At 58.6% G+C, this 115343-nt stretch carries 104 protein-coding genes and 4 tRNA genes; 71 read left to right on the top strand and 37 right to left on the bottom strand.

The window, feature by feature from the left end; translation table 11 throughout:
- Nucleotides 1-294: 294 nt before the first annotated feature.
- Entirely contained in the window at nucleotides 295-756 is a 462-nt protein-coding gene (locus OKC31_RS15825) for a DUF6314 family protein (protein WP_247823693.1), read from the bottom strand.
- A 39-nt stretch (nucleotides 757-795) separates the two neighbouring features.
- Between OKC31_RS15825 and OKC31_RS15820 the strand changes: the two genes are divergently transcribed.
- The gene (locus tag OKC31_RS15820; protein WP_247823694.1) at nucleotides 796-1650 is read left to right on the top strand and encodes a carboxylate/amino acid/amine transporter; all 855 of its coding nucleotides are present in this window, start codon (nucleotides 796-798) and stop codon (nucleotides 1648-1650) included.
- A 6-nt stretch (nucleotides 1651-1656) separates the two neighbouring features.
- Here the strand turns inward: OKC31_RS15820 and OKC31_RS15815 are convergent, their stop codons facing one another.
- Both OKC31_RS15815 and OKC31_RS15810 read right to left on the bottom strand, forming a co-directional pair.
- Nucleotides 1657-2520, bottom strand: coding sequence for a GGDEF domain-containing protein (locus OKC31_RS15815; protein ID WP_247823695.1), 864 nt, complete (start codon nucleotides 2518-2520; stop codon nucleotides 1657-1659).
- Between the two features lie 70 nt (nucleotides 2521-2590).
- The gene (locus tag OKC31_RS15810) at nucleotides 2591-3304 is read right to left on the bottom strand and encodes a 3-deoxy-D-manno-octulosonic acid kinase (RefSeq protein WP_005339249.1); all 714 of its coding nucleotides are present in this window, start codon (nucleotides 3302-3304) and stop codon (nucleotides 2591-2593) included.
- A 222-nt stretch (nucleotides 3305-3526) separates the two neighbouring features.
- On the opposite strand from OKC31_RS15810, the gene OKC31_RS15805 reads away from it, so the two are divergent.
- The 8 genes from OKC31_RS15805 (at nucleotide 3527) to OKC31_RS15770 (ending at nucleotide 11496) form a co-directional block, all read left to right on the top strand.
- Nucleotides 3527-4582 carry a glycosyltransferase family 9 protein gene (locus tag OKC31_RS15805; protein ID WP_247823696.1) on the top strand — a complete coding sequence of 352 codons (1056 nt, stop codon included), beginning with the start codon at nucleotides 3527-3529 and terminating at the stop codon, nucleotides 4580-4582.
- 300 nt (nucleotides 4583-4882) lie between these two features.
- A complete protein-coding gene (gmk, locus tag OKC31_RS15800; protein ID WP_005339253.1) occupies nucleotides 4883-5509 on the top strand; it encodes a guanylate kinase in 627 nt (208 codons plus the stop codon).
- Nucleotides 5510-5588: 79 nt separating this feature from the next.
- Nucleotides 5589-5864, top strand: coding sequence for a DNA-directed RNA polymerase subunit omega (rpoZ, locus tag OKC31_RS15795; protein ID WP_005307060.1), 276 nt, complete (start codon nucleotides 5589-5591; stop codon nucleotides 5862-5864).
- Nucleotides 5865-5995: 131 nt separating this feature from the next.
- Nucleotides 5996-8113, top strand: a complete 2118-nt coding sequence (gene spoT / locus OKC31_RS15790) for a bifunctional GTP diphosphokinase/guanosine-3',5'-bis pyrophosphate 3'-pyrophosphohydrolase (RefSeq protein ID WP_042063569.1) — start codon at nucleotides 5996-5998, stop codon at nucleotides 8111-8113.
- Between the two features lie 44 nt (nucleotides 8114-8157).
- The gene (gene trmH, locus OKC31_RS15785) at nucleotides 8158-8889 is read left to right on the top strand and encodes a tRNA (guanosine(18)-2'-O)-methyltransferase TrmH (RefSeq protein ID WP_197928241.1); all 732 of its coding nucleotides are present in this window, start codon (nucleotides 8158-8160) and stop codon (nucleotides 8887-8889) included.
- Nucleotides 8889-9551 (top strand): CatB-related O-acetyltransferase, encoded by a 663-nt coding sequence (locus OKC31_RS15780; protein WP_247823697.1) that lies wholly within the window; start codon nucleotides 8889-8891, stop codon nucleotides 9549-9551. The genes trmH and OKC31_RS15780 overlap by 1 nt, the downstream gene beginning before the upstream one ends.
- Entirely contained in the window at nucleotides 9551-10591 is a 1041-nt protein-coding gene (locus tag OKC31_RS15775) for an alpha/beta fold hydrolase (protein ID WP_247823698.1), read from the top strand. Before OKC31_RS15780 ends, OKC31_RS15775 begins: the two co-directional genes overlap by 1 nt.
- A gap of 89 nt (nucleotides 10592-10680) precedes the next feature.
- A complete protein-coding gene (locus OKC31_RS15770; protein WP_247824157.1) occupies nucleotides 10681-11496 on the top strand; it encodes a Cof-type HAD-IIB family hydrolase in 816 nt (271 codons plus the stop codon).
- Nucleotides 11497-11530: 34 nt separating this feature from the next.
- On the opposite strand, the gene OKC31_RS15765 is transcribed toward OKC31_RS15770, so the two are convergent.
- The 5 genes from OKC31_RS15765 to OKC31_RS15745 form a co-directional block, all read right to left on the bottom strand.
- A complete protein-coding gene (locus OKC31_RS15765) occupies nucleotides 11531-12046 on the bottom strand; it encodes a ricin-type beta-trefoil lectin domain protein (protein WP_005339265.1) in 516 nt (171 codons plus the stop codon).
- Between the two features lie 179 nt (nucleotides 12047-12225).
- Nucleotides 12226-12302, bottom strand: a tRNA-Pro gene (locus OKC31_RS15760).
- Between the two features lie 76 nt (nucleotides 12303-12378).
- Nucleotides 12379-12464, bottom strand: a tRNA-Leu gene (locus OKC31_RS15755).
- A gap of 20 nt (nucleotides 12465-12484) precedes the next feature.
- A tRNA-His gene (locus tag OKC31_RS15750) sits at nucleotides 12485-12560 on the bottom strand.
- A gap of 51 nt (nucleotides 12561-12611) precedes the next feature.
- Nucleotides 12612-12688, bottom strand: a tRNA-Arg gene (locus OKC31_RS15745).
- Nucleotides 12689-12920: 232 nt separating this feature from the next.
- On the opposite strand from OKC31_RS15745, the gene OKC31_RS15740 reads away from it, so the two are divergent.
- The 10 genes from OKC31_RS15740 (at nucleotide 12921) to OKC31_RS15695 (ending at nucleotide 29480) form a co-directional block, all read left to right on the top strand.
- A complete protein-coding gene (locus tag OKC31_RS15740) occupies nucleotides 12921-13517 on the top strand; it encodes a TetR/AcrR family transcriptional regulator (RefSeq protein ID WP_005339267.1) in 597 nt (198 codons plus the stop codon).
- A complete protein-coding gene (locus tag OKC31_RS15735; protein WP_005355753.1) occupies nucleotides 13514-14647 on the top strand; it encodes an efflux RND transporter periplasmic adaptor subunit in 1134 nt (377 codons plus the stop codon). The genes OKC31_RS15740 and OKC31_RS15735 overlap by 4 nt, the downstream gene beginning before the upstream one ends.
- A gap of 15 nt (nucleotides 14648-14662) precedes the next feature.
- Nucleotides 14663-17743: a multidrug efflux RND transporter permease subunit gene (locus OKC31_RS15730; protein WP_005355755.1), complete on the top strand. Its 3081-nt coding sequence runs from the start codon at nucleotides 14663-14665 to the stop codon at nucleotides 17741-17743.
- Nucleotides 17744-17861: 118 nt separating this feature from the next.
- Nucleotides 17862-19829 carry an ATP-binding protein gene (locus OKC31_RS15725; protein ID WP_247823699.1) on the top strand — a complete coding sequence of 656 codons (1968 nt, stop codon included), beginning with the start codon at nucleotides 17862-17864 and terminating at the stop codon, nucleotides 19827-19829.
- A gap of 76 nt (nucleotides 19830-19905) precedes the next feature.
- Nucleotides 19906-21255, top strand: coding sequence for a glutathione-disulfide reductase (gene gorA, locus OKC31_RS15720; RefSeq protein ID WP_100652171.1), 1350 nt, complete (start codon nucleotides 19906-19908; stop codon nucleotides 21253-21255).
- Nucleotides 21256-21613: 358 nt separating this feature from the next.
- Nucleotides 21614-23308 carry a potassium-transporting ATPase subunit KdpA gene (kdpA, locus tag OKC31_RS15715; protein ID WP_247823700.1) on the top strand — a complete coding sequence of 565 codons (1695 nt, stop codon included), beginning with the start codon at nucleotides 21614-21616 and terminating at the stop codon, nucleotides 23306-23308.
- 67 nt (nucleotides 23309-23375) lie between these two features.
- The gene (gene kdpB / locus OKC31_RS15710) at nucleotides 23376-25433 is read left to right on the top strand and encodes a potassium-transporting ATPase subunit KdpB (RefSeq protein ID WP_005355771.1); all 2058 of its coding nucleotides are present in this window, start codon (nucleotides 23376-23378) and stop codon (nucleotides 25431-25433) included.
- 62 nt (nucleotides 25434-25495) lie between these two features.
- Nucleotides 25496-26023, top strand: coding sequence for a potassium-transporting ATPase subunit C (locus OKC31_RS15705; protein WP_247823701.1), 528 nt, complete (start codon nucleotides 25496-25498; stop codon nucleotides 26021-26023).
- Nucleotides 26024-26149: 126 nt separating this feature from the next.
- Entirely contained in the window at nucleotides 26150-28738 is a 2589-nt protein-coding gene (locus OKC31_RS15700; protein ID WP_005355773.1) for a sensor histidine kinase, read from the top strand.
- Nucleotides 28739-28796: 58 nt separating this feature from the next.
- A complete protein-coding gene (locus OKC31_RS15695; RefSeq protein WP_270657154.1) occupies nucleotides 28797-29480 on the top strand; it encodes a response regulator in 684 nt (227 codons plus the stop codon).
- A gap of 4 nt (nucleotides 29481-29484) precedes the next feature.
- Here OKC31_RS15695 and OKC31_RS15690 read toward each other — a convergent pair whose 3' ends face one another.
- A complete protein-coding gene (locus OKC31_RS15690; protein WP_247823702.1) occupies nucleotides 29485-30612 on the bottom strand; it encodes a multidrug effflux MFS transporter in 1128 nt (375 codons plus the stop codon).
- Nucleotides 30613-30704: 92 nt separating this feature from the next.
- Between OKC31_RS15690 and OKC31_RS15685 the strand changes: the two genes are divergently transcribed.
- A complete protein-coding gene (locus OKC31_RS15685; RefSeq protein ID WP_123174070.1) occupies nucleotides 30705-31529 on the top strand; it encodes an AraC family transcriptional regulator in 825 nt (274 codons plus the stop codon).
- Here OKC31_RS15685 and OKC31_RS15680 read toward each other — a convergent pair.
- Complete coding sequence (locus OKC31_RS15680) at nucleotides 31459-31692, bottom strand: hypothetical protein (protein ID WP_123174071.1); 234 nt, start codon at nucleotides 31690-31692, stop codon at nucleotides 31459-31461. The two genes, OKC31_RS15685 and OKC31_RS15680, sit on opposite strands and share 71 nt — an antisense overlap.
- A 293-nt stretch (nucleotides 31693-31985) precedes the next feature.
- Here OKC31_RS15680 and OKC31_RS15675 point away from each other — a divergent pair, with 293 nt between their 5' ends.
- Nucleotides 31986-33236, top strand: a complete 1251-nt coding sequence (locus OKC31_RS15675; protein WP_123174072.1) for a valine--pyruvate transaminase — start codon at nucleotides 31986-31988, stop codon at nucleotides 33234-33236.
- A gap of 72 nt (nucleotides 33237-33308) precedes the next feature.
- On the opposite strand, the gene OKC31_RS15670 is transcribed toward OKC31_RS15675, so the two are convergent.
- A complete protein-coding gene (locus tag OKC31_RS15670; protein ID WP_123174073.1) occupies nucleotides 33309-33749 on the bottom strand; it encodes an Hsp20 family protein in 441 nt (146 codons plus the stop codon).
- Between the two features lie 92 nt (nucleotides 33750-33841).
- Complete coding sequence (locus OKC31_RS15665; protein ID WP_005339298.1) at nucleotides 33842-34255, bottom strand: Hsp20 family protein; 414 nt, start codon at nucleotides 34253-34255, stop codon at nucleotides 33842-33844.
- A gap of 280 nt (nucleotides 34256-34535) precedes the next feature.
- On the opposite strand from OKC31_RS15665, the gene OKC31_RS15660 reads away from it, so the two are divergent.
- Together OKC31_RS15660 and OKC31_RS15655 are read left to right on the top strand one after the other, a co-directional pair.
- Entirely contained in the window at nucleotides 34536-35306 is a 771-nt protein-coding gene (locus OKC31_RS15660; protein ID WP_247823703.1) for an MBL fold metallo-hydrolase, read from the top strand.
- Nucleotides 35307-35397: 91 nt separating this feature from the next.
- A complete protein-coding gene (locus tag OKC31_RS15655; RefSeq protein WP_247823704.1) occupies nucleotides 35398-36348 on the top strand; it encodes a helix-turn-helix domain-containing protein in 951 nt (316 codons plus the stop codon).
- A 113-nt stretch (nucleotides 36349-36461) separates the two neighbouring features.
- Here the strand turns inward: OKC31_RS15655 and gyrB are convergent, their stop codons facing one another.
- The 4 genes from gyrB to dnaA all read right to left on the bottom strand — a co-directional run bounded on the left by gyrB (nucleotide 36462) and on the right by dnaA (nucleotide 42539).
- A complete protein-coding gene (gene gyrB, locus OKC31_RS15650; RefSeq protein ID WP_247823705.1) occupies nucleotides 36462-38873 on the bottom strand; it encodes a DNA topoisomerase (ATP-hydrolyzing) subunit B in 2412 nt (803 codons plus the stop codon).
- Nucleotides 38870-39973, bottom strand: a complete 1104-nt coding sequence (gene recF / locus OKC31_RS15645; RefSeq protein WP_005339305.1) for a DNA replication/repair protein RecF — start codon at nucleotides 39971-39973, stop codon at nucleotides 38870-38872. Before recF ends, gyrB begins: the two co-directional genes overlap by 4 nt.
- A gap of 2 nt (nucleotides 39974-39975) precedes the next feature.
- Nucleotides 39976-41079 (bottom strand): DNA polymerase III subunit beta, encoded by a 1104-nt coding sequence (gene dnaN, locus OKC31_RS15640; RefSeq protein WP_005339306.1) that lies wholly within the window; start codon nucleotides 41077-41079, stop codon nucleotides 39976-39978.
- Nucleotides 41080-41162: 83 nt separating this feature from the next.
- Nucleotides 41163-42539, bottom strand: coding sequence for a chromosomal replication initiator protein DnaA (gene dnaA / locus OKC31_RS15635; RefSeq protein ID WP_216960135.1), 1377 nt, complete (start codon nucleotides 42537-42539; stop codon nucleotides 41163-41165).
- A 311-nt stretch (nucleotides 42540-42850) separates the two neighbouring features.
- Between dnaA and OKC31_RS15630 the strand changes: the two genes are divergently transcribed.
- The 9 genes from OKC31_RS15630 (at nucleotide 42851) to OKC31_RS15590 (ending at nucleotide 50418) form a co-directional block, all read left to right on the top strand.
- Nucleotides 42851-43609: an amino acid ABC transporter substrate-binding protein gene (locus OKC31_RS15630; RefSeq protein WP_005339308.1), complete on the top strand. Its 759-nt coding sequence runs from the start codon at nucleotides 42851-42853 to the stop codon at nucleotides 43607-43609.
- The gene (locus OKC31_RS15625) at nucleotides 43610-44278 is read left to right on the top strand and encodes an amino acid ABC transporter permease (RefSeq protein WP_013724235.1); all 669 of its coding nucleotides are present in this window, start codon (nucleotides 43610-43612) and stop codon (nucleotides 44276-44278) included.
- A 12-nt stretch (nucleotides 44279-44290) separates the two neighbouring features.
- The gene (locus OKC31_RS15620) at nucleotides 44291-45025 is read left to right on the top strand and encodes an amino acid ABC transporter ATP-binding protein (protein WP_005339311.1); all 735 of its coding nucleotides are present in this window, start codon (nucleotides 44291-44293) and stop codon (nucleotides 45023-45025) included.
- A 270-nt stretch (nucleotides 45026-45295) separates the two neighbouring features.
- The gene (gene rpmH / locus OKC31_RS15615; protein ID WP_005307156.1) at nucleotides 45296-45430 is read left to right on the top strand and encodes a 50S ribosomal protein L34; all 135 of its coding nucleotides are present in this window, start codon (nucleotides 45296-45298) and stop codon (nucleotides 45428-45430) included.
- On the top strand, nucleotides 45430-45789 hold the full coding sequence (gene rnpA, locus OKC31_RS15610) for a ribonuclease P protein component (protein ID WP_005342318.1): 360 nt from the start codon (nucleotides 45430-45432) through the stop codon (nucleotides 45787-45789). Before rpmH ends, rnpA begins: the two co-directional genes overlap by 1 nt.
- The gene (gene yidD / locus OKC31_RS15605; RefSeq protein WP_075116235.1) at nucleotides 45756-46004 is read left to right on the top strand and encodes a membrane protein insertion efficiency factor YidD; all 249 of its coding nucleotides are present in this window, start codon (nucleotides 45756-45758) and stop codon (nucleotides 46002-46004) included. The genes rnpA and yidD overlap by 34 nt, the downstream gene beginning before the upstream one ends.
- Before the next feature lie 5 nt (nucleotides 46005-46009).
- Entirely contained in the window at nucleotides 46010-47656 is a 1647-nt protein-coding gene (yidC, locus tag OKC31_RS15600; RefSeq protein ID WP_270657153.1) for a membrane protein insertase YidC, read from the top strand.
- A 98-nt stretch (nucleotides 47657-47754) separates the two neighbouring features.
- Nucleotides 47755-49116 carry a tRNA uridine-5-carboxymethylaminomethyl(34) synthesis GTPase MnmE gene (gene mnmE, locus OKC31_RS15595; RefSeq protein ID WP_106844446.1) on the top strand — a complete coding sequence of 454 codons (1362 nt, stop codon included), beginning with the start codon at nucleotides 47755-47757 and terminating at the stop codon, nucleotides 49114-49116.
- Nucleotides 49117-49278: 162 nt separating this feature from the next.
- Nucleotides 49279-50418 (top strand): site-specific integrase, encoded by a 1140-nt coding sequence (locus tag OKC31_RS15590; RefSeq protein WP_270657152.1) that lies wholly within the window; start codon nucleotides 49279-49281, stop codon nucleotides 50416-50418.
- Nucleotides 50419-50619: 201 nt separating this feature from the next.
- On the opposite strand, the gene repC is transcribed toward OKC31_RS15590, so the two are convergent.
- From repC to hsdR, 9 genes are all read right to left on the bottom strand, one after another.
- Nucleotides 50620-51420, bottom strand: a complete 801-nt coding sequence (gene repC, locus OKC31_RS15585) for a replication protein C, IncQ-type (protein ID WP_261990727.1) — start codon at nucleotides 51418-51420, stop codon at nucleotides 50620-50622.
- 25 nt (nucleotides 51421-51445) lie between these two features.
- On the bottom strand, nucleotides 51446-52297 hold the full coding sequence (locus OKC31_RS15580) for a helicase RepA family protein (protein ID WP_187269114.1): 852 nt from the start codon (nucleotides 52295-52297) through the stop codon (nucleotides 51446-51448).
- A gap of 7 nt (nucleotides 52298-52304) precedes the next feature.
- The gene (locus OKC31_RS15575; RefSeq protein ID WP_159142775.1) at nucleotides 52305-52640 is read right to left on the bottom strand and encodes a helix-turn-helix domain-containing protein; all 336 of its coding nucleotides are present in this window, start codon (nucleotides 52638-52640) and stop codon (nucleotides 52305-52307) included.
- Between the two features lie 195 nt (nucleotides 52641-52835).
- Entirely contained in the window at nucleotides 52836-53438 is a 603-nt protein-coding gene (locus OKC31_RS15570) for a hypothetical protein (protein WP_047439890.1), read from the bottom strand.
- Between the two features lie 20 nt (nucleotides 53439-53458).
- Nucleotides 53459-54241, bottom strand: coding sequence for a hypothetical protein (locus OKC31_RS15565; protein ID WP_270657151.1), 783 nt, complete (start codon nucleotides 54239-54241; stop codon nucleotides 53459-53461).
- Nucleotides 54242-54445: 204 nt separating this feature from the next.
- Nucleotides 54446-55414, bottom strand: a complete 969-nt coding sequence (locus tag OKC31_RS15560; protein ID WP_270657149.1) for an Abi family protein — start codon at nucleotides 55412-55414, stop codon at nucleotides 54446-54448.
- Nucleotides 55414-57204, bottom strand: coding sequence for a restriction endonuclease subunit S (locus OKC31_RS15555; RefSeq protein WP_270657147.1), 1791 nt, complete (start codon nucleotides 57202-57204; stop codon nucleotides 55414-55416). Before OKC31_RS15555 ends, OKC31_RS15560 begins: the two co-directional genes overlap by 1 nt.
- Nucleotides 57204-58691, bottom strand: a complete 1488-nt coding sequence (locus OKC31_RS15550; protein WP_270657145.1) for an N-6 DNA methylase — start codon at nucleotides 58689-58691, stop codon at nucleotides 57204-57206. Before OKC31_RS15550 ends, OKC31_RS15555 begins: the two co-directional genes overlap by 1 nt.
- Nucleotides 58692-58811: 120 nt before the next feature.
- Nucleotides 58812-61277: an EcoAI/FtnUII family type I restriction enzme subunit R gene (gene hsdR / locus OKC31_RS15545; RefSeq protein WP_270657144.1), complete on the bottom strand. Its 2466-nt coding sequence runs from the start codon at nucleotides 61275-61277 to the stop codon at nucleotides 58812-58814.
- A 738-nt stretch (nucleotides 61278-62015) separates the two neighbouring features.
- Here hsdR and OKC31_RS15540 point away from each other — a divergent pair.
- Entirely contained in the window at nucleotides 62016-62339 is a 324-nt protein-coding gene (locus OKC31_RS15540) for a hypothetical protein (RefSeq protein WP_021231525.1), read from the top strand.
- On the opposite strand, the gene OKC31_RS15535 is transcribed toward OKC31_RS15540, so the two are convergent.
- Entirely contained in the window at nucleotides 62336-62953 is a 618-nt protein-coding gene (locus OKC31_RS15535; protein ID WP_107683433.1) for a recombinase family protein, read from the bottom strand. The two genes, OKC31_RS15540 and OKC31_RS15535, sit on opposite strands and share 4 nt — an antisense overlap.
- A gap of 445 nt (nucleotides 62954-63398) precedes the next feature.
- Between OKC31_RS15535 and mntA the strand changes: the two genes are divergently transcribed.
- The 4 genes from mntA (at nucleotide 63399) to OKC31_RS15515 (ending at nucleotide 66012) form a co-directional block, all read left to right on the top strand.
- Nucleotides 63399-63848: a type VII toxin-antitoxin system MntA family adenylyltransferase antitoxin gene (gene mntA, locus OKC31_RS15530; RefSeq protein WP_160836704.1), complete on the top strand. Its 450-nt coding sequence runs from the start codon at nucleotides 63399-63401 to the stop codon at nucleotides 63846-63848.
- Complete coding sequence (gene hepT, locus OKC31_RS15525) at nucleotides 63841-64269, top strand: type VII toxin-antitoxin system HepT family RNase toxin (RefSeq protein WP_042013332.1); 429 nt, start codon at nucleotides 63841-63843, stop codon at nucleotides 64267-64269. Before mntA ends, hepT begins: the two co-directional genes overlap by 8 nt.
- A gap of 169 nt (nucleotides 64270-64438) precedes the next feature.
- Nucleotides 64439-64693, top strand: coding sequence for a helix-turn-helix domain-containing protein (locus OKC31_RS15520; protein WP_042047685.1), 255 nt, complete (start codon nucleotides 64439-64441; stop codon nucleotides 64691-64693).
- Nucleotides 64693-66012: a type II toxin-antitoxin system HipA family toxin gene (locus tag OKC31_RS15515; protein ID WP_247823714.1), complete on the top strand. Its 1320-nt coding sequence runs from the start codon at nucleotides 64693-64695 to the stop codon at nucleotides 66010-66012. Before OKC31_RS15520 ends, OKC31_RS15515 begins: the two co-directional genes overlap by 1 nt.
- 421 nt (nucleotides 66013-66433) lie before the next feature.
- Here OKC31_RS15515 and fhuB read toward each other — a convergent pair whose 3' ends face one another.
- The 5 genes from fhuB to OKC31_RS15490 all read right to left on the bottom strand — a co-directional run bounded on the left by fhuB (nucleotide 66434) and on the right by OKC31_RS15490 (nucleotide 73968).
- On the bottom strand, nucleotides 66434-68416 hold the full coding sequence (fhuB, locus tag OKC31_RS15510) for a Fe(3+)-hydroxamate ABC transporter permease FhuB (RefSeq protein ID WP_270657142.1): 1983 nt from the start codon (nucleotides 68414-68416) through the stop codon (nucleotides 66434-66436).
- The gene (locus OKC31_RS15505) at nucleotides 68413-69300 is read right to left on the bottom strand and encodes an ABC transporter substrate-binding protein (RefSeq protein WP_270657159.1); all 888 of its coding nucleotides are present in this window, start codon (nucleotides 69298-69300) and stop codon (nucleotides 68413-68415) included. Before OKC31_RS15505 ends, fhuB begins: the two co-directional genes overlap by 4 nt.
- 34 nt (nucleotides 69301-69334) lie before the next feature.
- Complete coding sequence (locus tag OKC31_RS15500; RefSeq protein WP_270657141.1) at nucleotides 69335-70099, bottom strand: ATP-binding cassette domain-containing protein; 765 nt, start codon at nucleotides 70097-70099, stop codon at nucleotides 69335-69337.
- Nucleotides 70100-70145: 46 nt separating this feature from the next.
- Nucleotides 70146-71792, bottom strand: a complete 1647-nt coding sequence (locus OKC31_RS15495) for a multidrug ABC transporter permease/ATP-binding protein (protein WP_270657139.1) — start codon at nucleotides 71790-71792, stop codon at nucleotides 70146-70148.
- A gap of 79 nt (nucleotides 71793-71871) precedes the next feature.
- Complete coding sequence (locus tag OKC31_RS15490; RefSeq protein ID WP_270657137.1) at nucleotides 71872-73968, bottom strand: TonB-dependent siderophore receptor; 2097 nt, start codon at nucleotides 73966-73968, stop codon at nucleotides 71872-71874.
- Nucleotides 73969-74364: 396 nt separating this feature from the next.
- Between OKC31_RS15490 and mioC the strand changes: the two genes are divergently transcribed.
- The 26 genes from mioC (at nucleotide 74365) to OKC31_RS15360 (ending at nucleotide 100384) form a co-directional block, all read left to right on the top strand.
- Nucleotides 74365-74814 carry an FMN-binding protein MioC gene (mioC, locus tag OKC31_RS15485; protein WP_033138545.1) on the top strand — a complete coding sequence of 150 codons (450 nt, stop codon included), beginning with the start codon at nucleotides 74365-74367 and terminating at the stop codon, nucleotides 74812-74814.
- A 508-nt stretch (nucleotides 74815-75322) separates the two neighbouring features.
- The gene (mnmG, locus tag OKC31_RS15480) at nucleotides 75323-77212 is read left to right on the top strand and encodes a tRNA uridine-5-carboxymethylaminomethyl(34) synthesis enzyme MnmG (RefSeq protein ID WP_075116263.1); all 1890 of its coding nucleotides are present in this window, start codon (nucleotides 75323-75325) and stop codon (nucleotides 77210-77212) included.
- Between the two features lie 8 nt (nucleotides 77213-77220).
- Nucleotides 77221-77847, top strand: a complete 627-nt coding sequence (gene rsmG / locus OKC31_RS15475; RefSeq protein WP_041202839.1) for a 16S rRNA (guanine(527)-N(7))-methyltransferase RsmG — start codon at nucleotides 77221-77223, stop codon at nucleotides 77845-77847.
- 26 nt (nucleotides 77848-77873) lie between these two features.
- On the top strand, nucleotides 77874-78677 hold the full coding sequence (locus tag OKC31_RS15470) for a ParA family protein (protein ID WP_005342341.1): 804 nt from the start codon (nucleotides 77874-77876) through the stop codon (nucleotides 78675-78677).
- Complete coding sequence (locus tag OKC31_RS15465; protein WP_005342343.1) at nucleotides 78674-79582, top strand: ParB/RepB/Spo0J family partition protein; 909 nt, start codon at nucleotides 78674-78676, stop codon at nucleotides 79580-79582. The genes OKC31_RS15470 and OKC31_RS15465 overlap by 4 nt, the downstream gene beginning before the upstream one ends.
- A gap of 190 nt (nucleotides 79583-79772) precedes the next feature.
- Nucleotides 79773-80183, top strand: a complete 411-nt coding sequence (locus OKC31_RS15460) for an ATP synthase subunit I (protein ID WP_019445506.1) — start codon at nucleotides 79773-79775, stop codon at nucleotides 80181-80183.
- A gap of 8 nt (nucleotides 80184-80191) precedes the next feature.
- A complete protein-coding gene (atpB, locus tag OKC31_RS15455) occupies nucleotides 80192-80974 on the top strand; it encodes a F0F1 ATP synthase subunit A (protein WP_005339335.1) in 783 nt (260 codons plus the stop codon).
- Between the two features lie 58 nt (nucleotides 80975-81032).
- Nucleotides 81033-81275, top strand: a complete 243-nt coding sequence (gene atpE / locus OKC31_RS15450; RefSeq protein ID WP_005307205.1) for a F0F1 ATP synthase subunit C — start codon at nucleotides 81033-81035, stop codon at nucleotides 81273-81275.
- Nucleotides 81276-81329: 54 nt separating this feature from the next.
- Nucleotides 81330-81800 carry a F0F1 ATP synthase subunit B gene (gene atpF, locus OKC31_RS15445; protein WP_005339336.1) on the top strand — a complete coding sequence of 157 codons (471 nt, stop codon included), beginning with the start codon at nucleotides 81330-81332 and terminating at the stop codon, nucleotides 81798-81800.
- Between the two features lie 13 nt (nucleotides 81801-81813).
- Nucleotides 81814-82347, top strand: coding sequence for a F0F1 ATP synthase subunit delta (gene atpH, locus OKC31_RS15440; protein WP_270657136.1), 534 nt, complete (start codon nucleotides 81814-81816; stop codon nucleotides 82345-82347).
- Between the two features lie 15 nt (nucleotides 82348-82362).
- The gene (gene atpA / locus OKC31_RS15435; RefSeq protein ID WP_005339342.1) at nucleotides 82363-83904 is read left to right on the top strand and encodes a F0F1 ATP synthase subunit alpha; all 1542 of its coding nucleotides are present in this window, start codon (nucleotides 82363-82365) and stop codon (nucleotides 83902-83904) included.
- 43 nt (nucleotides 83905-83947) lie between these two features.
- Complete coding sequence (gene atpG / locus OKC31_RS15430; RefSeq protein WP_005339343.1) at nucleotides 83948-84814, top strand: F0F1 ATP synthase subunit gamma; 867 nt, start codon at nucleotides 83948-83950, stop codon at nucleotides 84812-84814.
- A gap of 33 nt (nucleotides 84815-84847) precedes the next feature.
- Nucleotides 84848-86236, top strand: a complete 1389-nt coding sequence (gene atpD / locus OKC31_RS15425) for a F0F1 ATP synthase subunit beta (protein WP_005339344.1) — start codon at nucleotides 84848-84850, stop codon at nucleotides 86234-86236.
- An 18-nt stretch (nucleotides 86237-86254) separates the two neighbouring features.
- Entirely contained in the window at nucleotides 86255-86683 is a 429-nt protein-coding gene (locus OKC31_RS15420; RefSeq protein WP_005339345.1) for a F0F1 ATP synthase subunit epsilon, read from the top strand.
- Nucleotides 86684-86777: 94 nt separating this feature from the next.
- Nucleotides 86778-88145 (top strand): bifunctional UDP-N-acetylglucosamine diphosphorylase/glucosamine-1-phosphate N-acetyltransferase GlmU, encoded by a 1368-nt coding sequence (glmU, locus tag OKC31_RS15415; RefSeq protein WP_270657135.1) that lies wholly within the window; start codon nucleotides 86778-86780, stop codon nucleotides 88143-88145.
- Between the two features lie 20 nt (nucleotides 88146-88165).
- The gene (locus OKC31_RS15410) at nucleotides 88166-89569 is read left to right on the top strand and encodes an undecaprenyl-phosphate glucose phosphotransferase (protein ID WP_270657133.1); all 1404 of its coding nucleotides are present in this window, start codon (nucleotides 88166-88168) and stop codon (nucleotides 89567-89569) included.
- A complete protein-coding gene (locus tag OKC31_RS15405) occupies nucleotides 89553-90872 on the top strand; it encodes an outer membrane beta-barrel protein (RefSeq protein ID WP_270657132.1) in 1320 nt (439 codons plus the stop codon). Before OKC31_RS15410 ends, OKC31_RS15405 begins: the two co-directional genes overlap by 17 nt.
- A 1-nt stretch (nucleotide 90873) precedes the next feature.
- Complete coding sequence (locus OKC31_RS15400; RefSeq protein ID WP_201990985.1) at nucleotides 90874-91413, top strand: polysaccharide biosynthesis/export family protein; 540 nt, start codon at nucleotides 90874-90876, stop codon at nucleotides 91411-91413.
- A gap of 15 nt (nucleotides 91414-91428) precedes the next feature.
- On the top strand, nucleotides 91429-93570 hold the full coding sequence (locus OKC31_RS15395) for a GumC family protein (protein WP_270657130.1): 2142 nt from the start codon (nucleotides 91429-91431) through the stop codon (nucleotides 93568-93570).
- The gene (locus OKC31_RS15390; RefSeq protein ID WP_270657129.1) at nucleotides 93567-94781 is read left to right on the top strand and encodes a lipopolysaccharide biosynthesis protein; all 1215 of its coding nucleotides are present in this window, start codon (nucleotides 93567-93569) and stop codon (nucleotides 94779-94781) included. Before OKC31_RS15395 ends, OKC31_RS15390 begins: the two co-directional genes overlap by 4 nt.
- Entirely contained in the window at nucleotides 94778-96157 is a 1380-nt protein-coding gene (locus OKC31_RS15385; RefSeq protein WP_270657128.1) for a capsular biosynthesis protein, read from the top strand. The genes OKC31_RS15390 and OKC31_RS15385 overlap by 4 nt, the downstream gene beginning before the upstream one ends.
- Nucleotides 96154-97164, top strand: a complete 1011-nt coding sequence (locus OKC31_RS15380; protein ID WP_263085060.1) for a glycosyltransferase family 2 protein — start codon at nucleotides 96154-96156, stop codon at nucleotides 97162-97164. Before OKC31_RS15385 ends, OKC31_RS15380 begins: the two co-directional genes overlap by 4 nt.
- Nucleotides 97161-98378 (top strand): glycosyltransferase family 4 protein, encoded by a 1218-nt coding sequence (locus OKC31_RS15375; RefSeq protein WP_263085059.1) that lies wholly within the window; start codon nucleotides 97161-97163, stop codon nucleotides 98376-98378. The genes OKC31_RS15380 and OKC31_RS15375 overlap by 4 nt, the downstream gene beginning before the upstream one ends.
- On the top strand, nucleotides 98375-98866 hold the full coding sequence (locus OKC31_RS15370) for a serine acetyltransferase (RefSeq protein WP_270657127.1): 492 nt from the start codon (nucleotides 98375-98377) through the stop codon (nucleotides 98864-98866). The genes OKC31_RS15375 and OKC31_RS15370 overlap by 4 nt, the downstream gene beginning before the upstream one ends.
- Complete coding sequence (locus tag OKC31_RS15365) at nucleotides 98853-99980, top strand: glycosyltransferase family 4 protein (RefSeq protein WP_270657126.1); 1128 nt, start codon at nucleotides 98853-98855, stop codon at nucleotides 99978-99980. Before OKC31_RS15370 ends, OKC31_RS15365 begins: the two co-directional genes overlap by 14 nt.
- On the top strand, nucleotides 99977-100384 hold the full coding sequence (locus OKC31_RS15360; RefSeq protein WP_033115229.1) for a hypothetical protein: 408 nt from the start codon (nucleotides 99977-99979) through the stop codon (nucleotides 100382-100384). Before OKC31_RS15365 ends, OKC31_RS15360 begins: the two co-directional genes overlap by 4 nt.
- Before the next feature lie 32 nt (nucleotides 100385-100416).
- Here the strand turns inward: OKC31_RS15360 and OKC31_RS15355 are convergent, their stop codons facing one another.
- From OKC31_RS15355 to blrA, 5 genes are all read right to left on the bottom strand, one after another.
- Nucleotides 100417-101814: a DUF4832 domain-containing protein gene (locus tag OKC31_RS15355; RefSeq protein WP_270657125.1), complete on the bottom strand. Its 1398-nt coding sequence runs from the start codon at nucleotides 101812-101814 to the stop codon at nucleotides 100417-100419.
- 134 nt (nucleotides 101815-101948) lie between these two features.
- Nucleotides 101949-103304: a cell envelope integrity protein CreD gene (gene creD, locus OKC31_RS15350; protein WP_270657124.1), complete on the bottom strand. Its 1356-nt coding sequence runs from the start codon at nucleotides 103302-103304 to the stop codon at nucleotides 101949-101951.
- Nucleotides 103305-103424: 120 nt separating this feature from the next.
- Nucleotides 103425-104219: an OXA-12 family class D beta-lactamase gene (gene blaOXA, locus OKC31_RS15345; protein ID WP_219594924.1), complete on the bottom strand. Its 795-nt coding sequence runs from the start codon at nucleotides 104217-104219 to the stop codon at nucleotides 103425-103427.
- Between the two features lie 80 nt (nucleotides 104220-104299).
- Nucleotides 104300-105721 carry a beta-lactam sensor histidine kinase BlrB gene (gene blrB, locus OKC31_RS15340; RefSeq protein WP_270657123.1) on the bottom strand — a complete coding sequence of 474 codons (1422 nt, stop codon included), beginning with the start codon at nucleotides 105719-105721 and terminating at the stop codon, nucleotides 104300-104302.
- Nucleotides 105718-106392 (bottom strand): beta-lactam response regulator transcription factor BlrA, encoded by a 675-nt coding sequence (blrA, locus tag OKC31_RS15335; RefSeq protein WP_013724228.1) that lies wholly within the window; start codon nucleotides 106390-106392, stop codon nucleotides 105718-105720. The genes blrB and blrA overlap by 4 nt, the downstream gene beginning before the upstream one ends.
- A gap of 122 nt (nucleotides 106393-106514) precedes the next feature.
- Between blrA and OKC31_RS15330 the strand changes: the two genes are divergently transcribed.
- Together OKC31_RS15330 and glmS are read left to right on the top strand one after the other, a co-directional pair.
- Nucleotides 106515-107288 (top strand): DeoR/GlpR family DNA-binding transcription regulator, encoded by a 774-nt coding sequence (locus OKC31_RS15330; RefSeq protein ID WP_005339356.1) that lies wholly within the window; start codon nucleotides 106515-106517, stop codon nucleotides 107286-107288.
- 56 nt (nucleotides 107289-107344) lie between these two features.
- On the top strand, nucleotides 107345-109177 hold the full coding sequence (gene glmS / locus OKC31_RS15325; RefSeq protein ID WP_005355853.1) for a glutamine--fructose-6-phosphate transaminase (isomerizing): 1833 nt from the start codon (nucleotides 107345-107347) through the stop codon (nucleotides 109175-109177).
- 58 nt (nucleotides 109178-109235) lie between these two features.
- Here glmS and OKC31_RS15320 read toward each other — a convergent pair whose 3' ends face one another.
- Nucleotides 109236-110012: a helix-turn-helix transcriptional regulator gene (locus OKC31_RS15320; RefSeq protein WP_005339360.1), complete on the bottom strand. Its 777-nt coding sequence runs from the start codon at nucleotides 110010-110012 to the stop codon at nucleotides 109236-109238.
- Between the two features lie 210 nt (nucleotides 110013-110222).
- Here OKC31_RS15320 and OKC31_RS15315 point away from each other — a divergent pair, with 210 nt between their 5' ends.
- The 6 genes from OKC31_RS15315 to OKC31_RS15290 are packed head-to-tail and all read left to right on the top strand — an operon-like array spanning nucleotide 110223 to nucleotide 115050.
- A complete protein-coding gene (locus OKC31_RS15315) occupies nucleotides 110223-110984 on the top strand; it encodes a DUF3450 domain-containing protein (protein ID WP_005339362.1) in 762 nt (253 codons plus the stop codon).
- On the top strand, nucleotides 110981-112285 hold the full coding sequence (locus OKC31_RS15310) for a MotA/TolQ/ExbB proton channel family protein (RefSeq protein WP_247823724.1): 1305 nt from the start codon (nucleotides 110981-110983) through the stop codon (nucleotides 112283-112285). Before OKC31_RS15315 ends, OKC31_RS15310 begins: the two co-directional genes overlap by 4 nt.
- Nucleotides 112282-112812, top strand: coding sequence for a MotA/TolQ/ExbB proton channel family protein (locus tag OKC31_RS15305; RefSeq protein ID WP_216949881.1), 531 nt, complete (start codon nucleotides 112282-112284; stop codon nucleotides 112810-112812). The genes OKC31_RS15310 and OKC31_RS15305 overlap by 4 nt, the downstream gene beginning before the upstream one ends.
- The gene (locus tag OKC31_RS15300; protein WP_005339369.1) at nucleotides 112809-113210 is read left to right on the top strand and encodes an ExbD/TolR family protein; all 402 of its coding nucleotides are present in this window, start codon (nucleotides 112809-112811) and stop codon (nucleotides 113208-113210) included. The genes OKC31_RS15305 and OKC31_RS15300 overlap by 4 nt, the downstream gene beginning before the upstream one ends.
- The gene (locus OKC31_RS15295) at nucleotides 113207-113869 is read left to right on the top strand and encodes an energy transducer TonB (protein WP_247823725.1); all 663 of its coding nucleotides are present in this window, start codon (nucleotides 113207-113209) and stop codon (nucleotides 113867-113869) included. Before OKC31_RS15300 ends, OKC31_RS15295 begins: the two co-directional genes overlap by 4 nt.
- A gap of 2 nt (nucleotides 113870-113871) precedes the next feature.
- Nucleotides 113872-115050 (top strand): hypothetical protein, encoded by a 1179-nt coding sequence (locus OKC31_RS15290; RefSeq protein WP_247823726.1) that lies wholly within the window; start codon nucleotides 113872-113874, stop codon nucleotides 115048-115050.
- Nucleotides 115051-115343: the final 293 nt, after the last annotated feature.

Genomic DNA, 115343 nt, shown 5'->3' with positions numbered 1-115343 from the left:
TATCAGTAATGCAACCGACTCATTAAGGTGATTCACATGCGCAATGCTCTTGTCCTAGCCCATACCCTTCATACATTGGTGACCAATAGCCCGTTAGAAAACCTGTGCGTTGCCATAGCAGCGTTTGCCCTGATAAGACTGATAAACGCTTTTGCAGAGCTACTGACAACATAGAGTGTGAGCAACACCTTCACGGGAAACTTAGACGAGCTAGCCAGACTGATACACATTCCAACAGTCAGCCTGATATATCAGACTGACTGGCCAAAAAAGCCAACGACAACCATCTGAAATTCAAACCGAATAGCGATAGCTGAGTCGCTCGTTCTTGCGCGGCCCGGAGATCTGCCAGCTCAGCAGAAAACCGCCGTCGATCTCGGTCAACTCGGCACTATAGTGATCCGCCCCGCACAGATGGGGCTCGGCGGTCAGCCAGCGGCCATCTCCTTGCGGCAGCAGCTCGAACAGCTCGACCGGCGCCTCATAACGCAGATGGGAGAGACGGATCCCCCGTTCGCTGCGCTGCCACCAGAAGCGGTTGTGCATGGCGAGTTCCCTTCCATGAGGCGTTATGTAACGGCCCTGCTCGTTAAATAGCCAGCTCCCCTGATGATCGGTCACCTGCACACGCCCCTCGCCCCGACCATTCCAGTCGGTCGCCGACCCCTCGCTATTGCTGGCGGTAAAGGAAAATGCTCCGACCTGTGGCAATCGCGCCCATAAACGCTGGATTGCCGCTTCCATCTCGGCCATCATAGCCCCCTTAAAATTGACAACTGACGATAAATCAAACACATGAACTACTTGATAGGGGTCACCCTGCTCTGGTCATTCTCCTTCAGCCTGATCGGGGTCTACCTCGCTGGTCAGGTCGATGCCTACTTCTCGGTGCTGACCCGCATCGCCCTCGCCAGTCTGGTGTTTCTCCCCTTCCTGCGCCGCCGCTGGCTGCGCCCCGCTCTGGTAGGCAAACTGATGGCTCTCGGTGCCATCCAGCTCGGCATCATGTATCTCTTCTACTACCACTCCTTTCTGGTGCTGACGGTGCCGGAAGTGCTGGTCTTTACCATCTTCACCCCCATCTACGTCACCCTGCTCCACGACCTGCTGGAAGGGCGCTTCAAGCCCACCTATCTGTGGGGCGCCCTGCTGGCGGTGCTCGGGGCTGCCGTCATCCGCTTCGACGGCCTGACCGAAAGTTATGTGCTGGGATTTCTGGTGGTGCAGGGGGCCAACCTCTGTTTCGCGCTCGGTCAGGTGGGCTACAAGGTACTGCTGGCACGGGAGGCGGAGCAACCGCCGCAACTGGCGGTGTTCGGCTGCTTCTATCTGGGAGCGCTGGTGATCGCACTGCCCGCCTGGTGGCTGCTGGGCAAACCGCAATATCCGACGTCAGGGTTGCAGTGGGGCATTCTGCTCTGGCTGGGGGTGGGTGCCTCCGGCCTTGGCTACTTCCTCTGGAACAAGGGGGCGACGCTGGTCACCAGCGGGGTGCTGGCCATCATGAACAATGCGCTCATTCCGGCCGGCTTGCTGGTCAATCTGCTGCTCTGGGGCAAGGATACCGACCTGACCCGACTGACCATCGGCGGCCTGCTGATGCTGGCCTCGCTCTGGGTCTGCCAGCGTGACAAGCGCGGCCAACCCTGACCACACTCAGCCGACGACGGTGTTGTGCTCCCGTCTGGCCTGACTGTGACAGCTGGCCAGCCGGGCCAGCAGATGATCGAGCTGCTCGCCAGCCTGACTCTGCACCAGCCCGATGCTGACGGTGACCGGCCGCTGTGACAGCAGGCTGGCATCGGCAATCTCGAGGCGCAGCCGCTCGGCGATCTCCAGCGCACTCATCCGCTCGGTCTGGGAGAGCATCAGGATAAAACCGTCCTCATCCCAGCGGGCAAAGGGATCTTCCCGCCGCAGTTCGTGGCGTACGATACGCGCCAGCTTGGCCAGCATGGCGTCGCAAGCCGCTTCACCAAACAATTGCTGGATTTTGGCCATGTGATCGACCGAGAACTGCAGCAGACTGAAAGTGCCACTCTCGGTCGCCAGCCGCTCCTCCAGCAGTTGCTCGAAGCGGCCACGGCTCTCCAGTCCGGTCAGCGGATCGGTGCCATGTCGCTCCTCCACCAGCACGGCAGCGGGATCGAGGTGACGGACGACCCCCAGCAGATAACCCCGCTCATCGCGACGCATCCGCTCTTCCAGCCGGATGTAGTGACCGTGATGATGCAGAATGCGGTATTCGAGGCGCAGACCGCTGCTGCGGCCGCTCTGGCAGGCGAGCAGGGCATCTTCCAGCCGGGCAACATCGTCGGGATGCACCCGATCCAGCCAGCCAAGATCATCCGGCCAGCACTCTCCCAATCCCAACAGGCGCAGGCAGGAGGGATCACGCTGCAGTCCGTGTTGGGCTGACCAGCTCCAGATTCCCGCCTCCAGCAGCACCATGGCATCAGACAGCAGACCCGGATCAAGCCGGGCAGTCACATCGACCAAAGGTGTCTTGAGCATTTCCATGGGGCGCCTCGAAACAGGATCTGAATACCTGCTCAATAAGTAACATTGGCGTTCACGCCGAGCAACAGGGTCAGAGCGCTTTTCCCTGATACCCGTTCATCAAGGTCTGCCAGTTCTCCGGTACGAAGTGGAAACTGGTATGCAGTTGAGACTCTTTATTGAATGAACGGAGCAAGCGTTCCAGATTGGCCTTCTGCCATTCGCCGGGGGAGCGGATCGCACCCTTGTCAAAATCGATCACCCACACCTTGCCCTCTTTATCGAGCAGCAGGTTGTGGCTGTTGAGATCGGCGTGATAGACCCCGGCATCGTGCAGCTGACGCACCGTCTGACCTATCTTGTGCCACACCTCGGTCGCCACCGGCCCCTGCTTGAGCAGCGCCACCATATCCTTGGCACCGCGAATTCGCTCGATCAGGATATCAGCGCGATAGAAGGGGCCCTGTTTGACCATGCGGGCACCAAACGGACGTGGCACCGGTAGCCCCAACTCGCACAACTTGGCCAGCAGGGTGTATTCGGCCATGGCTCGGCTCGACTCGACCCCTTCGAACCAGAAGCGATCCCGCACCACCTTGCCCACCATGCCGCCGCGATAGTAGTGACGCAGCACCAGATGGCGGGACTCATCCTTGACGAACCAAGTCACCCCCCGCCCGATGGAGGTTCCCACCACCTGACGGTTGTTCTGCCACCAGGCAGGATCGAATAACTGGGGAGAAGGGTCGCGAAAGGCCCCTTCGGCATACCAGCAGATCTGGTTGTGTTCGGTCTGTACTCGCATCGTGGAGATCCCGCTCGGTGGGTCATGGATCGCAATTTTTCAATTGGCGATGAGGCTGCCGCTCTGGCATGCCCGCAATAGTGGCCTTTAATCAACGACGTGCAGAAACAGGTCATGGCGCAGGGCCCGGCCTATCCCGGCTGACGATTGTGCGCAATTTTACAATCCAGAGGGGAGTTTGCATAATGCCATCCACCCTTTTTGCCAGCCGTGCGCCACAACATGCCGCTATTTCAAACGCCCCCCTCCTCCATCTGCATCCTGCGGCTCTCCGCCATCGGGGATTGCTGCCACGCACTGGCGCTGGTGCGCGTCATCCAGCGGGAGTGGCCACAGACCCGTATCACCTGGATCACCGGCAAAATCGAGGCAACCCTGTTTGCCGATCTGCCCGGGGTCGAGGTGATCCCCTTCGACAAGAGCAAGGGGTGGCGCGGCTATCGCGATCTCTGGCATACCCTCAAGGGGCGCAAATTCGATGCCCTGCTCCACCTGCAGGCGGCGATGCGGGCCAGCATCGCAACCCTCGGCATCAAGGCCAAGGTCAAACTCGGGTTTGATCGGGAGCGGGCCAACGACGGCCAGTGGCTGTTCACCAACCACAAGGTGCCATCCCCTGCCTCTCCCCACGTGCTGGACGGTTTCCTCGCCTTTGCCAAAGAGCTCGGCATCAAGGATCTGACCCCGGACTGGCAACTGCCCATCAGCGCCGAACATCAGGCGTGGGCAAGGGAGAAAACTGGCGGCAAACCGACCCTGCTGATCTGCGCCGCCGCCAGCAAGGCGTTCAAAAACTGGACGGCTGCGGGTTATGCCGCACTGGCGGATCACGCTGCCAGCAAGGGTTTTCAGGTCTATCTCTGTGGCGGGCCGGCCAAACTGGAGCGGGATCTGGCTGCCGAGATCCGGCAACTCAGCCAGAGCAAGCCGGTCGATCTGGTGGGGCAGACCAACCTCAGGCAGCTGCTGGCGCTGATTAGCGAGGCGAGTCTGGTACTGGCCCCCGATACCGGCCCCACCCATATGGCCACCATAGTGGGCACGCCGGTGATCGGCCTCTATGCCCACCATAATCCGGCCCGCACCGGCCCATATCTCTGCCGCGACTACGTGGTCAGCGTCTATCAGGAGCTGGTCGAGCAGGAGACCGGCAAGCCGCTGGCCGAATTGAGCTGGCGCACCCGCCTCAAGGACCCGGAGGCCATGGCCAAGATCACCCATGAGCAGGTGATCGCCGCCTTCGAACGTCTCTGCGCAGATCGTCAGCTGCCGAACTGACAGGGTAACTCGGGAATTCCGAGCCATCAGGCAGGGATAACCCGATAGCCTCAGCCCCCAGCCAAAGGCACAATGCAGGCTGATGTGGGTTACGCTCCCGCAGCAAGCTACGAATACTTTGATCGGCTGGAATATGATTCCGGCCGTTTTTTTATTCGCCGCATTCTGGTAAAATTCGCCGCCTTTACATCCTCCTGACTCAAGAATTTTCCGCGTTTTGCGTTTGGCTGTCTCCCTTTCGGGCACAAGACGGCGGTCTCTGCTACAACCAAAACAGCGGTTTCGATTAAAGGTAATAATATGGCGCAACAAGGCACTCTCTATATCATCTCTTCTCCGAGCGGCGCGGGTAAATCCAGTCTGCTCAATGCCTTGCTGACCAACCACAATCAAGCTGGCAAGATGCAGCTATCGGTTTCCCACACCACTCGCGCCACCCGCCCGGGCGAAGAGCACGGCGTCCACTACCACTTCGTTCAGGTGGAAGAGTTCAAGGCGCTGATCGAGCGTGGTGATTTTCTGGAATGGGCCGAAGTGTTCGGCAACTACTACGGCACCTCACGCGCCGCCATTGAAGCCTGTCTGGCCAAGGGGATCGACGTATTCCTCGACATCGACTGGCAAGGTGCCCGCCAGATCCGCGAGCAGATGCCGACCAAATCCATTTTCATCCTGCCCCCCAGCCGCGAAGAGCTGGAACGCCGCCTGATTGGACGCGGTCAGGACAGCGCCGAAGTGATTGCCGGCCGGATGGCGAAAGCCATTGCCGAAATGGTGCACTACGACGAGTATGACTATGTCATTATCAATGAAGACTTCGAGCAGGCGCTGTTCCAGCTCAGGTCCATTATTGAGTGCCAACGGCTGGAGATGCGTCACCAGCAACAGGCTCAAAAAAACTTGCTGCAACAGCTACTGGCAGAGTAAGCCAAAAACAAGTAAACTTTTGCGTCATTTTTAAACACTGCTTTTCTTAATACAGAAAGCCCAAACACTGGAGTCCTGCATGGCACGCGTTACTGTAGAAGATGCTGTAAAACAGGTAGGTAACCGTTTTGACCTGGTGCTGGTCGCCGCGCGCCGCGCTCGTCAAATCGCGGTACAAGGCAAAGATCCCCTGGTCGACGAAGAGAACGACAAGCCGACTGTGATCGCCCTGCGTGAGATCGAGCTGGGTCTGGTGAACAATCAAGTGATGGACACCCAGGACCGCTACGAACAGCAAGAGCAGGAAGCCGCCGAGCTGGCTGCCGTTGCTGCCATCGCCGAAGGCCGCGGTTAAGTTATTCCTCCGGTTGGCACCCGCCCGGGTGCCGACTGTTCATCCCCATTTACAACCGCTCGAAAACCTCGCAAACTCAGGGCTATACCCTCAATTCCACGAATTGCCGTTTCACCGCTGCGGGGACTGTCTTGTATTTATTTGAAAACCTTAAAGAAATAGCCAGTTCCTACCTGCCGCCAGAGCAGGTTGAGAAGCTCAAGCAAGCCTATGTGGTGGCCCGCGATGCCCACCAGGGTCAGATGCGTTCCAGTGGCGAACCCTATATCACCCACCCCGTTGCCGTTGCCCGGATCCTGGGTGACATGCGCCTCGATCATGAAACCCTGATGGCCGCCGTGCTGCACGACGTCATCGAAGACACCTCTGTCACCAAGGCCGATCTGGCCGAACAATTCGGCAATGCGGTTGCAGAACTGGTGGCCGGGGTCTCCAAGCTCGACAAGCTGAAATTTCGCGATCGCAAAGAGGCGCAGGCCGAGAACTTCCGCAAGATGGTGATGGCAATGACCCAGGATATCCGGGTCATTCTGATCAAGCTGGCCGACCGCACCCACAATATGCGCACCCTGGGCTCCCTGCGCCCGGACAAGCGCCGCCGCATCGCCCGGGAAACCCTCGAAATCTTCGCCCCCATCGCCAACCGCCTCGGTATTCATACCATGAAGAACGAGCTGGAAGAGCTGGGCTTCGAGGCGCTCTATCCGATGCGATCCCGTGTGCTGCGCGAATCGGTGCGCCGCGCCCGTGGCAATCGCCGCGAGATCATCGACTCCATCCAGAGCGAAATCAGCGGTCGCCTGAAAGAGGCTGGCATAGAGCATCAGGTCAGTGGCCGCGAGAAGAATCTGTTCTCCATCTACAACAAGATGGAGAAAAAAGAGCTGCAATTTCATGAGGTAATGGATATCTACGCCTTTCGGGTCAAGGTGAAGGACATAGATACCTGTTACCGGGTGCTGGGGCAGATGCACAGCCTCTACAAGCCGCGCCCCGGCCGCTTCAAGGATTACATCGCCATCCCCAAGACCAACGGTTACCAGTCGCTGCACACCTCGCTGGTGGGGCCGCACGGGGTGCCGGTGGAGGTGCAGATCCGCACCGAATTCATGGATCAGATGGCCGATAAAGGGGTTGCCGCCCACTGGGCCTACAAGCAGGATGGCGACAGCTCGGGCACCACGGCTCAGATCCGCGCCCAGCGCTGGATGCAGAGCCTGCTGGAATTGCAGCAGAGCGCCGGCAGCTCGTTTGAATTTATCGAAGGGGTCAAGACCGACCTGTTCCCCGACGAGATCTACGTCTTTACCCCCGAAGGGCGCATCATGGAGCTGCCCGCTGGCGCCACGCCGGTGGACTTCGCCTACACGGTGCACACCGACATCGGCCACGCCTGTGTCGGTTCGCGGGTCGACCGCCACCCCTACCCGCTCAGCAGCCCGCTGCATTCGGGTCAGACGGTGGAGATCATCACGGCGCCGGGCGCCCGCCCCAACGCGGCCTGGCTCAACTTTGTGGTGACCACCAAGGCACGCTCCAAGATCCGCCAGTTCCTCAAGAACCTGCGCACCGAAGAGTCGGTGGTGCTGGGTCGCCGCCTGCTCAACCATGCGCTGGGCGCCAAGAATATCGAAGACATCCCCGAACCGCGCATCAAGCAGGTGCTGGCCGATACCAAGCACGAGAACCTGCAGGGGCTGCTGGCCGATGTGGGCCTCGGCAACGCCATGAGCGTCATGGTGGCGCGCCGCATGCTGGGGGATGAACTGCCGCCGGAAGAGCAACCCAAGTCCAGCAGCAAAAAGATGCCGATCAAGGGTGCCGACGGCATGCTGGTCACCTTCGCCAACTGCTGCCGCCCGATCCCGGGGGATGCCATCATCGCCCACATCAGCCCGGGCAAGGGGCTGGTGATCCACCAGGAAACCTGTCGCAACATCAAGGGCTACAGCAAAGAGCCGGACAAGTACCTGCCAGTGCAGTGGGAAGTGGACAAGGAGCAGGAACAGGAGTTCCGCACCGGCATCAGCATCGAGATCATCAATCATCAGGGTGCGCTGGCCGAGCTGGCCAACGTGATTGCCGCCACCGGCGCCAATATTCACGCCATCAGCACTGAAGAGAAGGATGGCCGGGTCTATCAGGTCAGCCTGCTCATCACCACCAAGAGCCGCATCCACCTGGCCAACATCATGCGCAAGATCCGCGTGATGCCCAACGTGCTCAAGGTGAGCCGACAGAAGAACTGAATACAGGCGGCGCAAGCCGCCTGCTGCTTTTATAGAGACAAGCCATGACCCCCGAACGCTTCAAGCGCATCACCGACATGCTGGCCCAGCGTCAGCTCGATTTGACCGTCTGTATGGAAGAGGTCCATAAACCTCACAATCTGGCCGCCATCGTGCGTACCGCCGATGCCATCGGCATCCACCGGGTACACGCCGTCTGGCCCAAAACCTGGATCCACAAACGCAAGGGCACCGCCCGCGGCAGCCAGAACTGGGTGGATGTAAAATTGCACCCGGATATCGGCAGCGCCGTGGCCGAGCTGAAAGCCTCCGGCATGCAGATCCTGGCGACCCATCTCTCCGACAGCTCGGTCGATTTTCGCGCCATCGACTACACCAAACCGACCGCCATCCTGGTGGGTCAGGAGAAGCACGGCATCGGTGACGAGGCGCTGGCACTGGCCGATCACCATATCGTCATCCCCATGGTCGGCATGGTGCAGTCCCTCAACGTCTCGGTGGCGGCTGCCGCCATCCTCTACGAAGCGCAGCGCCAGCGCGAGCTGGCCGGTTGCTATCAGCGCGGCTGCCCGCTCACGCTGGAGGAGCAGAACAGTATCCTGTTCGAGGGGGGTTACCCCATCTATGCCCAGCTCTGCAAAGAGAAAGAGATGCCCTATCCCCAGCTCGGCCCGGCCGGTGAAATTCTGGCGGACGAAGAGTGGTGGCAGCGGATGCAGCTGACCCGCAAAGGCTGGGCGCAACAGAGCGAGCAGGACGATCCGCAGGAGGAGTGATGGAGAACCCTTTTGGCAGCTGGCTGGAATCGCAAATCATCCGGGATCACCTGACCAACCCGAACATAGAGGCCGGCGACTACAGCTACTACTCCGGCTACTACCACGGCAAGCCGTTCGAGGATCACTGCGTCCGCTACCTGCTCGGCGATGGCTCGACCCGTGCCAGCTGGGACAGCGGCCAGTGGGGCACGGAAGTAGACCGCCTGATCATCGGCAAGTTCTGCTCCATCGCCTCGGGTGCCACCTTCATGCTGGCGGGCAATCAGGGCCACCGGCTGGACTGGGTCTCCACCTTCCCGTTCAATCCCGACACCTTTGGCGAAGGGGCCTGCAGCGGCTTTCTGCGCAAGGGGGACACCCGGATTGGCAACGATGTCTGGATCGGCTCGGAAGCGATGATCATGCCCGGCATCACCATAGGTGATGGCGCCGTCATCGCCACCCGCGCCGTGGTGACCAAAGATGTGGCCCCTTACACCATAGTCGGCGGCAACCCGGCCAAAACGATCCGCCGTCGCTTCAGTGATGAGCAGATCCTCATGCTGCAAGAGATGCAGTGGTGGGACTGGCCCCTGCCCCGCTTGCAAGCCAGCATGGCGCTGCTCTGCTCGGGGGATATCGCCGCCCTTTATCACCATTGGCAACAGGAGTGTGCCTGATGAAACCCCTCTCTCTTTCCCTGTTGGCCCTGACCCTGTTTTCTGCCGGAGCCCTTGCCGTGACCAATACCTATCAGCTCACCAGCGAAGCCGATGTACCCAGCCTCTACCAGCAAACCCTGCCCGACTTCTGGCGCCAACATGCGGTTGAAGGGGAGTTCAAGGGCAAGGACGGGGTGACCATCCGCTATGCTGCGCTACGGCAAGCCAAGGTTGATCGCGCCATCCTCATCGTCAATGGCCGGGTCGAGAGCTACCTCAAGTATCAGGAGCTGGCGTGGGATCTCTGGCGTCAGGGCTACAGCCTCTATCTCATCGACCATCGCGGTCAGGGGATGTCCGGCCGGATGCTGGATGATCCACAGAAGGGATATGTCGACCAGTTCGACGATTATGTGCTCGATCTCAAGCAGTTTCACGACCAGATAATCATGGCGGACCAACCTGCCAAGCTGTTCCTGCTGGCCCACTCCATGGGCGGGGCCATCTCAGCCCGCTATCTGGAGCGCTGGCCCGATGATATCAAGGCGGCCGTTCTCTCCTCCCCCATGCTGGGCATCAATCTCGGCGGTCTGCCCAAGTGGCTGGCCAAGGGATTGGCTAGCACCATAGGCACGGTCGGCGGTTGGTTTGGCGAACCACCCTATGGGCCGGGTCAGAGCGCCTATCAGGATCACGGCTTTGCCGATAACGAACTGACTCACAGCCAGCCCCGCTATCAGGCCTTCCGCCAAATCTACGAGCAGCACCCGCAGATCAAGCTGGGTGGCGCCACCGCCCACTGGATTTATCAGGGGATCACAGGTGCCGATGCCGCCATTGCCGATGCGGGCGCCATCAAAACCCCGCTGCTGGTGCTGCAAGCTGGCAACGACAGCGTGGTGGACAATGCCGCGCAGGATCGCTTCTGCACCATTGCCAAGTGTGAAGGGGGCAAACCGCTGCGCATCGAGGGAGCCTGGCACGAACTGTTTATCGAATCCGATGACAAACGCCAGCCCGCCCTGACCGCGATGGTCGACTTTTTCGCCCGCTTCTGAGCTGGCTATTTTTTGTAACCCTAAATAAATGGGGTGACAGTGCGGGCTAAGGTAAACTGCCCCTGTTTTTAATCGATGCCGAGGTAATGATGTTCAAGGTAGTTGTATCCGATCTCGATGGCACTCTGCTCAACAAGCAGCACCAGATCTCTCCCCGTACCCGGGATACCCTGCACCGCCTGGTAGAACAAGGTGTGAAATTCGTGGTCGCCACCGGCCGTCATCACGTTGACGTACGCAGCTTCCGCGATGCGCTGGGGATGGACATCTACCTCATTACCTCCAATGGCGCCGTAGTCCATGACAAACAGGATCAGCTGATTTTCAACCAGCCGCTGCCGACCGAGATCGCCGCCGAACTGGTTGCGCTCGAACGCGACCCCTCTATCCACCTCAATGTCTATCAGGGTGATGACTGGGTGGTGGAAGAGGAGCTGCCCTGGTTGCTGCAGTTCCACGACGAGTCAGGGTTCACCTACCGTCTGGTCGATGACCTGAAACAGGAACCGAAAGAGCAGATCAACAAGGTGTTCTACATCGGTGACCACGAGAAGCTGCTGAAGATCGAGGCGCACCTCAACCAGCGCTATGGCGATCAGCTCAATGTCACCTTCTCCCTGCCGGACTGTCTCGAAGTGATGCACGCCGGGGTGCATAAGGGCAATGCGGTGCGTGCCGTGCTGGAGCAGAACGGGTTCGATATGTCCGAGGCGATCGCCTTCGGGGATGGCATGAACGACTTCGAGATGTTGACCATGGTGGGACGCGGCATCGTGATGGGCAACGCCCATGACCGCCTGAAAATGGCGCTGCCGGAGTATGAGCAGACCCTCACCTCCGACGAAGATGGCGTCGCTGTCTATCTGGAGAAGCTGTTCGAACTGGAGAGCGTCAGCGCCGCCTGATCCTATTCATCCCGACATCCGATTCAGCAAAGCCTCACCATGTGAGGCTTTGTTTTTTCAGGGTTTCCAGCCAGGGATTGGGCCGCTGCCAGCTGAAGCTCTGGTTCGCTCCGCCGTAGCATTCAGCCAGTCGCAGCGGCGTGCCGGGGGTATGGCGTCGCCCGGCCACATCGAGGCAGCGGGAAACCTTGCTGTTGAACAGCCTGTCTTTCTGCCACTCCCACTGCGCCTGACCGTCACAGGGTGCCAGCATCACTTCGCTGTCGTTTTTGGCTTGCAGGCAGAGATCCTGCAGGCGCAACTCACCCAGATCCCACTCGAACAGTTGATCGTCTTTTCCGCTGCAAGGTTGTGCCAACACCTTCTGTTGGGACACCGCAACGCAAAAATCACCGCTGGTCAGCAAGGGGGAGAGAGAGCGCTCCTCCTGCGGTTGTGATGCAATGGAGCCCATCATCACATCGGTGGATGGCGGCTTGATGGTACAGCCACCCAGCAGCAAGGCAGCCAGCAGGGCGGGAGAGCAAGCAAAGGAAATTTTGTTATTCATGGAAAAATGCCTGAAATGGGCCGATGACATCCGGTTGTCAGTGACTCGAGGCTGAAGCATAACCGAAAGGCGGGGCGCGCTGCCCAAATAGAGTGTAAACAGACGTAACAGGGAGAGAGTACTGGCACGGCGGAGGCCGGAAAGCAAAAAACCCCGCCTAAGCGAGGTTTTTCTAAATGTGGTCGGTGATAAAGGATTCGAACCTTTGACCCTCTGGTCCCAAACCAGATGCGCTACCGGACTGCGCTAATCACCGAGGCTATTTCTTTCAAAATAGTTTACTTCAAAAAAACAAAGACGACCTGATAGTCATCCTCGTCATACAGCAAGTATGGTGCGAAGAGAGGGACTCGAACCCTCACACCCGGGGGGCACTAACACCTGAAGCTAGCGCGTCTACCAATTCCGCCACCTTCGCGTACCTGACAAGCTGTAAAATGGGGTGGCTGATGGGGCTCGAACCCACGACAACCGGAATCACAATCCGGGACTCTACCAACTGAGCTACAGCCACCACAGCTGTTTTCGTTCCACAACAACGCCCGTTTAACCGACGCACTTTTGATGGTGCGCCCGACAGGATTCGAACCTGTGACCTCTGCCTCCGGAGGGCAGCGCTCTATCCAGCTGAGCTACGGGCGCTACGCTGTCGAACGGGGCGCATTATTAATGATGGTTGCTGGTTTGTCTACACTTTTCTGTCACCGAAACACTGTTCGTTGTTTTTTCAAGCACATTGCGCACTTTTCTTCCACTATTCCCCTGCTGGCAGCCGAAAAGGGGCAGATCGCAGTCGCAAATCGCCTTGCTGCCTTGACTTGATTTGATGCCCATCTAGAATGAATGAACGTTCATTCAATCGAAAGTCACACTGATGATTCTGGATAAAAAAGAGAGCATCTTCAACGCGGCCCATGAGGTGCTGGGTGAACGGGGTTTTCATGGTCTGTCGATTGCTGAAGTCGCCAAGAAAGCCAATGTTGCCACCGGCACCATCTATCGCTACTTCGGCGACAAGGATGATCTGATCCGGCAACTGCACCAGCACACTATCTTGCAGTGTGTGCCCATGGTCATGGCCGATGTAGCAATCGATAAAGTTTCATTTCAACAATTTCGCCAATTATGGCTCAATATTCATGCCATTTTTGTTAACGAACCCAACGCTATCCGGTGCAAATTGCAGTACGAGAGCTCTCCGCTAGGGGCAGAATTGGAGACCAATCCTGTCATTCTGGCCGCCTGGGAACCTCTGGACCGATTTTTTGAACAGGGCGTTGAACAAGGATTGTTTATTGATTTACCGATACGGGCACTCCAGGTGTTGAGTCTGGACAGTGTCATGCATCTGGCCCTGCAGTGCAGGGTGCACAACATCACGCTGACCGAATCGCAGTTGGAAACCGCGATCCGGGCCAGCTGGAATGCCATTTTATCCCCCAATCTTTCCACCTCAGGAGCCTGTTCATGAAAAAGTGGATGGCCATTATGTTGCTGATAGCGATCGCCTTGTTTGGCAGCGTCATCGGCTTCAATTTGTTCAAACAGAAGATGATTGCCCAATACATGGCCAACCGGCCGGAACCCGAGTTCCCCGTCACCGCCATGGTGACCAAGGCGCAGGATTGGGTACCGACCATCGAAGCGATTGGCTTCATCGAGCCGAATCAGGGGGTGACCCTCTCCACCGAACTGGCCGGTACCATTGACGCCATCACCTTCGAGTCAGGCAAACCGGTCAAGGCAGACCAGTTGCTGCTGAGCCTGGACTCCACCGTGGAGCGGGCCAATCTGCGCGCCTCCCAGGCCAAGCTGCCGGCGGCAAAAGCCAAGTTCGATCGTTTCCAGAACCTCTACAAGACCAGCTCCATCTCCAAAGAGCAGCTGGATGAGGCGGAAGCGGCCTATCGCTCACTGGAAGCAGATATCGAGAGTCTGAAGGCGACCATTGCCCGTCGTGAAGTCCGTGCGCCCTTTAGCGGCGTGGTCGGCCTGCGCAATGTGTTCCTCGGTCAGTATCTGCAGCCGGGCACAGATATCGTGCGCCTGGAGGATACCAGCGTGATGCGCCTGCGCTTCACCGTGCCCCAGACCGATATCTCCAAAATCAAGCTGGGCCAGACCATCAAGATCAATGTGGATGCTTATCCACAAACCCAGTTTGACGGCCATATCACCGCCATCGAACCTGCGGTCAACTTCCAGAGCGGCCTGATCCAGGTACAGGCAGACATTCCGAACAACGACGGTCAGCTGCGTTCCGGTATGTTCGCCCGCGCCAGCATCATTCTGCCGACGGTGAAAGATCAGATCGTGATCCCGCAAACCGCTATCTCCTTCACCCTTTACGGTCAGAACGTCTACGTGCTCAAAGAGGGCGAAGAGACCGACAAAGAGGGTAACAAGGTGAAAGTGCTGCGAGCCAAGCAGGTTGTGGTCAAGGCCGGTGAGCGCCGTGGCAACGATGTGCATGTGCTCTCCGGCATCCAGGCCGGTGACCAGATCGTACTGTCGGGTCAGGTTCGCCTGAGCAACGACACCAAGGTGCATGTGGTCGAGAACGATGCCCTGGCCGTTCCGGCACAAACCCCGATGCTGTAAGCGCGGAGATCTGCGATGCGATTTACTGACATATTTATAAAACGGCCTGTGCTGGCGATCTCGCTCAGCTTCCTGATCGCCTTGCTGGGTTTTCAGGCCATCTTCAAGATGCAGGTACGGGAATACCCCGAGGTGACCAACACGGTGATCACCGTCAGCACTGGCTACTATGGCGCCAGTTCTGATCTGATCCAGGGGTTCATCACCCAGCCGCTGGAACAGGCGGTCGCGCAAGCCGACAACATCGACTTCATGACCTCCTCCAGCCAGCTGGGCAGCTCCACCATCACTGCGTACATGAAGCTCAACACCGACCCCAACGCCGCGCTGTCCGACATCCTGGCGAAGGTGAACTCGGTGCGCTCCCAGTTACCGAAAGAGGCGGAAGACCCGTCGGTCACCTCCTCCACCGGTTCAACCACGGCGGTGCTCTACCTCGGTTTTACCAGCCCGGAGCTCAACTCCAGCCAGATCACCGACTATCTGGAGCGGGTTATCAAGCCGCAGCTCTTTACCGTGGGCGGGGTCTCCAAGGTTGACCTCTACGGCGGTGTCGAGTTTGCCCTGCGGGTATGGCTGGATCCGGCCAAGATGGCGGCCTTCAACCTGACGGCCAGTGACGTGATGACGGTGCTCAACAGCAACAACTACCAGTCCGCGACAGGTCAGGCGACCGGTTACTTCACCCTGTTCAACGGCAACGCCGAGACCCAGGTCAAGGATGTCGACGAGCTGAAGCGTCTGGTTGTTGCTACCCGTGACGGCAAGGTGATCCGCCTTTCCGACATTGCCAAGGTGACCCTCGAGAAGAGCCACGACATCTATCGCGCCAGCGCCAATGGCCGCGAAGCAGTGGTCATGGCGGTCAACGCCGCGCCGACAGCCAACCCCATCAACATCGCCCACGATGTGCTGGCGTTGCTGCCGAGCCTTGAGCGCAATATGCCAAGCACCATGCGTCTCAACGTGATGTATGACTCCACCGTGGCGATCAACGAGTCCATCCACGAGGTTATCAAGACCATCCTGGAGGCAGCCGCCATCGTTCTGGTGGTCATTACCCTGTTCCTCGGTTCGTTCCGCGCTGTCATCATCCCGATCATCACCATTCCGCTCAGTCTTATCGGCGTAGTGATGATGATGGATATGTTCGGCTTCTCGATAAACCTGATGACCCTGCTGGCGATGGTGCTGGCGATCGGTCTGGTGGTGGATGACGCCATCGTGGTGCTGGAGAACGTCGACCGCCATATCAAGGAGGGGGAAGAACCGTTCCGGGCCGCCATTATCGGTACCCGCGAGATCGCGGTACCGGTTATCGCCATGACGGTTACTCTGGCGGCGGTATACGCGCCTATCGCCCTGATGGGGGGCATCACAGGCTCCCTGTTCAAGGAGTTTGCCCTGACGCTAGCCGGTGCCGTGTTCGTCTCGGGCATCATCGCCCTGACTCTGTCCCCGATGATGTGTTCCAAGATGCTCAAGGCCAACGAGCAGCCAGGCAAGTTCGAGAGCACAGTCCATCACCTGCTGGAGCGGATGACCGATCGCTACGACAGCATGCTGCACGCCGTGATGAAAAAGCGCCCCGTCATCGTGGTGTTCGCCGTCATCGTCTTCGCCAGCCTGCCGCTGCTGTTCAAGTTCATCCCGAGCGAACTGGCACCGTCAGAGGACAAGGGGGTAATGGCCGTGCTGGGTACCGCACCGTCCAACGCCAACCTGGACTACATCGAAAACACCATGGCGGATGTGAACAAGATCCTGGACGACCAGCCCGAGATCGCCTTCTCCCAGGTCTTCTCCGGGGTGTTCAATGCCAACCAGGCGTTCGGTATCGCCTCCATGGTACCCTGGAGCCAGCGTGAAGCGAGCCAGAAAGAGGTGCTGGATCGGGTCGCCAATCTGGTGAAAGACATCCCGGGTATGGCCATCACCACCTTCCAGTTCCCGGAACTGCCGGGTGCATCGAGTGGTCTGCCGATCCAGTTCGTCATCACCACCCCGAACAGCTTCGAAAGCCTGTTCCTGGTAGCCGGTGAAATTCTGGCAGCGGCGCAGAGTAACGGTCAGTTCGTCTATTCGGATCTCGATCTGAACTACGACTCCGCCACCATGAAGATCCGCATCGACAAGGACAAGGCGGGTGCCTACGGCATCACCATGCAGGATATCGGAATCACCATGGGCACCATGATGGCGGACGGTTACGTCAACCGTATCGACCTGGATGGCCGCTCCTACGAGGTGATCCCGCAGGTCGAGCGCAAGTACCGTCTCAATCCGGAGTCCATCAAGGGCTATTACGTGCGGGCCGCCGACGGCAAGTCGATCCCGCTCGGCAGCCTGATCAGCATTGAAGTGGTTGGCGAGCCCCGCGCCCTGCCCCACTTCAACCAGCTGAACTCCGCCACCATCGGCGCCGTTCCGGCTCCGGGCGTGGCCATGGGTGATGCGATCAACTGGTTCCAGACCACCGCCGACGAGAAGCTGCCGCAAGGCTACCGTTACGACTTCATGGGTGAAGCCCGTCAGTTCGTCACCGAAGGCAATGCGCTCTATGCCACCTTCGCGCTGGCACTGGCCATCATCTTCCTGGTGCTGGCAATCCAGTTCGAGTCGGTGCGTGACCCGCTGGTCATCATGGTCTCTGTACCGCTCGCCATTAGCGGGGCCTTGATTGCCCTTGCATGGGGTATGGCGACCATGAACATCTACTCCCAGGTGGGCCTCATCACCCTGGTGGGTCTGATTACCAAGCACGGTATCCTGATCTGTGAAGTAGCAAAGGAAGAGCAGCTGCTGCGCGGCATGAACCGGATGGAAGCCGTGATGCAAGCCGCCAAGGTGCGTCTGCGCCCGATCCTGATGACCACTGCCGCCATGATTGCCGGTCTGATCCCGCTGCTCTACGCCGCTGGTGCCGGTGCAGCACAGCGTTTCAGCATTGGTATCGTCATCGTGGCAGGTCTTGCCATCGGTACCCTGTTCACCCTGTTCGTGCTGCCGGTGATCTACACCTATCTGGCTTCCGAGCACAAACCCTTGCCGGTATTCGATGAAACCATTCCGCCCAAAGCAAACGGCGGACATTAATCATCAATGACATGCAAAGGCCCCGTATCGGGGCCTTTTTTATGCTTCGCAGGAAAGACGACATAAGTGCATGAAGCAGTTAAACTAAAAAACACCACATCCAGACCGCAAGGACGCCATGTCAGGACTCTTCTCCAAGACCGCCAGGGCCGTAGGCCGCAACGGACTCTCATATCGCCTGCTCTCCTACATTCTGGTCTGCAGTACCGTATTGGCGATGATCATTACGGCGCTGCAACTCGCCTGGGATTACCGCAAGGATGTCGCCGTCATCGAAGACAGCATCGGCCAGATCGAGGCTTCGTTCCTGCAACCCATCGCCGCCAGCTTGTGGAACCTAGATGAAGAGCAGGTCAAAGTGCAAATTGAAGGGATCATGAACCTGCCCAATATGCAGTTCGTGATGGTCAAGGAGATGCTCGGCAACTCCGAAGTCCCGCTGCTGACCCAGGGGGTCGAGCGGGAAAGCTATGATATCTCCCGAGAATTCAACCTCACCTATCAGGGGGAGATTGTCGGCAAGCTGTTCGTTGCCGCCTCTCTCGAGCAGATCTACCAGCGCCTCATCGAAAAATCGGTGCTGATCATGGTCAGCCAGACCATTAAGACCCTGGTGGTCTCATTTTGCATCCTGATCATCATTTACTATCTGGTGGTCAGGCACATCAACCGCATCGCCAACTACGCCCAGAAGTTCAACCTCGATCGGCTCGACATGGCGCTGGAGCTGGAAGGCCGCCCGCAGCCACGCAAGAAACCCGATGAGCTGGATACCCTGGTCTCCACCCTCAACCAGATGCGTACCCGACTGCGTGACGAGCTGGTTGCCCGCCATCAGGCGGTGGAACAGCTGCAAAAGGAGCGGGACTTCTCCGCCACCCTGATCAACTCCGCCAACATGGTCATCTGCTGCATGGAACCGGATTTGACCATCGCCAGCATCAACCCGGCAGCCATACTGCTGACTGGCTACCACCAGCAGGAGCTGTTGCAGCACAACTGGCTGGATCTCTTTGTCAGCCCGGCGCAACGGGAAGAGCTGAACGATATTCTGGCAGCGGAAGGTTCACTATCAGACAAAGAGGTCATCATGCATGACCAGCAGGCCCATGAGCTGGTACTGCAATGGACCTTCGTCCCCTTCTACGATGGCCCCAACCTCAAGTACCAGATCGGCTTCGGCTACGACATCACCCAGCTGAAAAAGGTAGAGCGGGAGATAATCCAGCTCAACGAACAGCTGGAAGGCAAGGTGGTAGAGCGCACCCGCAGCCTGAGCGAAGCCAACAACCAGCTCGGCAAGGCGTACGACGACCTGAAACAGGCCCAGCAAACCCTGGTGGAGTCGGAGAAGATGGCCTCCCTCGGCTCGCTGGTGGCCGGGGTGGCACACGAGATCAACACTCCGATCGGCATCAGCGTGACCGCCTCCTCCTACCTGCAGGAGCGGGTCGCCGACTTCAAGTCCCATATCGACTCCAAGCAGCTGTCGCGCTCCTATCTCAACGAGTTCACCGTCAACCTCGACGAATCGATGCAACTGCTGCAGAGCAACCTGCGGCGCGCCTCCGAGCTGATTGCCAGCTTCAAGCAGGTGGCTGTCGATCAGTCATCGGAAGCGCGCTACAACTTCAGTCTCGCCGACAACCTCCATCAGGTGGTGGTCTCGCTTGGCCACAAACTGAAGAAGAGCCAGTGCGAAGTGGATATCCAGTGCGATCCCAAGCTGTCGATCTTCTCCTTCCCGGGCAGTTTTACCCAGATCTACTCGAACCTGATCCTCAACTCCATCAACCACGGGTTCGACAGCTGGGACAAACCGAAGAAGATCACCATCAAGGTGGAACAGCAGGGAGAAGAGCTGTTGATCGACTACTCGGACAACGGCCGCGGCATCCCGCCCGAAATCTTGCCGCGCATCTTCGATCCCTTCGTCACCTCCAAGCGGGGTCAGGGCGGCAGCGGTCTGGGCACCCACATCATCTACAACCTGGTGGTGCAACTGCTGAAAGGCCGTATCAGCTGTGCCAGCGAACCGGGCCAGGGCGCCCAGTTCCATATTCGCCTGCCGATCCAACATAACTGAGCGCTGGCTCTTGTGAGCCAGCCGCTTTATCCCCATCATGCTGTGATTGCATTCTTAATGAGCGGAGAACCTCGCAATGGCACAGCATTTTGACTATATCGCCATCGGCGGCGGCAGCGGCGGTATTGCTTCTGCCAACCGGGCTGCCATGTACGGTAAGAAAGTTGCCCTGATTGAAGCCAAAGAGTTGGGTGGAACCTGCGTCAACGTAGGCTGCGTACCGAAGAAGGCCATGTGGTATGCCGGCCAGATCGCCGATGCCCTGAAATATGGCGCCGACTACGGCTTTGACACCACCCTCAATCACTTCAACTGGGCCAAGCTGGTCGAGTCCCGCCAGGCCTACATAGGCCGCATTCACCAGTCCTATCAGAACGTGCTGGGCAAGAACCAGATCACCGTCATCAAGGGCTTCGCCCGCTTCGTCAGCAGCAACACCATCGAGGTTAATGGCGAGCACTACACGGCCGATCATATCCTGATCGCTACCGGTGGCCGCCCGGAAATTCCGGCGATCCCGGGTGCCGAGCTGGGTATCGACTCCGACGGTTTCTTCGATCTGCAAAGCCAACCCAAGCGGGTTGCCGTGGTTGGAGCTGGCTACATCGCAGTCGAGATCGCCGGGGTGATGCAGGCGCTCGGCTCAGAGACCCATCTGGTGGTGCGCAAGCACGCGCCGCTGCGCAACTTCGACCCCATGATCCACGAGACACTGGTCGAAATCATGGCGCAGGAAGGGCCCAAGCTGCACACCCACGCCATTCCCAAAGCCGTGCTCAAGAACGCTGACAACAGCCTGACCCTGCAACTGGAAGATGGCCGCCATCTCACCGTCGACTGCCTGATCTGGGCCATCGGCCGGGTACCGGCTACCGACAACCTCAATCTGGCTGCCGCTGGCATCACGCTGGACGAGAAGGGCTTTATCCCGACCGACAAGTTCCAGAACACCGCCGTCGCCAACATCTATGCAGTGGGTGACAACACGGGTCGCATCCAGCTCACGCCGGTAGCCGTCGCGGCGGGCCGTCGCCTCTCCGAACGGCTGTTCAACAACAAGCCGAACGAGCACCTCAACTACGATCTGGTACCGACCGTGGTGTTCAGCCACCCGCCCATCGGCACCATAGGCATGACCGAACCGGAAGCCATCGCCGAATACGGCGAGGACCAGGTGAAGGTCTACCGCAGCCAGTTCACCGCCATGTACTCGGCACTGACCCAGCATCGCCAGCCCACTCGGATGAAGCTGGTCTGTGTCGGCCCGGAAGAGAAGGTGGTCGGTCTGCACGGTATCGGCTTTGCGATGGACGAGATCCTGCAAGGCTTCGGCGTCGCCATGAAGATGGGTGCCACCAAGGCGGACTTCGACAACTGCGTGGCTATCCATCCGACCAGCGCTGAAGAGTTCGTGACAATGCGATAGGTACGTTTGAAGTTGGCCTGTCACGAGCAGCCTGCTTCTACAGCCATGTAACCCCTTCCCCCAAACCCGGCTCAGGCCGGGTTTTTTGATCCCTCCTCGCTATTTCTCTCGCAAATCCGTCGTTCTTTACGCCGATTTTACGCCTGCCACATGGCGCTTTATGGCGCCTTTACGCCTGTTTTACATACCCTTTCCAGCGTCAATGACACCAACAGAGTCGATATGGTCTTACATCGGCTCTCGCAGCTAATTATCTCAATGGAGTCGATATGAATTGGCTATATCTGCTGCTCGTCCTCGCCTTGATGGCCTATCTGATGCGCGCACTCACGCGCAGTCACGAGTGAGGAACTAGAACATGTGGCAAGAAATAATCTATCCGGTGGCCTTCGTGCTGCTGGTTCTGCTGCCGGCACCGCTGCTGGGCAACTACATCTACCGGGTATTTGAAGGCAAAATCCGCTGGTTGGCACCGGTCGAGCGCGCCACACTGGCTTGCTGTGGCACCGATGGGCGGGAGCAGGACTGGAAGTCCTACGCCCTCAGCCTGCTGGCCTTCAACGGCGCCGGTTTCGGTCTGCTGTTCCTGATCCTGATGGCGCAGGGGTTGCTGCCCCTCAACCCGCAACAACTGCCGGGTCTGAGCTGGCAACTCGCCTTCAACACCGCAGTCAGCTTTATGACCAACACCAACTGGCAAGCCTATTCCGGTGAGGCCAGCCTCTCCTACTTCAGCCAGATGGTGGGCCTGACCACCCAGAACTTCGTCTCCGCAGGGACGGGCGCCGCCGTCGCCATTGCCCTGTTCCGCGGTATCGCCCGTCAGCAGACCATCAACCTTGGCAACTTCTGGCAGGATCTGGTTCGTTTCTGCCTCTATGTGCTGCTACCCATCGCGCTGATCATGGCGCTGGTGCTGGTATGGCAAGGTGTTCCGCAAAGCCTCTCCGCCTATCTGCCGTTCCACGGTGTGGAGGGTCAGGAGCAACTGCTGCCCCTCGGCCCGGCAGCCTCGCAGATCGCCATCAAGCAGCTTGGCTCCAACGGCGGCGGCTTCTTCGGCATCAACTCGGCACATCCGTTCGAGAATCCGACCGCCCTCTCCAACTGGCTGGAGATGGTCGCCCTGCTCACCATCGCCGCCGCCATGGTCTTTACTTTGGGCCGCTATGTTAAAGACATGGCCCACAGCCGCGCCATTCTCGGCGCCATGACCCTCATGCTGGTGCTGGGGCTCTTCGTCTCCCTCTCCCAGGAGCTGAAACCGGATCCCGCCCTCGCCCAGCTCACCACTGACGCCAGCAACATGGCTGGCAACTGGGAAGGCAAGGAGAGCCGCTTCGGCCCTGTGCTCTCCAGCATCTGGGAAGTGGCGACCACCGCCGCCTCCAACGGTGCCGTCAACGCTATGCACGACAGCTTTACTCCGCTCGGCGGCATGGTGGGCATGATCAACATGCTGCTGGGTGAGGTCATCTTCGGCGGGGTCGGCTCCGGTATCTACGGCATGATGCTGTTCGTACTGCTGACCGTGTTCCTGTGCGGCCTGATGGTGGGACGCACCCCGACCTATCTGGGCAAACGCCTCGGCATCACCGAAATGAAGTGGGTCGTCGCCAGCATGCTGGTCATGCCGGTGGGGGTTTTGGTGATCGGTGGTGTCACCCTGCTGATGCCGGATGCGAGCACCATCATCGGCCATGATGGCCCGCACGGTCTGTCACGCCTTATCTATGCCTACGCCTCGGCTGCCGGCAACAACGGCTCCGCCTTCGCCGGTTTTGCCGCCGGTGACAACTGGCAGTGCATCGCCATCGGTCTGGCCATGCTGCTCGGTCGCTTCGGCTACATCATTCCGGTACTGGCCATCGCCGGTCAGCTGGCCCGCGCGCCCCGTCAGGAGACGAGCGAAGGGGACTTCCCCATCAGCGGCCCGCTGTTCGTTACCCTGCTGATCATCACCGTCCTGCTGATAGGTGGCCTCTCCTTCCTGCCGGTGCTGGCACTGGGCCCGGTGGCCGAACATCTGAGCCTGATCGGAGGGGCACTCTGATGAACCTGACCCTGTCGATCACCATCCAGATGCCAATGGCCAACAATCTGATGCTGGGAGCTTTCCAATGAGCAAGTCCACTGCAATGAGCACCGACACCATGTTGGTGAAGGGCAAAAAACAGAAATCACAGATCATCCAGGCAATGGTTGAGGCCCTTTATCGCTTCAATCCCAAGGCGCTGTTTGGCAGTCCCATCCTGTTCACCCTCTGGCTGGCCGCAGTCATGGCGACCGTGGAGTCCCTGCTGGGGCAGCCTTTCTCCGGCGTCGCCCCCTCGCTTGCCTGGCAGCTGACCGCCTGGCTCTGGCTGACCCTCTGGTTTGCCAACTTCGCGGAAACCCTGGCCGAGGGGCGCGGCAAGGCCCGCGCCGATAGCCTGAAAGCGGGCATGAGCCAGCTCAAGGCCCGCCGGGTGGCTAATGCCAAAGATGGTCAGGGCGAATGGGTCCCCGCCACCAGCCTGATGAAGGGGGATCTGGTGCTGGTACGCAGCGGTGAGATGATCCCGGCCGACGGCGAAGTGATCGCCGGTATCGCCTCGGTCAACGAGGCCGCCATCACCGGCGAATCCGCCCCCGTCATCCGCGAGTCGGGCACCGACCGCAGCGGCGTGACCGGCAATACGACGGTCGTCTCCGACGAGATCTGGGTGCGCGTCAGCAACAATCCGGGCGAGAGCACGCTGGATCGAATGATTGCACTGGTGGAAGGGGCCAAGCGCCAGAAGACTCCCAACGAGATGGCGCTCGACGCCCTGCTGGTCGGGCTGACCCTCATCTTCCTGTTGGTGGTCGCGACCCTGCCCTGGTTCCTCGACTACAACGGCACCCAGGTACCGCGCCTCTACCTGATCGCCCTCTTCATCACCCTGATCCCGACCACCATCGGCGGCCTGCTCTCCGCCATCGGCATTGCCGGCATGGATCGACTGGTGAAGCTGAACGTCATCGCCAAGTCTGGCCGTGCCGTGGAAGCGGCCGGTGACGTGCGCACCTTGCTGTTGGACAAGACCGGCACCATCACCTTCGGCAACCGGATGGCCGACGAGTTGATCCCGGCACCGGGTGTCGACCCCGCCCTGCTGGCACAAGCCGCCATGCTGGCCTCGCTGGGTGACAATACCCCGGAGGGTAAATCCATCCTGACTCTGGCCAGCAAGAGCATGGCCAAGCCGAGCCAGCTGGAGAGCGACAAGGTGATCCCCTTCAGCGCCGAGACCCGGCTGAGCGGGCTGGATCGCAACGGTCATCAATATCGCAAGGGTGCGGTGGATGCCGTGTTGAACTACCTCAGCCTCGACCGCAAGGCGGTGCCTGAGCTGGTGCTCAAGTCAGTCGACAGCATCGCCCGTCAGGGTGGGACTCCGCTGCTGGTCTGCACTCAGGAGAAACTGTTGGGGGTGGTCTACCTCAAGGACATCATCAAGCCCGGTATCAAGGCTCGCTTCCAGATCCTGCGCCACATGGGGATCCGCACCGTGATGATCACCGGTGACAACCCGAAAACAGCCGCCGCCATCGCCGCCGAAGCCGGGGTGGATGACTTCATCGCCGAAGCGACGCCGGAGAAGAAGCTCGCCTATATCCGGCAGGAGCAGGCCGATGGCCGTCTGGTCGCCATGTGCGGTGATGGCGCCAACGATGCGCCCGCACTGGCGCAGGCTGACGTGGGGCTGGCCATGAACGAGGGTACCCAGGCCGCCAAGGAGGCGGGCAATCTGGTGGATCTCGACTCCAACCCCACCAAGCTGCTGGATGTGGTGCTGGTCGGCAAACAGCTGCTGGTGACCCGTGGCGCCCTGACCACCTTCTCCATCGCCAACGACGTGGCCAAGTACTTTGCCATCCTGCCAGCCCTGTTCATCGCTGCCTACCCGCAACTGGGGGCACTGAACCTGATGCAGCTGGGCAGCCCGCAGAGCGCCATCCTGTCGGCCATCATCTTCAACGCCCTGATCATTGTGGCGCTGGTGCCACTGGCTCTGCGCGGTGTCGACCTGAAAGGCTCGGCCGCCAGCCTGCTGCGCCGCAACCTGCTGATCTACGGTGTCGGCGGCCTGCTGGTGCCGTTTATCGGCATCAAGCTGATTGACCTGGTCATTACCGGCCTGGGTCTGGTGTAACGACGTAACCGGGATGCGGGTCAGACCCGCATCCCCAGCCATCCTTTTGGAGCAAGCGAATCATGATAGCAATCAGAACCCTGTTGACCCTCACCCTGCTGCTGGGAGTGGGTTATCCGCTGGCGGTCACCGGGCTGGCCCAACTGCTGTTCCCCTGGCAGGCCAACGGCAGCCAGCTGACCGACAGCAAGCAGCAACTGATCGGTAGCGCCCTGCTGGGGCAGAAATTCGAGCGGGCTGACTACTTCCATCCCCGCCCCTCCGCCAGCGACTTCAACACCATTGGCGGCAGCGCCAGCAATCTGGGGATGAGTTCACCACTGCGGGCAGAGTTTGCCGAACAGGCAGCCAAGGCACAGCCTGAAACCAGCTCCCCCGCCATGCTGACCCGCTCCGCCTCCGGCCTCGATCCCCACTTGCCGCTGGATGCGGTGCTGGCTCAGGTCGACCGCGTCGCCAAAGAACGTGGACTGGATCCCGCCCAACTGACGGAGCAGGTCAAGTCGGCCACACAAGCTGGTATCCTTGGCCCGCAGGTGGTCAACATTCTCCAGCTGAATCTGCAACTGGATCATCAAAAGGGCGCCTGATGGCGCCCATTCCGGTTTGGTGATGACCTCGATTTTCGATACGGGCGGTTGGCTCGATAGGGATAACAATGGCTGATGTAGCAAGCGCTGACGCCCTGCTGGCGAGTCTGATGCAGGAGCATGGGGATGCGTGATGAGGTAAGGGCCGACGCCCTGCTGGCGAGCCTGGAACAGGAGCACAAGGGCAAGCTGAAGGTGTTTCTCGGCGCCGCTCCCGGCGTCGGCAAGACCTACGCCATGCTGCAGGCGGTGCGGGAGCAGGCCAAAGAGGGGGTCGACATCCTGATCGGCGTGGTGGAGACCCACGGCCGGCAGGAGACCCTGGCTCTGCTCGACAAGCTCGCCATCATGCCGCGCAAGATCCACATGCACCGCCAGCAGCGACTGGAGGAGATGGATCTCGACGGCCTGCTCGCCCGCAAACCGGCCATCGCCGTGGTGGACGAGCTGGCACACAGCAACGCCCCCGGCAGCCGCCACGAGAAGCGCTGGCAGGATGTGGAGGAGCTGCTCAACGCCGGGATCGACGTCTACACCACCCTCAACGTGCAGCATCTGGAGAGCCTCAACGATCTGGTGTGGCAGCTGACCGGGGTCAGGGTGAAAGAGACTCTGCCCGATCAGGTGCTGCTGGAAGCCGACAGTCTGGTGCTGATCGACCTGCCCCCCAAGGAGCTGCTTGGCCGACTCAAGGAGGGCAAGGTCTATGTGCCCCATCAGGCCAAGGCGGCGCTGCAATCCTTCTTCTCCCTCAACAACCTCACCGCATTGCGGGAGCTGGCGATGCAGACCGCCGCCAGCCATGTGGAGGGCGATCTGCAACTGCAGTGGCAGGCAGCAGGCAAGAGCACCTTGCCGCTGCGGGGCAAGCTGATGGTTTGCCTCGGTGACCTGCACGGCTCGGCGCTGGTGCGCTACGGCCACCGCTTTGCCCAGCGCCGTCAGCTCCCGTGGCTGGTGGTGCATGTCGACAGCAATGGCCGCCGCTCGGCCGATGTGGAGCAGGCGCTGGCGCTCGCCTCCCACCTCGGTGCCAAGGTGCTGACGCTATCCAGCCCGGCGGTCGCCAACACCCTGCTGGAGACCGCCGAACAGCAGCAGGTCTCCCAGCTGCTGCTCGGCAAACCCCACAAGGCGCCGTGGCGTCGCTCGCTGGTGCAACACCTGCTCAAGCAGGCTCAGGGGCTCGAAATCACGCTGGTCGATACCGAGAAGCAGAAGCCCGAAGTGGGGATGCGCGTCCCGACCCCGAAGGATATTCACCACAGCCTGCTGGCGGTGACCATCATGGGGATCACCTCGGCCGCCGCCTGGGGGCTCTCCTACTGGCTGCCGCCCGCGGCGTTGCCGCTCATCTTTGTACTGGGGGTGCTGGCGACTGCCCTCACCACCAGTCTGGTACCCGCCACGCTGGCGGCGGTACTGGGCTTTATCGCCCACAATCTGCTGTTCACCGCCCCCTACTTCTCCCTGAGCGTCGCCAACCACAGCGATCTGCTCACCCTGTTTGTGCTGCTTATCGTCGGCATGACCGCGGGGCGGCTCGCCTCCCGCCAGCGGCAACAGCTGATCGGTCTGCGCGAGACCCAGCAGTTGGGCAATGCTCTGCTCTCCCTCAGTCAGGGGCTGGCCACCGCCAGCAGCCCGGAGGAGGTTTTGAGACAAGGAGCCCAGGCCATTTCACTGGCGCTAGGCCAGCCAACCGTGGTGATCGACAAGGAGTTCAACGACAGGCTCGGCAACGAGAAGCACAGGCCCGGGCAGACCGACAAGGCGGCCATCGACTGGTGTCTGGCCCAGAAGCAGAGCGCCGGAGCCCACACCGCCACCCTCAATGCTGCCGAGGCCCAGTATCACCATCTCAGCGACGATCTGGTGATCGGCATAACGCTGGCCAATCCGCTCTCCTCCTCTGCCGAACATCAGCTGCAGGCGCTGCTCACCGACATTCGCGCCGCACTGGCGCGGATCGACCTCAACGAGCGGCTGGCCGACAGCCAGTTGCAGGCGGAGACCGACCGGATGCGCGCGGCCCTGCTCTCCTCGGTCTCCCACGATTTGAAAACGCCGCTGGCGACCATCATGGGCGCCGGCAGCACCCTGCTGGAATATGGTGACCGGATCCCCGCCGAAGACCGCGACGAACTGCTCCACTCGGTGCAGGAGGAGGCTCGCCGCCTGCACAGCTATGTACAGAATCTGCTGGATATGACCCGCATCGGCTCCCCCGACTTCCAGCTGAAACGGGACTGGGTCGATCTGGCTGATCTGGTGGAGAGCGCCCGCAAGCGGCTCGACTCCTCCTGGCGCCAGCACAAGCTGCTGGTCCATTTCGATCAGCATGTGCCCCAACTCTATGTCCATGGCGCCCTGATCGAGCAGGTGCTGGTCAATATCCTCGACAACGCCTCCCGCTACTCACCAGCTGGCACCCCTATCGAGTTCAAGGTGATGGTGGCCGAACCCGACCTCATCATCGACATCATCGATATCGGGGTCGGTATCGCCGAGTCGGATCGGGAGAAGATCTTCAACCTCTTCTACACCCAGCCGGTTGGCGATTGCGGTAGCCGTGGCACCGGGCTTGGCCTCGCCATTTCCCGCGCTATGATAGAGGCCCACGGCGGCAAGATTTGGGCCTTCTCCGGCCCCAATGGCAACGGCACCTGCATGCGCATCTCCCTGCCGCTCGCACTCAATTCACCGGAGGTCTGATGGTTGACCGCCAGATCGGGTCACTCAGCCCCTCCCACCATTCGCCTCTGGAGGTTCGATGGCGCACATTCTGGTCATAGATGATGAAGCGGCGATCCGTCGCTTTCTGCGGATCAGCCTGATTGCCGAGGGCCATCAGGTGAGTGAGGCGGTGGGGGTCAATGAAGGGCTGGAGCAATACCGCCACCTCAACCCCGATCTGGTGATCCTCGATCTCGGCCTGCCTGACGGCGATGGCATTCAGGTGTTGCAGGCCATTCGCGAACACCACCCCAATCCTGTGCTGGTGCTGTCGGCCCGTGATTCGGAGCAAGAGAAGGTGCGGCTGCTGGATACCGGGGCCAACGACTACATGAGCAAGCCGTTCGGCATTGGCGAGATGATGGCTCGCATTCGCGTGCTGTTGCGCCAACGGGCGGGCGTCAGCAGCGGCGAGCGGCGCCACTTCCCCCAATGCGGCCTGACGCTTGATGTCAGCAGCCACAAGGTGACCATGAAAGACGAGGAGATCCCCCTCTCCCGCAAGGAGTTTGCCCTGCTGCAGGCGCTGGTGTGCCACCCCGGCAAGCTGGTGATGCAGACCCAGCTGCTCAACGACATCTGGGGGCCGAGCCACAAGGAGGACACCCACTACCTGCGCATCGTCATCGCCAGTCTGCGCAAAAAGCTGGGGGATAACCCCCAGCAACCGACGCTTATCGAGACCGAATCCGGTATCGGCTACCGCTTTATCGGCAACTGACGTTTCACGTGGAACGACGCCCACTGCAAATCAGCGCCAGCAGACCGCAGCCACTCAGCAACAGGCCGAGATCCTGCAATCCGGCCGCCACCGCCAACCCCAGACTGAGCAGCAGGTAGTAGCCAAGCCCGAACAGGGCGCCAGCGCTGCCCGCTACTTCGCGATAGGCCAGCAGCGCCTGACTCAGCACATTGGGGATAGCCAGCCCGAAGGCCACCACCACACCCATCATGAGCAACAGGAACCAGAGGCTGGACTGACTCGCCCAGACCAGCAGCCCGGCGACCAGCGCCAGAGCGCAAGCCAGTCTGACCAGAGAGGACGGCAGCCACCCCCTCCCCAGCAGATGCTTGTTGAGCAGGCTGCCGAGCAGAGTCGCCAGCGCCAGCAAGATCCCCGAATAGCCAAACTCGCCGGTGCTCAATCCCAATCCGGCAAACAGGAATGGGGCCAGACTGTAGTAGCCAAACAGCATGGTGTTGAACAGGGCGACCAGCATGGCACTGCGCCAGAGCCCGCCATCCTTCATCATCCGGCACGCCAGCGGCCAGAGTGCGACTTTCCGGGTGGTGGCCGGGCGGGTTTCCGGCAGCTGCCAGCAGGCAACCAGCAGCAAGCCTACCGCCAGGACCAGCAGACCGCTGAACACCCCGAGATAGCCGAACCAGCTCGCCAGCTGGCCGCCACTGAGCAACCCCAGCACCGGACTGAGTGAGAGCGCAATGCCCATCACCGAGAAGACCCGCGCCAGATCGCTGCCCTGATAGCTATCGCGCAGCATGGTCTGGGTCACCACGGATCCCACCGCGGCGCCAAAGGCCGAGATGACCCGGGCCAGCAGCAGGGTTTCAAACTGGTTGGCCAACAGCGCCAGCAAGGTGCCGACGCCATAGGTGAGCAGACCCGCCAGCATGGCGGGGCGCCGCCCGATCAGATCACAGAGCCGTCCCCAGCAGACCACGCCCACCGCAAACGCCAGAAAATAGACCGACAGGGTTTGGGATGCCTGCCCCTCGCTCACCTGAAACTGGGTGGCGATGTGGGTCAGCACCGGGCTGTAGATGGTCTCCACGATCTGGGGAAACATCATCAATCCCACCACCAGCCAGAGCGGTGGCAACTTGTTGTTCATGACAAACCTCCTTCATAAGAGGTCGCCATTCTAGAGAGATACCGATTGTCCGATTACAATAAGCAGGACTATAAACATCAAAAATCGGACATATGGCCTTTATTCTTCCCGATCACCCTTTTGACCCCGACCAGCTGACGGGCAGCGTGATCGGCATTGCTTCCGCCCTCGGCTGGCACGACTCGGGTCTGCATCAGCATCAGCGCCATCAGCTGCTGTTCGCCCAATCCGGCTGCATGACCATGGAGCTGGAAGGCCGAGTCTGCCTGCTGCCGCCCACCCGCGCCGCCTGGCTGCCAGCGGGCACCGCCCATCGGGTACTGATGCGCGGTGTCGTCGCCTACCGATCCCTCTACTTCCAGCCGCACCCCGAGTTGCCCAGCACGGTGGAGGTGCTGGCGGTCAATCCGCTGCTGCACGAACTGATCGAGCGGATGGCGCTCTGGCCATGGGATAAACCGCAAGAGCAGCAGCAACGGACGGTAGCACTGTTTATGGAGGAGTTGGGGCTGGCACCGCGGGAGTCGTGGCAGTTGCCGCTGCCGACCGATCCCAGACTGGGCGGCTGGCTACAGCAGTTAAAACGGGGAGATGCCCTGCCCGATCGGCTCAACCGGCTGGCCGAACGGGTAGGTGCCAGTGACAAGACCATTGGCCGCATCTTTATGCGGGAGACCGGCATGAGCTACCAGGCGTGGCGTCAGCAGTGGCGGCTGTTGCGCGCCATGGAGCTGCTGGCAGAAAGCGAGCCCATCAGCCGGATTGCCGCTGCGCTGGAGTTCTCCAGCGACAGCGCCTTTATCAGCTTCTTCAAACAACATACGGGGCAGACTCCCCTGCGCTATCTCAGCTCTCGGGGTGAGTCGCCACTGCCTGACTCGCCTCCACCACCAGGGTATCCAGCGCCAGCGGCTTGAGGTTGTGGAGCGCATCCTGCACCACGGCATGGGATGCCTGCTGCAACTCGCTCTGCACATCCCGCTCCAGCTGAGCACTCTCCAGCTCGGGCCGCGGGTTCTCGTTGGCCATCACGTTCAAGCTCATGGCACTCACAATCAGGGTGGCGATCAGGCTTTTCATCTGGTTTGCTCCGGTATGGTTGAGATGACCAGATAGCTATTCCAATTGTTGTGCCAATCCTCACACAATACATAACATGATGATTTTGTTTAAATTCACCCTCTTGCAATACCAAATTGAGTCGCAAAATGCATTCCGCTCGGTCATTTTTAAACCAACAGTTGGTGCTTTTAACCACGCTTGATTTTTGCACCATGTTCCACGTGGAACGTCCCATCTTTTTGATCGACACCCACTTTTAAACTGAGCTATGGTGCTACATCCCCGTAACTCAAATCTGGATCTGTCACTGAATGGAATTTTCCTTGTTCGGCGAGAAGTTCACTCGCCACGCCGGCATTACCCAACTCATGGATGACCTCAATCAGGGGCTGACCAATCCGGACGCCATCATGCTGGGTGGCGGCAATCCGGCCCCCATCCCCGCCATGCTGGAACGCTTTCAGGCCGAGGCCAAGAGCCTGCTCGACAACGGCGAGCTGGTCAAAGCGATGGCCAACTACGATGGCCCCCAGGGCAAAGACAGGTTCACCAAGGCGCTGGCCGCCCTGCTCAGCAAGGAGCTGGGATGGGATATCTCGGCTCGCAATATCGCCCTGACCAACGGCAGCCAGAATGCCTTCTTCTACCTGTTTAACCTGCTGGCCGGTGAATTTGCCGATGGCCGCAAGAAGAAGGTGCTGTTCCCGCTCGCCCCCGAATACATCGGCTATGCCGACTCGGCGCTGGCCGACGACTACTTCGTGGCCTACAAGCCCACCATCGAGAAGCTGCCCGATGGCCAGTTCAAATACCACGTGGATTTCGAGAGCCTGCAGGTGGGCGACGATATCGGGGTGATCTGCGTCTCCCGCCCGACCAATCCCACCGGCAACGTGCTGACCGACGAAGAGATCGAACATCTCGATCAGATCGCCCACGACAAGGGAATCCCATTGCTGATCGACAACGCCTACGGAGTTCCCTTCCCGGGCATCATCTTCAGCGAAGCCAAGCCGTTCTGGAACGCCAACACCATCCTCTGCATGAGCCTCTCCAAGCTGGGTTTGCCGGGCACCCGTTGCGGCATCGTCATTGCCGACGAGAAGATCATCCAGGCCATCACCAACCTCAGCGGCATCATCAATCTGGCACCGGGCAGTCTGGGGCCTGCCATCACCATCCCGATGATCGAGAGCGGCGATATCATTGCCCTCAGCGAACAGGTGGTGAAGCCCTTCTATCAGCAGAAGGCGGAGCTGGCGGTGCAGCTGCTGCGCGAAGCGATCCCCGACCCGCGCTTCCATATCCACAAGCCGGAAGGCGCCCTCTTCCTATGGCTCTGGTTTGAAGGCTTGCCGCTCCACTGTCAGGAGCTCTATGAGCGACTGAAGGCGAAAAACCTGCTGATCGTACCGGGTCACTACTTCTTCCCCGGTATCGATGACCCCGAGTGGCGCCACAGCCAGGAGTGCATCCGCCTCAACTACTCCCAGAGCGAGGAGCAGGTGCGTCGCGGCATCGCCATTCTGGCCGATGAAATCAACGCCCTCTACGCTGGTTAATCCAATCCAGCGATACAAAAACAGAAAGGCCTGCAGATGCAGGCCTTTGTTGTTTATCGCGATCCGGTTTGCTTAGCCGGGCAGCGCCAGCTGCTCGGGTTTGCCGATCCGGATGGCGCGGGGCTTGAGCGCCTCCGGCAGTTCGCGTGCCAGATCGATGGTCAGCAGACCATGCTCCAGCTTGGCGCCCTGCACTTCCACGTGCTGGCTCAGCTTGAAGGCGAGCTCGAAGTCACGCTCGGCAATCCCCTGATGGAGGAACTGACGCTCACCGGCCGCAGCCCCTTTGCGCCCCTTCACCTTGAGGGTGCCGTTTTCGGTCTCCAGCTCCAGCTCTTCGCGCTCGAAGCCAGCCACGGCGACCGTGATGCGATAGCCATCCTGATCGCGCTTCTCAATGTTGTACGGGGGGTAAGCGGCGGTCTTCTGCTCAAACAGACCTTCCAGCTCACGGGCCATCCGCTCGAAGCCGACGGCGTTGGAATAGAGATGAGAAAAATCGAGGTTACGCATAATCCTATCCTTCTAATAAGCAACAGGTTCAACTCTCCACAGGCCCGTCATCGGCACCCGGGAAATTTTAAAATTTCAGTGAATTCAGGCTATCAGCCGTTGATCTCGATCTTGCGCGGCTTCATCGCCTCAGGCACTTCACGTACCAGCTCGATGTGCAGCAAGCCGTTTTTCAGGTCGGCCCCTTTCACCCGCACATAGTCGGCCAGCTGGAAGCGGCGCTCGAAACCACGTTCGGCAATCCCCTGATAGAGATAGTTGCGCCCGGTGTCGGCCTGCTTGTTGCCCTTCACCGTCAGCAGATTTTCCTGGAAGCTCAGCTCCAGCTCTTCCTGGGTAAAGCCCGCCACCGCCATGCTGATGCGGTAGTCGTTGTCACCCAACTGCTCGATGTTGTAGGGGGGATAACCGGCATTGCCATTGCTGGCCGCAGATTCGATGAGATTGGCCAGACGATCGAAACCGATGGCAGAACGATAGAGCGGAGAAAAGTCGATAGAACGCATAGTATTACCCTCTTGTGAGCGATAACGGATTTTTTGCCCTCCTTATGGACGGGCGCCTGGTCGAAACCTCTGTCGAGCGTTCCGGCCTTGTTACCTATATAGGGGCTCACTTTTTCCTTTCAAGGGGATTTTTTCAAATTTTTTAAATGGCCGCACCGACCTGTAGAACATCAACCTGTTGGCCCGATAGTGATGATAATCGACCCGTGGGCCACTGATGGCAATGCGCTCCGTCTCCCATAATTGGTTGCATATCCACCAGCCAACATGGAGCCATCTCATGAAGATTACCCAGGTTCGTAACGCCACCTTGCTGCTCGACTATGCCGGCACCCGCTTTCTGATCGACCCCATGCTCTCGGCCAAGGGAGCCTTCCCCGGCTTTGAGGGCACCGCCAACAGCCAGCTGCGCAATCCGCTGGTCGAGCTGCCGCTACCGATCGATGAGCTGGTCGATGTGGACGCCGTGATCGTCACTCACGATCACCCTGACCACTGGGATGACGCCGCCAGAGCCCTGATCCCCAAACATCTGCCGCTCTTGGTACAACATAAAAAAGATGCCGATGCCATTCGTGCCAGTGGCTTTGAGGATGTGCGGCTGCTGAGCGACCAGCCCGAGTTTGCCGGCATTCGCCTGCAGCAGACCGGTGGCCAGCACGGCAGCGACCCGTTGATGGCGGTACTGGGCGAGCGCATGGGAGAGGTATGCGGCGTGGTTTTCTCCCACCCCGATGAACAGTGCCTCTATCTGGCCGGTGACACCATCTGGCATCCCCGGGTCGAGCAAGCCCTGCAACAGCATCAACCCGAGGTCATCATCCTCAACTGTGGCGATGCACAGGTGCCCGGGCTCGGTTCCATCATCATGGGCAAGGAGGATGTCGCCGCCGTTTATCAGGCCGCACCGCAAGCCACGCTGATCGCCAGCCATATGGAGGCGGTCAACCACGCCGTGCTGTCACGCCTAGAGCTGCGCGACTATCTGGCGGTACGGGGCATGATGGATCGGGTACGGGTGCCAGAAGATGGCGAGGCGATATCGCTGTGACCCGCAGGAGGGCCATGCCAGACATGGCCCTTCGGCTTTCACTACCGAACGCTTATGATGAGTGGTCTGAGCGCAGAGAGGAGCCTACACCATGACCACCCCGATCGTTGCCGTGGTGACCTTCGATCACTTCAGCCCTTTTCACTGCGCCGTCCCCTGCCTCATCTTCGGCGACATCCTGCCGGGCCAGCCGCTGTTCGAGCTCAAGATCTGCTGCGGCGATGGCAACCCTCATTCACACTCGGCGCAAGGCTTCACCATTCAGGCTCCCCATGGGCTGGAGGTGCTGGCCGAGGCGGAGATCATCGTCATCCCCTTCTGGCACGACCCGGCAGCACGGCCACCTGCAGCGCTGCTCGATGCCCTGATTGCCGCCAAAGCCAGAGGTGCCCGACTGGTCGGGCTCTGTCTCGGCACCTATGTGCTCGCCTACGCCGGGCTGCTCAATGGTCGCAAGGCATCGACCCACTGGGAGTACGAGCAGGATTTTTGCCGCCGCTTTCCCTGCGTGCAGCTCGATACCAACGCCCTCTATGTGGATGACGATGGGCTGGTCACCTCGGCAGGCACTGCCGCCGGGCTGGACTGCAGCCTCTATCTGGTGCGCCAGTACCACGGCTCAGCCATCGCCAACAAGGTGGCGCGGCGGCTGGTGATCCCGCCCCACCGGGAAGGGGGTCAGGCCCAGTTTATCGAGCAGCCGGTGCCCGCCTCCACCCGCGATGTCAGGATGAACCAGTTGCTCGATCACCTGCGTGCCCATCTGGCCGAACCCCACACCCTGAATTCTCTGGCGGCCCACACCCTGATGAGCCGCCGCACCTTTACCCGCCGTTTTCATCAGGCTACCGGCCTCTCGGTGGGTGAATGGCTGCTGGCGGAGCGGCTCAGGCGCAGTCAGGAGCTGCTGGAGGTAAGCGGCCATTCCATCGATCGCATTGCCGAGCTGGTTGGCTTCAAGAGTGCCACCTCCCTGCGCAATCACTTTCGAGCCCGCTTTGCCATCTCCCCCAGCGAGTGGCGACGATCTTTTCGTGGCTAAAACCTCTGATACCAAAGCACGATGTTTCACGTGGAACGTGCCACCTACTCCGCCCAAAAACAAAAAGCCGCTCACAGGGAGCGGCTATTTTTATATCGAGCTGACAGTGTCGATTAAACGTCGAGGTTGGCCACGCGCAGAGCGTTGGTCTCGATAAAATCACGACGGGGCTCAACGGCATCACCCATCAAGGTGGAGAAGAGCTGGTCAGCGCCGACGGCGTCGTCGATGGTGACGCGCAGCATGCGGCGGGCTTCCGGATCCATGGTGGTTTCCCACAGCTGGTCCGGGTTCATCTCACCCAGCCCTTTATAGCGCTGGATGTAGATGCCGCGCTTGCCTTCGCCCATCAGCCACTCGACGGCTTCCACGAAGTTGGCAACCGGTTTGACCTTCTCGCCACGCTTGATGAAACCACCTTCCTCGATCAGGTTGGCGATCTCCTTGCCCAGCGAAACCAACTGACGGTACTCACCGGACTGCAGGAAGTCGTAGCTGAGCGGATATTCGCGATCGACACCGTGCTGACGTACCACGGCGTGCGGCACGTACAGGCTGCGCTCTTCGTCACGACGAACCTGGATCTGGTACTGGATACCGTGGTTGCTCTCGTTGAGCACGGCTTCCATCCCCTGACACCAGGCCAGCAGATCGCTCTCGCTGTTCAGCAGCGCTTCGTTCAACTCCGGCTGATAGATCAGCTGGGTCAGCACGGCTTCCGGCGCACGACGAGACATGCGGGTGATCAGGTGAGTCACCGAGCGGTGCTGATTGACCAGACGCTCCAATGCCTCGCCACCGATGGCCGGGGCAGACTCGTTGACGTGCAGGGTCGCTCCGTCCAGCGCCATGGCGGTCTGGTACTGCAGCAGCGCGTCTTCGTCTTTCAGGTACTGCTCCTGCTTGCCCTTTTTCACTTTGTAGAGCGGCGGCTGGGCGATGTAGACGTAGCCACGTTCGATGATTTCCGGCATCTGACGATAGAAGAAGGTCAGCAGCAGGGTTCGGATGTGCGCACCATCGACGTCCGCATCGGTCATGATGATGATGTTGTGATAACGCAGCTTGTCCGGGTTGTACTCGTCGCGACCGATACCGCAACCCAGTGCGGTGATCAGGGTGCCCACCTCTTGCGAGGAGATCATCTTGTCGAAACGGGCCTTCTCCACGTTCAGGATTTTACCCTTGAGCGGCAGGATGGCCTGGTTCTTACGGTTGCGACCCTGCTTGGCGGAACCGCCAGCAGAGTCCCCTTCCACTATGTAGAGTTCGGAGAGAGCCGGGTCTTTTTCCTGACAGTCAGCCAGCTTGCCGGGCAGACCGGCGATATCCAGCGCACCTTTGCGGCGGGTCAGTTCGCGGGCTTTGCGGGCCGCTTCACGGGCACGGGCCGCATCGATGATCTTGTTGACCACGATCTTGGCATCGCCCGGGTTTTCCAGCAGGAAGTCCGCCAACTTCTCACCCATCGCCTGCTCAACTGCGGTCTTCACTTCGGAAGAGACCAGCTTGTCTTTGGTCTGGGAGGAGAACTTGGGATCCGGCACCTTGACGGAGATAACGGCAATCAAACCTTCACGCACGTCGTCGCCACTGGCGGCAGACTTGGCCTTCTTGCTGTAGTCCTCTTTGTCCATATAGGAGTTCAGAGTACGGGTCAGCGCGGTACGGAAGCCAACGAGGTGAGTACCACCATCCCGCTGCGGGATGTTGTTGGTGAAGCAGTAGACCCCTTCCTGATAGGCGTCGTTCCACTGCATCGCCACTTCAACGCCAATACCATCCTGCTCGGTGGTGAAATGGAACACCTTCGGGTGGATCGGGGTCTTGTTCTGGTTCAGGTACTCAACGAATGCCTTGATGCCACCCTCGTAGCAGAAATGCGCCTCGCGGCCATCACGCTCGTCTTGCAGACGGATGGAGACACCGGAGTTGAGGAAGGAGAGCTCGCGCAGGCGCTTGGCCAGGATCTCGTAGTGGAACAGGGTATCGCTGAAAATGGCCGGGCTCGGCCAGAAGCGAACTTCGGTACCGGTACCGGTGCTGTCGCCAATCTGCTTGAGCGGCGCCTGTGGCTCACCCAGATGATAGGTCTGTTCGTAGACGTGGCCGTTACGACGAATAGTCAGCAACAGCTTGTCAGAGAGGGCGTTAACGACGGAGACACCCACGCCATGCAGGCCGCCGGATACCTTGTAGGAGTTGTCATCGAACTTACCGCCAGCGTGCAGCACGGTCATGATGACCTCTGCGGCGGAGCGGCCCTCTTCCGGGTGAATATCGACCGGAATACCACGGCCGTTATCGCGCACGGAGACGGAGCCATCGGAATGGATCTTGACCTGAATATCGGAGCAGTAGCCAGCGAGCGCCTCGTCAATGGAGTTATCGACGACCTCGAACACCATGTGGTGCAGACCCGAGCCATCATCCGTATCGCCGATATACATCCCCGGGCGCTTGCGGACCGCATCCAGGCCCTTCAGCACCTTGATATTCGAGGAGTCGTAAGTATTTTCACTCATAGCTTACTCTCTGCCTTCTCTAACGTTTCGGAGATTTTACCCTGTTCCACGTGGAACAACTTGCAGTCATTCGCATCCATCATGTCTGCGAGCTGACCGGTGTCGATGGCGGTGATAAACACCTGGGACGCACACTGCTTCAGTCTTGCGGCCAGCAAGCGGCGCTTGTCGACATCCAGTTCAGAGGCAAAATCGTCAATTAAAAAAATACAGCCACGGCTGCTATGTTGATTCAAATAGAGCCCTTGGGCCAGTCGCATGGCGCAGACCAGCAACTTCAGCTGACCCCGGGACAAAATATCCTGAGCGGGTACCCCGTTCGCCTTGAGGCGCACATCGGCTTTCTGTGGACCGACACCGGTATAGCCCAGCGCCCGATCCCGCTCAAACCCCGCCTCCAGCAGATCGCCGAGGGGAGTATCTTTCTCCCAGCCCCGGTAAAAGCCGAGACTGATATCGAATTCCGGCAGAAAATCCGCCGTCATCTCCTTGATCAGGGGCGTAATGGCCTGACAATAACTGGCGCGAAACTCGGCCAGCTCACCACCCAGCCGCACCAATTCCTGATCCCAGAACGCCAGCTGGCGGTACTGGGTGCTCTGGCGCAACAGCGCATTGCGCTGTTTCAGCAGCCGCCGCACTCGTCCCCAGAGGGCAAAGAAGGTCGGCTCCTGATGGAAAACACCCCAATCGAGCCAGGCACGGCGAGCCTGAGGCCCGCCCGTCAGCAAGTTGAAACCATCGGGATGGATCAACTGCACCGGCAACAGCTCCGCCAAATCGGCCAGCCGCTGGGCCTGCGCCCCGGCAATCTTGAGCTGGGTCTCGCCACTCTTGTCTTTGGCAAGACCGATCGGTACCTGACGTCCCTCCAGCTCGCACTGGGCAAACAGGGTAAATGCCCTCTCCCCCTGGCGGATGACCCGCCCGGTCAAATGAGTGCGAAAGGAGCGCCCCAGACCAAGGTAGTGAATGGCTTCCAGCACGCTGGTCTTGCCGCTGCCATTGCACCCGACCAGAATGTTGAGGCCGGGCGACAGCTTGAGACTGGCTTGCTGGATATTGCGAAAGTCGCTGAGCTGGAGTTTGACCAGGGACACGACTAGATCCGCATCGGCATCACCACGTACTGAGCATCCTGATGTTCAAAATCCTCAATAATGGCACTGCTGATGGAATCGCTCAGGCTAATCCGAATTTGGTCACATTTTAACGTATTCAGCACGTCGAGCACATAAGAGACGTTAAAGCCGATCTCCATCTCGCCAGCGGCATATTGTACGTCAAGCAGCTCTTCGGCTTCTTCCTGTTCCGGGTTGTTGGCGGTGATGCGCAGCAGGTTTTCCTGCAGATTGAGACGCACCCCACGGAATTTCTCGTTGGAGAGGATGGCGGCGCGGGCAAACGCCTGACGCAGATCCTCACGGCCGGCGATCAGGGCCTTGTCGCTGTTGCGCGGAATGACGCGGCGCCAGTCCGGGAAGCGGCCATCAACCAGCTTGGAGGTGAAGATGAAGCCGTCGAGGGCTGCACGCAGATTGCTGCGACCGATCTGCAGCCGCACCGGCTTGTCTTCCGCCTCCAGCAGACGCACCAGCTCCAGTACCCCTTTGCGCGGTAGGATAACCTGATGATCGGGCAGCGATTCCCCAACTACCTCGCGGCGGCAGGTAGCCAGACGGTGGCCGTCGGTCGCCACGGTGCGCAGACCGTGACCTTCGCTCTCGAACAGCATGCCGTTCAGGTAGTAACGCACGTCCTGGCTGGCCATGGAGAACTGGGTCGCATCGATCAGCTTCTTCAGCTCCAGCTGGCTGATATCGAACTCGAGCACGGATTCCCAATCCTCGATGTTCGGATACTCGGTCGCCGGCAGGGTCGAGAGGTTGAAGCGGGAGCGACCGGAGCGGATGATCAGGCGCTCGCCTTCGGTATTGAGACGGATCTCGGCGCCTTCCGGCAGACCACGGCAGATATCCAGCAGCTTGCGCGCCGGTACTGTGGTGCGGCCATCTTCGCTGGCCCCGTTCAGATAGACCTGACCGATCATCTCTACTTCGAGATCGGTACCGGTCAGTGACAGCAGACCGTTGCTGACATCAAGCAGCACGTTGCCGAGGATCGGCAGGGTCGGTCGGCCGCCGAGGGCGCCGGACACCAGTTGCAGAGGACGTAACAGGGCCTCACGGCTAATTTCGAGCTGCATCTGTGCTCTCCGTTGTGATTAGGAGGAAAAGATTCGGATCAGGTTGGAATATTCGCGCTGCATCTGTCCACTCGATTCCGTTATCAGGAAGAAAGGGTACGGATCAGGTTGGAATAGTCCTCCTTGATGTCGTGACTCTCCTCCTTCAGCTGCTCGATCTTGCGGCAGGCATGAAGAACGGTAGTGTGGTCACGGCCACCAAAGGCATCACCTATCTCCGGCAAACTGTGGTTGGTCAGCTCCTTGGCCAGTGCCATCGCCAGCTGGCGCGGACGGGCAACGGAGCGGGAACGACGCTTGGAGAGCAGATCCGCCAGCTTGATCTTGTAGTACTCCGCCACCGTCTTCTGGATATTGTCGATGGTGACCAGCTTCTCCTGCAGTGCCAACAGGTCGCGCAGCGCTTCGCGCACGAAATCGATGTTGATGGCACGGCCGGTGAAGTTGGCGTTGGCGATCACCCGGTTGAGGGCGCCTTCCAGTTCACGGACGTTGGATCGCAGACGTTTGGCAATGAAGAAGGCCACTTCGTCCGGCAGATGGATCTGGTTCTCGTCTGCCTTGCGCATCAGGATCGCGACGCGGGTCTCCAGCTCCGGCGGTTCGATCGCCACGGTCAGGCCCCAGCCGAAGCGGGACTTGAGGCGATCCTCGACACCGTTGATCTCCTTCGGATAGCGATCCGAGGTCAGGATGATCTGCTGGTTACCTTCCAGCAAGGCATTGAAGGTATGGAAGAACTCCTCCTGGGAGCGCTCCTTGTTGGCGAAAAACTGGATGTCATCGATGAGCAGGGCATCGACACTGCGGTAGTAACGCTTGAACTCTTCAATGGCGTTATTTTGCAGCGCTTTCACCATGTCCTGAACAAACCGCTCGGAGTGCATATAGATGACTTTGGCATCTTTTTTACTCTCCTTGATGGCATTGCCAACGGCGTGCAACAGGTGGGTTTTACCAAGGCCAGTGCCGCCATAGAGGAACAGCGGGTTGTAAGCACCACCCGGATTGTCCGCTACCTGACGGGCAGCAGCACGCGCCAACTGGTTGGACTTACCCTCGACGAAATTCTCGAAGGTATAGTTCACGTTGGTGTTGCTCTTGTGGTTCGGCTCGGGCTTGGCTTCAGCCTTGCTTTCCCAGCTCTTCTGCAAGTTATTCACAGGCGCGGCACCCTGTACCGGCGCTCTGCTTGCAGCGACGGTGACGGGGTGGGGACGATTGCCAATATCAAAACGCAGGGCGGGGCCATCGACCCCGCAAAGTTCGTTAATGATGCCGTTCACCCGGATGAGGTACTTGTCTCGTACCCAGTCCAGAACGAAGCGATTCGGTGCATACAGGGTCAGAGTATTGTCACTCAACTCCGCTTGAAGCGGCCGGATCCACATGCTGAATTCTGCCGAGGGCAACTCATCTTGCAGCCGGTTAAGGCACTGCTGCCATAGCGAAGCAGTCACTCTAAACTCCTGTCGATTGATTAACTAAAGACCGGCTATTCTACGTTTTTAGCCGCCGGATCTCCAGCCGTGACCCCGCGGATCCAGCAAATAAGATCCTTGACTTTCAAGGATCCAGCGCCTCCGGATCATCTTTCATCCCCAAAGTTACCCACAGCTTGATCCACTGCTGCAACTGGCGGATCTCGTGCTGCACTCCTGTTATTTCATATAACCAAATGTCATTTATTTTTTAAATTTTATTCCAATAACATCAGCGCCAAAGCAGTTATTACAACTACAAATACAAGACATTGAGAGAGAGAAACCCCATGAAAACTTCCATCAAGCTTATTTCCGGCGCAGCCATCCTGCTCGCCACCCTGTCCGGTCAGGCCATCGCCCAGGAGACCATCAAGGTCGGCATGTCTGGCAAATATTTCCCGTTCACCTTCGTCAAGCAGGACAAGCTGCAAGGGTTTGAAGTGGATATGTGGAACCAGATCGGCGAGCGCACCGGCTACAAGGTCGAATTCGTGACCGCCAGCTTCTCCGGCCTGTTCGGCATGCTGGAAACCGGCCGCATCGACACCATCTCCAACCAGATCACCATCACCGACGAGCGCAAGGCGAAGTACGACTTCTCCCAGCCTTACGTCTATGACGGCGCCCAGATCGTGGTACGCAAGGGCAACAGCACCATCCACGGTATCAAGGATCTGGAAGGCAAGAAGGTGGCCGTGAACCTGGGTTCCAACTTCGAAGAGCTGCTGCGCAAGAACGACCCGAACAAGAAGATCGATATCCGCACCTATGACTCCGCCTTCGAGCAGGATGTTGCCTTGGGTCGCATCGATGCCTTCGTGATGGACCGCGTCTCCACCGCCCAACTGATCAAAGAGTCCAAGCTGCCGCTGCAACAGGCTGGCGCACCGTTCGAGACTATCGAGAACGCCCTGCCCTTCCTGAAGACCCCGGAGAAACAGGCGCTGCTGAAGAAGGTCGACGAGGCCCTGACCGCCATGCGCAAGGATGGCTCCCTGCGTCAGATCTCCGAGAAATGGTTCGCTTCCGACATCACCGACAAATAAATGATGGAATTTGACCTCGAATACACGCTGGGGCTGTTTCCCATCCTGCTCAAATACCTGGGCACCACGATGGAAATGGCCCTGTGGGGATTCGTGCTGGCACTCGTACTCTCGCTGGCCCTGGCGATAGTACGGGTGTTTCGCGTCCCTGCGATTCACTGGCTGGCGATGCTCTATATCTCGTTCTTTCGGGGTACACCGCTACTCGTTCAGCTGTTCCTGCTCTACTACGGACTGCCGCAGCTGTTCCCGATCTTCGTGGGGATGGATGCCTTTACCGCCGCCATCGTCGGTCTGACCCTGCACTTCGCCGCCTACATGGCCGAGTCGATCCGCGCAGCCATCCTCGGCATTCACAAAAGCCAGATGGAAGCGGCGCTCAGTATCGGCATGAGCCGTTATCAGGCGATGCAGCGGATCATCCTGCCGCAGGCGGCCCGTATCGCCACCCCGTCGCTGATGAACTACTTCATCGACATGATCAAGAGTACCTCGCTGGCATTCACGCTGGGGGTGGCCGAGATCATGGGCAAGGCGCAAATGGAAGCCTCCTCCTCCTTCAAGTTCTTCGAGAGCTTTATGGCGGTGGCGCTGATCTACTGGGTAGTGGTGATCTTCTTTACCCGCTTGCAGCATCTGCTGGAAATTCGTCTCAACCGTGCCTATTAAAGGAGGGCTCTCATGATCAAGCTAACCGGCCTCTCCAAGGCATATCACGGCAATCAGGTGCTCAACGGCATCGATCTGGAGGTCAAAAAGGGGGAAATTGTCGTCATTATCGGTCCCTCCGGCACCGGCAAGTCGACCCTGTTGCGCTGCCTGAACCTGCTGGAGACCCCGGATGCGGGCACCCTGGCCATCGACGATCTTGAGCTGAATCTGGCCAAGGCCAGCGAACAGCAGGCGATCGAGCTGCGCAAACGGGCCTCCTTCGTGTTCCAGAACTACGCCCTGTTTGCCAACAAGACGGCGCTCGACAACATCGCCGAAGGGCTGATCACCGTCTGGAAGCAGCCAAAAGCGGAGGCCCGCGCTACAGCGCTCGGCATCCTCAAGGACATTGGCCTCGCCGACAAGCAGGATGCCTATCCGGCCTCCCTCTCCGGCGGCCAGCAGCAGCGGGTCGGCATTGGTCGCGCCATGGCGGCACACTCCAAGGTGATCCTGTTTGACGAGCCCACCTCGGCTCTCGATCCCGAGTGGGTCGACGAGGTTTTGGGACTGATGAAAGAGTTGGCCCGCCAACACCAAACCATGGTGGTGGTGACCCATGAGATTGAATTTGCTCGTGATGTTGCCGATCGGGTGATCTTCATGGAAGGGGGGCGGATCGTCGAGCAGGGCCCGCCGGATCAGATATTGGTCGATCCCAAGGATCCCCGTACCCGGGAGTTCTTGCGGAAAGTCCTTAAATAGCTCTCTCTTTGGCGGCCTGGCCGCCTTTTTTATTGAGGGATCCCTTGTTTAACCCCGGGTTGCCAGTATAATCCGGAGCCCTTGATCCTCTGGATCCTCACGCTCGGCAGTGGCCTTTTCAAGACCATGGCAGGATGAGAGGGAACGGCGGATTGACTAAAAGCCGAACTCTGTTTAGAATTCGGCCTCTTTTGCTAGTCGTCACACGCTATAGCTGGCGCGTCGGCTAAGTGTGACAATCAAAACTGTACAGAAATACGGAATCGAATCATGAAACGTACTTTTCAACCGTCCAACCTGAAGCGCAAGCGCTCTCACGGTTTCCGCGCCCGCATGGCAACTGCCAACGGTCGTAAAGTTCTGGCCGCTCGTCGTGCCAAGGGTCGTGCCCGCCTGGTAGTCTAATGCCTACCCAGCACACCTTCTCTCGGGAGTTACGTCTGTTAACTCCCGAACACTTCAAACGCGTTTTCGCCGAGCCTGTCCGGGCCGCCTCTCCGCAGATTACCCTTCTCGCTTCTCCCAATTCGCTCGAACACCCTCGTCTTGGTCTCGCTGTGCCCAAAAAAGCACTCAAGCGTGCCGTTTGGCGTAATCGTGTCAAACGGGTGGTTCGGGAAAGTTTCCGCCTCAAACAACATCAGCTGCCCGCTATCGACATCGTGGTGATCGCCAAGGCTGGTGTGAAAGAGATGGATAACGAGGAACTGTTCAAGTTACTGGAAAAGCTATGGCGCACCCTGTCACGCCGTTGCAATGGGTAGCTATCAAACTGATACGCCTGTATCAGCTAATCATTAGCCCTCTGCTCGGGCCGCGCTGCCGTTTTACCCCAACTTGTTCCCAATTTGCGATAGAAGCCATCCGACTTCACGGTTTCATAAAAGGCGTTTGGTTAGCCAGCAAACGTCTATTAAAATGCCATCCCTTATCCGAGGGTGGTTATGACCCGGTTCCGCAACCAAAGCGAAGAAACTGAAAACTATGGAATCACAACGCAATCTACTCCTGATCGGTTTGCTGTTCGTGAGCTTTCTGCTCTGGCAACAGTGGGAGTCCGACAAGGCTCCGAAGCCGGCCCCGACTACCGTGGCCCAAACCGAACATTTCGTACCTGAAGCCGGTCAGACCGGTGATATTCCTCAGGTTTCCGAGCAAGCCAATGCGACTGCCGCACGCAAGCTGATCACCGTCTCCTCTGACGTGCTCAAGCTGACCCTGGATACCCAGGGTGGCGACATCGTGTCTGCCGAACTGCTGTCTCACAAACTGGAAGAGGGCAAGGACCAACCGTTCGTGCTGCTGACCAGCAAGCCTGAGCACCTCTATATCGCCCAGAGCGGTCTGGTGGGTCGCAATGGTCCGGACAGTCAGGCCGAAGGTCGTCCTACCTATGAAGCCGCCCAGACCAGCTATCAGCTGGCCGATGGTCAGGATCAAGTCGTCGTTCCGATGACCTGGACCGACAGCAAGGGCGTGGTCTTCACCAAGGAGTTCATCCTCAAGCGTGGCGACTATGCCGTTGGCATTGATTACAAGATCGACAACAAATCTGCCGAGCCGGTTCAGGTGCAGTTCTATGGTCAGCTGAAGCAGACCGTAGCCACACCGAAGGATCAGGAAGGTCATGCCATGGTAGCCAGCGCTTACCGTGGTGGTGCCTTCTCCACTGAAGATACCCGCTACAAGAAGTACACCTTCGACGAGATGAAGGATGCCGACCTGAACAAGACCACCAAGGGTGGTTGGGTCGCCATGCTGCAACACTACTTCGTCTCTGCCTGGGCACCGAATGCCAACGATACCAACAGCTTCTACAGCCGCGTGATCCCTGGTAAAGGCCAGGCCATCATCGGTTACAAGGCGCCGCTGGTAGACGTGGCAGCCGGCCAACAGGCCGAAGTGACCAGCAAGCTGTGGGTCGGTCCCAAGCTGCAAGACCAGATGGCCAAGGTGGCTAACCACCTCGACCTGACCGTCGACTACGGCTGGCTGTGGTTCATCGCCCAACCGCTGCACTGGCTGCTGACCGTGTTCCACGGTTTCGTCCAGAACTGGGGTCTGGCCATCATCATGCTGACCCTGCTGGTACGCGGCATCATGTTCCCGCTGACCAAGGCCCAGTACACCTCCATGGCCAAGATGCGCATGCTGCAACCCAAGATTGCGGCCCTGCGCGAGCGCTTCGGCGATGACCGCCAGAAGATGTCTCAGGGCATGATGGAGCTGTACAAGAAGGAGAAGGTCAACCCGCTGGGTGGCTGCCTGCCGATCCTGGTACAGATGCCGATCTTCATCGCCCTTTACTGGGCACTGATGGAGTCTGTTGAGCTGCGCCACGCGCCGTTCGCCCTGTGGATCACCGACCTGTCAGTCAAGGACCCCTTCTTCGTGCTGCCAATCCTCATGGGTGCCTCCATGTGGTATCTGCAGAAGATGAGCCCGACCACCGTAACCGACCCGATGCAGCAGAAAGTGATGCAGTTCATGCCGATCATCTTCACTTTCATGTTCCTCTGGTTCCCGGCTGGCCTGACTCTCTACTGGCTGGTGAGCAACGTCATCTCCATCATCCAGCAGACCATCATCTATCGTCAGCTGGAGAAGAAAGGACTGCATTCACGCAGCTAATCTTCCCGTGATGACAAAAGAGGCGGCCTTCGGGCCGCCTTTTTTATTACAATGTCCCCACTACGTTTTCCTATCAGCGAACAAACGAGCCAAGCAAGATGACAACAGATACGATCGTGGCCCAGGCCACCGCGCCAGGCCGTGGTGGCGTCGGCATAGTCCGGGTCTCCGGCCCCGCCGCCGAACAGGTCGCCGGGATAGTGCTCGGCAAGCTCCCGCGGGTGCGCTACGCCGAATATCTGCCGTTCAAGGATGAGCAAGGCCAGGTACTGGATCAGGGCATCGCCCTGCTGTTCAAAGCTCCCAACAGCTTCACCGGCGAGGATGTGCTGGAGCTGCAGGGCCACGGCGGCCCCGTCATCATGGACATGCTGATCCGCCGCATTCTGAAAATCGACGGCATTCGTCCTGCCCGGCCCGGCGAGTTCAGCGAGCGCGCCTTCATCAACGACAAGCTGGATCTGGCCCAGGCCGAAGCTATCGCTGACCTTATTGAAGCCTCCAGCGAACAGGCCGCCCGCAGCGCCATGCACTCCCTGCAGGGGCAGTTCTCCAGCAAAATCCAGCAACTGGTGGAGAGCCTGATCCGGCTGCGCATCTATGTGGAAGCGGCCATCGACTTCCCGGACGAGGAGATCGACTTCCTCTCCGACGGCAAGGTGGCGGGCGACCTCTACAGCATCATGTCCGAGCTGGACGACGTGCGCGGGGAAGCCAAACAGGGCGCCCTGCTGCGGGAAGGGATGAAGGTGGTGATCGCCGGTCGCCCCAACGCCGGCAAATCGAGCCTGCTCAACGCCCTGGCAGGCCGTGAGTCAGCCATCGTCACCGAGATTGCCGGCACCACCCGCGACGTGCTGCGCGAGCACATCCATCTCGATGGCATGCCGCTGCACATCATCGACACTGCCGGTCTGCGCGACACTCAGGACAAGGTGGAGCAGATCGGTATCGAACGCGCCTGGGCCGAGATTGAACAGGCCGATCGGGTGCTGTTTATGGTGGATGGCACCACCACAGACGCGGTTGACCCGCGAGAGATCTGGCCGGAATTTGTTGATCGGTTGCCAAAAAACATCGGCCTCACCGTCATTCGCAACAAGGCCGACCTGACCGGCGAGGATCTGGCGCCGAGCCAGGAGCAGGGCCACGCAGTCTATCGCATCTCCGCCAAGACCGAGCTGGGGCTGCCCGCCCTGCGCGAGCACCTGAAAGCCTGCATGGGCTTCCAGGGCAACACCGAAGGAGGCTTTATGGCCCGCCGCCGCCATCTGGATGCGCTGGAGCGTGCTGCCGAGCGCCTGCTGGTGGCCAAGGAGCAGCTGGAAGTGTTCGTGGCCGGCGAGCTGGTAGCCGAAGAGCTGCGCCTCGCGCAGGAGTCCCTCTCCGAGATCACCGGCGAATTCAGCTCCGACGATCTGCTGGGCCGCATCTTCTCCAGCTTCTGCATCGGCAAGTAATGTGGTGAAAAATCAGCAATAAAAAGCAGCCAGTGAGAATATAAGATATTGTAAATATTGGACTTTGTTTTTTACTGGCTGTTCTTGCCTGATCTTGTTTCGTGAGAATTTACCCCGAGAGTACCCCGAAGTAACCTCTCGGGGTACTTTCGGGGGACAATTATGAAGATCAGCATCGAATTCCGCGAACCGGACGCCGAAGGCAAGCGCGCTCTGCGCTTAACCTATTACGCCGGCTCCTACCTTGACCCAACCACGGGCATCCGCAAGCACAAACGCAGCAGAGAGCCCCTGGATCTCTTCCTGTACGACAAGCCGCGAACCCCAGCACAGCGGCTCCACAACAAAGAAACCCAGCGAGCAGCCGAAGCCATCCGCGCCAAGCGACTCTTCGAGTACGAGACTGGTAAACACCATCTGGATTTCTTGAACGCCTACAAGGCCAGCTTCTTCGAGTACTTCCAAGAGGTTACAGACCAAAAAGCGGCAGGCAGCAAGAGCAACCATTCCATCTGGGTGTCTACCCTCAAGCATTTGCGCCAGTTCCATAAACTGCAGGACCTGACTTTCGAGGAGATCGATCAGCTGTTCCTGGAGAGTTTTCGGCACTACCTGATGCACAAGGCCCGCACCAAAAGCGGCACACCACTGAGCCGCAACACCCAGAGTGCCTATTTCAACAAGTTGAGAGCAGCCTTGAACCAGGCAGAGCAGGATCGGCTGCTGCCGGATAATCCGGTACGACGTGTCAAAGCTATCCAGGGGGAGAAGAACAAACGGGTTTACCTGACCGAAGACGAGGTACGAGCCCTGGCCCAGGCCGAGTGCCGTTACGACGTTCTTAAGCGCGCCTTTCTGTTCTCTTGTTGCACTGGCTTGCGCTGGTCCGACATTCACAAGCTGACCTGGGCAGAGCTGGAGCCCTTCTATGGCCATTACCGTATCGTATTCACCCAGAAAAAGACCAGCGGCCTGCAATACCTGGATTTGAATGACATGGCGATGCAGCTGATGGGGCGCCCAGGCAAGGCAACAGAGCGGATCTTCAAGGGCCTCAAGTACTCGGCTTGGCACAACATGGAGCTCACCCGGTGGGCGTTGCAGGCGGGTATAACCAAGAAGGTAACCTTCCACAGCGCGCGTCATACCTTCGCCGTCATCCAGCTTAACCGCGGCGTCGATATCTATGCCCTTTCCCGCTTGCTGGGGCACAGTGAGCTGAGAACCACCGAGATCTACGCCGACATTCTTGAATCGCGGCGCCGAGATGCCATGCTCGATTTCCCCAATGTCTTGGGGTGATAGAAGCACCCTCGACAAGATCATGGCCAGGAAGAGCCAACAAATAGGCCAGCGCAACCATGCGCTGGCCTAGATTATCTTAGATAATATAGATCGGATTTCAGGATCGCCCTGCAGCCCAAGCGGTAACTGGGTTTCACTGAATTGGCTTGTGACCGTTATCGTGAACTTTGTGACCACTTTCGTGATAGTTTGTGACCGTTATCGTGATAGTGCAGGCCGGCCGATGGTAAACCGCCCCTTGGCATGTTCACTGATTGACCAACCCAGTTCAGCCAGTTCATACAGTGCCTTGCGAACTCGCGATTGCCGCTTTCGGTTGGTGGCCGCGCCGGACTTATCAGGAAAAGCGTAAGAGACCAGTTTATCTAAACCTACTGGCTTGCTGCGGCCACAATCAATCCAGGCACAAAGCCGCTGATGCAATATCCGGGCAGTGCTACTACGCAGTTGCCGTACCTCAGCCAGATCGATATAGGTATATCGGCCATTACCCAATATGGCATTGGTCAGCAATGGATTAAGCGCCACAAAGAGCCTATCGGTCAGGGGATCGCTGGCATAGTTCGCCAGCAGACGAAAACCACTACGCAAGCCTGCTACCTGTGCTATTACCGACACCTTCCACAACCGCTCGACAGTGCGACGCACCGTATTGGTGTCACGAGGGTTTGCGTAACCAATCTCCTTGGCCAGTTTGCGCAAGCTGCTTTTGACTACCAAGACATCCTGCTGGTTGGCAATCCCACGCAGCTGAAGTAGGTCTCGTAATATCTCTCCGGTTTCACCACTCGCAATAGTCCCAATCTTGCCACTTTCTGATTCAAGCCCAGCTAGGGCAACCAACCCTTGAAGTACGCGCAAATCGTCAGCCCCCAAGGGTTCTGGCCCAGAAAACTCAATCTGATTACCGTTATCCAAACGGTAAATCACCTCCAGCTTGTCACGGCGGCGTTGGCCATTCGAGATCGCCCTAAACAACCCGGGAGCAAGGCAGTGCATATGGTCGTGCCGGGCATGAGTCAATTCAAAGCAAGGCACGTTTGCCCCCAGCCCAGTGTATTTCGTCAAAACCAGCGGGGTACAGCACGCCACCTTCCTTCCGCTCCAGCCAGCGCTCCGGTAGTGGCGGCCCATAATTGCTTTTGCTTACCCCAAACCGCACGTAAAGCTGGCTCTTCTCTGCCGATACGCCCAGCTTCTGCGCCTCTTTCTTGGTCATAGTGGCGAGATAGGCCTGCCAGCGGACGTTGTCCACCAGTACAGACGAACCTCTGCTTGCCTGCTGCAGATCGCCAGCCTCTTGGAAAACTGCGGATTTGCTGGTGTGGTGTACAAACAACACAGCGCATCCCTTCAGCATGGCCAGCCGTTCCAGCTGACCCAGCACCAGTGTCATAGCACAGGCTGCATTCTCATCAGCATCGTGAAAGCGTCTCAGTGTATCGATAACCACCAACCTGACCCCCTCAGCCCAAATGGCAATCGCTTCCCACCAGTGGCTATCCAACACATTTGGACTGGATCCCTGCAGTGGTATAAGACGAAGATCTCGTTCAACGTTGGCACGAAGTTCAGCATCAAGATATCCGCCCAAGGTGAACAAACGCTGGTGCAGCACAGGCCAAGGATCCTCGGCAGGCAGGTAGAGCACAGCCCCCCTGCCCAGCTTGCCAAGTCCAATCCAATCCGGCCCACCGGCGATCTGCATTGCCAGTTGCAATGCCAACATCGACTTGCCCACTCCTCCCGGTGACACCAAAGCACCAACGCAGCCCACCGGCAGCCCTGGGAGGACAAAATCGAGGGGTTTCGGAGGTTCAACAAAAGCCGACCGGAGATCCTGAGGCCAGTGAGATGCTATGAGATCTCGCACCATAACAGCCTCACAACCGCCCATGGCTAGCTTGCCGCACACGCTTGGTTACATGCTCAGTGAGTTCGGCGTCCGGTGAAATGCGGTGGGAGAGCAGCCAGTCCAGCAGCTCAACGCGCTTGAAGTAGATCTTTTTGCCTTGTGGCTTGTAATGCGGCAGACGCTTTTCACTGGTCAGCCGGTACACATAGCTGACAGAAACCCCTAGCAACTCGGCGCACTCCTCGGCAGAAAGCACCTCCTTTTGCGTCAGTCCTTGCTGGATTACCAGCTGCTTAAGCTCATAAAGCTCTTTCAGAATTGACCCGTTAGGATCGCTGTAAACTGACGGATTTTGCTCACGCATGCAGATGATCTCCCTGTAACAAACATCAACATGCAAAGCGTACCGAGGACCTAACGAAATCCAGAGCGCTGTAAGTGCCCAAAATGGGCACTTACAGCGTTTTCTGGAAAATTTTCACATGTGAAATTTTGGCGAGAAACCGCCAGTAAAGTCATCAGGCTCCACTAGGTTGGCTATCCCAAGCCAACCACAGGCTCAGCGATGGTTCATTTCTTTGATCCAATCGGCCACGCTATCAGGGTCGGCAAGCAGCTGGGCGAGCGGCAGATGATTGGAGCAGATCTCAAGCTGATGACATTTGTCACTTTGCTGCCAGTCAGGTTGATGAGCAGGCCAGCTAACCTGCTTGAGCAGATCCCAGAGGTGGTTATCACTATCCTGCAGGCAACGGTACAGATTTACTTCAACCACGGCGTTGCCAGACAGTTGCAAAGGATCAGGCTGACCCTTCGTATGTGCACGCAAGGCTGAGTTTTGACGGAAATCATCATCGATATAGAGGCGAAAAATCAGCGTCTTATCACCTTGCAGAGCCTTATCGCCATTCCTGTCCCGGTAGGCGTGATTCGATGCAAACAGTGGCAGATAGTCCCATGCCCAGCTGCTGGAAGGGCGGGTTCCTGAGCGGCAGGGGCGGCTATTTTCGCTGGGCTCCCAATACCAGAACTCGGCGTCCAGCGCCTGACTGGCGATCTGATCGAATAGCGGGAGGATACGCTGGTAGAAACCGGCTGCGAGTCGGTGAGCTTGTTGCAGTTGGGTCACCAGCTGGGTGGTCTGCTCAAGATCGTGTGGCATGACGGCATCCTTAGCCAGAGTCAGTGATTCAAAAAAGAGAAATCGGGGCGAGATAGGTGGAATGTCCCGGCATAATCGAGCAGAGCAGCCCAACCAGTAGGCTCAGCGGGTGGGGTAATTTGCCGCTCTGACATCACCCCGCAATCCAGATCCAGCCGCCCTGCGTAGGCAAACAACGGCGCCCATTCAGGTACCACCGGGGCCATGCCAAACAGCTCAAACGCCTGCAGCCACTCATCGCGGATGGCGCGATCCTGACGGCAGGATTCAAACTCGGAGGCAGTTTGCAGATAGCGGCGCAGTGGCTCCCATTCACGCAAGGTCATCTGGACAAAGCGCTTCGGCAGATCGGGGGGAGACAGCGGAGCGACAGGGATATTGCCAAGTGCCACGTAATAGAGCCGGTCTTCATAGTCATCAAACTCGGCTTCACTGACCACAGCATTGACCTGCGCCAGCCACTGCTCCCGATACTGGTCACCACCGAACGAGGGCTTCACCTCGATAACCACCAGCGCGTCGCCAAAGTGGAGCAGCACATCGGGCTCGACATAACGGCGATCCTGCAGCGATGTCAGTTTTGGCCACAGCTCCAGCCGTTGAAAGGTGGCCGGGTCTAGCGGATTGTCACCGAGTAGAAAGCGCAGCACGGCACCCAAAGCACCGTCCGAGAGGTGGGGCAGACGGCCAAAGAAGGTGGCGGTCAGCAGATCTTCACTGCCTTTAAACAGGTCGCGCCAGCGCAGAGACTCCCCTTCCCGCTCGATGCGGCCAGCTTTGTTACGTAAAATGGCATGCAGCATCGCAACTCCTTGTCATAAAACAAAAAAGTATCAGCACTGATATGCAGAAAAAACCGTTTTATCTGTCCCAGACCATCAGGTTCTCTGTCTCAATTTGAGACAAACAGTTTGACTATCCTGTCGACTGGACATAGTCTTATCCGCAACACGACCCCGGCCTCTTGGTTGCTTTGCAACTTACGCTGGGGTTCTTATTTGGTGGGTTTACCACCACTCCTGCCAGTTCTCTATGTACCCCATGTTTGCCAACCCCAGCTTGCGCACCGACTTTTGTGTGGGGAACGTCAGCAGATGATCCCGCAGGCGCAGATGCCACTGGGTATTCGGGCAAATCACCTTGAGTAGATGCCGTGTGATGGCCAGCAGCACGAATGGCTTGGCCAGCCGCTCATCATCTTTTGCCAGGAAATCGCACCATTGCACCTCTCTTGGCTTGGGCAACCTCACCTGCGTCGTCACGTTGCGGTTCCAAAGGCGGCTATGATGGGCGCAGATATTGCGCAGGTAACTGAGGCCGTAGATCCAGCTGGCAAACACCTGCCAGTCCAGACCGTATTTGTTGGCGATATGCTGCTGATCTGACACCTTCATCATGCCGATCAACTGCGAGATGGCGCCAAAATCAAATACCTCCACCGCCACCCAGATCGGCAGTTCCTCACCATGGCGCTGATGGTAATGGCGCACAAAATCCTCTTTGGAGCGCTTTACCAACCCCCGGTATTTCTCCATCCACGCCTCAAAACGGGTCTGGTGACTCCCCCTGAATGCGTGCTGCCGGATAAAGCTGGGGTGGAAGTAGCTGCGATCGAGGTGAGCAAAGGTATTTCGCTTGCCAAGGAGATAGGCAAGATCGACCCGCAAGGCCACCTCGATCCGCTCCAGCGCATCCACTACCAACAGGCGCAGCTTCTTGTCGAACAGATAGAGCTCCACCGCATCCAGCAGATGGGTGTCGGGGCAAAACTGGTCCGTCGCCCTGGTCTCCCGTTTGCTTTCCCCCTCAGCCGCGGGCTCAAAGCGGCGAAATGGATACCAGTAGCCGCTTAAACGGTAATAGCCGATCCGCTCCAGATAGCTCAGTGCGGCATCCCGGTCTGTGACCGTGATGCCGCGCTCAATCAGCTGATCCAGTTGCTGTTGATAGCTAAGCCAAGGGCGAGCGTAGGGCATCAGGCAAGGGCTCCTTCCGCCAGCGACTCGGCCAGCGCAAGCTGGGTCTGCTGGCTGGTTTGCAGGCGGGATTTAAGTTGATCGCAGAGGGTCATTAACTGATCCACTCTATCCATAATATGGTTTTGCTCCTTTATAGGACCCAACGGAATAGGAGCAAGTTTAAGCTTATCTTGAGATATATTCATTTGGCTTTCAGCCATGCCAGATTTGGAATCATCAATATAGACAGCTGTTGCACCAGCATTTAGGCATAGAGATATAAAACGCTCCGACAAACCAACTTCAACCAAGTGAAATCGAATTATTTTGTCAGAAATCATCAGCTTTGGCCTTGTTTTTTCGACCAAGCATGAAATTCCTACTCTATTTTTAGGGCCAGCACGAGTAATTAGGATGTCGCCAACCATAACTTCATACTCTGGTCTCGGAGTCTTTGTTGTATCAAGAACTTTGTTCTCATATTCTCGATACTCCAAGGTTTGTACTGCTGTTGTCTTCAGGACACCCCAAGTATCAATATCTGGTGAGGATTCAGGAGGACAAGCAGGACTCCAGCCTGCATCCATTATGGTTATGATGTCTTTTAAATGGCACCATTCCCATCCCTGCGGTAGTTCAAACGGTTTTTCGTCTTCACTAATCGCAGGTAGCGGTTTCTCTTTTTTGATTTTCTTCTCTTTGACCAGTTGCGCTTTTTCGGCAGCGATGCGTTCCAGCAGGGCGGAGGCGGGTTCATCGCTTGGGTCTTGCGGCACCAGCTTGCCCATCACCGCCAGTTGCAGGATGGTCTGTTTCAAGGCGTCAATACTGGCCTCAGTGATAAAGAGGGTATCAAAGTGAGTGCCTAGCCGCGCCCAATTTTGCGCCAGCTCATCGGCATCGGTGCTGTTGGTCAGGGTGGCGAGCAGGGTCTCCACCAGCGTCTGATGGGCCGCCAGCTGTGATTCGCTACGCAGCTCCAACTGGTCGCAAAGAGCCATCAGTTCATCAACTTTAGCAACGATACGGTGTTGCTCCTTGAAAGGAGGTAATGGCACGATCATTCGACGTAGATGCGTTGGGCCAAAATGAAGAATTGCAGCGCCCTTTTTATTATTATCAATTTGACGCACAAATTCATGTGCACAGAAGAATCGAATCAAATACTCATCAAATACCCCTTGGAAGGGTTTGAAACGAATAAGCCCAGTATAAGGTATGCTACCCGTAGCCTCATCTCCTACCTTGGCAACCTTCCCTAAAGAGGCACTAGAGGATAAAAGAATATCTCCCTTATCCAGCCTGAAGTGATCCCACTTTTTAGAGACAACGTCCTCATCAAGAAAATTACAACCATCTAAGGAAACTGTCTCTCCGTGTATACCTGATATTCTTATTAATGGAACACCTGTATCTCTAAAATCCTTTGCTAATATTCCTGGTCCCTCTTGGAAAAATGAAATGTTTGATAAACGTTCCCAAATCCATCCCTGTGGCAATTCAAACGGTTTATCTTCCTCGCTAATTTCCGGCAAGGCCTTGGGCTTTTTAATTTTGCCCTCTTTCACCAACCGCGCCTTTTCGGCGGCAATTCGTTCCAACAGCACGGAGGCCGGTTCATCACTGGGGTCTTGTGGCACCAGTTTGCCGCGCACAGCCAGCTCCAGGATCAGCTCTCGCAGCTTTTTGATGCCAATTAGCTCCAGCTTGCTATTGCTGCCGCGCCCGGCGCTACTTTTGGGGCGCACAGCCGAAGTCCAGAGATCCAGATGGTCGGTAATCAGATGTTCTATTTTCTGAGTCACCATTATGCCTGCCCCCCTTGCTTGGCCGCACCTTTGCCCAAGGCGTCGCCCAGAATGGCTTTTAGCTGGTCACGCAGGGTCTGGATTTCCGCCTGCTCTTCGGCATAGCGAACCAGCAACTCGTCAGGATCGTGGCTTATCTGCTCGCCGACATGGGGGTTTTTGATATCGAGGTTAAAGTTGCGCTCGATAATGGTCTCGATACTGACCTTCCAGGCTTGCTCGTTCTCTACCCGGGCGGCAAAGCCGTCCGCCTCATCACCCCACCAAGCGATCTCGGCTTCAAACTCCTCGAACTTCATCGGCTTGGTCTTGCTGTAGTTTTTCACCCCAGCTGGATAAGGATGCTCGTAGAACCAGACATCCTTGGTGGGCTGACCCTTGGTGAAGAAGAGGATATTGGTCTTGATACCGGTATAGGGGGCAAACACGCCGTTGGGCAGCCGCACTATGGTGTGCAGGTTGCACTCAGCAGTGAGCAGTTGCTTTATCTTGGTTTTGACCCCTTCGCCAAACAGGGTGCCATCAGGCAGCACCACGGCGGCGCGACCGCCCTTTTTCAGGACCTCGATAATCAGCTGCAGGAACAGGTCGGCAGTTTCGCGGGTACGGAGATCGGCCGGGAAGTTCTGCTCGATGCCATCCTCTTCGGTGCCACCAAAGGGCGGGTTGGTGAGGATCACATCGATATCGCTGTCCCAACTCGACAGCGGCTTGTCGAGGGTGTTGCCGTGGCGGATCTGCACCGGCACCTCGATGCCGTGCAGCAGCATATTGGTGGTGCAAAGGAGGTGTGGTAGTTGCTTCTTCTCGACCCCCAGGATCTGCTGCTGCAGGGTCTGATGGTCGGCTGAGGTCTCGACATAGTGCTCTTTGACATGGTCGAAGGCGCAGGCGAGAAAGCCGCCGGTGCCGCAGGCCGGGTCCATGATCCGCTCGCCGAGTTTGGGATCGATGCGGTTGACCATAAAGCGGGTGACGGCACGGGGAGTGTAGAACTCGCCCGCGTTACCGGCGCTTTGCAGGTCGCGCAGGATCTGCTCGTAGATGTCGCCAAACAGGTGGCGCTCACTGCTGTCGGTAAAGTCGATCTCGTTGAGCTTGTTGATCACCTGCTTGAGCAGGGTGCCATTTTTCATGTAGTTGAAGGCATCGCTGAACGCCTCTTTCACCACATAGCCACGGGGGTTGTATTCGATGTTGGCAGGCAGGTTTTTCAGGCTATCGAACAGATCGTTGTTAACGAAATCGAGCAGGGCATCGCCGGTCAGCCCTTCGCTATCGGCCGCCCAATGGCGCCACAGGAAGCGTTCGGGGATGGGGCAGCGGTAGTTATCCTGCTCAAACTCCAGCTCCTCTTCCTGGGCGTCGAACACTTTCAAAAACAGCAGCCAGGAGAGCTGGCCGAGGCGTTGGGCATCACCGTCGATACCGGCGTCCTTGCGCATGATGTCCTGAATGGATTTGATAACTGAGCTGATGGATGACATGGGATTCTCTGCTTTTTACAAAAATGGTGACGAAAACAGGGGCGAATGCGTCAGGAATATCGATAAAACAAGCGACCATGATTGCCATGGCCGTACTGTTGTTCTGTTGCAGCCCCGGCGTCAGGCGCTCTGCTGCTCACGGTAAATTTCTTGCTCCAGCTCGGTGATAGCCTGCTCGAACTGTTTGGGACCACCAAACCCCTTCTTGGCCAACTCCAGCGGACGACCCAACTCGGTAAAAGGGGCGACTTTTAGCGCATCCTTGGTCTCAATCTCGGTCACGCCCTGATCGGCATACTTGTCGAGCAGGCTGGTAAGCACCTGCTGGGCGGTGTCGTTGTACTTGGTGAAGTAGTTGCGCTTTTTGACGTTGTTGGCCCGCTCGCGGCGGGTCAGTGGCGGCTGATCGTATACCACGTGGCAGATAAGGTCGAACGGGTCGAGCTCCTTACCAACTTCCTGCTCCAACACCTCCCACAGCACGCCCGCCTGAGCCAATTCATCCATAATGGCTTGCTTGCGTTCGGCGGCTTGCCAGCGTTTGGTGAACGCATCGAGGGTGGCAAACTCTTTGAGCAGGGTCTTCTTGGTGTAGTCCTTGAAGGATTCGGTCACCAACTTGCCATCGGCATCGTAATACTGCACCCGCTCGGCGATGACGCTGACCGCCACGCCGTTGACATAATACTTGCTGACTCCGGGCATTGGACCACCCTGCGGGCCCGCGCCCTGCCCCCCTGCGCCACTCTGGCCACCATCACTACCGGTTGTGTAGCTGCCGGGTTGTTCATCGACCCCGGGGGCAAACGGATCGCCATGGTCGCCGGGTTCATCAGCAGGCAGTGGATCGGCGCCATCGATGATATCGCCCAAGCCATCATCTGGATTGTTGATGTCTGCCGGTTTGACCACCATGACGCGCTCCGGCTCACCGTCGAAACGGGGATCGGCAAACAGCTCGGTGGCCTTCTTGAAGTCGAGAATGGTGAACCAGAGCTTGCCGTACTTGTCGTCGATACGGGTGCCACGGCCGATGATCTGTTTGAACTTGGTCATGGACTGGATGTTTTGGTCCAGCACCACCAACTTGCAGGTTTTGGCATCGACGCCGGTGGTCATCAGCTCGGAGGTGGTGGCAATGACCGGATAGGGCTTTTTCGGGTTGATGAAGTTGTCGAGCTGGGCTTTGCCAAGGTCATCATCGCCGGTGATTTTCATCACATACCGATCATCTTTCAGCATCTGCTCGGGGTTAAGGTTCGCCAGCGCCCGTCGCATCCGATCGGCATGATCGATGTCGTTGCAGAACACAATGGTCTTGGCCATCGGGTCGGTTTTCTTGAGGTAGTTGGTGATGGTCTCGGCCACCAGCTGGGTACGCTCGTCAATCACCAGAGTGCGGTCAAAATCCTTCTGGTTATAGATACGGTCTTCAATCAGGTTGCCCTGTTTGTCCATCTGCCCTTTGGTGGGACGCCACCCCTGCAGATCGACATCGATATCGACCCGCACCACCTTGTAGGGGGCAAGAAAACCATCTTCGATCCCCTCTTTGAGGGAGTAGGTATAAACAGGGTCACCGAAGTAATCGGTGCTGGAGACGGTTTCGGTCTCTTTGGGCGTGGCGGTGAGACCAATCTGGGTGGCCGATGAGAAGTATTCGAGGATCTCGCGCCAGGCGCTGTCTTCGGCGGCGCTGCCCCGATGGCACTCATCCACCACGATCAGGTCGAAGAAGTCGGGTGAGACCTGCTTGAAGGCTTTCTGCGACTCTTCCGGCCCGGTGAGCGCCTGATAGAGGGCAAGGTGGATCTCATAGGCGGGGTCGATCGTGCGCCCGGTGACCTTGGTCATGGCCGAGCCAAAGGGCTGAAAATCATTGATCTTGGTTTGATCTACCAGAATGTTGCGATCGGCCAGAAACAGGATGCGCTTCTTGGCGCCCGCCTTCCACAAACGCCAGATGATCTGAAATGCGGTGTAGGTCTTGCCGGTGCCGGTGGCCATCACCAGCAATACCCGATCCTCACCTTTCGATATGGCTTCTACGGTCTTGTTGATGGCCTGCAGCTGGTAATAGCGGGGAGATTTGCCGCTGCCATCCGAGTAATAGTCCTGACTGATGACAGGCAACTGTGCCTGGGTGTAACCCTTCCAGGTGCAGAGTTTGTCCCAAAGCTGGCCGGGGCTGGGGAAGTCCTCCAGCGCGATCTCGGATTCCAGCTTGGCCGGATTGGTCTTGTCATGAAATACAAAGCCATCGCCATTGCTGGCAAACGTGAACGGCACATCCAGCAGACGGGCATAATCGAGCCCCTGTTGCATCCCCTTGCCAATCTCATGCTTGTTGGCTTTGGCCTCGATCACCGCCAGTGGCAAGCCCATCTTGTGATAGAGCACGATATCGGCCGATTTGACCTTCTTGCGTGCCGCCATCTGGCCGCGCACCACCACCTTGCCATCCCGCAACGGTACTTCTTGGCGGATCTGGGTCAGATCATCCCACCCAGCAGCCTTGATAGCAGGCAGCAGGTATTTGGAGATGATGTCGGCTTCGGTGAGGGTTGCTTTGTTGATCTCGGCCATGAGCACTCTTCCGGTCGGGGGACAATATTGCTCAATATTCTCTCATAAATTCAGCCGGGTTTTATTGATTTCAGACTCATAAAGCAACATGGGGTGCTGCTCTTGATGGCATGCCCTCGGGTCAAGGAAACGTCTGGCAATGGCGTAACTAGGTCGTAGTGAATGATTGTTGAAGGGCATAGCTTGAGTTAGTCCCATCGCCAGTTAGCCGGCTTGGCTCCCGCTGAATGCAGAGGCCAAGATTCCAGATAGATAGGAATCTGCCCCCATCAATTCCGGCACACAGGGTTTTCCCACTCACCTCAGACAGAGTGGTCAACATTCCAGAGCGAAAAACAGCGCGAACATTCCAGATAGATGGGAAGGCCCCTATCAATGTTCCAGGTGCTCGTTCTGAAGCGACATTCCACTATCTGGAATATCCGCACCAAGATTCCAGATAGATAGTTATGTGGAAAGGAATTGGACAGGGATTGGCCGGGGATGAGGGCGCTGATTCCACTGGCCAATAAGCCACTGGATTCCAGTAATCCAACTTTGTTACGAACGAACAAACTCAACATTTTCAATAAGTTGATTGAACACCAAGGCCTTCGGTGCCATGCTGAAATCATGTTCAGTGGTGGAGTAACACGATGGATTCGTTCAGTTGGGGGATGGTTGGCTTGCTGGCCTTCTTCACGCTTGTCTTCGTGTGGAGTCTGTATAGCTACAAGGCGCATGCAAAAGAGAGACACCATGAAACCGATCGCTGATATCGCCCTCATGGCGGTGGTTGCGCTGGGCTTGATGGCACTTGGCGACACGCTGTTTGCATGGCTGCTGATCTGCCTGCCACCGGTTTACTGGTGCTGGCCAATACTGGCCTGGGCCACCAGGCGCCCCATCACGGCCAGGTTGCAGTTAATGGCTCTTGCCGCACTCACCTGCTGGCACTGGCCCGCCGGGCTGTTCACTGCGCTGAGCATCGCACTCATCTGGACAGCGAAAACCCTCAAGACAACCCCACGCCCACAGCGCAAGGGTGGGCCGGTCATCAAAAATTACTACTTCTGGAGCTAACGGCGTGTCTCCTTGGCCACACTGGCGATAAGGTACCTTGAGCAACCAAGCATCTCCTGAATCACGGAATAACTGTGGCCTGTCACCAACAGCCTAGCGATGTGCTGACGCTTCTTCTCATCCTTCTGCCTACCACGGTATTTCCCTTCATCCCTAGCCTTGGCAATACCCTGCTGCTGCCTGCGACGGCGATCTTCATAGTCTTTACGAGCGACGGCTGCGAGCATATCCAACAGCATGCCATTTACAGCCTGCAAGATGGCGCTGGTGAACTCGGAGCGGCTGTCCCCCTGTAATGCCACCCAGGAAGTCGGAAGCTCAGGAGAAACGATGGAGAGCTGTTTCTGTGCCAAAAGCTGCTTCAGTGTTTGCCAATCCGTCTGATTGAGGCGAGCCAGACGATCAATCTGCTCTACCAGCACAATGTCACGATCTGCAGCGTCGCGGATCAGCCGCATAAGCTCAGGCCTGTCCAGCGTCGCACCAGACTCATTCTCTACATAGAAACTGGCAATCTGATGGCCATGCTCAGCAGCAAAACCAATCAGCAGCTCTCGTGCCCGCTCAGCATCCTGTTCCACAGTCGATGCACGTAAATACGCCCGTATGAACATTGACCCCCCATCAGTCTGTTTAAAGTGGTTCCTACTTATTGGTTCAATATAAGTGGTTTCAATATGATTTTCGAGAGGGTCTTAAGTGGTTTTAATGGGGTATACCTTTTTAGAACCACCACATGACGATCGAAACACAACCTTTCGATAGCCTTTTGATCTGACAGCACAAACTTTAAGTGTGATCCGTCATCACAAAGTCGCTTTTGAGTTGTATTTGAGTATTTAAGCGACGTTGCTCACCATTCCTGATCTGCTGAATGGGATGCCAAAGGAGGAAATCTACAGAAGCTGGGCTTTGAGGTGAGTCATCTTTTCGACTCACCGAACAAGCCAGCAGCCAAGCGTAGCGCGGCAGGCTACTGGAAGTTACGTACAAAAGCCCAACCATGTGGCACCATACTAACCAGAACTCTGTCTCAAACGACCAAATGGCCGTACCAATATGAAACCCGACAGCGATGTTATTCACCAGCTGATTACCCTCGCCAACAGCAACCCCCAAGTGCAGGTGCTTTGGCTTTACGGCTCCCGTGCCAAGGGAACTGCAGGTCCTGCCAGCGACTGGGATCTGGCGGTGGCCTTTGATCCAATCAAACAGAGTGGACCACTGGGTACTGCACTGGAAAACCGCTTGCGCCCTGAACTGCTCGCGCTGGAGTGGCAACGTGCCCTGGGATTGGCAGAGGGGAAACTTTCGGTCGTCGATATCAATCAGGCCCCGATTCCGTTGGCTTTTGCGGTAGTAGATGCAAATCGTCCTCTCTATAGCCGTGATGAGGGGCGGCGTTTGCAAGAGGAGGCGCGGATAATGTCGCAGATGGAACTTGGTTATCCCCATCGCCAAGCCTATATCAGCAAACATCATTCTGAGGAGTGGAGTAAAGATGAGTGATAACGCCTATATAGGAGCTTTACGTATCAGCCTGTCGCGCTATAAGGCCGAGCTGTCAGAGATACGGGCTATTCTGGCGCTGCGGGCGCTTTCCAATCTGGAGTACCGCGCAGCTGAGCGAACTCTACAAGTGTCTATCGAAGCGTGTATTGGCGTGGCAAAGCACTGGGCTAAAGCATTGGCAAGTCATACCCCACAGGATGCCTATCAGGCATTCGAAATCCTGGCCCAGCGTGGTGAGCTATCCCCCGACACCTTAATCGGCTGGCGCAAGATCATTGGCCTTCGCAATGCGCTAGTGCACGACTATCTGAATATCGACCCCGAGATCATCCGTAGCGTCATTGCTCAAGGCTATAGCGACCAGCTGTTCACGTTTGCAGAGCAAGGTCTCGACTGGTTGGCTGCCCATATTGATTGAAACTTCGACGTCATATCTCCGTTTACCGTTCTCTTACCCGCTATAGAGGATAAGTGTTAAATACCGCCTATAGCGTGTAAGTTATATTTACCTCCTACAACAGGTAAACATTGATATACCTGCCATAGCGTGTAAATTAGAAGAAGGCACGCTACCAGGTTGTCGAATCATGAAAGTAACCAGCGCCAAGCAGCTGAGCGCCTGTATCAAGGATGCCAGGCTTTCGCAAAAGCTCTCTCAAGGCAAAGTGGCCGAGAAAGTGGGGATTAGGCAAGACACAGTCTCCAGCTTCGAGCTCAATCCTGAGTCCACCAAGCTGGAGACCCTGTTCAAAATCCTCGCAGCACTCGAATTGTCACTGGACATCAAACCCCGCAATGAGTCATCCGACAGTCCGGCATCGGGCTGGAAGGAGGAGTGGTAATGGCCAATCTGGCTGTCTACATGAACGGCTATCGGGTAGGCACATTCACCAAAACTACCAGCGGCGCCCATCAGTTTCAGTACCATGAGTCATGGCTGGCACAATCGGGCAGCCGTCCGATCTCACTCTCCATGCCATTGCGCCATCAGGCCTACCGGGGTGATGAAGCCTATAACTTCTTCGACAACCTGCTGCCAGATAATACAGAGGTGAGGAACAGGGTTGTAGCACGCTATCAAGCGGCATCAACCCAGCCCTTCGATCTGCTCAGTTGCATTGGCCAGGATAGCGTAGGGGCATTACAGCTGGTTACCGAAGGGCACGACGTTCCAGATGTCAGGCGAATCGACTACAAGGCACTTTCCGATGACGAGCTCGAGCAGATCCTGACCAGCTACAAATCAGGAATCCCTTTGGGGATGGTCAGGGAGCAAGAGGAGTTCAGGATCTCTATCGCCGGGGCGCAAGAAAAGACTGCGCTGCTCTATCTCGATGGCCGTTGGTACTTGCCACTCAACGCAACGCCGACAACCCACATAATCAAACTCCCTATCGGCAAGATTGAAAGCCACTCCTACTCGATAGACCTCTCCCAGAGCGTAGAAAACGAATATCTCTGCACTCTGATTGCCAAGGAGTTTGGTCTACCCGTACCTCACTGCTTCATGATGCAGGTTGGCCAGGTCAAAGCACTGGCTGTGGAACGCTTCGACAGACGTTACGCTGCCGATCGCAGTTGGATCATGCGCCTTCCCCAAGAAGATTTCTGTCAGGTATTGAATGTTCCGTCAGCACGGAAATACGAGAGCCATGGAGGACCAGGGATCACTGACATCATGAAAACCTTGCTGGGCTCTGCGACACCAGAACAGGATCGCTACCTGTTCATGAAATCTCAGGTCCTGTTCTGGCTGCTGGCGGCCACCGATGGCCATGCAAAGAACTTCTCGGTCTTTATTGAACCGGAAGGGCGTTTTCGCCTGACCCCTTTTTACGACATCCTATCTGTCTATCCAGTGTTTGGCGGCCGAGGCCTCAACCGAAGGGACGCCAAGCTCGCTATGGGCCTAGCAAGCAGCAAGGGAAAGAAATACGCCATTGAGCAGATATTCCCGCGTCATTTCTTCCAAACGGCGAAAGCTGTGGGATTTGAGCGTTCTGCTATGGAAGAGATCCTGACAGAGCTGGCCAACTCCGTTGATGATGTTATTGAGCGTGTTACCCAGCAATTGCCAGCGGGCTTCCCCGATGCCATCAGCAGCACCATTCTAAAGGGCCTAAAAGCCCGCTCAGCCAGGCTGATAAAGGGCTGGGATTAAATTGGCGGTATGTGGGATGATTGCACGGTTAGCCAAACCACCTATGGGAAGTTTGCACGGTTTGAAGAGTAAAAGCGGCTTTCCAGGCACCAAGCGATGCTATAGTCGGTGCAAAATATGTTCAAAACTCACCTAAAAAGCGGTTTTGAATGCGTGTAGTAGCATCGCGTTGATTCATATGGGAAGGCTGCACGATCGAGAATGGACTATATGGGAACGCTGCACGATAGCAGAAACCCGTGAGCGGCCTCTCAATATGCTGTTTTAGTTACTTTTACCCCAAGCGGCCCCCAAAACATCACTAACATATTGAAGATAATAGATTATTTACATTCTGCATCGGCAAGTAACGCCGCACGACAGACAATAAAAAGCCCGGGATGAACCCGGGCTTTTTATTGTGCGTTTTTTGTCCGCAAACCTAGAGGCGACGCAGGCACCACATGAAGTAAGCGCCCCCTAACAGGGTGGAGACCAGCCCAACCGGCACCTCCTGCGGGAAGAGGATTTGCTGACCGACCCAGTCCGCCGATACCATCAACAAGGCGCCGGAAGCGGCGGCCCCAAGCAGGTGCCAGCGTGCCCGCACCAGCCCCATCAGCTTGGCCATATGCGGCGCCAACAGACCGACGAAGGAGAGCGGCCCGACCACCAGGGTGGCACTGGCGGTGAGCACGGCCACCAGCAGCAGGATGGCAAGCTGGGCACGGTTGAGGCGAATGCCCAGCGCGGTCGCTACAGCACTCCCCATCGGCATCAGATCGAGCCAGCGGCTGACAAGCAGGCAGGCGGCCAGCATCAACAGCGCCAGCCCCACCAACCCATAGGCCACCGGCAGGGTGACGTAGTAGGTGGAGCCGGACATCCAGGAGAGCAGTTGCTGCACCCGCAGGTCACCGTTGGCCAGCGCGATGGCCTGCAGCGGTTCAAACAGTGCCGTGATGGCAATACCTGAGAGCAGGATCCGCTCCGGCTGGAAGCCGTGCTTGCGATTGACCACCACCAGCAGCAACAGGCAGCCGAAGGCACCGAGCAGGCCACCGGCCAGCATCAGCGGCAAAGGCAACGCGGGCAGCAGCAGCGCCGTGGCAATCACCCCCATAAAGGTGCCACCGCTCACCCCCAGCAACTCCGGGCTCGCCATCGGGTTGTTGCTGACCCGCTGCAACAGGGTGCCCGCCAGCGCCAACAGCACGCCTGCCGCCCCCGCAGCCAGAGTGCGCGGCAGTCGCCACTCCAGCTGGGCCTGCCAGCGGAGCCAGCTTGGCCAGCTCCAGCCCGCCATTCCCTGCCCAACCAGCAGGGAGGCGACCACGGCCAACAGCAGCCCGACCAGCAACAGGCCGATAAGGCGAGCCGGTGCCGAATGGCGAGCCACCAGCAGGCCGGCGTTTGCCTTAGGCGCCCCCGACTTGATGCCAAGGCGCGGGATCAGCCAAAGCAGCAGCGGCGCGCCCAGCAGGGCGGTCATGGCGCCGGTGGGGATCAAGACCGGCCAGAAGCGACTCAGACTCTGCAGCAGCAGATCGGTCGCCGCCAGCAGCAGGGCGCCGAGGATCGGTGCCCACAGCAGCCGCTGGCCAAGCTGGCGGATCCCGAGCAGCCGCACCATGGCGGGCGCTGCCAACCCGATAAAGCCGATCAGCCCAACCACGCTCACCACGCAAGCGGTGACAAATACCGCCAAGCCAAGCCCTGCCAGTCGCAAGTGTTGGAGGGAGACCCCCAGACTGCGGGCGCTGGCATCATCCAGTTCCAGCACCGCCAGCGGGCGCACCAGTACCGCGGCCAGCGCAGCGGCTGCCAGCAGGCGGGGCAACAGGTAACTCACCCCGCTCCAGCTGTTCTGCACTAGCGAGCCACTGCCCCACACCAGCAAACCTTTCAGCTCCTCCTGAAAGAACAGCAAGAGTCCCATGCTGATGGCCGCCAGATAGAGGTTGATCACCAGTCCGGCAAAGACGATGACCACCGGATTGAGCTGGCGACGCCAGGCCAGGGCAAACACCAGTGCCATCGCGAGGCTGCCACCGGCCATGGCGATCCACTCCCGCCCCAACAGCAACCAGGAGGGGGCAAACAGGGTCACCATCATCAACGCCAGTTGGGCACCGGAGGCCACCCCCAAGGTGGTTGGTGACGCGAGCGGGTTGCGCAGCACCTGCTGCATCAGGGTGCCCGCCAGCCCGAGCGCCGCCCCGGCCAGCAGGGTGACAGCCAAGCGGGGTAGCCAGCTGAAATGCACCACCGCTTGGCTGACATCATCCAGATTGGGGGCGAACAGGCTCTGCCACCAGAGCGCACCGGGCAGCTGGCGAGCCAGCTCCCAATACGCGAGCAAGAGGATCAACCCCAGCAGGCTCGAGACCGGCCGCAGCAGCGGCGATGTGAGCAGTCGCTTCATCGGCTAGCCTCCATACGCTCGGCATCTTGCAGCAATGCATCGCTGAGCAGACCGGCGAAACGGCGGGCGGCCAATACGCCGCCAAAACTCCAGACCGCAGGCAGATGCAGCACGGGGGCTTGGCGTACCAGCGGCAGATGCTGCCACAGCCCAGGCTCCTGCAGCCGTTCACTCACCCCGACCGGAATGGGATCGACCACCACCAGCCGCGCGGTTGGCAAGGTCATGAACTGCTCGATGCTGACCACCGAGAAACCCCAGTCATTGGTCTGCTCCTGCCAGCCATTACGCAGCCCGAGGCGCGTCATCACCGCATCGAACAGGCTGTGGCGACCAAACACCCGCACATGGCGCTCATCGATAAACTGCACCACCAGCAGGGGTGGCAAATCCGCAGGCAATCTGGCCTGCATACTGGCGAGATCCCGATCCAGCCCGGCCAGCAGCCGTTCGCCCTCGGCGGTTTTGCCCACTATACGGGCGAGGGTCAGGGTCACCTCGTGCAGTCTCTGCCACAGATCGGTTTGCCCATCATAGAGGGCGATGGTGCTCACCGGTGCAATGCGGGAAAGAGTTGGCGCCAGCGGGGCCGCCAGCGGCGAGATGAGGATGCGATCGGGTTTGAGCTCCGCCAGCAGCTCGCGGTTGGGCTGGGTGCGCAGGCCGATATCTACCACCCCGGCGGGTAACCGTGGCTCGCCGACCCATGCCTGATAGGGGCCTGCATCCCCCACCGCCAGCGGCGTCACCCCGAGCGCCAGCAAGGTTTCGGCAATGGTCCAGTCGACAGTAGCGATACGGGGTAGCGGTGCAGAGGCGATCGGGGATGTGTCGGCCTGTGCCGCTAGTGGCAGCAGCAGCAGGCTGATAAGGCAGGGTGCCATCTTCTTCAATAAACGGTTCAAGAGAGCCCCCCGGTCAAACGATGGCGATGGGATGAGCATGAGCCGGGTGGCGAATGACCTCCATCGGAATGCCATAGATGGCGTGTAGGGTCTCGCTGGTCATGAGCCCCTCCGGTTCACCGTGGGTAAGCAGGCGGCCGGAGTGGAGCGCCACCAGCCGATCACAGAAGCGGGAGGCCATATTGATGTCGTGAATGACAATGATGACCCCGAGGTTTAGCTGACGGCTCAACTGCTTGACGAGCGTCAGCACCTCCACCTGGTGGGCCACATCCAGCGCGGCCAGCGGCTCGTCCAGCAGGATGAAGCGGCTCTCCTGGGCCAGCAGCATCGCCAGCCAGACCCTACCCCGCTCGCCGCCGGAGAGGGTATCAACCAGCCGATCGGCAAAGCGTTCGGTATGGGTAAGGGCGATGGCCCGATCGACCTGACGGAGATCCTCCGCCCCCATCCGGCCCAGCAGGCCGCGCCAGGGATAGCGGCCCATCTCCACCAGCTCCCGCCCGAGCAGATTCTCGGCGCTCGGCAGATGCTGGGGCAGATAGGCCACCTGACGGGCAAACTCCCGGTTACCCCAGTCGGGTAGCGGCTTGCCATCAAACAGGATCTCGCCGTCGCTGAGGGGTTGCTGGCGTGCCAGCAGCTTGAGCAGGGTCGATTTACCCGAACCATTGTGGCCGATGAGGCCATAGACCTGTCCCTGCTCGAAACACAGGTCGGTGGGGTGCAGCAGCGTGCGGTCATTGACCGTGAAGCTGGCTGATTTCATCTCGAACATAAGCAATTCCTGTGCTGGCTTGCCGCCAGTCTCATCGGTGCCGGTATCAAGCCGGCACCTCGCAATCCAGATGGGCGATCGCATCGCGGCTCACTGCGGCACGGCGCGTCCCGGTCAGCTCAGTGAGTTTTCCCTGCCGCATCTCCAGCAGGCGATCGGCCAGCGGGAAATAGTGATCATCGTGACTGATGGCAATCACCGTCTTGCCCATCTCCTTGAGGCGCGGCAACAGCACCTGATAGAAGATGCGGCGGAACTGGGGATCCTGATCCGCGGCCCACTCATCAAACAGCATCACCTCGCGCTGCTCGGCCAGCGCCAGCAGCAGGGCGACCCGCTTGCGCTGCCCTTGGGAGAGATCGATATCGGCGATAAATCCATCCTCGATGGTGAGCTTGCTGCCCATCTGCAACCGCTCCAGCCACTCGGCCACCAGCTCATCCTTGGGTTCCGGCCCCAGCAGGTGCTGGAACAGGTGATAGTCGGTGAAGATGGCGGAGAAGAGCGCCAGATAGCCGTTGCGATCGGTGATCGGCTCACCATCCAGCAGGATCCGGCCCGATACCGGCTGGTAAAGGCCAGTCAGCAGCATGGCCAGCGTCGACTTACCGGAGCCATTGCCACCGATGATGAAGATCTGCTCCCCCTTTTCGATGACCAGATCGATGGGGCCAACGGCAAAGCCGCCCTCTCCCTGATAGTGAAAGCTCACCTGCTCCAGCTCGATACGCTGCCAGGGGCGGATGGCGGGCGGCAGTGGGAAGTCCGCATCCGGCTCGGCCAGATTGAGGGCGGCGATCTTGTCGAACGCCACCTGAGCGGCAAGCAGGGTCGGCAGGGCGCCAATCCCCTGCAACAGCGGGGTGCGCAGGAACAGCAGGGTCAGCGCGAAGGTGGCGGCCACATTGGTGTTGGCCCAGCCAAGGCCGTTGGCCAGAAAGAAGACCAGACCGATCGCCCCCAGCATCATGATATTCGACCAGTTCACCGCGCTCAGGTGATAGGTGTCGGCGCGAATGATCTGCTGGCGGTAGTCACGGGCATCTTGCTCATAGAGCTGGTGGTAAACGAAGTGAGCCCGCTCGCGGTTGAGCGCCAGCTCCTTGCTGCCGGCGATGATGGCCTGATAGTTCTGATAGAGCCGATCTTCGGCCTGACGCATGTGGGAGAGATGGCGATAAACACGGTTCACCAGCAACCAGCCCACCACCATGGTGACGGTGACCCAGAGCGCAGTCACCCCGAGCAATGCAGGAGAGAGCCAGCCAAGGTAAAGGGCAGAACCCAGCGTGAGCACCAGCCCCTGCACCAGCTCAGGCAGGCGCACGAAGGCGATGGTGATCTGGCCGATATCGCTGGAGAGGGAGGCCAGCAGTGGCCCCTGACCAATCTGGCGGATACGGGCGACATCGGTATCCAACAGTTGCTTGAGCAGACGGCCACGCAACCGGTAGACAAAATGGTGACCGAGAGTGGTCAGGGCCAGCTGAGATCCGAGCGTGATCACCAGCAGCAACACAATCAGGCCGACCAGCTGACCGAGGATCGGCAGCGGATCACCTATAGATTCGATAAGAGACTGATTGATAAAAGCAATGACGCCAATCCCGCTGACGGCACTGAGCAGACTGAGCAGGGTGATGGCGATAAAGGGCCAACGATATTGGCGATAAACCAGAGACAAGAGTTCCATAACGGACCGGTATTCCAGAGAGATCAGAACAACTGCGGGTGAAAAGAAGGGCGGGAATCCGGTTCCCGCCCGACTTCGATTACCAGCGGTAGTTGATGCTGCCCACTACGCTGCGCGGCTCGCCGTAGTAGCAGTAGTAGTCACAACTGGCCACGTAGGTTTCACCCAGCAGGTTGTTGACGTTGAGCTGGGCACGCCAGTTCTTGGCAAAGTCATACCCGATCATCGCATCCCAGACGGTATGGGCCGGCACCTCGGCAGAGCCGTAGATGGGGGTGTAGTCCGCATTCACGGCGCCAATACCCACGCTGGAACCGATATAACGCACACCGGTACCCAGCTCCAGACCCGAAGCCACCCCTTGCTGCACCTTGTAGTTACCCCAGAAGGAGGCCTGGTGGCGCGGGATCAGGCTGGCACGGCGATCGCTACTGCCTGTGTCGTTGGTTTTGGCATCTGTGTAGGTATAAGCAGCGGTCAGACGCAGCGCATCGGTCACCTGCACGCTCCCTTCCAGCTCAACCCCCTGAGAGGTCACTTCACCCGCCTGGGTCTGCTGGCCGGAACCGGTAGAGACCAGCGAGTTGGTCTGGGCCAGATCGAACAGCGCCAGATTGATGTAACCGTCGAAGAAGGCAGGCGCATACTTCACGCCGGTCTCGTAGAGCTTGCCCTTGAGCGGCTTGTAGGAGTTTCGGGTGTTAGGATCGATCCCCGGCAGCACCTCGAACGACTCGGCATAGGCAAAGTAGGGAGAGAGGCCGTTGTCAGCCAGATACATCAGGCTGCCCGAGAGGGATAGCTCGTGATCGTACTGGCGCTCGTCCTTGCTGGTATTGGTGTTGTGGGTCTCCACATAGTCAAAACGGCCACCGGCAGTCAGCAACCAGCGATCGTCCCAGCGGATCTGGTGCTGGGCATAGAGGCCGCTCTGGCCCTTGCTGCTCTTCTGGTGAGTGGCGGTCGACTCGTCAAAACCGGGGAAGCCGCTGTAATCCGGGTTCATGGTATTGATGGTGCCCATACCGTAGTTGTCGGCCTCGACCCCTTCATTGACGTGACGCTGCAGATCTACCCCCAGCAGCAAGGTCTGCTCGGTGCTGTCGGTGTTCCAGTAGCCCACCATCTGGTTATCCATGGTGGCACTCTTGGTATTGCCATCACGGTAAACCAGGCCACGACTGGCAGTTGTGCCTTCATAGGTCGGGAAGATATAGGTCTGGCGCAGCAGCAGATCGTTATAGTTGAAACGGACGTTCTGCTTGAACTCCCAGGTCTGGTTGAGCTGGTGGGCCAGCTCGTAACCGGTGGAGATCTGGGTATTGCGGTTGCGATCGTAATCCGGTTGGCTCAGGTTGGTGGAGGGATCAATCTGGCCACCTGACGTATTCAGGGTGCCATAGACCGGGAAGAAGCCGTTGGTCGGGACCCCTTCGTCGTGCAGGAAACTGGCCAGCAGGGTCAGGCTGGTACGATCCGAAAGATCGAAGGTGACGCTGGGCGCCAGATAAACCCGATCGTTATAGGTGCCAGTGAGCACGCCATCACGCTCTTTATAAAGAGCAACCATGCGGTAGCGGCTGTTGTCGGAGAGCGCATCAGAGACATCCACCCCGACCTGACGGTGATCCCGGCTGCCAAGCTGCAGATCTACCTGCCCTTGCGGCGTGGCGGTCGGTCGCTTGCTGATGGCATTGATCACCCCGCCCGGAGGCGCCTCACCGTAAAGGATCGAGGCTGGCCCCTTCAGCACTTCCACACTCTCCAGACCGAACGGTTCCGGCGTCCAGACGTAGTAGCCGGTGCCAAACAAGCGGTTGCCATCCAGATAAGAGGCGGCATCGAAGCCACGCACCTTGAACCAGTCGGTGTTGTTGTCTGAGCCATAGAGGCCGGTCAATACGCCGGAACGGTAGCGAATCGCTTCATCCAGCTGCAACACGGCGTGCTGATCCAGCTCCTCGCGATTAACCACTGAGACGGCGCGAGGGGTCTCGGCCATCGGCACTTCCACCTTCATGGCCGTACCGGTCACCACCATGGTTTCGCTGGCTTTGGGCAGCTCAGCGGTGGTTTGTTCGGCCATCAGTGGCAGGGAGACGAGCAAACCGGAGAGCGAAAGCACGCCGAAGGCGCCCTTCTTGCCGGGTCCTGTAGTGTATTTTTGCGCAATCATATTAAAGTCTCGTTTATCAATGAGTTATGTTGTTTTAATTGTTATTTGTGGTCATTTGTCACGACATCACCCTGTTCCATGGGCGAATAAAGCAGCGCAATCCTACTACAGGAGCCGTGATCGAATCGATTCAATAATTGCTAATCATTTGCATCTACATTGTTATCTAGCTGCATCGTTGGCAGGATTTCGCGGGAGATGGGAGCCATCAGGAGAGCTATGAGCGGAGAAGAAAATGGAGAGGAATATAAAGAAGCAGAAAAAAGATCGGCAGGATGGATCCGGTGGCATTATCTGACTGGATCCATTATCCCCAAGCTTTATCCATATTTATCCACACCCTTTGGCGGTAGAATCCGGCTTTCCGTTTCTTTGTCTGAAATCAGGATCCATTCCATGGCCAAACTCAATCTCGTCGTCGGCTCCATGCTGGGCGCCGCCGAATATGTCGCAGACCACGTCGCCAACCTGCTGGAACAGGCTGGCCACCAGACCCGGATCCACAACCCGGCCAAGCTGGCAGAGGTACTGGATGATGCGGGATCCATCCTGCTGGTGGTCACCTCGACCCACGGTGCCGGTGATGTACCCGACAACCTGCAACCCTTCGCCAAGGATCTTGCCGAGCAGCATCCGGATCTTAATTCATTGAAATATGGCGTGATCGCCCTTGGTGACAGCAGTTATGACACCTTTTGCCAGGGCGGCAAGACGCTGGATCGGCTGCTGGCCGAGTGCGGTGCCAGCCGGATCGGCGAGCGGCTCGACATCGATGTGACCCAACACGAGATCCCCGAAGATGCCGCAGAAGTGTGGATCCGCGACTGGATGACGATGATCGCCTGATCAGCGTGCGGGAGATCCTGAAAAAAAGCTTGATCTCCCCACTTATCCCCAGATCGACTATCCACCATGTTATTAACAGATTGATCCGGGGGAGTTGTTCTACAAGGTTACCCACAACGCCCAGGGGTAATGTGCATAACTACGGTGTAAAGCTCTGCAAAACCTATAGTTATCCATGTATTAGATCCAGACCGACAGACCTCTGTGTATAAAAGTCCTGGTTATCCCCTCGTTCACCGGGCCAGGATCCAAGCTTTTCCACAAGCTAGGATCGTCCTTAAATTAATGATCTTTATGATCAAAAAGTGCTTATCAACAGAAAGGGCGGATCCTAATAAGAGATCCAGTAAAAGATCGATCTAAAGATCCTTAAGATCTAATTAGTGGATCCTCCCTTCAGACTGAACGTTAAGTAGACGTTCCCCTCAGGACGCGAAACAGATAGAATGTTCCGCCCTTTAGCCCAGGCAAATAAAGATCTTCAGGCGTGCAGATCAAGGTGATCCCAATGCAATACCATGAACAATTTGATGTGATCGTCGTCGGTGGCGGTCATGCCGGAACAGAAGCAGCAACAGCGGCAGCCCGCATGGGCATGAACACCCTGTTGCTGACCCACAATATCGATACGCTGGGACACATGTCCTGTAATCCGGCGATCGGCGGGATCGGCAAGGGACACCTGGTCAAGGAAGTTGACGCACTCGGCGGGATCATGGCGCGTGCAATCGATCTTGGCGGGATCCAGTTCCGCACCCTCAACTCCTCCAAGGGCCCGGCGGTGCGAGCTACTCGTGCCCAGGCGGATCGCCTGCTCTACAAGGCCGTCGTTCGCCAGATGCTGGAGAATTACCCGAACCTGAAGATCTTCCAGCAGGCCTGTGACGATCTGATCATGGACGGGGATCGTGTTGCCGGTGTGGTCACTCAGAGCGGGATCCGCATCAGCGGCAAGACTGTGGTGCTTACGGTCGGTACCTTCCTGAATGGTTTGATCCACATAGGGATGGAAAACTACAAGGGCGGCCGTGCCGGGGATCCTCCCTCGATCGCCCTGGCCCAGCGCCTGCGCGAACTGCCGCTGCGCATCGATCGCCTCAAGACCGGCACCCCGCCGCGCATCGATGCCCGCAGCGTCGATTTCTCCGTCATGCAGGAGCAGCACGGTGACGATCCGCGTCCGGTCTTCTCGTTTATTGGCGATGCCAGCCAGCATCCCCGTCAGGTGCCCTGCTACGTCACCCACACCAACGAGCGTACCCACGAGGTGATCCGCAATAACCTGGATCGCAGCCCCATGTACGCCGGGGTGATCGAGGGGATTGGCCCGCGCTACTGCCCGTCGATCGAAGACAAGATCACCCGTTTCGCCGACAAGACGGCGCACCAGATCTTCGTCGAGCCGGAAGGCCTGACCACCCACGAACTCTATCCGAACGGGATCTCCACCAGCTTGCCGTTTGACGTGCAGGTGCAGATCGTCCGTTCCGTGCGCGGCTTCGAGAACGCCCACATCACCCGCCCCGGCTATGCCATCGAATATGATTTCTTCGATCCGCGGGATCTCAAGGCCAACATGGAAAGCAAGTGCATTCCAAACCTGTTCTTCGCCGGCCAGATCAACGGCACGACCGGTTACGAAGAGGCGGCGGCACAAGGCCTGATGGCCGGTCTGAACGCGGCATTGCGTGCCCAGGACAAGGATCCCTGGAACCCTCGTCGGGATCAGGCCTATATGGGCGTGATGATGGACGATCTCTCCACCCTGGGGACCCGCGAGCCTTACCGCATGTTCACCAGCCGCGCCGAATATCGCCTGCTGCTGCGGGAAGACAACGCCGATATCCGCCTGACCGCCATCGGTCGCGAATTGGGTCTGGTGGATGACGAGCGCTGGAGCAAATTCAACGCCAAGATGGAACAGGTCGAGCTGGAGCGTCAGCGCATGCGTTCAACCTGGATCCACCCGCAACATCCGTCACTGGAAGCGGTCAACGCCCTGGTCAACACCCCGCTGACCCGCGAGCAGAGTCTGGAAGAGCTGCTGCGTCGCCCCGAGGTAACCTATGATGCGCTGATGGCCATCGAAGGTGTCGGCCCTTCCGTGACTGATCCTGCCGCGGCCGAACAGGTTGAAATCCAGATCAAGTACGCCGGTTACATCGAGCGTCAGCACGATGAAGTGGAAAAGCAGCTGCGCAACGAGAACACCCTGCTGCCGCTGGATCTGGACTATCGCGAGGTGAACGGCCTCTCCAACGAGGTGAAAGCCAAGCTGAACGATGCCAAGCCGCAGACCATTGGTCAGGCTTCCCGCATCTCCGGCATCACCCCGGCGGCCATTTCCATCCTGCTGGTTCACCTGAAAAAACACGGTCTGCTGCGTAAAACCGCCTGAGGAATCCCATGTTGGAAAGATTGAACGGCCTGCTCATGCAGGCCGGAATTGTTATCACCGATACCCAAAAGAGCCAACTGGTGCAGTTGGTCGAGTTGCTGCACAAGTGGAACAAGGCTTACAATCTCACCTCGGTGCGAGATCCGGACGCCATGCTGGTCAAGCATATCCTCGATAGCCTGGTGGTAAGCCCCCACTTGCATGGTGAGCGCTTCATCGACGTGGGGACAGGTCCCGGCCTGCCGGGATTGCCTCTGGCGATCATCAATCCGGACAAGCAGTTCGTCCTGCTCGACAGTCTGGGCAAGCGGATCAACTTCATCCGTCAGGTGATCCAGGAGCTGGGTCTGACCAATGTGACTCCGGTCAAATCCCGGGTTGAAGAGTATCAACCCGAGGTGGGATTTGATGGTGTACTGAGTCGGGCATTTGCCTCGCTGGAGGACATGCTGAGCTGGTGTCACCACCTGCCGTCAGAACAGGGTTGCTTCCTGGCACTCAAGGGACAATATCCCGAGCAGGAGCTGGCCCAGTTGCCTGCCAATATCCGTCTGGTAGCCTGTCATGAGTTGCGGGTGCCGGAGCTGGAAGGTGAACGTCATCTGCTGGAATTCAAACATATCCAGCCCGAATAGGGTCGCAGTTTCATTTAGGGGATCGTGTGGGAAAAGTCATCGCCATAGCCAACCAGAAGGGTGGAGTGGGTAAAACCACCACCTGTGTGAATCTGGCCGCCTCCATGGCTGCCACCCGGCGCAAGGTGCTGGTGATCGATCTGGATCCGCAGGGCAATGCCACCATGGGCAGCGGTGTCGACAAGTATGACGTCGAGCGCACCGCCTATGAGCTGCTGATCGAGGATGCCCCCATCAGCGAAGTGATCATCCCCGAAACTACCGGGGGTTATCACCTCATCGCCGCCAACGCCGACGTGACCGCGGCTGAAATCCGTCTGATGGAATTTTTCGCCCGCGAGATCCGCCTGCGCAATGCGCTGGCCTCGGTGCGGGACAAATACGACTACGTCTTCATCGACTGCCCGCCCTCTCTCAACATGCTGACCGTGAACGCCATGGCCGCCGCCGACTCCGTGCTGGTGCCCATGCAGTGCGAATATTACGCGCTGGAGGGGCTCACCGCCCTGGTCGACACCATCAGCAAGCTGGCCGCTGTGGTCAATCCGGATCTCAAGATCGAAGGGGTGCTGCGCACCATGTTCGATCACCGCAACCGGCTGGCCAATGATGTGTCCGATCAGCTAAAACAGCACTTTGGCGACAAAGTCTACCGCACCATCATTCCCCGCAACGTTAGACTGGCGGAGGCCCCGAGTTTCGGTGCCCCGGCCATGCACTATGACAAATCATCGGTGGGCGCCAAGGCCTACTTGGCACTGGCTGGCGAGATCCTGCGCCGCCAGGAGCAGGAACGTCAGGCGACCATCGCAGACCGAGAGAGCATATGACTCCGAAAAAACGTGGACTGGGCAAGGGGCTGGATGCCCTGCTCAGTACCAGCACGGCTGCCCGCCAGAAACAGGTGATGAGCGATCAACGTACTGAAGAGGCCATGGCCCCCACCAATCAGGGCGAGCTGCGCAAGCTGCCGGTGGAGTGGTTGCAGTCCGGCAAGTACCAGCCCCGCAAAGACATGTCCCAGGATGCACTGGAAGAGCTTGCCAACTCCATCCGCGCCCAGGGGGTGATCCAGCCCATCGTGGTACGCCCTCTCGGCGAACAATCCTTCGAAATCATTGCCGGTGAGCGGCGCTGGCGCGCGTCCCAGCTGGCGCGGCTTGAGGTGGTGCCCTGTATCGTCAAGGATGTGCCCGACGAGGCTGCCGTCGCCATCGCGCTGATTGAGAATATTCAGCGGGAAGACCTTAATGCCATCGAAGAGGCGGTCGCTTTACAAAGACTGCTGACCGAATTCGAACTCACCCACCAGCAGGTGGCCGAGGCGGTGGGCAAGTCCCGCACCACGGTGACCAACCTGTTGCGTCTCAACCAGCTCAACGACGACGTGAAGCGTTTCGTCGAGCATGGCGACCTCGACATGGGCCATGCCCGTGCCCTGCTGGCTCTGAGCGGCCAGGCCCAGTCTGAACTGGCCAAGCTGGTTGCCCAGAAAGGGCTGACCGTACGCGATACCGAGAAGCTGGTGCAAAAAGCGCTCGAACCGGCAAAAGCCAGGGTCGAACCGGCCCGTGATCCGCAGATCGGCTACCTGGAGCGCCAACTGGCAGAAAAAATTGGCAATCAGGTGCAACTTCAGCCTGGCAAGCGGGATAGCGGGAAGTTAGTAATAAGTTACGAGAATTTGTCCGATTTGGACCGTATATTGGGCTATTTTGGCGTGTCGGAATCGTGATTTTTACGCTTTTTGTAGTAATAAAACATCCATTCCTTTTGATATGACCATAACCCTGATTTGCCGCGGAAAGCCGCAAAAATTAAGGATTTTTGTCATATTGCAATAGCTGCCCTCAAGGGTATAATTTGACCGGCTTTAAGAGCTGTTAACATGGGGTCTTCGGATCCCGATTTTTTACAGTTCTGTAATGTTCAGGGGTAGGTTGGTGAAGCAGAAAATAGCCTTGGAAGGTTTGACACTGGCCTTGGTTATGCTCGTTTGTCAGCTCATCCTGATCCTGGCGATGAGTGCCGTCTGGTTTTACCTGACTGGTGCCAGCGCCGGTTATTCCGCTCTCTACGGAGGGGGGATGTACTGGGTTCCTCAAGCCTTGTTTACTGTCTGGGTGCTGCGCCGCAAGGTGACAACCGAGAGTGTGGGCCTGGTTTTGCGGGACTTTTATGGTGGGGCAGGGATTAAGCTCATTTCTACAACAGGTCTATTCGCCCTGATGTTTGGTGCGGGAGTCGAGGTCGTTACCGTCTCGTTTTTCGCCACTTATATCCTCGCCCTCGTTGTACAGTGGATGGTTTCATTCACGCTTAACAACCACTATTAGGAAAACTCATGTCTGCAACCGGAGAAGTCCTGACTCCTCAGGGATATATCTCCCACCACCTGACCCACCTTCAAGTCGGGTCCGGGTTTTGGACGGTCAATATCGACTCAATGGTATTTTCCGTCGTGCTAGGCGCCCTGTTTATCCTGCTGTTCCGCAAAGTAGCCGTTAACGCTACCAGCGGGGTGCCGGGTAAGCTGCAGTGCTTTGTGGAGATGCTGGTCGAGTTTGTGAATGGTAACGTCAAAGACATCTTTCACGGTCGCAACAAGGTCATCGCACCTTTGGGGCTGACGGTGTTTGTGTGGATCTTCCTGATGAACTTCATGGATCTGATCCCCGTTGACTTTATCCCTCACGCTGCACAATTGATGGGTATTCCCTATCTGCGTGTGGTTCCCTCTGCTGACGTTAACATCACCATGTCCATGGCTTTGGGCGTGTTCTTCTTGATCCTGTATTACAGCATCAAGGTCAAGGGTATCGGCGGGTTTGTGAAGGAGCTGACGCTTCAGCCTTTCAACCACCCGGCGGCCATCCCGGTTAACCTCATCCTGGAAACTGTTACGCTGATTTCCAAACCTGTTTCTCTGGGTCTTCGACTGTTCGGCAACATGTATGCTGGCGAACTGATCTTTATCCTGATTGCTGGTTTGTTACCCTGGTGGTCACAGTGGATCCTGTCCGTGCCTTGGGCAATTTTCCACATCCTGATCATCACTTTGCAGGCATTCATTTTCATGGTTCTGACCATCGTCTATCTGTCGATGGCGCAGGAAGACCATGGTTGATGCAACTCAAATAATCCTTTTTATACAATCAATTACATCTAAATAACTGGAGATCCTCATGGAAAACTTGAACATGGACCTGCTGTACATCGCTGCTGCAATGATGATGGGTCTGGCTGCTATCGGCGCTTCCATCGGTATCGGTATCCTGGGTGGCAAGTTCCTGGAAGGTGCTGCTCGTCAACCGGATCTGATCCCTGTTCTGCGTACCCAGTTCTTCATCGTAATGGGTCTGGTGGATGCGATCCCGATGATCGCCGTTGGTCTGGGTCTGTACGTGATGTTTGCGGTTGCTGGCTAAGTCGTTACGACTCTCCAGGCATAACCCATTAACTAACTTAAGAGGACATCGGCTGTGAATATCAATGCCACCCTCCTCGGCCAAGCAATTGCTTTTTTCTTCTTCGTAGTGTTTTGCATGAAGTACGTATGGCCGCCGCTGATTGCAGCCATCGAAGCCCGTCAGAAAGCTATTGCTGACGGTCTCTCTTCTGCCGAACGTGCCAAGAAAGATCTGGATTTGGCCAAGGCCAACGCCACCGATCAGCTGAAAGAAGCCAAGCTGCAGGCTGCTGAAATCATTGAGCAGGCTAACAAACGTAAAGCCCAGATCATTGATGAAGCTGCCGCTGGTGCCCAGTCTGAGCGGGAAAAAATCCTGGCTCAGGGCCGTGCCGAGATCGAAGCTGAACGTCATCGTGCCAAAGAAGAACTGCGTAAGCAGGTTGCTGCTCTTGCCATTGCTGGTGCAGAGAAGATCCTGGCGCGTCAAATCGACCAGGCTGCCAACAGCGACATCGTCGACAAACTGGTAGCAGAACTGTAACGGGAACGGGGCTATGTCTGAACTGACTACAATCGCTCGCCCCTACGCCAAGGCTGCTTTCGAGTTTGCCGTTGAGCACAAGGCGGTTGACCAGTGGCTGGGTATGCTCGGTTTCGCTGCGCAAGTAGTGGAAAACGAGACCATGCACAACCTGGTAAACGGCTCTGTGGCCGCCGAAGAGCTGGCAACGCTGTTTGTCGGTGTCTGCGGTGAGCAACTCGACGTGCATGGCCAGAACCTGATCCGGGTGATGGCCGAGAATGGTCGCTTGGGTGTGCTGCCGGCGGTCGTTGCTGAATTTGTAGCGTTCAAAGCTGAACTGGATAAAGAGGTTCAGGCTGACGTGACATCGGCGATCGAACTGACCGACCAGCAGAAAGCCAATATTCAGGCTTCTCTGGAACAACGTCTCGCGCGCAAAGTGAAGCTGAATTGCAGCATCGATGCGTCCTTGATGGCCGGGGTGCTCATCAAGGCCGGTGATCTGGTAATCGACGGCACAGTCCGCGGTAAGCTGGATCGCATGGCTGACGCGCTGCAATCTTGATTGGGGTATTAGAGCATGCAACTGAATTCCACTGAAATCGCCGAGCTGATCAAGCAGCGCATTGCGCAGTTTGATGTAAAGAGCGAAGCGCGTAACGAAGGTACTATCGTCTCTGTGAGCGACGGTATCATTCGTATTCACGGCCTGGCTGATGCCATGCAGGGTGAGATGATCGAGCTGCCGGGCAACCGCTACGCTCTGGCATTGAACCTGGAGCGTGACTCCGTTGGTGCGGTGATTATGGGTTCCTATGACGGTCTGTCAGAAGGAATGAAAGTAAAAGGTACTGGCCGTATTCTGGAAGTGCCGGTAGGTCGTGGTCTGTTGGGCCGGGTGTTGAACACCCTGGGTCAGCCGATCGACGGTAAAGGTCCGATCGACAACGACGGCTTCTCGCCGATCGAAGTGATCGCACCGGGCGTTATCGAGCGTAAGTCTGTTGACCAGCCGGTCCAGACCGGTCTGAAAGCCATCGATGCCATGATCCCTATCGGTCGTGGCCAGCGTGAGCTGATCATCGGTGACCGTCAGGTTGGTAAGACCGCCATCGCGATCGACACCATCATCAACCAGAAAGATTCCGGCATTAAGTGTGTCTACGTTGCGATTGGCCAGAAGGCCTCCACCATCGCCAACGTGGTGCGCAAGCTGGAAGAGCACGGTGCCCTGGCCAACACCATCGTGGTGGTTGCCTCTGCCTCCGAAGCGGCTGCTCTGCAGTACCTGGCTCCGTATGCCGGTTGCTCCATGGGTGAGTACTTCCGTGACCGCGGTGAAGACGCGCTGATCATCTATGATGACCTGTCCAAGCAGGCCGTAGCTTATCGCCAGATCTCCCTGCTGCTGCGCCGTCCGCCAGGACGTGAAGCCTACCCGGGTGACGTTTTCTATCTGCACTCCCGTCTGCTGGAGCGTGCTGCTCGCGTTAACGCCGAGTACGTAGAGAAGTTCACCAAGGGTGAAGTGAAAGGCAAAACCGGTTCTTTGACCGCACTGCCAATCATCGAAACCCAGGCGGGTGACGTATCTGCGTTCGTTCCGACCAACGTGATCTCCATCACCGATGGTCAGATCTTCCTGACTTCACAGTTGTTCAACTCCGGTATTCGTCCGGCGGTTGACCCGGGTATCTCCGTATCCCGTGTAGGTGGTGCTGCTCAGACCAAGATCGTCAAGAAGCTGTCCGGTGGTATCCGTACCGCGCTGGCCCAGTATCGCGAACTGGCGGCATTCGCCCAGTTCTCTTCCGATCTGGACGAGGCGACTCGCAAGCAGCTGGATCACGGTGTGAAAGTGACCGAGCTGATGAAGCAGAAGCAGTACTCTCCGCTGAGCGTGGCTCACCAGTCTCTGGTGCTGTTCGCCGCCGAGAAAGGCTATCTCTCCGATGTCGAGCTGAACAAAATCGTCGACTTCGAAGCCGCTCTGCTCTCTTACGCCAATACCCAGCATGCCGAGCTGATGGCTGAAATCAATGCCAAAGCCGACTACAACGACGCGATCGTTGGCAAGCTGACTGCGTTGCTGGATAGCTTCAAAGCAACCCAGACCTGGTAAGCGTGTGTGGCAGCGTGAGCTGCCACTTGATGGAGAGTAAGAGATGGCCGGCGCAAAAGAGATACGTAACAAGATCGGGAGTGTGAAAAACACTCAGAAGATCACCGGCGCTATGGAAATGGTGGCAGCAAGCAAAATGCGCCGTGCGCAGGAACGCATGTCTGCCAGCCGTCCGTACGCTGAAACCATGCGCAAGGTGATCGGCCATATCGCTCAGGGGAACTTGGAATACAAGCACCCCTACCTCATCGAACGTGAGGTCAAGCGAGTGGGTTACATCGTCGTCTCCACCGACCGTGGCCTGTGTGGTGGTCTGAACATCAACCTGTTCAAGGCTGCCCTCAATGATATGAAGCAATGGAGCGCGAAAGGTGCCAAGGTTGACCTGGCACTGATCGGTAACAAGGCCTCCAACTTCTTTGAACGGCACGGCGCCAAGGTGAAAGCTCATGTCGCAGGACTGGGCGATAGTCCGAGCGTCAATGACCTGATTGGTTCAGTCAAGGTCATGCTGAAGGCTTACGACAACGGTGAGATTGACAAGCTGTATCTGGTGTACAACAAGTTCGTCAACACCATGGTGCAGCAACCACGGGTCGATCAACTGCTGCCTTTGCCCGTAACTGAAGACAGCAAGCTCGCCAAGAAACACCACTGGGATTACCTCTATGAGCCGGATCCCAAGAAGCTGCTGGATACCCTGCTGGTTCGCTACGTCGAATCTCAGGTTTACCAGGGTGTAGTGGAAAACTTGGCAAGTGAACAGGCAGCCCGAATGGTTGCCATGCAAGCCGCGACTGACAACGCCGGTAACCTGATTAACGATCTGCAACTGGTATACAACAAGGCCCGTCAGGCCAGTATTACCCAGGAGCTGACAGAGATCGTATCCGGTGCTGCTGCGGTGTAAGGCAAGGGTTATCAAAGGTTTAGAGGATTTGACATGAGTAACGGTTTCATCGTCCAAATCATCGGCGCTGTGGTGGACATCGAGTTCCCGCAGAATGCCGTGCCCCAGGTGTACGATGCACTGAAGGTCGTTAGCGAAGGTCAAGGCCAGGGTCTGGTGCTGGAAGTTCAGCAACAGATCGGTGGCGGCGTCGTTCGTTGCATCACCATGGGCTCCTCCGACGGTCTGCGTCGTGGGTTGGAAGTAGTGAATAGCGGTAAATCCATCCAGGTTCCGGTCGGTACTGCGACTCTGGGTCGGATCATGAACGTACTGGGCGAGCCAATCGACGAAAAAGGTCCGATCGGTGAAGAAGAGTGCTGGTCTATCCACCGCGCTGCCCCCAGCTACGAAGATCAGTCCAACAGCAACGATCTGCTGGAAACAGGCATCAAGGTTATCGACCTGGTATGCCCGTTCGCCAAGGGTGGTAAGGTTGGTCTGTTCGGTGGTGCCGGTGTAGGCAAAACCGTAAACATGATGGAGCTGATCCGTAACATCGCGATCGAGCACAGTGGTTACTCTGTGTTCGCCGGTGTAGGTGAGCGTACCCGTGAGGGTAACGACTTCTACCACGAGATGATGGAGTCCAACGTACTGGACAAAGTATCTCTGGTTTACGGTCAGATGAATGAGCCGCCCGGAAACCGTCTGCGCGTTGCGCTGACCGGCCTGACCATGGCTGAGAAGTTCCGTGACGAGGGTCGTGACGTGCTGTTCTTCGTGGACAACATCTACCGTTACACCCTGGCCGGTACTGAAGTATCCGCACTGCTGGGCCGTATGCCTTCCGCAGTAGGTTACCAGCCGACCCTGGCCGAGGAGATGGGTGTTCTGCAAGAACGTATCACCTCCACCAAGACCGGTTCCATCACCTCCGTACAGGCCGTTTACGTGCCTGCGGATGACTTGACTGACCCGTCTCCGGCGACCACCTTCGCCCACCTGGATGCGACCGTCGTACTGTCCCGTCAAATCGCTGCACTGGGTATCTACCCGGCCGTTGACCCGCTGGACTCTACCTCTCGTCAGCTGGATCCGCTGGTGGTTGGCAAAGAGCACTACGAGACTGCTCGTGGCGTTCAAACCGTACTGCAGCGCTACAAAGAGCTGAAGGACATCATCGCCATCCTGGGTATGGATGAACTGTCAGAAGAAGACAAACTGACCGTAGCCCGTGCCCGTAAGATCGAGCGTTTCCTGTCCCAGCCGTTCTTCGTAGCAGAAGTGTTTACCGGTTCTCCGGGTAAATACGTGCCGCTGAAAGAGACCATCCGTGGTTTCCAGGGCATCCTGAAAGGCGAGTATGACGATCTGCCCGAGCAGGCGTTCTACATGGTTGGCGGTATCGACGAAGTCGTCGAGAAATCCAAGAAACTGTAAGCCTCGACAGGAGGGCCCATGGCAGAGATGATCTCCTTTCACCTGGACGTGGTGAGCGCCGAAGGAAAACTGTTTTCCGGTCGCGTGCAATCCGCTCAGGTATCAGGCTCCGAAGGTGAGTTGGGTCTCCGCCACGGTCATGCTCCGTTGCTGACTGCCATCAAGCCGGGCCTGGTCCGCTTGGTGAAGCAGAACGGAACTGAAGAGGTGCTGTACATCTCCGGCGGTATGCTGGAAGTACAACCTGAATCCGTGACCGTGCTGGCGGACACCGCGATTCGTGCTGACGACTTGGATGAGGCGAAAGCCCAGGAAGCCAAGCGCGCAGCCGAAGAGCGGATCCACAGCTCCCATGGTGATATCGACTACGCCCAGGCCGCCACCGAGCTGGCCAAGGCGATGGCTCAACTGCGAGTCATCGATATCGTCAAAAAGAATTACCGCTAATAACGGTGATGTAAAAAGCGACCTTCGGGTCGCTTTTTTTTTACCCGTTGGATAGACTCCGCCGAGTATTTCCTCATGTTCCAAAGGTCAATTTATGTCCCTCAACGTCGTGATCCTGGCTGCGGGTAAAGGTACCCGCATGCGCTCTTCCCTGCCCAAGGTACTGCACCCGGTAGCCAACAAACCCATGGTTTCCCATGTGATCGATACTGCCCGTCAGGTCGGTGCCGAGCAACTGCATCTGGTCTATGGCCACGGTGCCGAGCTGCTGAAAGAGCGGATCGTGGCGGCTGATGTGAACTGGGTGCTGCAAGCTCAGCAGCTGGGGACCGGTCACGCCGTCGCCCAGGCCATCCCGTTCTGGAAGGATGAAGACGATGTGCTGGTGCTCTACGGCGATACCCCGCTGATCCAGCCAGAGACCCTGCAGCGACTGCTGGCTGCCAAGGCTGAAAACGGGATGGCACTGCTGACCGTAGTGCTCGACAACCCGACCGGCTATGGCCGTATCGTCCGTGAAAATGGTCAGGTAGTCGGCATCGTCGAGCAGAAGGATGCCAATGCCGAACAGCTGGCGATCCGCGAGGTGAACACCGGCGTGCTGGTGGCCAATGGGGGCCAGTTGCGTCAATGGTTGTCTCGTCTCGATAACAAGAATGCCCAGGGCGAATTCTACCTGACCGACGTGATCGCCATGGCGCACGGCGATGGCTGCCCGATTGCTGCGGTCCATCCGGAGCGTGCCGCTGAAGTGGAAGGGGCCAACAATCGGGTACAGCTGGCTGCCCTTGAGCGTAGCTATCAGCAGATGCAGGCCGAGAAACTTATGATTGCAGGTGCAACCATGATCGACCCCGCACGCTTTGATTTGCGTGGGGTTTTGGAAATTGGTGAAGAGGTTGTTATTGATGCAAACGTCATCATTGAGGGCAAGGTGACTCTCGGCAATCACGTTCGTATCGGAGCCGGTTGCGTACTGAAAGATTGTGTCATTGGCGATCACACCGAGGTGAAACCCTACTCGGTTATCGAGGGTGCAAAGGTGGCAGATCAGTGCTCAGTGGGTCCGTTTACCCGCTTGCGTCCGGGGGCGGTTCTGGAGCAGGATGCGCACGTTGGCAACTTCGTCGAGATGAAGAAGGCCCGTCTGGGGGTTGGTTCCAAGTGCGGTCATCTGACCTATCTGGGTGATGCCGAGATCGGAGCCGGGGTGAATATCGGTGCCGGTACCATCACCTGCAACTACGACGGGGTCAACAAATTCCAGACCATCATCGAGGACGATGTGTTCGTCGGTTCTGATACCCAACTGGTAGCGCCTGTTCGCATCGGCAAGGGGGCCACCCTGGGTGCCGGCTCTACTATTACCAAGGACGTGGGTGAAAATGAACTCGTGATTACCCGGGTACCCCAGCGTCACATCAAGAACTGGGCTCGTCCGGTCAAGAAAACTGATAAGTGATATCAGTATGAAGGCGACCCATGAACAAGCGAATTATCAAGCTCGCAGATGCGAGCCACAGTCTGTTTTCCCGCTTTGTCGATTTGGTGGGAATTTCAGTCTCAATGGTGCTGCTCTCGCGGCACTTTGGCTTGTTTCATGGGTTGGACGAGATGTCACTGACCACGCTGGGCATGGTGGTCTTCTTTCTGGTTTCCCAGAATACCGGGCTTTATTGCAGCCGGGTTCGTAAATATTTGGCGCAGTCTCTGCTGCGCCTCATCTTCTCTTGGTTGGTAACAGCGACCCTGCTCTACCTGCTGGTCTATCTGGTTCCCCTCTTCAAACCTTACCACCCTTTCCCGCTGGAGCTAGCTGTGCTCTGGCTTGCCATGGCCTGCCTTATTTCCACCGGTTATCGGGTGCTGTACCGGCTGGTGACCCTCTGGTTCAGTCGCTCTTCCTGTTGCCGCCGCGTAGCCATTATCGGGGTCACGCCTGCCGGGTTGGCATTGGAGAAATCCCTGTGGGAGAGTCCGCGTCACGATATCCAAATGCTCGGATTTTTCGATGCCCGTAGCGAAGAGCGCTTCGGTTACCCGACTCGCAGTCCTCTGTTGGGTGATGTCGACGAGCTGCTTGAGCTGGCCCGAAAAGGGCTGGTCGACGAAGTCTATCTGGCGCTACCCCTGACTGCCCGGGAGCGCATAAATCACTACCTCTACGAACTCTCCGATACCACGGTCGATACCTATCTGGTTCCCGATTTTTACGAGTACGGCCTGACCGTATCCCACATCGATCGGGTGGGCGATATCTATACCTTCAGCTTTTTCGATTCCCCGTTTGAAGGGGGCGCCGCCCTGCTCAAACGGATTGAAGATCTGGTGCTGGGTTCACTCATCCTGCTGCTCATCTCTCCGGTTATGGCGCTGGTGGCGCTCGGGGTGCGTCTCTCTTCGCCTGGACCCGTGCTCTTCAAACAGGATCGCTACGGGTTGGGGGGAAAGCGGATCCAGGTATGGAAATTCCGCACCATGCGCGTCATGGAGAATGATGCCGTGGTGACTCAGGCAACCAGAGGTGATCCCAGAGTGACGCCATTCGGTGCGTTTTTGCGTCGTACCTCGCTGGATGAGCTGCCGCAGTTTTTCAATGTGATTCAGGGTTCCATGTCGATCGTTGGGCCGCGTCCCCATGCCGTGGCGCACAACGAGCAGTACCGCTCACTGGTGGAGCGTTACATGCTGCGCCACAAGGTGAAACCGGGGATTACCGGGCTGGCCCAGATAAATGGATTTCGTGGTGAAACCGACACCCTCGACAAGATGGAGATGCGGGTCAAGTTCGATCTCAAGTACATCCAGTACTGGTCGCTCGGACTGGATTTCAAAGTCATTTTCCTGACTGTATTCAAGGGGTTTGTCGGTGCATCCGCTTACTAGCCTCGTTTGCGCCGGACTGCTGCTCTTCCCCTCTCTTTCAGTCCGTGCCGAGATCACCTCCGTATCCCATCAGGGGCCGCTTGGTCTGGAGATCCAGACCGATGTGGAGAATCGTTATGGTCACGACAGCAACCTATTGTGGCAGCGCGACAGTAGTCAGGCGATAGGCTCAGATTTCATCGGAATCACCCCGGAATTTCGCATGGTGGGCGAACGCGGCCTGGATCGCTATCAGTTCAGCTATCTGGGTGATTATCGTCGCTATGGTAGCAGCCATGCGGATGACTATGCCGATCACCAGTTCCAGTTTGACGGCAGCTGGCGCTTCTCCCTGCGCAACGCCTTCCAGCTGATGTACCAGTATCGGCTGGGCCATGAGGCGCGTGGCGAGGGGCTGACCGAAGGCTTTATGTTGCAGGGGGATGAGAAGGCTGGCGGTGATGCCACTTTCGGCTGGTTCAACATTGCCGAGCCGTTGCGCTTCAAACGCAGCGAAGTGGGTGGCCGCTACAGTTACGGTGCACCCGATGCCAGAGGCAAGCTGGAACTGGCGCTCTCCCACAAGGATTTGGGCTATCTCGACAAGCACCTCTACCTGCATGACTTTGAACGCTATATGGCCGAGCAGGAGTGGCAGGAGAACACCGCCATTGTCGAGCTGTTCGATCAGGTGAGCCATGTCAGCCGTTTTCGTTACACCCTGCAGACCAATCTGCGACGCTACCCGGCCAATCCACGCAAGGATTCCGACGAGTTTTTTCTCATCACCGGGGTGATGAGCCAGCTGACCGGCAAGACCCGGATCGATGCCAATATCGGCGGGATCTACAAGCGTTTCGTCAATGATCCACAGGCAGAGAGTTTCAAAGGGCTGAACTGGGATCTGCGTCTGGAGTGGCAACCGATGGATTACAGCAAGCTCGCGCTGCTCTCCAGCCGCACCATTCGTGATCCGGGTGGTGACGGCGGCTATGTCAGCAGCCAGCTATATGGCGCTGAGTGGCAGCACCACTGGTCACCCGGAGTGGCGACCACGCTCTCTTATCACGATATCCGGGATGATTATCACCAGTCGGTGGTCTGTGGTAACGACAACCGCCACCGTCAGGACGATATCCATCGCTGGGGCATGGGCATCAGCTACGACATTCGTCCCTCCGTCAATCTGGGGCTCCACTACCAGCAGGCCGACTCAGGTTCCAGCTTTGCCGGGCAGCCCATCGACATCGGCGGCAATTGCTATGGCCGTGCCCTCGGTTACGACAAACAACAGCTTTCTCTTTCACTCAAGGTAGCCATTTAACATGAACAAAAGCGTGATGGTGCTTCTGCTTGGCTGGTTGTTCAGCCTGTCTGTCTGGGCTGGCCAGAGCCCGCAAGGCAACGATTCCGCCTACCGGCTGGCGCCGGGTGACGAGGTCGAAATCCGGGTGTATGGCGAGCCGGATCTGTCGATGAAGTTCAAGGTCGATACCAGTGGCCACGTCAATTACCCCTATCTGGGTCAGGTGCTGCTGATGGGCCATACCACCACTGAGGTGGCCGAGCTGCTGACCATAGGGCTCAAGCACGGCGTGTTGCTCGATCCCATGGTTACGGTCAACGTGACCACTTTCCGCCAGGTGTTTGTTGCTGGCGAGGTGGCTCACCCGGGTGGCTATGAATACCAGCCCGGCCTGACGGTGGAGAAGGCTGTCGCGTTGGCGGGTGGTTTCACCGATCGCGCCGCCAGACGGGATATCAGCCTGCGCCTCAATGGCAGCGATCAGTTGCTGGAAGAGGTGAGCCTGCAACGGCAGCTCAATCCCGGCGACATCATCACCATCGAACAAAGTTTCTTCTGATCCAGGACGCTCTTCATGACTTCATTGTTGGTTGAAAATGGCCGTGCGCTAGAGAGTCGCCTCGATTTCAGCGGCCCCTGGCGGGTGCTCAAGGCAAACTGGTGGAAGGTGGTATTGTTTGCCGCCGTGGTGACCCTGGCGGCAGCCCCCTTTATCCTCAGCATGCCGCCCTACTATCAATCCAGTGCGACCCTGCTGCTGAAGGCAGATGCCAACAGCGCTTCCCCTATCGAGCCCGTCTATCGGGTCGATACCAGCCGCCGCGAGTACTACAACACCCAGTTCGAGTTGCTCAAGTCACGCCGGGTGGCCGAGAAGGTGGTTACTCATCTGGGCTTGGCCGAACTGCCGGAATTCAACGGGCAGCCCAATCCGGACAGCTGGCTGAGCCGCATCAAGGGGCTCTGGAGTGCCGGACATCAGGAGGATGCCTCCTCACGCCACCAGCATGCGCTGGAGTATCTGGCCAGACACCTGACCGTCTCGCCGGTGCGCGATACCCAGCTGGTCAGCATAGGGTTCGAATCCCGCTCTCCCGAGCTGGCCGCCAGCGTCGCCAATGAGGTGGCCCAGACTTACATCGATCTCAATGTGGAGGAGCGGGTCGATGCCAACACCACGGCATCGCACTGGAACCAGAGCCGGTTGGTCGAGATAAAGGCCAGTCTGGAGAAGCAAGAGAAGCAGCTCGGCGATTTTCTTGCCCGCAATGATCTGCTGACGTTTCGCGGCGTAGATGGTCTGCAAACCGAAGAGCTCGGCATCATCACCAACAAGTACGCGGATGCCCGCGAGCGGCGGCTGGCGGCGCAGGCCGAATTCCAGTCCATTCAGGAGTACGGCCGCAATCCGGCGGCGCTGGCTTCCCTGCCCGAGGTCTCCAACCACCCCCAGATGCAGGATCTGCGCATCGCCCTCATCAAGGCCCAGCAGGAGCTCTCCGAGCTGGCCAAGCGTTATGGCCCCAAGCATGACCGTATTCTGCAGGCCGAGGCGCGCATCAAGGCGCTCAATACTCAATCAAACCAGCTGATGCGGGAGATTGCCGACGGTATCGAGGATCGCTACCAGAGCAGCCAGCGCAAGGAGCAGGAGTACCTCGCCCAGCTTGACGAGAAGAAGCGGGAGTTCTCCTCGCTGGCGGTCAAGAAGGATGAGTACAACAACCTGAAGAACAATATCGACAAGACCCGTCAGCTCTATAACGAGCTGTTTCGCCGTCAGGAAGAGACCCGCCTGAACGCTCAGCTGCACGAGTCGAATGCCATCCTCTACGACGCGGCATCGGTGCCCTTGCTGCCTGCCAAACCAAACAAGATGCTGTTTCTGCTGATGGTGGTGATCATGGCGGGCATGGTTGCCGTGCTGGTAGTCATCACTGCCGGAGCGCTGCGCAATACCCTGGATCGTCTGAGCCAGCTGGTCTCCCAGCTCGGTGGTCGGGTGCTTGGTGAAATCCCGCGGCTGGCGGCCCTGCAGGATCAGAGTGCTCTGCTGCGGGTGGGGGCGGTCAATCCCAGAGTAGGTGCCAGTGCCGATGACCTCTACGCCATCATGCGGCTGGAGCCGGGTCAGCTGCAGCGCATCATGATCACCTCGACCCGTGCTGGTGAGGGCAAGTCGACGCTGGCGGCTCTCTGTGCCGCCAGCTTTGCCCGCCATGAGCGAGTGCTGCTGGTGGATGGGGATCTGCGCCGGGGCTCCCTTGGTCGCCAGCTGCTGGGGCAGGCAGCCAGACCGGGGTTGGCCGAGCTGCTCGCAGGCGAAGCCGATTTGGCTGCCTGTCTGGTGCCAAAAGAGGGATTGACCCTGCTGCCGGCTGGCCAGCCGGTCTCCTCCCCGCTGGCACTGCTTGGCTCGCCACGCTGGAGCGAACTGCTGGCAACTCTGGCCGGGCAGTTTGACCGCATCATAGTGGACACCCCTGCGCTGGAAGTCGGCAAGGATGCCCTGCTGCTGGGGCAGCCGCTGGATGGTGCCATTCATGTGATCCAGTCCGGCCTGCTGCCGGCCAGTCGGGTGTTGAGCGTTCTGGCACAGCTGCGGGATGCCAGGGTGGCGGTGTTGGGGACAGTGCTGACCCAGGTCGCCGAGCGCGATCTGGAAGGGGCGGAGAACCTGAGATTCTGTGGTGCACCCACCCGGGGCGCGCTATGAAACTGCTACGCAGCATCACCACCATAGGGGGTGCTTCCGTGCTATCCCAGCTGATCGGGGCGTTCTCGGTCTGGTCACTGTCGCACAAGTTCGACATGGCTGCGGTCGGGCTCTATGCCCTCAGCTACAGTCTGGTGCTGATCGGTGCCCAGCTTGCCACCTTTGCCTCGCAACTGCTGTTACCCAAGCTGGAGGAGGCCGAGCTGCCCGGCAACCTGATTTTTTCCCTGTTACAGGTCTTGCTGCTCCCCATCCCCTATGTGCTGGTGGTGGTCTGCTTTTTCTCGCTGCCGCTCTGGCCGCTCTACCTGCTGACCGTGACCCACGGGCTGATTCTCATTACCGAGAATCTGGCCCTGCGGGCCGGCCACTACCAGCGGCTCGGTCTGCAGCGTATCTCGGCCTCTGCCGTGGTGCTGCTCTGCCTGCTGCTTGCCCCTGACATGGTGCACTTTTATCAGTTATGGGCCTGTCTGTTGCTGCTGGTGATAGGAGGCTGGTTGTGGTCTGCCTTTGCCTGGCACAGTGCCATGCTGAGGGAGGCTTCCCCGCGCCGCCTGCTGCACTTCTTCTCCCGCCATAAAGCGCATCTGGCTGGTGTCGGCAGTGCCGAAGTGCTGGCGATGGTGACGGCTAATCTGCCAACCGTGCTGATCAACTTCTGGTTTTCCCCTCTGGTGGCGGGCTACTTTGCCGTGGTCAACCGCTTCTGTCTGGCGCCCGTGGTGATTGTCGGCAACGCCATCCGCCACTCCATCTTCTCGCGATGGTCGGAGGATTTCCGCCTACGCCGTTTCAACGGGGAGGAGTTTCGCAAGGTGAAGCGGCTGCTGCTGGCGATGGGCAGTGCGGCCACCCTCGGGATCCTCATCTGCTATCCGCTGGTGATGAAGTGGTTCTTCAATGCGGAGTGGAACGCCTCCATCGATACCTCCCGCTACATGTTGCCCTATGTGTTTACTGCGGTAGCCATCTGCCCGCTGACCGTAATCGAGCTGGTGTTTGGCTCGCCCGGCTACTTTTTGCGGATCCAGCTTGAGCAGCTGCTGGTCGTGGTGATCGCCTTCGTGCTGTTGCCCTGGCTGCAACAGGAGTACGCTCTCTGCGTGCTGGCCTTCTCTCTGCTGACTGCGGTGCGCTACGGCTTCGTCTTTTTGCGGGTCAACCGCCGGGCTGCCGAGTTGCAGGGGCGGATGGAGCTGGCCTCGTGAACAGCGCCCTCATCATGCAGGCCAATCTGCTGCTGTCGCTGGTGATCTGTGGCCTGGCCCAGTACGTTACCGGTATTACGGCCTTCCTCTGGCTTCCCTTCCTGCTGGCCATTGCCACCTTGATGTTGCTGCCGCTGCAGACGCGTTACAGCCCGTTGCGGCTCGACTATCAGGAGAAGGTGCTGCTGCTGCTCTACTGTGGCTTGCTGGTGCTGGCGCTGCTGGGCACCCTGCTTCAGCAGGGGGGCATGCTGACTATCATCGGTTTCAAGAACGAGCTGGCGCTCTCTCTGCTGCTCCCCTGCCTGTTGCTCGGCTTCTGCCGCGAGTCACAGATTTACCGCATCATGAAGCTGGTGGAGTGGGTCTTCTACCTGCAGATCCCGGTGGTGCTGTTTCAGGTGCTGGTGGTGGTGCCGAAACGGGTGGCAATGCGCGGCGAGTTTGAGAAGTGGGACTCAGTGGTCGGCACCTTCGGGGGGGATCCCATGGGGGGCGGTAATACCGGTGCACTCGGCTTCTTCTGCCTGCTGGTGATGCTGATCAAGCTCTCCGAGTTTCGTCACGGCCTCATTTCGCGTCGTTCGGTCGCTTTTCACATTCTTGCCGCCTTTGCCATCTGCGTGCTGGCCGAGGTGAAGTTCGTTATCCTGCTGTCCCCCTTGCTGCTGGCCTGGGTCTGGCTCTCGCCAAGCTATGTCAGGGGGATGAAGAGCTATGACCTCAAGCGTCTGCTGCTGATTGCGCTGGCGATGACGGCGCTGGTGGCAGTGGCCGTTCTGGTGCTGGCTGCCTCCTACTCATCCGCGTTCGAGGGGGCCGGGCAACAGGGGGCCATTGCGCTGTTTATCGACTCCCTCGGCTATATCTTCGATCCTAACCACATCAACCCGGAAACCGGCGAGCTGGGGCGGGTGACGACGCTCTTTTTCTGGGCCAGCAACGGTGATCACCACGGTCTCAGCAATCTGCTGTTTGGTTATGGCCTCAACACCACCAACCATGGCAGCACCCTGCCCGGTTTTCTCAACCCCCTGTTCAACGTGCTGCTCGACTCCACGTCCCTCAGCGTGTTGCTGTGGGAGGTGGGACTGATGGGCACCCTGATCTTCATCGCGCTGATCGTTCTGCTGCTCTGGTGCTGCCGTCCCCATCCGTTGCTGGATCGCCAGCTGCTGAGCACGGCAGATGTGCGTCTGCTCAGCTACCAACCCGCTTTCATCGCGTTCGGGATCGCCTGCCTGCTGAGCTTGCCTTACAGCCAGCTGCTGATGCTGATCCCTGTGCAGCAGTTTCTCTTCTATTTCGTGCTGGGTGCCGCCCTGGTGATCCGTTCTTCGGTTCGGCAGGCCACCAGCTCTTGTGAGGTGTCATGACTCCATCCCCCCTTATCTCCGTCATCATCAAGACCTACAACGAGGAGGCAGGGATTGCCGACACCATAGCCAGCATCAGGAGCGCTCTGGCCGACTACTCCCACCAGATTATCGTGGCGGATAGTCTCTCGACCGACCGCACCCAGGTGATTGCCTGCCAGCTGGGGGTGACTGTGGTGAGCCTGACCGACCCGGCTGATCGCTGTTGCGGCGTGGGACCACAGCTTGGCTACCTCTTCAGCGAAGGGGAATTCCTGTTGCTGCTCGATGGCGACATGAAGCTGGAGCCGGAGTTTGTGCCGGCCGCCCTTGCGCACATGCACTCCCACCCCGAATGCGGTGGCGTGGCCGGGCGGGCCGAGATGGATGATGCCCACAGCTATGAGTTCAAGTCGCGCAAGCAGCGCATCAACCAGATCTATCCGCTGGGCGAGTCGCGCTGGCTGTGTGGTGGCGGCCTGTTTCGACGCAGCGCCATCGAGCAGATCGGCTATCTCACCAATCGCAACCTGCACGGTTACGAAGAGGCGGAGGTGGGTATCCGGCTGCGTCAGGCGGGCTATCGGCTGGAGCGGCTCGATGTCCCCTTCTTCTTTCACACCTCCCACACCATGGACTCCCTTGCCCTGATCCGTTACCGCTGGCGCATGGGGTATCTGTTTGCCAGCGGCGAGCTGGTGCGCTCGGCGTGGGGGCAGCCCTATTTTCGCGAGGTGCTGTCGGTGATCCGCTCCGAGCTGCTGTTCGGGCTCTACCTGCTGACACTGCTGTTCTGCGTGCTGCTTTTCGCAGCCGGGCTGCCGTTCTGGTTGCCGCTGCTCGCGCTGGCACCGCTGGGTGGCTTCATCGCTCTCAAGTGGTTGAAGAACCGCTCCCTGCAAGATGCCCTGCGCAGTGTCATGAATCTCTCCATCTATGCAGCCGGGCTGGTGCGCGGCCTGCTGTTGCCCCAGCGCTCCCCGCGCGAGGCGCCCGCCCATCGTCTGATCCAGGAGTCATTGCCGTGAAGGTGCTCTTTGCCAACAAGTTCTTTTTCATGAAGGGAGGTGCCGAGACAGTCCTCTTTCAGGAGCGGGAGATGGTGCGTCAGGCGGGTCATCAGGTGATCGACTTTGCCATGCAGCATCCGGATAACCTCCCCTCGCCCCAGAGCGGCTACTTTCCGGCCAACGTCGATTATCACCAGCGGCACGGGCTCTTCGATCGGCTGAAGATCGCCGCTCGCTTCATTCACAATCAGGAGGCCTGTGATCGGCTGGCGGAGCTTATCCGTGCCGAGCGTCCCGATATCGTTCACTTTCACAACATCTACCACCAGCTCACCCCGGCGATCATCCGGGTGGCCAAATCCCTGGGCTGCAAGACGGTGCTGACGGCGCATGACTACAAGGTGGCCTGTCCCAACTACAGCATGCTGGTCGATGGCGAGCCGTTCGATCTGACCCGGATCGAGGGTTCCTGGCTCAAGCTGTTTCGCCATCAGTGGCAGGAGGGGTCGTGGGGCAAGAGCCTGCTGCTCTCTGCCGAGGCGGCCTGGCAGCAGTGGCGCCGCAACTATGAGCAGGTCGATGCATTGGTAGCGCCGAGCGCCTTCATGGCCGGGATGCTTCGCACCCGGCTGCCAGCTTCCCGCATCGAGGTGATCCTCAATGGCATAGATGTCGAGTCGAGCCGCGAAAGCGGAGAGGATCGGGGGTACTTTCTGTTCCTCGGCCGCCTGATGGCCGAGAAAGGGGTCGATACGCTTGCCCGTGCCCATCAACGCATGACGCTGCCGGCGGGCCTCAAGATTGTGGGCGGTGGCCCGCTGCTGGCGCACCTCGGGCAGCATTATCCCAATGCAGAACTGCTGGGGTTCAAGCAGGGGGAAGAGTTGCTCGATCTGCTGCGCCACGCCAAGGCCGTGGTGGTGCCGTCCGAGTGGTACGAGAACTGCTCCATGTCGGTACTGGAGGCGATGGCCTATGGCAAACCGGTGATCGGGGCTCGAATTGGCGGGATTCCGGAGCAGATCCGCGACGGTCTCGATGGCTTGCTGTTCGAGGCGGGTAATGCCGACGAGCTGGCCCGCTGCATGGACAGGCTGGTGGCCGAGCCGGAGCAGACGGCGGCCATGGGGCGTTCGGCCCGTCAGCGGCTGATCGACAGTTACTCCCTCGCCAGCCACCAGCAAGCCCTGCTGGCGCTCTACCAGTCGTTGCTGGAGGAGAAACAGAGATGAGTTTCTGGCACGAGTTGAAAGCCGAACTGGCGCTCAATCCGAGCAAGACGGCGCGCCTGTTCCTGCTCTGCTACCGGCTGGCACAGGGAGGCCGCTTTATGAGGCTGCCCTGCTTGTTGCTGCTCAAGGGATTCAAGCTGCTGTGCGGCCTCGATATCTCGCCAAGAGCCCGGCTGGGTTGGGGCCTACGCCTCTATCACCCGCAGAATATCGTCATCGGTGACGGCGTGCAGATGGGGCGTGACTGCACTCTGCGCCACAACTGCACCCTGGGCAACAAGCCAGATCGTCAGAGCGGCCAGCTTCTCTCGCCCACCGTGGGGGACGGGGTCGAGTTCGGCACCGGCGCCATCGTTATCGGGGCCATCGCCATTGGTGATCATGCCTGTGTCGGTGCCAGCGCCGTCGTCACTCGTTCCGTCCCGGCTCGCGCCGTTGTTGCGGGCAATCCCGCCAGAATCATTCGAGAAGATCATGAAGCAGATTAGTGTGACCGTGCTCGGTACCCGGGGGATCCCCCATGTACTGGGCGGTGTCGAAACCCATTGTCAGTTCCTCTACCCGGAGCTGCACCGCCAGTTCGAAGTGGCGGCGACCGTGCTGGCTCGCGCCCCCTATGTGGATTACCGACGCGGCGAGTTTGAAGGGGTGGCACTCAAGGCGTTGCCTGCCCCCAAAAAGAAGTCGCTGGAGGCAATTCTCCACTCTCTGCTCGCAGCTTTTTACTGCCGCCGTCATGCCTGCGATCTGGTGCATGTCCATGCCATCGGCCCGGGGCTGGTGGTACCGCTGCTGAGGTTGCTCGGCAAGCGGGTGGTCTTTACCCATCACGGCCCTGACTATGACCGCCAGAAATGGGGGGCGCTGGCCAAGTGGGTGTTACGCCTTGGCGAGCGCTGGGCGGTACGCTATGCCAGCGAAGTGATCGTCATCTCCGAGGTGATCAACGAGGCGATCCGCCGCCAGTATGATCGCCAGGATGCCCACCTCATCTACAACGGGGTGAAACGGGTCGCGTTGCCGGCAGCGGACAAGAGGGACCAGACTCTGGCCCGTTTCGGGCTGAGTGCAGGCAACTATCTGGTGGCGGTTGGCCGCTTCGTCGAAGAGAAGGGGCTGCACGATCTCATTGCCGCCTACCGCCAGCTCGATACCGAGATGCCACTGGTACTTGTGGGGGATACGGATCACCCAACCCCCTACAGCGAGCACTTGCAGCGGATAGCGGATGAAACACCGGGGGTGATCCGTACCGGTTTCCTCAATGGCGAGGCGCTGATCAGCGTCTTTTCACAGGCGGCCCTGTTTGCCATGCCCTCTTATCACGAGGGGTTGCCGATAGCCCTGCTGGAGGCGCTCTCCTTCTCCCTGCCGGTGGTGGTGAGCGACATTCCCGCCAATCTGGCGGTGGCGCTGCAACAGGAGTGCTATTTCCCGGTCGGCGATGTGAGTGCGCTGGCAGAGCGACTCAACGCCCAGTTGACTCGCGGCAAGGTCGATTACAGCGACTATCTGCAGCGGTATGACTGGCAGCGGATCGCCGGCCAGACCATGGCGGTCTACCGCAAGGCTCTGGGCATACCCGCAGGAGAAAACCAATGAGCCAATTACCGCAGAAACCGCAGGGGGCGATCGACCGCTTCTACCGTGCCCTCTCCCCCGAGGTGGCCGAGAGCCTGAGTGAAACTCAGCGCGACGGTATCGAGCAGGCGCTGCGGCTGATGAGTGACGGCAAGTCGCACGCCATCAACGTCAACAGCGCCTTCGGCATCGGTCGCTGGCGCTGCTATCTGGTGGTGTTGATGGGACGGGATCGCCGTCACCGCGGGCGGGAGAGCGGCTTTCGCTTTCACCTCAAGGTGCTGCTGACCACCCTGCTGTTGCTGCTGGGGATCTGCGGCATGGTGCTGCTGCTCTATCTGGTGAAGTCGGCCCTTGGCATCGACATCTTCAAGCACTTCTCGTTCGGGGTGTGGGATCTGTTCAAAAAGAGTGTGCTGATGTGATGAAAGAGGGCTCCTGCGGGAGCCCTCTTGCGTTACTGGATGTCGATCTCGGCCAGACGATACCAGCCACTCTCTTCCAGACCCGCAATGCCGAGCTGCAGGGCGGGCTGCTTGTCCTGACCGATGAAGGCCAGCTCCAGATAGTAGTGACCGCGAGCCATCCGGCCCGGCAAGGTCAGGCTGTCCCTAGTGGTAGCCTTGCTGCCCGGGATCCAGCGGGTCATGTCGTTGCGGGTCACCAGCATGGCGCCGACCTGCCCTTCATCGTTGACCAGCCGGTAGGTGAGCGGCCAGTTGCGATAGGCCGGCGCTACCCCGTCGTTGTGCCAGTCACCGTTGAGGGTAAGGGTAGCTCCCGGCTTCATGGTTCCCTTGAGGGTCAGCTGGTCCAGTACGATGCGATAGCCCATCTTGCGCAGGGCATTGTCGACGATGGGTCGATATTGGGGCGGAACCGGATCCGACTTGAGATTGATGGTGGAGGCGTGTTGGGCCAGCGCCCAGTCAAAGGTGGCCTTGACCTCCTCCATGGTGTACTGCTGCTGGCCTGGCCACTCGCTCAGCTTGCCGCACACCTCGAAACTGACCGGCGCCCTCTGCCAGCTGGAATCGAAGTTCGCCACATCGGTGCGGGCGCTCGCCAGTCGTTCCGGGTAGGCGTTGCGCATGTGGCTCCAATTTTGGGAGAAGTGGTGCCAGTCGCCGAGGCAGTCTGCCCGCCAGCCAGCTCCCTTGCCCACGGCATACTCAAACATGGGCAGGTTGTTGATGAGCATCAGCTTGGGGGTTCGCGGAAAAGCGGCCATCTGCAGGTCAACATAGGGTTTGAGCTGCTCGCTGCTGTAGCGCTGTTCCAGCGTCGGGCCGGGGAAGTTGCTCATGTGCCACTCTCCCCATGAACCTATCATGCCGATGTCGACATGACTCAGCGCCGGATTGCCATCGTAATGGTCTCCCAGCGCCTGGAACAGCCGGGTGGCCCGGGCGAGGAACTGCGGGTCGCTGTAGTCGGGCACAAAGGTCTGGTGGTTGTTCACCCACTCTCCCCGAATCCCCTTGTTGATGAGCCACTCCGGGATCTTGCTGCCCGAGAAGGGCTCATCAAGGGTCATGACCCTGAGGGCAATCGATTGTTTCGGGGTGGCGTGCTGTGCCTGATCGATGGCCCTGTCGATCAGGGCAAAGTTGTATTCGCCCTCCTGTGGCTCCAGCTCGCTCCAGTAGAAGCGGAAGTAGTCGACCGTGCTGACCGGGTGTTCGGCCAGAGAGAGGGGATGACCCCAGCTGTTGTGAAACTCTTCGATACCGACGCCGGGATTGTGCAAGAGGTCGTCGACCGGTTCGGGATGAATGGTGAGGGTACCGGCCAGAGCTCCCTGAGCCCATAGCAAGCCGGAATAGAGCAGGATCCTGCCCGGATGCATTTTCATGTGATCGTCCGCCAGTGGAACATGATTGCATGCTAGGAAATTGGCGGACAAAGGCCCAGCCGGTTCCGCTGTTTTCGAGAAGAACCGACTGAAGCCTTTGTTGTTTCGGTCAGGGATTGACGGAGGTTGTACCCTCAGTCGTCATTGTCATGTCCGGCTGGGCGGGACTCGACACTCTGTTGCCCCATCACCTGATACCAGTCGAGCTTGCGGGTCAGCAGCATGATCAGCGCCAGGGTGGCGAACAGCAGCAGGGCGCCGAGCAGCAGAGCTATCTCTTCGGCCTGCAGCAGGCTGTAGAGAATGGCATAGACCAGCCCGAGCAGCGCAGCAAAGCCGATCCCCTGCTTCGGGCCACCCAGCACATGGCTGAGGTAGAAGCCGTTGAGCAGCACGCAGGCCAGCGCGGCCACCAGATAGGCCCAGCCAAAGCCGAGGTGTTCGGTCAGGGCCAGTAGCACCAGATAGAAGATGGCCAGCCCCATGCCTACCAGCGCGTACTGGATCGGGTGAACCCGCAGCCCCTTGAGCAGCTCGAACATAAAGAAGCTGATAAAGGTGAGGCCGATGAAGAGCAGGGCATACTTGGCCGCCCGCTCGTTGAGCTGATAGTGATCCACCGGTTGCACCAGACTGACGCTGAAGGTGGGCAACACGTCCTCCCCGCCGTTCATCGCCCGGTTGAAGCGGGTCTCCATGTCGCTGGCGAACCAGCTGGTTTGCCAGTTGGCCTCAAACCCTTGTGGGCTCAGGGTGCGACTGCCCGGCAGAAAGTCACCGATAAAGTTGGGGTGGGGCCAGTTGCCCGCCAGCTGCAGGGTGCTCTCCTTGCCCAGCGGGACTATGTCGAGGGCGTTCATCCCCTGTAGATTGAGCTCCAGATGGAAGGTGCCATCCTGCTGCGGCAGGTTGTCGAGTGGGGCATGGATACCCGCGAGTGCGTCACCGAGGCGGGTGCCGGGGGCAAACGGGATCCGCTGTGTGCCGAGTTGCAGTTCGGGGACGCTGTTGATACCGCGGGCATCGGAGAGCACCAGGCTCAGGTAGGGTTTGCCCGCCACCAGCTCGGCCGTTTCACCGAGCGGTGAGGTCGCGTCATTCAGCAGACTCTGCCGGGTTGGCAGGCGGCCCGAGAGGGAGAGCCGGGTCTGGTAGACCTGCGCCTGATAGATGCCCAGCTTGCGCGGGGTGACCTCCATGTTGGCCTTGATATCCAACTGCTCCGGCAGCAGGTAGCGGTAGATCTGCTCCTGACGGACGAAGCGCTTGCCCTCCTGCTCGACCGTCACCGAACGGGTATAGGGCTGCACGATAATGGGCCCCATCAGTCGTTGCGGGCCGCTGCTGCTGGCCATGATGCTGTGAATGGCCTGACTGCGGTAAGCCTGACGCTCCCGGTTCAGCTCCATGATGGATTGCACCGGCACCATCAACAGAAGGCTGAGCAACAGCAGCAGAAAGATCTTGTGGGTGAATATCTGTTTGACCATGACACGTCTCCTTGTTTGATGGAGTGAGTCTGTCAGTCCGGCGTGAAGTGGTGATGGGCTTGTGTGAAGTGGCGGTGAAGGGGGATAAAAAAACCGGCATTGAGCCGGTTTCTGGAGGAATTACAGGGTCTTCAGCTTCCCGGGCAATGCAGCCAGCACCTCCTCTTTCGCCTTGAGGGAGGCGAACTGCTTGCCGGGCTTTTGCACCACGGTATGGACGAAGATCAGTTGCTTGCCCGGTTTGCTGGCCCAGCCGACGAACCAGCCGATCTGCTGATCGCGGTTGAGGCTGCCATCCAGCTTCTTCGGGTAGCCCATGCCGGTTTTGCCGTGGATCTGCCAGCCGTCGATCTCGCTCACCTTGAGGATATTGGCGGTGTACTGCAGGGTCTGCGCCGAAACCGGCAGCTTGCCGCTGAGCATCTTGCCGAGGAAGCGGGCCTGCTCCTCCGGACTGATGGCGAGGCTGGAGCTGAGCCAGGCCTGAGTCAGACCGTCATGTTTGCCCGGATTGCCGGAGAGATCCCGGTTGCCGTAGTCGAAGCGGTCGACGTATTGCTGGAAGCGCTCCATCCCCAGCCATTCGGTGATCTGCTGGGAGAACCAGACCACCGAGTAGGTTTCCCAGCGGCGCGGGGTAGTGGTTTCGCGCCAGGCGGGCAGCCAGCCGTCATAGCTCGGCTTGTAAGGCAGTGCCGGATGCTCTTCATCAACCAGATAGCCACTGTCGTAACCCATCAGCGCCAGCGGGATCTTGAAGGTGGACGCGGGCGGCAGCTGGCTGGAGCAGTCCCCTTCGCTGGAGAGGGTCTGGCCGTTGCCGTCAGCATAGAGAAAGCAGCCGCTGGCGGCGGAGGCAGGCAGGGCTGCGAGCAGACCGGCAGCCAGCAGGCTGGAGAGAAGCAGGCGGGACATAGCATTTCCTTGAGCAAATGGATGAGAGAAAGCGGCAGTCTAATGCCGCTTTGTGTGGGGAATGTGAAGTTGCGGAGGGACTAGGCGAGCGGCAGCCAGAGTTCCGCCAGCGCGCCCCCTTCCGGCCGGTTGCTCAGGGTCAGACAGCCGCCATGCTGGTGGGCCACCTCATGGGCAAAACTGAGCCCGAGACCACTGCTCTTGCCCTTGTCCGGGCGCGGTAGGGAGTAGAAGCGCTCGAAGATCCGTGGCAATGCGTAGTCGGGAATGCCGGGGCCGCTGTCGGTGACCCGAAAACAGTAGCCATCCTCCTGCTGGGTGCCGCTGAGAGTGACGCTGGAGCCTGCCGGTGAAAAGTCGATGGCGTTGTCCAGCAGGTTGCCGATGGCCTGCTCCACCAGCAGCGGGTCCCACTTCTGTTTCGGCGCGCTGGCCAGCTCGGCCATCAGCGCTACCTGCCGGCGCTGGGCGATAATCTGGCGGGAATCGAGCGCCCGCTTGCCGAGCCCGGCTGGCTCTACCGCTTGCCGATCCAGCCCCTGCCCCGACTCCAGCCGCGCCAGTTGCAGCATTCGCTCGATCAGCTGCTGCATGCGGGCGCTCTCCTGATTGATGTTGCCGATAAAGCGCCTGGCCACCTCGGGTGGCGGCGTTTCGGCCAGGATCTCCCCTGCCCCGCGAATGGCAGCCAACGGGCTCTTCAGCTCGTGGGTCAGGCTGTGGACATAGCCCTCGATATAGCTCTTGCCATCGAGCTGGTGGCGCATGGTTTCGAGGGCGTGGCCGAGCCGATCCAGCTCGACGGTGTGCAGTTGCGGCAGTGGCGCCGCTTCCCCCTTGCTGACAGATTCGGCGTAGTGCACCAGTTTGCCGATGGAGCGGTTGAGCCACCAAACCAGCAGGCTGCCGATCAGGAGCGAGATGAGCAGCATCTGGCCGGCGGCCTGCAGCAGCTCCCGTTCACCCCGCTCGATGGCGGGCATCAGGGTGCGATTGGGTTTGGCGACGGTGAGGGAGCCGATGATCTCTGTCCCCTCCCGCAGCGGTGCCGCCACATACATGGTCGAGCTGGCGGCATCGTCGGGATCGGTGCGGGTGCTGCGGGCGCCATATTGGCCGCGCAGGGTGCGGTAGACATCGTTCCAGCGGGAATAGTCCTTGCCCAGATCCGTGCCGTCGGAGTCGTAAATCACCATGCCCTTCTGGTCAGTGACATAGATGCGGTACTCCGCCTGCTGTTTGAGGTGGCCGTCGATCATCGCATTGATGGGATTCTGGTTGAGACGGGCGAAGGCGCTGGCCAGCCGCCCGTTCATCATATTCCCCTCTTGCAGATCATCGAGGGCGAGCGGTGCCAGCAGCTGGGTCATGTCGACCAGAGTATCCTCGGTGGCGCTGCGCACCCCGGGTTTGATCTCCTCGACGAAGATCTCCAGCACGAACCAGGCGGCCAGCGCGAAGATCAGCAGCAGGCCGCACAGCAGTTGCAACCCGAGTCTCATGCCAGCTCCAGGCTGTAGCCCAGCCCGCGGTGGGTGAGGATTAGGTTGGCTTCTGGATCATGTTCGCGCAGCTTGGCGCGGATGGTCTTGATGTGGGTATCGACGGTGCGATCCAGACTCTCCTCCGCATCCTGCCACACCAGATCCATCAGCTGCTGGCGGGAGTAGACCCGCCCCGGCGCCAGCATCAGGGTCTTGAGCAGCAGATATTCGTAGCGGGTGAGGGCCAGCGGCTGGCCGCGAAAATGAATGCGGGCCCGCTCCTCATCCAGTACCAGCAGGGCGCTGGGCTGGGGGGCAACGGGCTGGCTGCGGCGCAGGATGACCCGCACCCGGGCACACACTTCCCTTGGCGAGAAGGGTTTGGCCACATAGTCGTCGGCACCGATCTCCAGTCCGATCAGCCGGTCTATCTCCTCGCTGCGGGCGGTGAGGAACATCAGGGGAATATCGGTCAGCGCCCTCACCTGCTTGCAGAGTTCGAAGCCGCTGATGTCGGGCAGCCCCACATCGAGGATCAGGAAGTCGGGTCGCGTCTGTTCCAGTCGTGTCAGCAACTGTTGGCCCAGCATGAACCACTCTACCTCGAACCCGTCGGTCTGCAGGGCGTAAATCAGGGTGTCGGCGATGCTGGCCTCATCCTCCACCAGCCAGATGACTCTCTTTTGCATGGCATCCTCGTCGCAAATTGGCACCCCATTCTGGCATCGAACCAAATCGGATCCTATTTGCTGTTTTATTTTTCCGAAAAAGGGGCTAATATTTCGATGTTCTTTCGAATCGAAACTTAAAAATGACCAAACGTAATACTCAACAACGCCGACACACCATAGTGACCCTGGTACAAGAGCAGGGTGAAGTGAGCGTTGACGCCCTCGCCAAACACTTTTCTACCTCCGAAGTGACCATCCGTAAAGATCTGGCGGTACTGGAGACCGGCGGTCTGCTGCTGCGCCGTTATGGTGGTGCAGTTCCCTTGCCGAGCGAGATGGTGGTCGAGGCCAATCCTGAACAAGTTTCGAACCGAAAGTTAGCCATTGCCCGCGCGGCGGCCGAGCGACTGCGTGATCACAACCGCGTCATCATCGACAGCGGCAGTACCACCAGCGCCATGATCCCCATGCTGGGCAACAAGCGAGGCCTCATCGTGATGACCAACTCCCTCAATGTGGCCGGTGCCCTGCGCGAGCTGGAAAATGAGCCTACCCTGTTAATGACCGGTGGCACTTGGGACCCTCACTCCGAATCCTTCCAGGGGCAGGTGGCGGAACAGGTGCTGCGATCCTACGACTTCGACCAGCTCTTTATCGGTGCTGACGGCATCGACCCGGAGCGTGGCACCACCACCTTCAACGAGCTGGTGGGCCTGTCGCGGGTGATGGCAGAGGTGTCGCGGGAGGTCATTGTGATGGTCGAATCGGAAAAGATCGGCCGCAAGATCCCCAATCTCGAACTTCCCTGGTCGAGCATCCATACCCTGGTGACCGACGAGGGGCTGGCCAGCGAGGCCAGAGAACAGATTCAAGCCCAGGGGGTGACGCTTATCTGCGCCCCGGTCACTTGCTGACATCGAGCTCTGAACCATCCAACTGACTTTACGATTTGCATCTCAAGGAGAAGTGTATGTGTGGCATCGTCGGGGCTGTCGCCCAACGTGATGTGGCTGAAATTCTGGTAGAGGGCCTGCGCCGTCTGGAGTACCGCGGTTATGACTCAGCCGGTGTGGCCGTGTTCAGCGCCAACCAGCCGTTGCAGCGGGTTCGCCGTTTGGGCAAGGTGGCCGAGCTGGCCAAGGCGCTCGACGAGCAGTCCGTCCACGGCGGTACCGGCATCGCCCATACCCGCTGGGCCACTCACGGCGAGCCCTCCGAACGCAATGCCCATCCCCACGTCTCCGAGCATATCGTGGTGGTACACAACGGCATCATCGAGAACCACGAAGAGCTGCGGGAAGAGTTGAAGGCGCTGGGCTATGTGTTCAGCTCCGACACCGATACCGAGGTGATTGCCCATCTGGTCCATCACGAGCTGAAGAGCGCCGGCAGCCTGCTGGCCGCCATGCAGACTGCGGTGAAGCAGCTGCGCGGTGCCTACGGTACCGTGGTGATGGACAGCCGCGACGACAGCCGCGTGGTGGTGGCCCGCTCCGGTTCACCGCTGGTGATCGGCCGTGGTATCGGCGAGAACTTTATCGCCTCCGACCAGATGGCGCTGCTGCCGGTGACCCGTCGCTTCATCTTCCTGGAAGAGGGTGATGTGGCCGAAGTGACCCGTCGCGATGTGCATATCTTCGATACCAACGGTAACGCCGTGGTGCGTGAAGAGCAGGAGTCCGAACTCTCCCACGATGCCGGTGACAAGGGCGAATACCGTCACTACATGCTCAAAGAGATCCACGAGCAACCCAAAGCGATCACCAACACCCTGGAAGGGCGTCTGGGCAGCGATCACGTGGTGGTAGAATCGTTCGGCAACGGCGCGCGCGCCATCTTTGACAAGGTGGAGCACGTGCAGATCGTCGCCTGCGGCACCTCCTATCACTCCGGCATGGTGGCTCGCTACTGGTTCGAAGAGATCGCTGGCGTCTCCTGTGATGTGGAGATCGCCTCCGAGTTCCGCTATCGCAAATCGGTAGTGCGCCCCAACAGCCTGCTGGTGACCCTCTCCCAGAGCGGCGAGACCGCCGATACCCTGGCGGCGCTGCGTCTGGCCAAGGAATCCGGCTACATGAGCTCGCTGGCTATCTGCAACGTGCCGGGCTCTTCGCTGGTGCGTGAATCGGATCTGGCCTTTATGACCCGCGCGGGGGCAGAAATTGGAGTGGCCTCCACCAAGGCGTTCACCACCCAGCTGGCTGGCCTGCTTATGCTGGTGGCCTCCGTCGGTCACTGCCGTGGTCACCTGAGCGCCGCCGCCGAGGCTGAACTGGTCAAGGCGCTGCAAGCCCTGCCGCTGCGTATTAAAGAGAGTCTGGCGCTGGCCAAGGATATCGAAACCCTGGCCGAAGAGTTTGCCGACAAGCAGCACAGCCTGTTCCTCGGCCGCGGCAGCCAGTACCCCATCGCCATGGAGGGGGCGCTCAAGCTCAAAGAGATCTCCTACATCCACGCCGAAGCCTATGCCGCTGGCGAGCTGAAGCATGGCCCGCTGGCGCTGATCGATGCCGAGATGCCCATCATTGTGGTGGCGCCGAACAACGATCTGCTGGAGAAGCTCAAGTCCAACGTGGAAGAGGTGCGCGCCCGTGGCGGTATCCTCTACGTGTTCGCCGATGCCGACACCGGCTTCAAGAGCGACGAGACCATGCGGGTCATGAACCTCAACCATGTGGAAGAGGTGATCGCCCCCATCGTCTATACCGTGCCGCTACAGCTGCTCTCCTACCACGTTGCCCTGATCAAGGGCACCGACGTGGACCAGCCGCGCAACCTGGCAAAATCGGTGACCGTTGAGTAAGTCACTTTCTGAAATGAAAAAGAGCCGCAATTGAGGCTCTTTTTGTTTCGGCTGAGGGTTACGACAGCCGCAGGTTGGTGATGGTGACCTCATCGAGGGAGGGCACTATGATGCCGCTGGTGATCCCCTTGGCGATGGCCTGACTGCGGTTCTTCGAGTCGGTCTTGTTGGTCACCTGGGTCAGGTGAAAGTTGACCGTCCGCTCACTGATACCGAGGATGGTGGCGATCTCCCAGGAGGTCTTGCCCTCGCTGGCCCAGAACAGGCACTCCTTCTCCCGATCCGACAGTTCGGTCAGGTATTTCATCATATCCGGTCTGCTTTTTATCAGTTGCAGTGCGGAGTTGAAGATGTAGCTGGCGCAGAACGACAGCAGCGGGACATTTTCAAACATCAGGTCGGAGTTGGATTTGTCCTTGGTGATGAAAGAGAGGATGCCGTGCTCCCCCTGCGGGGTGTGCAGCGGAAAGGAGACGCCATTGCGTACCCCGAAATCAGCCGCCAGGTTCATCACGTCGCGGCTGGCGCTGGGCAGCCAGGGCGAGTCGCAGTCGAGCTTGTTCCAGAAGATCGGCTGGGTCTGTTTCAGCCCCAGATAGACCACCGGATCCTGGGTCAGATACTGGTTTTCGCTATAGGCGTCAAACCAGGTGGTCGGACAGTTGTTGAACAGTGCCACGTGGGATTTTTGCATGCTGATGGGGAAAATAATCAGCAGCCGAAAGTAATCAAAGCCCATTTGATGACTGAAGCGCTCCAGCAGTTGCTGGATATCGCTGGTTTTTGTTGCCTTGGTGAACTTGTCGATATGTTCCCAGATCGCATCGTTGAGCATTACTTTCTCCTTTTTCGATCTCTATCACACTGATCGAAAAGATTTTTTATCGTTATTTATATTTGTGCGGTGGCTATTGGCGCCACTTATTCCGTGCGTGCTTAAAAATTATCCTGTTTTTGTGCATAAAGGCCAAGAAAATCCTCTCGTTGCCAGTCCGCCCTGCATTTGAGATAATGATAATAGTTATCATTAGTAAGATGTATTTCAATGAACAAATTATGGGGTGTGGCCCTGCTGCCACTGTCAGTCCACTTTGCTGCCATCGGGGATGAGCTGGTTGCTCCCGCCCTCAAGAACAGCATAGCTGCCGGGAAAGCCTCCCAGCAGCGAGTGGAAAAAGCCGCCGATGCCGCCGTTGCCGCACGACTGGAGCTGCAAAACGCCCAGCTGCAACTGCGTGACCTCGAAGCCTACAACCGCTACATGCAATCTCTGGTGGCCGATCAGCAAAATGAGCTGGGTAAATTGAGCCAGCAGCTTGAAGCGGTGCAAGAGACCCGTCAGGGCTTGATCCCGCTGATGTTGCAGATGCAGGCAGATCTGGAACAGCTGGTGCAAAACGACATCCCGCTGCGCAAGGAAGATCGGCTGGCGCGGGTTGAACAGTTGAAAGCGACCCTGGCCCGCGCAGACGTTAGCGAGGCAGAGAAATTCCGTCAGCTGCTGCAGGCCTATCAGATTGAAGCCGAGTACGGTAGCCGGATGGACAGCTATTCCGCCGAGCTGGAGCTGGATGGTGCCCCGCGTCGGGTCGATGTGCTGGCGCTGGGCCGGGTCTCCCTGCTGGCAATGACGGCCGATCGCAGTCAGGCATGGCGCTGGTCTGCCGAGTCTAAGCAGTGGCAAGCCCTCGACAGCCAGTGGCTCTCCCCTATCGCCGAGGCGATGGATGTGGCCGCCGACAAGAAAGTTCCCCAGTTGCTCAATGTCCCCCTCTCTGTCAGCCGCAGTCAGGAGGCCCAATCATGAGAGTCACCATGAAGTGGTTCCCCCTCCTTATTGCCCTCTTCTGCGGTACCAACGCCGCTGTCGCCGATGAGTGGCAGCAGCAGGAACAGGCTCGTGAACAGCAGGCTCAGCAAGATCTGGCGACCGTTGCCAAGGAGCTCGGCACTGCCCGTGCCAGACTGGCCGAGGCCCAGCGCCTGAGCAAGGAGCTGGCTGGCAAGTTCGCCAGCAACGAGAAGCAGCTGGTCGAGCTTAACGCCCAGTGGGAGCAAGCCTCCGGCGACATGAACGAGATCTTCGCGGTCACCCGTCAGGGCGCCAGCGATGCGGTCAAGCTGCTGAGCGAATCCGCCGTCGAGGGCCAGTACCCGGAGCGTCTCGCCCCGCTGAAAGCCATGGCACAGGATAAACAGGTGCCGGATCGTGCCGCTCTCGCCCTGCTGCCCGCCACGCTGCTGCAGGAGATCCGCGAATCTGGCCGGATTGCCCAGTTCAACGGCAAGGTGCTCGATGCCCAGGGGGCTGCCAGCGAGCAGTCGCTGACCCGGGTTGGCAGTTTTGCCCTGCTGGGGAGCGAAGGCTTCCTGCAACCGACCGCCGAAGGCTTGAGCCCGGTACTGGGTCTGCCCGGTAGTGTGCTCTCTGCCGTTGCGGCTTATCAGGGTCAGGAAGGGGAAGCGCTGCCGCTGGATCCTTCGCATGGCACTCTGCTGGCGATGCTGGCACAGGCGCCCACCTTCTGGCAGCAGGTACAACAAGGTGGTCAGGTCGGCGCCATTATCGTGCTGTTGGCCGCCATCGGTTTGGGTATCGCTGCGGTACGGCTGTGGAGCCTCTCTCGTGAGCTGGGTCGGGTTCGTCGCCAGCTCAAGAGCGGCGAGTATCACGCCGACAACGCCCTCGGCCGGGTGCTGACGGTGGCAGACAAACACCCCGAGCTGAGCATGGAGACCCTCGAGCTGCGTCTTGATGAGGCGATCCTGCAGGAGACTCCTCGCATGGAGCGCGGCATCGGCATGGTCAAGGTAATCGCGGCCATCGCCCCCATGCTGGGTTTGCTCGGTACCGTGACCGGGATGATCGGCACCTTCCAGGCCATCACCCAGTTTGGTACCGGCGATCCCAAGATCATGGCTGGCGGCATCTCCATGGCGCTGGTTACCACGGTACAGGGTCTGGTGGCAGCCATTCCGCTGATCCTGGCCCACAGCCTGCTGCAATCGCGCTTCACCGAGCTCTCCAATGTACTGGAGCAGCAGGTAGCCGGCATTCTGGCCGAGCGCGCCGAGAGCAATAACGGCGGGATGGAGCGAGCAGCATGATGCTCGACATCTGGCAACAGCTGCAGAGCTTCATGGGCCGTGGCGGCCCTGTGCTCTGGGTCATTCTGGCCCTGCTGGTGCTGATGTGGATTTTGATGATCGAGCGGTTGCTCTACCTCAATCTGGGTTTTGGCCCCTTGCAGCAACAGCTGCTCGGCCGCTGGCAGGCCCGCAGCGAGCGCCACAGCTGGCACGCCCGGGCGATCCGCAGCCGCTGGCTGGCACAGGCGGAGCTGGAACTGAACCGTCATCTGATCTTCATCCGCACCCTGGTGGTGCTCTGCCCCATGCTGGGGCTGCTGGGCACTGTGACCGGCATGATCGGCGTATTCGATGCGTTGGCTGCGGCCAACCGCTTTAACCCGGAGAGCATGGCGGGCGGGATCTCTCGTGCCACCATCCCCACCATGGCAGGCATGGTGGTGGCGCTCTCCGGCGTGTTGTTACTCAGTCGGCTCGAGAGTCAGGCCAAGCGTGCGCTGGCCAAGACCCGGGACGGCATGCGAGAAGAGAAGGTAATGCAATGAGACGGCAATCCAAACGCCAGCGTGACGAAGTGCAGATCGACATGACTCCCATGCTGGATATCGTGTTCATCATGCTGATCTTCTTTATTGTCACCACCTCCTTCGTGCGCGAAGCCGGGCTCGAGGTGCACAGACCCCAGGCCAGTCAGGCCAAGGCGCAGAAATCCTCCAGCATCATGCTGGCGATCGGGGCTCAGGGTCAGATCTTCCTCGACCGCAAGCAGATCGATGTGGAGCGGGTACAGGCCACCATCGCCCGTCTGCTGGCGGAGCAGCCCGATGCCAGCCTGGTGATCCAGGCCGACGAGCGAGTGCCCCATGGCAAGGTGGTGCGGGTGATGGATGAGGCCAAGGCGGCGGGTATCGCCAATATCGCCGTGGCGGTGGCGCCGAAATGAAATACAAGATAATGAGCCTGGGGCTGGGGATCGCCCTCAGTCTGGGCATCCTGCTGTTCATGGCCACGCTGGTTGAACCGCCCCAGGGCGAGAAGGTGGCGAGCGAACAGAAGCCCATCGTCATCAATATGCAGAACGAGGTGACCGAGGTGCAGGTACGCGAGCGTCCGGTACCGCAGGAACCCGAGCCTCTGCCAGAGCCTCCCGCGGCATTGGCCTCGACACCGCTGCCGATGCCTGCCGCGGCCCCCTTGGCGGCCGTTGAGCCGAGTCTGGATCTGGTTTCCAGCCTCAGCGCGGTGCAGGTCTATGCCCCCGGAGTGGCGACCAGTACCGCACCGGTATTGAGTGGCAACTACCACGGCCAGCAGCAGGGAGCGGGTATCGGCGCAGGTGACATGCTGATGCCGCTGCAACGGATCGAGCCGGTCTACCCCTATCGTGCCCAGCAGTCAGGGATCGAAGGATTCGTCACCCTGCGCTTTAGCGTGAATGCCGAAGGTGGCGTGCAGGATGTGGAAGTGGTCGAGGCCAAGCCCAAGCGTCAGTTCGAGCGGGCGGCCATTCAGGCGATCAACAAGTGGCGCTATCAGCCGAGACCGGGCGCCACCGACAAGCTGGTGCAAGTCATCACGCTCAAATTCAAACTGGAGTCATAACTATGTTGCGGATCTGGATCTGTCTGCTTGCCCTGGTCGGCCAAGCCTGTCTGGCGATGGAGGTCAGCCCTCATTTCTCCCGTCAGCTTGAACCCGTGATGAAGCTCTATCAGTCCGGTCAGTGGCAACAAGCCCAGAGCAAGGCATCCGGCCTCAAGCCAAATAGCGATGCCGAGCGTGCCTGGCTGGCGCAGTTGCAAGCCTCGCTGGCGGCCAATCTGCAACAGACCGCCCAGGCGAGCCGCTACGTCGAACAGGCCCTTGCCTATAAAGAGTGGCCCGAGCAGCAACAGCTCCAACTGCTGCGACTGCGCGGCGATATTCAGGCCCAGCAATCTAACTGGTCTGGTGCCATCGCCAGCTACAAGGCGGCACTGGCACTCAAGCAAGACGATGCACTGCGCTTGCGTCTGGCCGGCCTCTATTACCACAACAAGCAGTACGGTGACGCCGCCAGCCAGAGCGAACAGTTGTTGAAGAAGGGTTGGCAGAAGCAGGCCGCCATTATTCGTCTCTCCGCCCTCACCGCTCAGCAACGTTATGGCGTGGCTGCCGATCAGGCGGCCGAGTTGATCAGCCACGAACCCAAAGAGAGCAAATGGTGGCAGCAGGCGGTGTCGCTCAACCTCTCCGCCAAACGTGGGGATCAGGCGTTGGCTCTGTTGCAAACAGCTATCGACAGAAACCTGATGGATGATGCGTCTGCCCGCAATCAGCTGATCCGTCTCTATGCCTGGCAAGGGCTGCCTTATCGTGGTGCCCGTCTGCTGGAAGCGGCCATGGCCAAGGGACAGATGAAGCAAAGTGCTGAAAACCGCCAACTGCTGGCCCAATTATGGGAAGGTGCCCGGGAGTGGTCACAAGCGGTCGATAGCTGGCAGCTGCTCGCCAACCAGCACGGTCAGCCCAAAGCCGCCATGCGCGCCGCCGAGCTGCTGCTGCAACAGGGCAAGACTGATGCTGCCATGACCCAGCTCGCAGCCATCAAGTCGGTGAAGGGCGAGCAAGGCAATCGCGCCAAAGCGTTGCTGGTGCAGGCACACCTTAATAAGGAGCAGTATGCCCAGGCGCTGGAACTGGCCCGTGAGCTGCAGCAACAGGATAACTGGCAGCAGAAGGCAACCAGCTGGGTCAACTATATCCGGGCACAAAGCGAAGAATTGAGCAAAAAAGCGGCGTAAAAGAGATGCCAAGGGGTTGTTTTGGGGCGTTCAGTTCGCTTTTTCAGCAAACGAACTCATTTTTGCAAAAAGCCCTTGTCATCCCGGCGCGGCTCCCTATAATGCGCCCCTACCAGCACGGCGGAACACGCCAAACTGATGAGCCAGTTTCCTAGCGAAGTGGGCGCCGAAAGAAAAGCGAAAACAATCGCTTGACTTTCGAAGTGAGAAGCGTAGTATGCGCCTCCTCAACGCGACAAGCGTGACGCTCTTTAACAATTTGAATCAAGCAATCTGTGTGGGCACTCACAGCA

The organism is Aeromonas sp. Y293-4 (assembly GCF_027705905.1).
Lineage (GTDB): Bacteria > Pseudomonadota > Gammaproteobacteria > Enterobacterales > Aeromonadaceae > Aeromonas > Aeromonas veronii.
The sequence above is the reverse complement of the archived record's forward strand: the minus strand, read 5'-3'. Positions and strand labels throughout refer to the sequence as shown.

Bases quoted from the DNA above. Each gene is read 5' to 3' on its own strand.
- gyrB (WP_247823705.1), bottom strand. From the start codon at position 38,873: ATGAGTGAAAATACTTACGACTCCTCGAATATCAAGGTGCTGAAGGGC.
- OKC31_RS15705 (WP_247823701.1), top strand. From the start codon at position 25,496: ATGATAGCAATCAGAACCCTGTTGACCCTCACCCTGCTGCTGGGAGTG.
- fhuB (WP_270657142.1), bottom strand. From the start codon at position 68,416: ATGAAGCGACTGCTCACATCGCCGCTGCTGCGGCCGGTCTCGAGCCTG.
- mnmG (WP_075116263.1), top strand. From the start codon at position 75,323: ATGCAATACCATGAACAATTTGATGTGATCGTCGTCGGTGGCGGTCAT.
- mnmE (WP_106844446.1), top strand. From the start codon at position 47,755: ATGACAACAGATACGATCGTGGCCCAGGCCACCGCGCCAGGCCGTGGT.
- OKC31_RS15290 (WP_247823726.1), top strand. From the start codon at position 113,872: ATGTTGCGGATCTGGATCTGTCTGCTTGCCCTGGTCGGCCAAGCCTGT.
- gmk (WP_005339253.1), top strand. From the start codon at position 4,883: ATGGCGCAACAAGGCACTCTCTATATCATCTCTTCTCCGAGCGGCGCG.
- OKC31_RS15655 (WP_247823704.1), top strand. From the start codon at position 35,398: ATGACCACCCCGATCGTTGCCGTGGTGACCTTCGATCACTTCAGCCCT.
- yidD (WP_075116235.1), top strand. From the start codon at position 45,756: ATGGCGCACCCTGTCACGCCGTTGCAATGGGTAGCTATCAAACTGATA.
- OKC31_RS15515 (WP_247823714.1), top strand. From the start codon at position 64,693: ATGGCCAATCTGGCTGTCTACATGAACGGCTATCGGGTAGGCACATTC.
- OKC31_RS15695 (WP_270657154.1), top strand. From the start codon at position 28,797: ATGGCGCACATTCTGGTCATAGATGATGAAGCGGCGATCCGTCGCTTT.
- OKC31_RS15490 (WP_270657137.1), bottom strand. From the start codon at position 73,968: ATGATTGCGCAAAAATACACTACAGGACCCGGCAAGAAGGGCGCCTTC.
- OKC31_RS15535 (WP_107683433.1), bottom strand. From the start codon at position 62,953: ATGTTCATACGGGCGTATTTACGTGCATCGACTGTGGAACAGGATGCT.
- OKC31_RS15295 (WP_247823725.1), top strand. From the start codon at position 113,207: ATGAAATACAAGATAATGAGCCTGGGGCTGGGGATCGCCCTCAGTCTG.
- atpB (WP_005339335.1), top strand. From the start codon at position 80,192: ATGTCTGCAACCGGAGAAGTCCTGACTCCTCAGGGATATATCTCCCAC.
- OKC31_RS15670 (WP_123174073.1), bottom strand. From the start codon at position 33,749: ATGCGTAACCTCGATTTTTCTCATCTCTATTCCAACGCCGTCGGCTTC.
- OKC31_RS15520 (WP_042047685.1), top strand. From the start codon at position 64,439: ATGAAAGTAACCAGCGCCAAGCAGCTGAGCGCCTGTATCAAGGATGCC.
- OKC31_RS15370 (WP_270657127.1), top strand. From the start codon at position 98,375: ATGAGTTTCTGGCACGAGTTGAAAGCCGAACTGGCGCTCAATCCGAGC.
- rnpA (WP_005342318.1), top strand. From the start codon at position 45,430: ATGCCTACCCAGCACACCTTCTCTCGGGAGTTACGTCTGTTAACTCCC.
- OKC31_RS15320 (WP_005339360.1), bottom strand. From the start codon at position 110,012: ATGCTCAACGATGCGATCTGGGAACATATCGACAAGTTCACCAAGGCA.
- OKC31_RS15500 (WP_270657141.1), bottom strand. From the start codon at position 70,099: ATGTTCGAGATGAAATCAGCCAGCTTCACGGTCAATGACCGCACGCTG.
- OKC31_RS15355 (WP_270657125.1), bottom strand. From the start codon at position 101,814: ATGAAAATGCATCCGGGCAGGATCCTGCTCTATTCCGGCTTGCTATGG.
- OKC31_RS15590 (WP_270657152.1), top strand. From the start codon at position 49,279: ATGAAGATCAGCATCGAATTCCGCGAACCGGACGCCGAAGGCAAGCGC.
- OKC31_RS15660 (WP_247823703.1), top strand. From the start codon at position 34,536: ATGAAGATTACCCAGGTTCGTAACGCCACCTTGCTGCTCGACTATGCC.
- OKC31_RS15300 (WP_005339369.1), top strand. From the start codon at position 112,809: ATGAGACGGCAATCCAAACGCCAGCGTGACGAAGTGCAGATCGACATG.
- OKC31_RS15820 (WP_247823694.1), top strand. From the start codon at position 796: ATGAACTACTTGATAGGGGTCACCCTGCTCTGGTCATTCTCCTTCAGC.
- OKC31_RS15730 (WP_005355755.1), top strand. From the start codon at position 14,663: ATGCGATTTACTGACATATTTATAAAACGGCCTGTGCTGGCGATCTCG.
- rpmH (WP_005307156.1), top strand. From the start codon at position 45,296: ATGAAACGTACTTTTCAACCGTCCAACCTGAAGCGCAAGCGCTCTCAC.
- blrB (WP_270657123.1), bottom strand. From the start codon at position 105,721: ATGAGACTCGGGTTGCAACTGCTGTGCGGCCTGCTGCTGATCTTCGCG.
- creD (WP_270657124.1), bottom strand. From the start codon at position 103,304: ATGGTCAAACAGATATTCACCCACAAGATCTTTCTGCTGCTGTTGCTC.
- OKC31_RS15825 (WP_247823693.1), bottom strand. From the start codon at position 756: ATGATGGCCGAGATGGAAGCGGCAATCCAGCGTTTATGGGCGCGATTG.
- OKC31_RS15620 (WP_005339311.1), top strand. From the start codon at position 44,291: ATGATCAAGCTAACCGGCCTCTCCAAGGCATATCACGGCAATCAGGTG.
- hsdR (WP_270657144.1), bottom strand. From the start codon at position 61,277: ATGGCCGAGATCAACAAAGCAACCCTCACCGAAGCCGACATCATCTCC.
- OKC31_RS15700 (WP_005355773.1), top strand. From the start codon at position 26,150: ATGCGTGATGAGGTAAGGGCCGACGCCCTGCTGGCGAGCCTGGAACAG.
- OKC31_RS15725 (WP_247823699.1), top strand. From the start codon at position 17,862: ATGTCAGGACTCTTCTCCAAGACCGCCAGGGCCGTAGGCCGCAACGGA.
- OKC31_RS15765 (WP_005339265.1), bottom strand. From the start codon at position 12,046: ATGAATAACAAAATTTCCTTTGCTTGCTCTCCCGCCCTGCTGGCTGCC.
- atpG (WP_005339343.1), top strand. From the start codon at position 83,948: ATGGCCGGCGCAAAAGAGATACGTAACAAGATCGGGAGTGTGAAAAAC.
- blrA (WP_013724228.1), bottom strand. From the start codon at position 106,392: ATGCAAAAGAGAGTCATCTGGCTGGTGGAGGATGAGGCCAGCATCGCC.
- blaOXA (WP_219594924.1), bottom strand. From the start codon at position 104,219: ATGTCCCGCCTGCTTCTCTCCAGCCTGCTGGCTGCCGGTCTGCTCGCA.
- rpoZ (WP_005307060.1), top strand. From the start codon at position 5,589: ATGGCACGCGTTACTGTAGAAGATGCTGTAAAACAGGTAGGTAACCGT.
- gorA (WP_100652171.1), top strand. From the start codon at position 19,906: ATGGCACAGCATTTTGACTATATCGCCATCGGCGGCGGCAGCGGCGGT.
- atpD (WP_005339344.1), top strand. From the start codon at position 84,848: ATGAGTAACGGTTTCATCGTCCAAATCATCGGCGCTGTGGTGGACATC.
- OKC31_RS15310 (WP_247823724.1), top strand. From the start codon at position 110,981: ATGAGAGTCACCATGAAGTGGTTCCCCCTCCTTATTGCCCTCTTCTGC.
- OKC31_RS15675 (WP_123174072.1), top strand. From the start codon at position 31,986: ATGGAATTTTCCTTGTTCGGCGAGAAGTTCACTCGCCACGCCGGCATT.
- OKC31_RS15305 (WP_216949881.1), top strand. From the start codon at position 112,282: ATGATGCTCGACATCTGGCAACAGCTGCAGAGCTTCATGGGCCGTGGC.
- OKC31_RS15365 (WP_270657126.1), top strand. From the start codon at position 98,853: ATGAAGCAGATTAGTGTGACCGTGCTCGGTACCCGGGGGATCCCCCAT.
- kdpA (WP_247823700.1), top strand. From the start codon at position 21,614: ATGTGGCAAGAAATAATCTATCCGGTGGCCTTCGTGCTGCTGGTTCTG.
- OKC31_RS15420 (WP_005339345.1), top strand. From the start codon at position 86,255: ATGGCAGAGATGATCTCCTTTCACCTGGACGTGGTGAGCGCCGAAGGA.
- OKC31_RS15495 (WP_270657139.1), bottom strand. From the start codon at position 71,792: ATGGAACTCTTGTCTCTGGTTTATCGCCAATATCGTTGGCCCTTTATC.
- OKC31_RS15315 (WP_005339362.1), top strand. From the start codon at position 110,223: ATGAACAAATTATGGGGTGTGGCCCTGCTGCCACTGTCAGTCCACTTT.
- OKC31_RS15685 (WP_123174070.1), top strand. From the start codon at position 30,705: ATGGCCTTTATTCTTCCCGATCACCCTTTTGACCCCGACCAGCTGACG.
- kdpB (WP_005355771.1), top strand. From the start codon at position 23,376: ATGAGCAAGTCCACTGCAATGAGCACCGACACCATGTTGGTGAAGGGC.
- OKC31_RS15460 (WP_019445506.1), top strand. From the start codon at position 79,773: ATGTTCAGGGGTAGGTTGGTGAAGCAGAAAATAGCCTTGGAAGGTTTG.
- OKC31_RS15390 (WP_270657129.1), top strand. From the start codon at position 93,567: ATGAAACTGCTACGCAGCATCACCACCATAGGGGGTGCTTCCGTGCTA.
- OKC31_RS15770 (WP_247824157.1), top strand. From the start codon at position 10,681: ATGTTCAAGGTAGTTGTATCCGATCTCGATGGCACTCTGCTCAACAAG.
- OKC31_RS15540 (WP_021231525.1), top strand. From the start codon at position 62,016: ATGAAACCGATCGCTGATATCGCCCTCATGGCGGTGGTTGCGCTGGGC.
- trmH (WP_197928241.1), top strand. From the start codon at position 8,158: ATGACCCCCGAACGCTTCAAGCGCATCACCGACATGCTGGCCCAGCGT.
- OKC31_RS15775 (WP_247823698.1), top strand. From the start codon at position 9,551: ATGAAACCCCTCTCTCTTTCCCTGTTGGCCCTGACCCTGTTTTCTGCC.
- OKC31_RS15630 (WP_005339308.1), top strand. From the start codon at position 42,851: ATGAAAACTTCCATCAAGCTTATTTCCGGCGCAGCCATCCTGCTCGCC.
- OKC31_RS15810 (WP_005339249.1), bottom strand. From the start codon at position 3,304: ATGCGAGTACAGACCGAACACAACCAGATCTGCTGGTATGCCGAAGGG.
- repC (WP_261990727.1), bottom strand. From the start codon at position 51,420: ATGCACTGCCTTGCTCCCGGGTTGTTTAGGGCGATCTCGAATGGCCAA.
- OKC31_RS15735 (WP_005355753.1), top strand. From the start codon at position 13,514: ATGAAAAAGTGGATGGCCATTATGTTGCTGATAGCGATCGCCTTGTTT.
- OKC31_RS15690 (WP_247823702.1), bottom strand. From the start codon at position 30,612: ATGAACAACAAGTTGCCACCGCTCTGGCTGGTGGTGGGATTGATGATG.
- OKC31_RS15330 (WP_005339356.1), top strand. From the start codon at position 106,515: ATGACCAAACGTAATACTCAACAACGCCGACACACCATAGTGACCCTG.
- OKC31_RS15555 (WP_270657147.1), bottom strand. From the start codon at position 57,204: ATGGTGACTCAGAAAATAGAACATCTGATTACCGACCATCTGGATCTC.
- glmU (WP_270657135.1), top strand. From the start codon at position 86,778: ATGTCCCTCAACGTCGTGATCCTGGCTGCGGGTAAAGGTACCCGCATG.
- atpE (WP_005307205.1), top strand. From the start codon at position 81,033: ATGGAAAACTTGAACATGGACCTGCTGTACATCGCTGCTGCAATGATG.
- atpH (WP_270657136.1), top strand. From the start codon at position 81,814: ATGTCTGAACTGACTACAATCGCTCGCCCCTACGCCAAGGCTGCTTTC.
- OKC31_RS15625 (WP_013724235.1), top strand. From the start codon at position 43,610: ATGATGGAATTTGACCTCGAATACACGCTGGGGCTGTTTCCCATCCTG.
- OKC31_RS15740 (WP_005339267.1), top strand. From the start codon at position 12,921: ATGATTCTGGATAAAAAAGAGAGCATCTTCAACGCGGCCCATGAGGTG.
- OKC31_RS15580 (WP_187269114.1), bottom strand. From the start codon at position 52,297: ATGGTGCGAGATCTCATAGCATCTCACTGGCCTCAGGATCTCCGGTCG.
- OKC31_RS15505 (WP_270657159.1), bottom strand. From the start codon at position 69,300: ATGGCACCCTGCCTTATCAGCCTGCTGCTGCTGCCACTAGCGGCACAG.
- OKC31_RS15575 (WP_159142775.1), bottom strand. From the start codon at position 52,640: ATGCGTGAGCAAAATCCGTCAGTTTACAGCGATCCTAACGGGTCAATT.
- OKC31_RS15360 (WP_033115229.1), top strand. From the start codon at position 99,977: ATGAGCCAATTACCGCAGAAACCGCAGGGGGCGATCGACCGCTTCTAC.
- OKC31_RS15465 (WP_005342343.1), top strand. From the start codon at position 78,674: ATGACTCCGAAAAAACGTGGACTGGGCAAGGGGCTGGATGCCCTGCTC.
- atpA (WP_005339342.1), top strand. From the start codon at position 82,363: ATGCAACTGAATTCCACTGAAATCGCCGAGCTGATCAAGCAGCGCATT.
- yidC (WP_270657153.1), top strand. From the start codon at position 46,010: ATGGAATCACAACGCAATCTACTCCTGATCGGTTTGCTGTTCGTGAGC.
- rsmG (WP_041202839.1), top strand. From the start codon at position 77,221: ATGTTGGAAAGATTGAACGGCCTGCTCATGCAGGCCGGAATTGTTATC.
- OKC31_RS15680 (WP_123174071.1), bottom strand. From the start codon at position 31,692: ATGAAAAGCCTGATCGCCACCCTGATTGTGAGTGCCATGAGCTTGAAC.
- OKC31_RS15550 (WP_270657145.1), bottom strand. From the start codon at position 58,691: ATGTCATCCATCAGCTCAGTTATCAAATCCATTCAGGACATCATGCGC.
- OKC31_RS15410 (WP_270657133.1), top strand. From the start codon at position 88,166: ATGAACAAGCGAATTATCAAGCTCGCAGATGCGAGCCACAGTCTGTTT.
- OKC31_RS15815 (WP_247823695.1), bottom strand. From the start codon at position 2,520: ATGGAAATGCTCAAGACACCTTTGGTCGATGTGACTGCCCGGCTTGAT.
- OKC31_RS15780 (WP_247823697.1), top strand. From the start codon at position 8,889: ATGGAGAACCCTTTTGGCAGCTGGCTGGAATCGCAAATCATCCGGGAT.
- OKC31_RS15560 (WP_270657149.1), bottom strand. From the start codon at position 55,414: ATGCCCTACGCTCGCCCTTGGCTTAGCTATCAACAGCAACTGGATCAG.
- OKC31_RS15400 (WP_201990985.1), top strand. From the start codon at position 90,874: ATGAACAAAAGCGTGATGGTGCTTCTGCTTGGCTGGTTGTTCAGCCTG.
- OKC31_RS15805 (WP_247823696.1), top strand. From the start codon at position 3,527: ATGCCGCTATTTCAAACGCCCCCCTCCTCCATCTGCATCCTGCGGCTC.
- hepT (WP_042013332.1), top strand. From the start codon at position 63,841: ATGAGTGATAACGCCTATATAGGAGCTTTACGTATCAGCCTGTCGCGC.
- mioC (WP_033138545.1), top strand. From the start codon at position 74,365: ATGGCCAAACTCAATCTCGTCGTCGGCTCCATGCTGGGCGCCGCCGAA.
- dnaN (WP_005339306.1), bottom strand. From the start codon at position 41,079: ATGCAGCTCGAAATTAGCCGTGAGGCCCTGTTACGTCCTCTGCAACTG.
- OKC31_RS15570 (WP_047439890.1), bottom strand. From the start codon at position 53,438: ATGCCACACGATCTTGAGCAGACCACCCAGCTGGTGACCCAACTGCAA.
- OKC31_RS15665 (WP_005339298.1), bottom strand. From the start codon at position 34,255: ATGCGTTCTATCGACTTTTCTCCGCTCTATCGTTCTGCCATCGGTTTC.
- OKC31_RS15380 (WP_263085060.1), top strand. From the start codon at position 96,154: ATGACTCCATCCCCCCTTATCTCCGTCATCATCAAGACCTACAACGAG.
- glmS (WP_005355853.1), top strand. From the start codon at position 107,345: ATGTGTGGCATCGTCGGGGCTGTCGCCCAACGTGATGTGGCTGAAATT.
- OKC31_RS15565 (WP_270657151.1), bottom strand. From the start codon at position 54,241: ATGCTGCATGCCATTTTACGTAACAAAGCTGGCCGCATCGAGCGGGAA.
- mntA (WP_160836704.1), top strand. From the start codon at position 63,399: ATGAAACCCGACAGCGATGTTATTCACCAGCTGATTACCCTCGCCAAC.
- OKC31_RS15395 (WP_270657130.1), top strand. From the start codon at position 91,429: ATGACTTCATTGTTGGTTGAAAATGGCCGTGCGCTAGAGAGTCGCCTC.